The organism is Paraburkholderia sp. USG1 (genome assembly GCF_031570135.1).
Classification (GTDB): Bacteria; Pseudomonadota; Gammaproteobacteria; order Burkholderiales; family Burkholderiaceae; genus Paraburkholderia; species Paraburkholderia dioscoreae.
The window spans coordinates 1-115,343 of sequence record NZ_JAMWXW010000015.1 but is presented as its reverse complement, the minus strand read 5'-3'; the positions used below and the strand labels follow the sequence as shown (position 1 = coordinate 115,343).

The following is a 115,343-nucleotide window of genomic DNA, read 5'->3' as shown; positions in this document are numbered from 1 at the left end:
CATTTCGCCGACTCGCCCGGAGGATATGGAAATGACTGATGTTGTGATCGTATCGGCCGCCCGTACGGCAGTAGGCAAATTCGGTGGGTCGCTGGCGAAAATCGCCGCGCCCGATCTCGGCGCCGCGGTGATTCGCGCCGTGCTCGAGCGTGCCGGCCTGAAGCCCGAGCAGGTGAGCGAAGTGATCCTGGGCCAGGTGCTGGCGGCAGGGTCGGGCCAGAATCCGGCGCGTCAATCGCTGATCAAGGCCGGTCTGCCTTCGGCAGTGCCGGGCATGACGATCAACAAGGTCTGCGGCTCCGGCCTGAAGGCCGTGATGCTCGCAGCCAATGCCATCATCGCGGGCGATGCGGACATCGTGATCGCCGGCGGGCAGGAAAACATGAGCGCCGCGCCGCACGTGCTGCCGGGTTCGCGCGACGGTTTCCGCATGGGCGACGCAAAGCTGGTCGACTCGATGATCGTCGACGGCCTGTGGGACGTCTACAACCAGTATCACATGGGCGTGACGGCGGAAAACGTCGCGAAGGAATACGGCATCACGCGCGAACAGCAGGACGCGTTCGCGGCGTTGTCGCAGAACAAGGCAGAAGCCGCGCAGAAGTCGGGCCGATTCGACGACGAAATCGTGCCGATCGAGATTCCGCAGCGCAAGGGCGAGCCGCTGCGTTTCGCGACCGACGAATTCGTGCGTCACGGCGTGACGGCCGAGTCGTTGGCAGGTCTGAAGCCGGCCTTTTCGAAGGAAGGCACGGTGACGGCAGCCAATGCATCCGGTCTGAACGACGGTGCCGCGGCCGTGCTGGTGATGTCGGCGAAGAAGGCCGAAGCGCTCGGCCTCACGCCGCTCGCGCGTATCAAGGCCTATGCGAACGCCGGCGTGGATCCGAAGGTGATGGGCATGGGCCCGGTGCCGGCTTCGCGCCGTTGCCTCGAGCGCGCGGGCTGGACGCCGGCCGACCTCGACCTGATGGAAATCAACGAAGCGTTTGCCGCACAGGCGCTCGCCGTGCATCAGCAGATGGGCTGGGATACGTCGAAGGTCAACGTGAACGGCGGCGCGATTGCGATCGGTCATCCGATCGGCGCGTCCGGCTGCCGGATTCTCGTCACGCTGTTGCACGAAATGCAGAAGCGCGATGCAAAGAAGGGTTTGGCGTCGCTGTGTATCGGCGGCGGCATGGGTGTGGCGCTGGCGGTCGAGCGCGCTTGAGTATCGTTGCGTGACTGAAGCCTGCTGCGTCGGTCACGCGACAAACGGAGCGTTGCCGCGCGCTGAGGCGCGCGGTTAGCGGTGGCCTCGTCGGCCGGTCGCCCGGCGGCTGCGGAGATGAAGCACAGACGAGGGGAGAGGCGGCGGTCGGCGCCTCGAAAAACGATAATGGAGTCTAGTTTATGACACAGCGAATTGCGTACGTAACGGGCGGGATGGGCGGCATCGGCACGAGCATTTGCCAGCGGCTGCACAAAGAGGGTTTCAAGGTCGTCGCAGGCTGCGGCCCGAACTCGCCGCGCCGCGTCAAGTGGCTCGACGAGCAGAAGGCGCTGGGCTTCGATTTCATCGCGTCCGAAGGCAACGTGGGTGACTGGGAGTCGACCAGGAGCGCGTTCGACAAGGTCAAGGCGGAAGTCGGCGAGATCGACGTGCTGGTGAACAACGCCGGCATTACGCGCGACGTCGTGTTCCGCAAGATGACGCACGAAGACTGGACAGCGGTGATCGACACCAACCTGACCAGCCTCTTCAACGTCACCAAGCAGGTGATCGACGGTATGGTCGAGCGCGGCTTTGGCCGTATCATCAACATTTCGTCGGTGAATGGGCAGAAGGGCCAGTTCGGCCAGACCAACTACTCGACCGCGAAGGCCGGCATTCACGGCTTCACGATGTCGCTGGCGCAGGAAGTAGCCACCAAGGGCGTGACGGTCAACACCGTTTCCCCCGGCTACATCGGCACCGACATGGTCAAGTCGATCCGTCCCGACGTGCTGGAAAAGATCATTGCTACGATTCCGGTGCGCCGTCTTGGCCAGCCGCAGGAAATCGGCTCGATCGTGGCATGGCTGGCATCGGAAGAATCGGGTTTCGCCACAGGCGCTGATTTTTCGCTGAACGGCGGTTTGCATATGGGCTGAGTCACAGGCGCGCCGCTCACGAGGCAGCGCGCTTCGGCTCAGATGGTTCGGCGGCGTCTCGACTGCGCAAAGGCCCGATTGCGCAGCGCGTAGGACGCCGTTTTCGCGCTCACTTGCGCTCAAAGGCGTTACATGACCACTACTACAAAGAAAACAGCCGAACGACTGATCAAGAAATATCCGAATCGTCGGCTTTACGATACCGAGACAAGCACGTACATCACGCTGACGGACGTCAAGCAGCTCGTGCTGGATCAGGAGGATTTCAAGGTCATCGATGCGAAGAGCAACGAGGATCTGACGCGCGCCATCCTGTTGCAGATCATTCTCGAAGAGGAGAGCGGCGGCTTGCCCATGTTCTCGTCGTCGATGCTGTCGCAGATCATCCGTTTCTATGGTCATGCGATGCAGGGCATGATGGGCACGTATCTGGAAAAAAACATCCAGGCCTTCATTGATATTCAGGCGAAGCTCGCCGACCAGTCGAAGAATCTGTACGAAGGCAAGGCCATGAATCCCGAGGTCTGGTCGCAGTTCATGAACATGCAGGCGCCCATGATGCAGGGCATGATGACCAGCTACATCGAGCAGTCGAAAAACATGTTCGTGCAGATGCAGGAGCAGATGCAGAACCAGGCGAAGTCGATGTTCGCTACCTTCCCGTTTACGCCAGGGGGCGCGGTCAATGTGGCCGGCGCCGGTAACGCGCCGGCTAATAACCCGCAAGGCAATCCGCAGGGCAATCCGGAGCCGGAGAAGAAGTAACGGCGCTAGGGTGATCAGGCGGGCTGGGGTTCCGGCGTTGAGGCGCCGCCCCGGAGCCTTGACCTTTGACGAGCCGGTAGCGCAGCCCTCGTGCCGAGCATGAGCGGCGCGATTGCCGACGATCGATGCCGGCGCGGTACAATCGCGGGCCGCGTGTGTGGGGCATTTTCCTCGGAGAGGGCGCTCTGGCCGCCAACTTCTCCCCATTCCGACCGCCGCTCTCATGTTTCACCGATACCCCGCCTGTCCTCAGCAAAATCGCCGCCTTTCGGCGCACGTTTCCGCATGAACCGCCTTTTCCTCGCCCCGATGGAAGGCCTCGCCGACTACGTATTGCGCGACGTGCTGACCGGCATGGGCGGATTCGACGGATGCGTGTCCGAGTTCGTCCGCGTGACGGGCTCTCTGCTTCCCGGCCGTGTCTACGAGCGGGAAGCGCCTGAAGTGCTCGACGGCGGCCACACCCCCTGCGGCACGCCGATGGTGATCCAGCTGCTCGGAAGCGATCCCGAATGGATGGCGCTGAATGCCGCCCACGCGGCCAGCCTGTCGCCGCATGGGATCGACCTGAACTTCGGGTGTCCCGCCAAGGTCGTCAATCAGCACGGCGGCGGGGCGATGCTGCTGGCCGACCCTGAACAACTGAACCGGATCGTGTCGTCGGTACGGGCCGCCGTGCCTGCCGGCATCGCCGTGACGGCGAAAATGCGCCTTGGCGTGTCCGACACGTCGCTGGCGATCGATTGCGCGGTCGCGCTCGCGGAAGGCGGCGCCGCCGCGCTCGTCGTGCATGCCAGAACGCGGGACCACGGCTACCGGCCGCCGGCTCACTGGGAATGGATCGCGCGGATCGATTCCGCCGTGGACGTACCGGTCGTCGCAAACGGCGAGGTGTGGACGGTGGCCGACTGGGAGCGCTGCCGCGCTGTCAGCGGCTGCGCTGACGTGATGCTCGGGCGGGGCGCCGTATCGGACCCGTTTCTGGCCCTGAGGATACGCGGCCTGATGGACCGGTCCCCGTCCGACGGGGAGTGGCGGCACGTGCTGGGCCACATTGCCGGTTATCTGAGGAAGTTGCAGGCTCGCGTTGCGTCCCGTCACGAACACGGACGGGTCAAAAAGTGGCTCAGCTACCTGCAGCGCACCTGGCCGCAGGCGGCCGAGTTGCATGCGGCGATCCGTCGGCTGCAGGATTCGCATGAAATTCTCGCAGTGATCGAACGTGCTTTGGAGGGCGATAAATTAATGGCGACGCATCGATCCCCACCTTCCGGCCGACTCGCCCCGACGCATGCCGCAGCCGCTTGAAGGCGAAAATTCAAAGACTTACGAGCGGCGGCCCTGGCGAACCGCTACAATTCAGGGTTTAACGTCTTCAAGCGGTTCCCCATGTCTGCCACTCCCCCGATTGCCCCGATTGCCGCGCCGAAAGTCGGCTTTGTCTCGCTCGGGTGCCCGAAAGCCCTGGTCGATTCCGAGCAGATCATCACCCAGTTGCGCGCCGAAGGTTATGAGATTTCCGGCACGTACGACGGCGCGGACCTCGTGGTCGTCAACACCTGCGGTTTCATCGACGAAGCAGTGCAGGAGAGCCTCGATGCGATCGGCGAAGCGCTCAACGAAAATGGCAAAGTGATCGTGACCGGCTGCCTCGGCGCCAAGAAGAGCGCGAGCGGTTCGGGGCTGATCGAAGAAGTGCATCCCAAGGTACTGGCCGTGACCGGCCCGCACGCGCTCGGCGAAGTCATGCAGCACGTGCACACCCATCTGCCGAAGCCGCACGATCCGTTCGTCGACCTCGTGCCGGCAGCGGGCGTGAAGCTCACACCGCGCCATTACGCATATCTGAAGATTTCCGAAGGGTGTAATCACCGCTGCACGTTCTGCATCATCCCGTCCATGCGCGGCGACCTGGTGTCGCGTCCCGTCGCCGACGTCATGCTCGAAGCGGAAAATCTGTTCAAGTCGGGCGTGAAGGAACTACTGGTGATTTCGCAGGACACCAGCGCGTACGGCGTGGACGTCAAGTACCGCACCGGTTTCTGGAACGGCAAGCCGATCAAGACGCGCATGACCGATCTGGTCGGCGCGCTCGGCGAACTCGCCGCGCAATATGGCGCATGGGTGCGTCTGCATTACGTGTATCCGTATCCGAGCGTGGACGAAGTGATTCCGATGATGGCCGAAGGTCCGTTCAAGGGCCACGTGCTGCCGTATCTCGACGTGCCTTTCCAGCACGCGCATCCGGAAGTATTGAAGCGCATGAAGCGCCCGGCCAACGCCGAGAAAGTGATGGAGCGCGTGAAGAAGTGGCGCGAGATGTGCCCGGATCTGACTATCCGCAGCACGTTTATCGCCGGCTTCCCCGGTGAGACCGAGGAGCAGTTCCAGACGCTGCTCGATTTCATCCGCGAGGCGGAACTGGACCGGGTCGGCTGCTTCGCCTATTCGCCGGTCGAAGGCGCGACGGCGAACGAACTCGACGGCGCACTGCCCGACGAAGTGCGCGAAGAGCGTCGCGCGCGTTTCATGGAAGTTGCCGAAGAAGTGTCGGCGAAGCGTATCGCGAAGAAGGTCGGCAAGACGCTGAAGGTGCTGGTCGACGAGATCAACGCCGACGGCGGCATCGGCCGCACGGCGGCTGACGCGCCGGAGATCGACGGCGTCGTGTATATCGCGCCGGCTGTGAAGGCGTCCAAACGCTACAAGGTCGGCGATTTCGTGTCGGTGAAGATCACCGGCGCCGACGGTCACGACCTGTGGGGCGAGGTTTAAGCAATGGCGGCGAGCATGACCGCAACGCCGGAAGTCCAGCACCCCGACATTCTCGCGCTCGGCGAGGCGATGATCGAATTCAACCAGTCGGTCAAAGACGAACCGAACTATCTGCAAGGCTTCGGCGGCGATACGTCGAATTTTTGCATCGCGGCCGCCCGCCAGGGCGCGCGCACCGGTTTCGTATCCGCTGTCGGCGCGGATCATTTCGGGCGTTTGCTGGTCGATCTGTGGGAGCGTGAACAGGTGGATACGTCGCTTGTGCGTGTCGATCCGCATGCGTCCACCGGCGTTTATTTCGTGTCCCACGGTCCCGATGGTCACGCGTTCGACTATCTGCGCGCCGGCTCGGCCGCAAGCCGCTATGCGCCACAAGATCTGCCGTTCGAGGCGATCGCCGCTGCCAGGGTGATTCACCTGTCCGGCATCAGCCTCGCGATCAGCCTGAGCGCCTGCGACGCGGCGCTGGAGGCGATCGCACATGCTCGCGCCAACGGCGTGCGCGTGAGCTTCGACACCAATCTTCGGCTGAAACTGTGGCCGCTCGCCCGGGCGCGCGCGGTCATGCTCGAAGCGATTCGCCAGACCGATATCTGCCTGCCGAGCTGGGACGACGTCACCGAACTCACGGGTCTGACCGGCCGTGACGAGATCGTCGATTTCCTGCTGTCGCGCGGTCCGGGCGTGGTCGCGCTCAAGCTCGGCAAACAAGGCTCGTATATCGCCACGCCCGGCGAGCGGCGCGTCGTGCCGGGCCACCTCGTCGACGCGGTCGATGCAACCGGCGCGGGCGACTGCTTCGGCGGCGCGTTTATCGCGCGTATCGTCGCGGGTGACGATCCATTTGCGGCGGCACGTTATGCGAACGTCGCGGCGGCGCTGTCCACGCAAGGTTACGGCGCGGTGGCGCCGATTCCTTCGCGCGAGACGGTCGAACAACTTCTGGCGGGCTGAACACGCGCGGTAACGCGCGGCCCCGCCGGCGGCAAAATCATCTTGAGAGACGGAACAAGGAGCGAGCGATGCAACGGGACGTAGTGGTGGTAAGCGGCGTGCGCACGGCAATCGGCACTTTCGGCGGTAGTCTGAAAGATATTCCGCCGACCGATCTCGGCGCACGCGTGGTCCGTGAAGCGCTGGCGCGCGCCAGTGTGTCGGGCGACGAAGTCGGTCACGTGGTGTTCGGCAACGTCGTGCATACGGAACCGAAAGACATGTATCTGGCGCGAGTCGCCGCGATCAACGGCGGCGTCGCGCAACACGTGCCGGCCTTGACCGTCAACCGCCTGTGCGGCTCCGGCCTGCAGGCGATCGTCTCGGCCGCGCAAAGCGTGCTGCTTGGCGACGCCGACATCGCCATCGGCGGCGGTGCGGAAAACATGAGCCGCGCGCCTTACTCCATGCCCGCCGCGCGCTTCGGTCAGCGCATGGGCGACGCGCGCCTCGTCGATATGATGGTCGGCGCGCTGAACGATCCGTTCCAGTCGACCCACATGGGCGTGACTGCGGAGAACGTCGCGCGCAAGTACGACATCTCGCGTGAAGTGCAGGACGCACTCGCGCTCGAATCGCATCGCCGCGCGGCCAACGCGATCACGTGCGGGTACTTCAAGGAACAGATCCTGCCGATCACGATCCCGTCGAAGAAAGGCGACATCGTGTTCGACACGGACGAGCATGCGCGCATGAGCGCGTCGGCTGAAGATTTCTCCAAGCTGAAGCCCGTGTTCGCGAAAGAAAACGGCACGGTAACGGCCGGCAACGCCTCGGGCATCAACGACGCCGCCGCGGCCGTCGTGCTGATGGAGCGCGGCATTGCCGAGCAGCGCGGCATCAAGCCGCTGGCGCGGCTGGTGTCGTACGCGCATGCGGGCGTCGATCCCGCGTACATGGGCATCGGTCCGGTGCCGGCCACCCGCAAGGCGCTCGAACGGGCCGGACTGACGATCGCCGACCTCGACGTGATCGAGGCGAACGAAGCGTTCGCCGCGCAGGCCTGCGCGGTCAGCAAGGAACTGGGCTTCGATCCCGCCAGGGTCAATCCGAACGGCTCGGGCATTTCGCTCGGCCACCCGATCGGCGCGACCGGTGCGCTCATCACCGTCAAGGCGCTGTATGAGCTGCAGCGGGTCGGCGGCCGCTACGCGCTGGTCACGATGTGTATCGGCGGAGGCCAGGGTATCGCGGCGATCTTCGAGCGGATCTGAAGCGCTCACGTAGCAGTCAGTATCGAGTCAGTATCGGGCAATGAGGAAGGAACGGATGCGGGAACTGAAAGCGATGATGGGTGCGCGGCTTCGGCGCGGTTGGGCAGTAGCGACCGTTGCCGCAGTGCTGTGCGCGGGCGCGGCGGTGGTGATGCCCGCGCAGGCTTGGGCGGAAAGCGACGCGGTAAAGGAGTTGGCGGCACCCCCGCCGATCCAGTTGCCGCTCAAGCCCAGTCCCGAATTCGCGAAGTTTCCGCGCTACGCCGGCATGCTGGGCTCGCGCCAGATCGTGCTGAAACTCGGTCCGAAATCCGACGACCCGGCCGGCGTGCACGGCGAGTATCAGTACACGGACACCGGCGAAGTGATTCTGATCGCGGGCGACCGCGACGGCGATACGCTCGAAGTCGAGGAATCGAACGACGGCACCCATATCACCGGCAACTGGGTCGGCAAGTTCGCAGCGGACGGCTCGGTGGCGGGCGACCGCATGAACGTCGACGATTCCGACCCGCAGCCGTTCGACCTGAAGCCGCTGGCGGCAGGGCAGGCGGTGCCGCCGCCCGGCGCGCCGGCGAGCACGGCGAGCAAGGCTGCGGCCCAGCCCTCCGCAGGGGCCGCCACCGTTCCGGCTTCCGGCGGCCACGCCGTGGGCGGCGTCAGCAATCTGCAAACCGGCGAATGAGCCCGTAGCCGCGCGGGTCCGCGCGGCTCGCGCCGTCTCATGAGCGAAATCCGACCGGCTCGGCTACTCTTGCGTGTGCGGCGCGCGCCTTGAAGTCGCGTGCCCTCCGTTTTCGTCCGCTTTTCACCGACACTCACCATGACCCAATCCAAACTCAAACGCGATCTGCAAACCCGTATCGTGCGTGCCGAGGACCAGCTCACGCCGGGCTTCGAGTCGTTCTCGATGCCGGTCACGCGCGCTTCGACGGTCGTGTTCCCCGATCTCGCGACCATGCGCGCGCTCGACTGGAAAAACGACGCGCAATGGCGCTACGGCCTGCATGCCACGCCGACTTCCCTCGCGCTGGCGCAGCGTCTCGCCACCATCGAAGGCGGCAATCACGCGTTGTTGCAGCCGTCGGGGTTGTCGTCGATTTCGAACGTGTATTTCGGCCTCGTCAAGGCGGGCGACGACGTGCTGATTCCCGATAACGTCTATTCGCCTAACCGTGATCACGGCGATTGGCTCGCGCGCGACTTCGGCCTCACCGTGCGCTATTACGATCCGATGATCGGCGCGGGCATCGCCGATCTGATCCGGCCGAATACGCGTCTCATCTGGCTCGAAGCACCCGGCTCGGTGACGATGGAAGTGGCCGACGTGCCCGCCATCACCGCGGTCGCGCGCGCGCACAACGTCGTCACGGCAATCGACAATACGTGGTCCGCGGGGCTCGGTTTCCGCCCGTTCGATCATGGCGTCGATATCTCGGTGCAGGCGTTGACCAAGTATCAGTCGGGCGGCGGCGACGTGCTGATGGGCGCGACCGTCACCGTCGATCGCGAACTGCATCTGAAGCTGAAGGCGGCGCGCATGCGCATGGGCATCGGAGTCTCGTCGGACGACTGCTCGCTGATTCTGCGCAGCCTGCCGACCATGCAACTGCGCTTCGAGCAGCATGACCGCGCGGCGCTCGGATTGGCCAGGTGGTTGAAGACGCGGCCGGAAATTGCCGCGGTGTTGCACCCGGCGCTGCCGGATTGTCCGGGCCATGAATTTTTCGAGCGCGACTTCACGGGTGCTGGCGGGCTCTTTTCCGTGGTGTTCGACGGCCGTTACAGCCCGGCGCAAATCGACACGTTCTGCGAGTCGCTCGAACTGTTCTCGCTCGGCTGGAGCTGGGGCGGCGCGCACAGCCTCGCAATGCCGTACGACGTCGCGTCGATGCGCACGGCGGGGCAGTGGCCGCATCGCGGCACTTTGGTGCGGTTCTATATCGGTCTCGAAACCGAGGCGGATTTGCGTGCGGACATGGAGCAGTCGCTGGCGGCGCTGGGCTGAAAAGTCCGGGCGACGTTTTTCCGTAGGGTGAGCAAGCCCATTGGGACACGTTCCCAATGGGCTTTTTTTGTTATCGACGGTGTCTGTCAGGATATCGTGATGTCGGGGCTGGTCAATTCCCATTCCGGGAGGGCAAGGGCGGGAGTACTGCGGCGGACCAGATCACTCAAGGAGGCAATCATGAAAAAATTCTCGTTGTGGCTAGTGTCAGAAAAAATCTATCCGCGCTTTTTGATGTGGACTGCGATCATCACAAGCCTTGATGCGATTAGCATGATGGTGGTGTTCACCACGGACATTCTGAAAAAATAGAGCCGTTGCCAGCGCTGGCCATCAGCGCATCGGCCCGCGCATCAAACCGGCATTAGAGTCGGCATCAAACCGGCATCAGAACAGCCGCAGCAACCCGTCCAGCCCGACATGGTTGAACGCCACGCTGGCCGCTTCGCGCACCACCGGCTTCGCGCGGAACGCAACGGAGAGACCGGCTTCGGCCATCATCTTCAGATCGTTCGAGCCATCGCCCATTGCGATTGCGCGGCGCGGTTCAATGCCCAATTGCGCACATGTTTCGAGCAGCGTGCGTGCTTTGACATCGGCGTTGACGATCTCGCCGATCACTTTGCCGGTCAGTTTGCCATCCACGATTTCAAGCGTGTTCGCGCGCGTGAAATCCAGACCGAGACGCGCCCTCAGCTTTTCGGTGAAGAACGTGAATCCGCCAGACACCAGCAGCGTTTTCAATCCGGCCGCTTTCGCGCCGGCCAGCATCTGCTCGGCGCCCGGCGAGAGTTGCAGCCGCTCTTCGTATACACGTTCGAGCGCGCTTGCGTCGAGGCCTTCGAGCAGTGCCACGCGTCGCGTGAGGCTTTCGTTGAAGTCCTTGATTTCGCCGCGCATCGCGGCCTCGGTGATCGCCGACACTTCCGCTTTCAGTCCGCAAAAGTCGGCAATTTCGTCGATGCATTCAATCGTGATCAGCGTCGAATCCATGTCCATTGCGACCAGTCCGAAGTCGCGCAGCTGGCGGCCGGCTTCGACAAACGCGTAGTCCAGTTGATGGGTGCCGCAATAGACGTCGAGGTCGGCACGCTGGGCGACGCTTGCATCGGCAATCCGAATCGCGTTGGCGTCGATGACGCTGGCGTGCGAACCGCGCGCCAGCGCGACGAGCGTTTTGTGATGGTCGGCGGAAAGGGGCGCGGGGCTTTGAATGACGAGGTTCATGGACGACGACGCAGTGACACGGTAAAGGGCGGACGCGCGGTGCGCGCGGAAAATCCCGCTATTGTAACGGTTCGCCGCTTTGCATCGCCTCCCGCGATCCGCGGCAAACGCTGCTGCGCACGGCATTCGGCATCCGGCATTGCGCCGTGCAATCCTTCGGCGCGCGGTTCATACTGGCGCATCGAACGACGCCTCGCAGCCGCCGCGCACACCAACGGTCGCATGCACGCCTTCGCGGCGCACAAAGTCCGGCACCTGAACGCGGCGGCATCCTTGACGAGGCGCACCACTACGGAGACACCGCATGACCCCGGCGACCGCCAGCGAAGCATCCACTCTTGCGCGCAACTTCGATCTGCGCGACCTGAATCCCGCTTTCCATGCCGATCCCTATCCGGTCTATCACGCGTTGCGCGCGCACGAGCCGGTCAAGCGCATGCCTGACGGCTCGCTGTTTCTGACGCGGTTTCGCGACGTGCAGGCGGTCTATCGCGATCCGAAAACCTTCAGCTCCGACAAGACGGTCGAATTCAAGCCGAAATATGGCGACTCGCCGCTCTACGCGCATCACACAACGAGTCTCGTCTTCAACGACCCGCCACGTCATACGCGCGTGCGCAAGCTGATCGCCGGCGCGCTGACGGCGCGCGCCATCGCGGCGATGGAGCCGGGACTGGTACGCCTCGTCGACGGCTTGCTCGATACCGCCGCCGCACGCGGCCGCATCGACCTGATCGACGAGTTCGCGTCGGCGATTCCGGTCGAGGTCATCGGCAATCTGCTGGATGTGCCACACACGGAGCGCGCGCCGTTGCGTGACTGGTCGCTTGCGATACTCGGCGCGCTCGAGCCTTCGCTTACCGAGGCGCAGCTCGAACGGGGCAATCGCGCGGTGAGCGAATTCGTCGACTATCTGCGCGATCTGGTTGCGCGGCGCCGCAGCGAGCCGGGCGATCCGCAGCACGATGTCCTGACGCGTTTGATTCAGGGCGAAGAGGGCGGCGAGCAATTGTCGGAAGCGGAGTTGCTGCAGAACTGCATCTTCATTCTGAATGCCGGACATGAGACGACCACGAATCTGATCGGCAACGGACTCGTCACGCTGACGCAATGGCCGGAACAGCGCGCGGCGTTGCTGCACGAGCCGTCGCTGATCGAATCGGCGGTGGAAGAATGCCTGCGTTTCGAGAGTTCGAACCAGCTCGGCAACCGCATGGCAACTGTCGATACCGAGATCGGCGGCGTGGCGGTCGCGCGCGGCACGCCGGTCACGCTATGCATCGGCGCGGCCAATCGCGACCCGGAACAGTTCGCGGATCCCGATCGCTTCGATATCCGCCGTGATCCGAACCGGCATCTTGCATTCGGCTTCGGCATTCACCAGTGCGCCGGCTTGTCGCTCGCGCGGCTCGAGGCGCGCATTGCGATTGGCCGCTTCGTTCAGCGGTTTCCGGCGTATCGCGTGAACGCCGAGCCGACGCGCGGCGGGCGGGTGCGGTTTCGAGGCTTTGCTGCGGTGCCGGTCGAACTCGAGCCGGCAGGACGCCGAACGGCGTAGCTTTTGCCGGCCTGACGCAAGACTTACAGCCCGTGGACGAGGCCGTCCTGACGCAGCACGCGCCCGCTGTGGCCGAAAGACCGTGGCACGCTTGCTGCTTCGCTTCGGGTTCTAGGCCCAGGGGAGCGCACGATGGCACACATGATCTGGAAGGGCGCAATCAGCTTCGGCCTCGTTCACGTGCCGGTGCAGTTATATCCGGCGACGCAATCGGAGAAGGTCGGCTTCAATCTGCTGGACAAGCGCACAATCGATCCGGTCGGCTACAAGCAGATCAACAAGCGTACCGGCAAGGACGTGACGCGCGATAACATCGTGCGCGGCTTCGAGTACGAAAAGGACAAGTACGTCGTGCTCTCGGACGACGAGATCCGCGCGGCGAATCCCGAGTCGACGCAAACGGTCGATATCCTCGCGTTCGTCGACGCGCTGGACATTTCGTTCCTCTATCTCGACACGCCGTATTTCCTCACGCCCGACCGCAAGGGCGAAAAGGTCTACGCGCTGCTGCGCGAAGCCATGAAGGCGTCGGGCAAGATCGGCGTGGCGAGTGTCGTGCTGCACAACAAGCAGCATCTCGCGGCGTTGATTCCGGTCGGTCCGGTGCTGGCGTTGAACACGCTGCGCTGGGCCGCGGAAGTGCGCGACTTCGACGAATTCAAGCTGCCGCCCGAGGGCATGAAAGCCGCGGGCGTGTCCGCGCGCGAACTCGACATGGCGAAGAAGCTGATCGACGACATGAGCGACAAGTGGGATCCGTCGCAGTATCACGACACTTTCCGCGACGACATCATGGCGCTGGTCGACCGCAAGATTCGCGCGGGCAAGACCGAGGAGATCACTGAAGTCGAAGCGCCGCATGAGTCGCGTCAATCCGCCGACATTCTTGATCTGTCCGATCTGCTCAAACGCAGCCTCGGACGCGGCAAGGGCAAGCCGGCGGCGGGCAGCCGCAAGCGCACCGCTGACGACGAAGACGACGCCGACACCGACACCGCGGTGCCGGCCCGCAAGAAGCCACGCGCGACGCGCGCCGCGAGCACCGCCGCGAGTGCGACGACGCATGGCCGCAGCAGCGCGGGCGGCCGCGCAAGTGCGAAGGCTGCCTCAACGCCGGCGGCCCGCAAGCGCCGCGCGGCTGCCTGACCGTCGGCCCCGCGCCTGAGCCGCTTGCGACGACGCCATCGCCATGAACGACAGACTCGATACCTACAACCGCAAACGTCGCTTCGACGACACGCCGGAGCCGGCGGGCACGCGCACGAGCCGCAAGCAGGGCGGCCGGAAGACGGCCGCGCAGGCGTCCGCCGAGGCGCTGTCGTACGTGATTCAGGAGCACGACGCGCGTCGTTTGCACTACGACTTCCGGCTCGAACTGAACGGCACGCTCCTGTCGTGGGCGGTGCCGAAAGGGCCGAGCCTCGATCCGTCGGTGAAACGGCTGGCGGTGCATGTCGAAGACCATCCGGTCGAATACGGTTCGTTCGAAGGCGAAATTCCGCCGGGCAATTACGGCGCGGGCAGTGTGATCGTGTGGGATCGCGGCACATGGGAGCCGCTCGGCGGCGCGGCCGAGGCAGCGCGCGCTTACGCGGCCGGCAAGCTCAAGTTCCAGTTGCACGGCGAGAAACTGCACGGCGGCTGGACGCTGGTGCGCAGCCATATGCGCGGCAGCGGCGACAAGGAACAGTGGCTGCTCATCAAGGAACGCGACGATGAAGCGCGCAATGAAAGCGAGTATGACATTCTGAAGAAGCGTCCGGGTAGCGTGCTCGCCGATAGCGCCGCGGCGGGCAAAGGCGCAAAAACAGCGAAGACGGCGGCCGCGAAGAGCACAGCAAAAACTGCGAGCAAAGCGGCCGCGGCCGCGAAAGCCACTGCGGACCCGGACTCGGCGTCGATCGCGAAACGAACCGGCAAGAACGGCACGAAGCCGGCTTCATCTAGCCGCGCGGACCCGAAGCGACCCGACATCGTGGCCACGCGCAGCGCGCAATCGCTGCGCGAACTCGCCGCTTCGCCTTCGATCGAGGGCGCGGTGCCGGCACGCTTGCCCGCGACCTTCAAGCCCCAACTGGCGACGCTCGTCGACAGCGCACCTCCCGGCGATGAATGGTCGTACGAAATCAAGTTCGACGGCTATCGTGTGCTGGTCCGAATCGATAGGGCGACTAAGGGAAGCGCCGTCAAGGTGCTCACCCGCGCCGGCAACGACTGGACCGCGAAGTTCAGCAAACAGGTCAAGGCGTTCGAACGACTCGACATCGAAAGCGCATGGCTCGACGGCGAAGCCGTCGTGCTGGACCAGAACGGCGTGCCGAATTTTCAGGCGCTGCAAAACGCGTTTGATTCGAATCGTCTGCAAGACATTGTGATTTACCTCTTCGACATACCGTTTCTGAACGGCTACGACCTGCGCGGCGTGCCGCTCGAACAACGTCGCGCGATTCTGCGCGCGTTGCTCGAAGACGCCGACGACAGCGTGTTGCGCTTCTCCGACAATTTCGATTTCAGCGCGGATGAACTGCTCCGGAGCGCGTGCGACATGGCGCTGGAAGGCATCATCGGCAAGCGGCGCGACAGTGGCTATATGTCGGGACGTTCGTCGGCGTGGATCAAACTGAAGTGCCGACGACGCCAGGAGTTCGTGATAGGCGGCTACTCCGAACCGTCCGGCAGCCGCGCGGCGTTCGGTGCGCTGCTGCTCGGTGTCTACGACGGCAATCGCAAATTGCAGTATGCAGGGCGCGTGGGCACCGGTTTCGACGCGGCGCTGCTGCGCTCGGTGAAGAAAGAACTCGATGCGCACGAGACCCGGCACATGCCGTTCGCCGCCGCGCCGCGCGAACGCAGCCGCACGCCGGTGCATTGGGTCGAACCGGTGCTGGTCGCCGAATGCAATTTCGCGGAATGGACGAGCGACGGCATCGTGCGTCAGGCGTCGTTCGTGAGTCTGCGCAACGACAAGCCGGCGCGCCAGATCGTCAAGGAAACACCTCGACAGGGAGCCGACGTGCAACAGCAAACCGATTCTGTGTCTGACGACGCGCCCACGAAACGTGCTGCGCGCAAAACTTCCGCGAAGGCGGCGACGGCCCCCGGCGAAGTCGCCGGCGTCCGCATCTCCCATCCCGACCGCGTCATCGACAGGAGCAGCGGCACGCGCAAGCTCGACCTCGTGCGGTACTACGAATCGGTGGCCGACTGGATGCTGCCGCACTTGCAGGACCGGCCGGTGTCGCTGGTGCGCGCGCCGGAGGACATCGGCGGCGAGCTGTTTTTCCAGAAGCACAGCCAGAAGCTGTCGATTCCGAATGTCACGCAGCATCCGGGCCTCGATCCGGGGCACCCGCCGCTGATTACCGTCGATACGCTCAAGGCACTCGTCGGCGCCGCGCAAATGGGCACGGTCGAATTTCACACGTGGAATGCCGTGGTGTCGAACATCGAAAAGCCGGACCGCATGGTGTTCGACCTCGACCCCGACGCGTCGCTGGGTTGGGAGCGCATGATCGAGGCCGCGCAATTGACACGTTCGCTGCTCGAAGCACTCGGCCTCGCGTCGTTCTGCAAGACGAGCGGCGGAAAGGGATTTCACGTGGTCGTGCCGCTTGCGAAACAGGCTGGCTGGGACGAAGTGAAGGACTTTTCTCAGGCCGTCGCGCAGCACATGGCGGCGACGCTGCCCAAGTATTTCAGCGCGAAGATGGGCGCGCAGAATCGCAAGCAGAAAATCTTCGTCGACTACCTGCGCAACAACCGCGGGTCGAGCACGGTCGCCGCATTCTCCGCTCGTGCGCGGCCGGGCTTGGGCGTATCGGTGCCGCTGGCTTGGGACGAAGTCGCCGCAACGACGGGCGGCGATCAGTGGACCATCGAGAATCTGCACGAACGCCTCGCCGAGCTGAAAAGCGATCCGTGGGCGGACTACGCGAAAACGCGCCAGCGCATTACCGCTGCCATGAAAAAACGCCTGGATGACGCGCAGTAAGCGCGCTTCAGCGACCCTGATTCAAAGCGAAAAGGAGCACATCATGAAGACCTCACCGCAATCATCGGACGGCGACAAGCAGGCCGATCCGCACGCCAGGAAGCAACCTCGATCGATGCAGGAGGCCGCCGCGCCGCTGCCGCATGAAACCGACCAGAACCCGGAATCGCAACACGAGGACGGCCCGCGCCATGTCGGCAAGCAGGCGCATCGCGATCTCGAACGCGGGCTGAAAGATACGGACCGGCGCGGCGGAGATGAGTATCAGCAAAAGACGCAGAACGATGCCCATACCGACGTCAATTCCGACGGCAAAGCGTCCGGCGGCAAAACACCCGGCAGCGGGCGCGGCAAGCACTAACGGCGCGGCGGCGCGGGCGCGCCATGTGAGCCCGGGTCACCCGGTTCGCCGGCTGAGCCCGGCCCGCTGCCGGCGCATCTGCTTCAACCCGGCTCGCTGTCCCAGTACGGTGGGTCGCCGAAATGGGCGGTGAGGAATTCGATCAAGGCGAGCGTTTTCGGCGGCACGAACGAACGGCTCGGATACACCGCCCAGATCGCCACGCGTTCGGCGAGCGGATAGCTGTCCAGCACGCTGACCAGTTCGCCGCTGCGCAGAAACGGCGCGACGTCCCACGTCGATTTGAGCGCGATACCGAAACCGGCCAGCAGGGCGTCGCGGATCACTTCGCCGTTGTCCGTGACGAGGCGTCCGCTCACGCGCACCTCGATCGGCCCGGCGGGTGTCACGAAAGCCCAATCGCGCTGGTCCGACAGAATCATGCACTCGTGCTGCGCGAGATCCGAAGGATGATGCGGCGTGCCGCGCCCGGCAAGATAAGCGGGCGCCGCGCACAGCACCCGCCGGTTCACCGCGAGGCGCCGCGCCACCAGCGACGAATCCTTCAGCATGCCGATACGGATCGCCACGTCGATACCCGCATCGACGAGATCGATCACCTGATCGGTCAGGCGCAGATCGACGCTCACGCCGGGGTAGCGGCGCAGAAATTCGCTGATCACAGGCGAGACGTGTTGCCGCCCGAACGACGAGGGCAGCGAGACACGCAAGCGGCCCTGCGGCTCGGCCTGCGCCCGGCCGACCGAGGCGCGCGCGGCGGCGGCCGCGTCGAGCAGGGCTTCGGCTCGCGTCATGAAGACTTCACCGTCCTGCGTGAGGCTGATGCGGCGGGTGGTTCGGTGCAACAGGCGCGCGCCGAGCAGCTTTTCCAGCTGCGCGATGCGCGAACTGGCCACCGCCGCCGACAGGCCGAATTCGCGCCCGGCGGCCGATACATTGGCAAGCAGGGCGGCTCGCACGAACAGGGCGACGTCGAGCAGATCGAGCCGCTCCCGCTCGCCGGACGAAACACGTGTGGATGGCGCAGGAAGATTCATTCTTCTGAAATTCAAAAAGATGTTTCAGTCATTATCGCGGTTTTATAAGAATAAGAACCGTCTTACGATGACGCCACTGGGATCGCAAAGCATCTCGATCCTCCCACCGCATGTGAACGAACAGGAGCATGTATGAAAGCCGTCGGTCTCTATCGTTATTTGCCGATCGATCAAGCCGAAGCCTTGGTCGATGTGGATATCCCCAAACCCGAAGCCACCGGTCGTGATCTGCTGGTCAAGGTGGAGGCCATTTCGGTCAATCCGGTCGACACCAAAGTGCGCGCCCCGAAAGACGCGGTTGAAAAAACGCCGCGCATACTCGGCTGGGATGTCGCCGGCACGGTGGCCGCGGTCGGGCCGGACGTGACGCTGTTCAAGGTCGGCGATCCGGTGTTCTACGCGGGCAGCATCACGCGGCCCGGCGCCAACAGCGAGTTCCACCTGGTGGACGAGCGGATCGTCGGGCGCAAGCCGGCGTCGCTCGACTTCACCCACGCGGCCGCGCTGCCGCTGACCGCGATCACCGCCTGGGAAGCGTTGTTCGACCGTCTCGGCGTGTCGCCGCAAGGCGCGGACGAAGGCCGCACGGTGCTGATCATCGGTGGAGCGGGCGGGGTCGGCTCGATCGGTATTCAACTGGCGAAGCAGCTTGCGAAGCTGAAGGTGATCGCAACCGCATCGCGGCCCGCATCGGCGAAGTGGGCCACGGATCTGGGCGCGGATCACATCGTCGATCATTTCGGCGACATGCCCGCGCAATTGAAAAAGCTCGGGATCGACGAGGTCGATTACGTGCTGATGTTCAACGACACCGACAAGAACTTCCCGGCGGCAGCCGAAGTCATCAAGCCGCAAGGCGGCATCTGCACGATCGTGGAAAACAGCAAGCCGGTGCCGGTCGAACTGTTGAAGGCAAAGAGCGCCGCGTTCCACTGGGAATTCATGTTCACGCGTTCCATGTTCGGCACACCCGACATGATCGAGCAGCACAAGCTGCTGACCGAAGTGGCGCGTCTCGTCGACGCGGGCACGTTGCGCACCACCGTCGGCCAGGATCTCGGCACCATCAACGCCGCGAATCTGCGCCGCGCGCATCAACTGCTCGAAGAAGGACGGGCAATCGGCAAGCTGGTGCTGACGGGCTTCCAGGCCTAACCGCACTGCGCCTGAAGCAGTCAGTCTGAACCGGCATGGCCGGCGTCGCAGCAATGCGCGCCGGCCATTTTCATTTGATGCGCATCGAGCAGCGCGATCCGGCACTGGGGCGTGTCGATTTGTAGCAGGGCGGCCGGCGCGCACGCGAGCGCGCGCCAGCCCGCCACACGCGCAGAAAACGCGTTGCCGCAAGCGGGTTAACACCCGATCCGCAGGCAGCGCGCGCGGCTTCGCTTGGCGTTAGACTGGTGGGGCATCATGCTAAAACAGTTGCGTGTCTCGCAGCCCGGCTGGCCAGGCATCTAACGCCTTCATCCAGTCACGCGGTGCGTGGGCAGTCGTGCTGACGCGAGCGCGCAGCGGCACAACAACGAGGTGACAGTATGAGCTTCCGACTTTCCGCCGTTTCAGTTGTCGCTTCTCTCGCCTGCGCATTCGCGCCCGGCATGCTCGTGCCGGTTGCCCACGCGGCCACACCGATCACGGTTACGTCCCAATCCGCTCTCGACGGTCCGATTCGCTACACGGTGCGCGTCACGTCGAAGCAGTTCGGCAATTCGCAGGAAACCCGCACGATCCGCTCCGGCGAATCGGACGACTTCACGTGGAAGACCGTGCCGCCGGGCGGCCCGGTTCCCGCGACGGATGCGTGTCCCAACTACGCTTCACTGCCGACCGACACCAACGGCGCGATGATTCGGCAAACGCAGATCCGTTTTGCGCCGGTCGTCGCGGCCGACGGCACGGCGACCGTGCAACTGAGCTTCCAGGCGCAGACGCCGAAGGGCGTGAAGACGGTGACGACTGGCGGCAAAACGATCAAGTGTCCGAACGACGTGAGCGTTAGTCAGATTCTGCGCTTCACGATGCCGGTCAACGGCAGCACGAAAACGCTCACGCTCAACGACGGCACGGAAGTCGCGATCAGCGCGAAGCGTTGAGCCGGGCGCGTGCAAGACGCGCAAGACGGCACGGGGCGCGACTCAACGCCTCGCGCCGGCCCGTTCCACCAGCCGCGCCGCCAGAAACCGGTGCTCCGCCGAAAAGAGCCGCCGGTACGTGAGCAGCACCGCGCCCACCGTCCCCAGCGCCGACGACGCGGCGATCAGGAACATGATCACGATCTGATAGCGCACGGCCTGCAATGGCGACTGGCCGGCCAGCACCTGGCCGGTCATCATGCCGGGCAGGCTCACCACGCCGACCACGGCCATCTGATTGAGCGTCGGCATCATACCCGCGCGTACCGCTTGCCGCGCCGGCGCCTGCGCCGCTTCCCAGCGCGTCGCGCCGAGCGCGAGCGCCATATCGACGCGGTCGCGCCGCGCGGTCAACTCCTCGGTCATCCGTTCGATGCCGAGCGACACGCCCGTCAGCGTATTGCCGAGGATCATGCCGAGAATCGGAATCGCATATTGCGGCTCGTACCACGGGTGAATGCGGATCACGACGAACAGCCCGAGCGCGCCCACCAGCCACGAACTGACCCAGATCGACAGCACGCTGTCTGCGCGTTGGCCGCGATACGTGCGGCTGCCGCGCTGCGCGCCTGCGAAACCGGCGATCAGCGTCATGACGATCATCAGCGGGAGCACCACGTACCACCGGTCGTAACGGAACACCCAGCCGAGCACATAGCCGATCGCCAGCAACTGCACGACGGTGCGCACGGCGGCCCACGCCAGCTTGCGTTCGAGATCGAGCCTGAGCGCCACCGACACGGCACCGTTCACGACAATCAGCAGCGCTGCGATCGCGACGTCCCACAGACTCAGGTTTTGCAATGTCATTGTCCCGGCTCCGGATGATCGTGATGCACGGGCGCCGCCTCGTGTCGCGCTGTTTCGTCGAGGACGCCCGCGCGCATGATGAGGTGCCGCTCGCTCATGCGCGTGGCTTGTGCCGGATCGTGCGACACCCATATCGACGCATGACGACCGGGCGCGTCGTCGAACCACGCATGCACCAGACCTTCGATCGCACGCGATGACTCCGGGTCGAGCGAGGCGGTAGGTTCGTCGAGCAGCAGAACCTCGGGCGCAAGTTGCAGCACGCGAATCAGCGCGGTGATCTGCGCTTCGCCACCGGACAGCTCGCTGGCGCTTTTGTCGAGAAAGTCGTCGCCACGGCCGGCCTGCGCCGCGAGGCTCGCCGCTCGCGCGCGATCGAAGCGCACGTCGCGGTACGTGCGCAACTCGAACGGGTAACGCAGATTGTCTTCCACGCTGCCGTCGAGCAACGCGGGCCGCTGCCGGATATACGCGACATTGCGCCGGTAGCGCGGAATGGCGGCGCGCTGCACCGCCGCGCCATGCCACGTGATGCGCCCCGCATCGAGCGGATCGAGCAGGGCGAGGGCGCGCAGGAACACGCTCTTGCCCGAGCCGGACGGCCCAGTGATTGCGACGCGGTTGCCCGCGTGCAACGCGAAGGTAGTCGGCTGCAGCAGCGCCTGTCCGCGTACGGCGTCGCGTCGCGCGATGCCGTCGGCGAGGACGAAGGGAACGTCGGTCATGAGTGGAATCGTAATGGGGAATGTAGGGTCGAAGGTTGCCGTGACGTGGCGACGATCCGTTCGCGGCCGCGTCGGCAACGTATGCGCGAGTGGCCATGCAGCATGATAAAGCGGCGACGACATGACGCTTCCCGACCAAGAAGCGGGCACGCAACATGCTGATCGGTCCTCAATCTAGAACAAACCGCGGAGCCTCTCAATGGCAGTGTCGAGCACAACTGGAAGGCGCATCGGGAAAATCGTCGCATGGCTGGTGGCGATCATCGTCATTCTGATTGTGGCGTTGACCATTTTCATCCTGACCTTCGACTGGAACCGGGCAAGACCTTATATCAACGACAAGGTTACGCAGGCGATCGGCAGGCCGTTCGCGATCAACGGCGATCTGAAAGTGGGCTGGCGGCACCCGGTGGGCGAGACCGGCTGGCGCGGTTGGGTGCCCTGGCCGCGTTTCTCGGCGGCCAATATCACCGTGGGCAATCCGGACTGGACCAAACAGCCGCAATTCGCCACGCTCGACGAGATCGACTTCCAGGTCAAGGTGCTGCCGCTGCTCACGCACGATATCGTGATCCCGGCCATTAACCTCGTGAATCCCTCGGTCGATCTGGAGCGCCTGCTCGACGGGCGCAACAACTGGACCTTCAAGCTGGCGTCGTCGAGCGGGCCTTCCGAATGGAAGCTCGATCTGCACGATATCGCGTTCGCCAAGGGCAACATCGCGCTGTCCGATCAGCAGAAGAAGGTCGACTTGCAGATGGTGGTCGATACGCTCGGCCAGCCGATTCCGATCGGTGAAGCGATGAAGCAGCAGGAAGCGGCGTCGCGCAGCGCGTCGGCCGAAGCGATCGGCAAGGCGGGCGCGAACAAGCTGACCGCGCAGGCGAATGCGCAGGCGGCTTCGGAGGCTGCGGCGGCATCCGCGGCGGCGGCTTCAGGCGCATCGGCCACGGACATTACCGCGTCGGGCACGACGGCGGCCACGGGCGCGTCAGGTACGCTGGTCGCGGGCGGTTCGAAAGGCGCCAGCGCCGCGGTCAGCGCAGGCGCGAGCGGCGCAGTGGTGGCGTCGGCTACTGCATCGGCGCCCGCATCTGCTTCGGGTGCGAGCGGCGCGCAAGCTCAGGCGGCAGCGAAAAGGGAGATTCCGCCGTACGCCATCGGCTGGACCGTCAAAGGGACTTACAACAAGACACCGGTGTCGGGCAGCGGCAAGGTGGGCGGCGTGCTGGCGTTGCAGGACACCAACCGGCCGTTCCCGGTGCAGGCCGATGTCAAGGCGGGCGATCTGCATATCGGCCTCGTCGGTACGATCACCGATCCGGCGCATCTTGCAGCGGTCGATCTGCGCCTCTGGCTGCAGGGCAACAGTATGGCGCGTCTTTATTCGCTCACGGGCGTGACCTTGCCCGACACGCCGCCTTATGCGACCGAAGGCCGCCTCGTCGGCCAGTTCAAGTCCAGCGGCAACGTCTTCAAGTATGAAAATTTTACTGGCCGGGTTGGCGGCAGCGATCTCAACGGCTCGTTGACATATACCGCGCGTGAACCGCGTCCGCTGCTGCAGGGCGAACTGATCTCGCATCTGCTGCAGTTCTCGGATCTGGCGCCGGTGATCGGCGCGGATTCGAACGCCAGCAAGGCCAAGCGTGGCGATGCGACGGCGCAACCGTCCAACAAGGCGCTGCCGGTTGAGGAGTTCCGCACCGACCGCTGGAAGGCGATCGACGCCGACGTGAAATTCACCGGCCGGCGCATCGTGAAAGACGTGAATCTGCCGATTACGGATCTGTACACGCATATCGTGATGACCGACGGCGTGCTCTCGCTGGAGCCGTTGAAGTTCGGCGTGGCCGGCGGCACGCTGGCTTCGGACATTCATCTGGACGGTAGCGGAACGCCGCTCAAGGGGCGTTTCGCGACGTCGGCGCGGCATCTGAAGCTCAAGCAGTTGTTCCCGAACTTCAAGACCATGCAGAACGCGCTCGGCGAAATCAACGGCGACGCCGCGCTGACCGCGACGGGCAATTCGCCGGCGGCGCTGGCGGCCACCTCGAACGGCGAGGTCAAGGCGCTGGTGACCGACGGCACGGTTAGCCGCCTGTTGATGGAAGCGGCCGGCTTGAATGTGGCGAACGTCGTGTATGAAAAGCTGTTCGGCAATCGCGACGTGAAGATCAACTGCGCGGCCGCCGATTTCGTCGCGACCAACGGCGTGCTCGATTCGCGTGTCTTCGCGCTCGACACGGACGACGCGGTGATCAATATCGAGGGCAATGTGAATATGCGCGACGAGTCGATGGACCTGGGGGTGCATCCGCATACCAAGGGTTTCCGGGTGTTCTCGCTGCGCTCGCCGCTCTATGTGAAAGGCACTTTCAAGGATCCGCACGTAGGGGTAGACGCGGCCGCGCTGGCGTTGCGCGGCGGCGCGGCGGTCGGCCTCGGGCTGATCAATCCGTTTGCGGCGCTGATTCCGTTGCTCGCGCCGAGCAACAACAAGCCGCTGCCGTGCAACCAGTTGCTCGCACAGGTCCGGCAGGCGCCGACGGCGCCGCCGCCGGGCGTGAAGCAGCGGCCCAAGGCCTCCATTTCGCTGGACGGTGCGCCGGTCAACAAGTCTTCGGGCGGGGCTTCCGCGCCCGCTACGCCCGCTGCGGCGGACAAGAAGCCAGCCGTGATGTCGCCGGCCAGTGCGGCTGCATACAAGGGAAGCTGATGCCTTTCGATCTGCCTGCAGACTGGTTCAGCTGGAGTTTCGGCGGCGGCCTTTCATTCATTTTCCTGTGGCTGATCAGCGTGCCGCAGGCGCGCGGCCATATTGATGACATCGCGGCGAAATGAGCACGTGAGTCCGGCACGCGCGCGCAGGTGGAGCGCGCGTCAGAAGTCGAGTGAAATGAGGGAAGGCACTGCGGCAACGGAATAAAGCAACGCCGCCTGCCCGACTCTGCGAACCGGCGCTGGCGTTGCGAGCATGAATATCGGTTGCGTGGGGGGCTCGGGCTTAGGGCTTACTTACCGCAGGGATCGCGGAGCCGCATCTCCAGCCGCGTCCTGACGACGAACCCCGCGACGGGTGCCGCCAATGCGGGTCGCACCGAATTCCGTGAGGATCTTGCCGCGAGCCCGGCTGGCAAACACCAGGAAGCCAAAGCCATCCGCCTCGTACCAGTAACCGCCGTTCTCGAGCCCGTCGAGCGGCTGCTCCAGTGCATTGGTAATGGATTCGATACAGCGGCGCCGCAACTCGGCGGGTGCGGGATAGGGCGGCTGCGCCCCACGCACACTGCACAGGAGGACGTCGAGCCCAGGCAGTGCGTGCGCATAAAGGACTGGCTCGTCTTGCGCGCGAGCGCGCGCAATCTTGGTGTCGAGCTGGCCGAACGGCTTGAAATGTCGTAGTACCGCGAGGAACGACTCATCGCCGTCCACCTTCGCGCGTCTACGCTTTTTCGGGAAGGACATAAAAATTCGCCTGAAAAAGAATTGCAAGAAACGCAGCGTCCTCATGCGACCACTCCCGGCTTCGCGCGCCGCACGTCGATCTTTTATAGCATACGACAAGGCCGGATTCACGGTGATTCGACGACTGCGCCGCCCCACCGCCTCCCGCACGAATCATGCCGAACCGCCTCGCCGCGCGCTTTCGCTTCCCAGCACATCTGTCTCCATCATAGACGCACGAGACGCGGAAAAAACATCTTAGCCCAATAAAAAAGTCATTTTTGTGTGGGCGAGCGCATCTTGCCGCTACGTTGAAATATCTCCCATTCACGTCGATAATGGCCCGTCCGGCTGCACTGCGCCGTGCTCGCCGATTCCGTCACCGCAAAGGCCGCCAGGGCGGCACGGCGTGGCCGGGTTCGCGAGCGGCGCGGCCTGAGTGACCCCTGCGACGCTTCGGGCGAACATGAAACTATTCACGAAGGGTCTGCTGCTGATTGCCGTGCCGAGCGCGGTCGAGCTGGCGCTTCTCGGCGTCGTCTTCGATACCCAGGAGCAGACTGCGCAGGCCGCGCAGTGGGTCGCCAACAGCAAGCAGATTCTCTATCAGTCGTCGGCTATCGTCGATCCGCTGCTGCGTCAGGCTGCGCGGGTTCGCACGGGCATGGTGATCGGCGACGCGTCGTTGATCGACCGTCACACCGTGTGGGTCGATCTCGGCGACCGTCTGTCGAAGCTCGAGGCGCTGGTCGCCGATACGCCGCAGCAGGTCGAACGCGTGCACGAGATGCAGCGTGCAATCGACGCCTATCGTGTGCAGACGGTCGCGATCTCGCAGGCGCTGCATGCGGGGCGTAGCCCGAATCCGTTTGCCGCGCAGGAAACCGGCGCGTTGCCGCGGCAGATCGCGCTGTTTCGCGACGAACTCGCGGCGTTCGGCAATGAAGCGTCGCGGCTCGACGCCGAGCGCTCGGCGGCGCTGGCGCGGCGTCGGGCGCGTCAGCAATATGCGCTGATCGGCGCGGTGCTGGGCTCAATGCTGATCTGGGCGGCCACCGCGGTGGTATTTGCGCGCAGCATAGGTCGCCGGCTGGAAGTGTTGACCGACAACGCCGAGCGCCTGGGCGGCGGTCGCACGCTCGCCGCGCCGCTCTCCGGCAGCGACGAAATTGCCGCGCTTGACACCGTGCTGCATCAGACCGGCGAGCGTTTGCGCGAGGCCGAAGCCGAGCAGGCTATGCTGAAAATGCGGCTCGAAGCGCGCGCGCGGGAACTGGCAGGCGTCAACGAGGAGTTGCGTCAGGAGACGCAGGACAATGAAATGTTCATCTACAGCGTGTCGCACGATCTGCGCTCGCCGTTGGTGAATCTGCAAGGTTTCTCAAAGGAATTGCAGGTCTCTTGCGAAGAACTGGACAGCGTGGTCGAGGCCGCGAAGTTGCCGGAAGCCGAACATCGGCGCATGGTGCATATTCTCGATGGCGACGTGCGCGAATCACTGCAGTATTTGCGTGCCGCGGTCACGCAGGCCGCTGCGATCATCGAGGCGCTACTGCGGATTTCGCGTGCCGGCCGGCTCGAATATCAGTGGCAGCGTGTGAGCGTGGGGCGCGTGGTGGGGCGGGTGGTCGACGCGCTGCAGGGCGTGATCGGGCAGCGCGCGGCCGTGGTGACCGTGCGCGACTTGCCGCCCGCATGGGGCGACCCGGGCGCGATCGAGCAGATTTTCAGCAACCTGATCGGCAACGCGCTGAATTATCTCGACCCGGCGCGCAAGGGGCGTATCGAAGTCGGCGCGCTGGAACCCGAACCGGTCGAGGAGACGGAGCCGCGCACGGTACGCATGCGCACGTATTATGTGCGTGACAATGGCCTCGGCATTCCGGCTGCCTACATGTCGAAGGTGTTCCGGGCGTTTCAGCGCCTGCACGGCGACATCGCCAACGGCGACGGCATCGGTCTCGCGGTGGTGCGTCGCACGGTGGAGCGGCACGGCGGCCGCGTGTGGGTCGAGTCGGCGGAAGGCGCGGGTTCGACTTTTTTCGTGGTGTTGCCGGAGCAACCCGCACGCCTCTGAACAGAAGCGGCAGATGCGGCAGATGCGGCGGCAGCGCGGATAATCACGAGCGGCAGGCATCAACGAATCGTTCAGCACGGAGAGCATATGAGTCACGGGGAAACGGTCAGCATCGTGCTGATCGAAGACGACGACGGCCACGCCACGCTCGTCGAGCGCAATCTGCGCCGTGCCGGCATTTCGAACGGGTTCGTGCGTTTTCATGACGGCCAGCAGGCACTCGATTATTTCTTCGGCCCGGCGCCGGCGGACGCCGCCGCGAGTTCTGCTACCGCGCCCGCGGCCAACGCCTACCCGCCCCGCGAAGATCTGATGAATTTCGTCGTGCTGCTCGATCTGAAAATGCCGCGGGTGGACGGCTTCGAGGTTTTGCGGCGTCTGAAAGAGTCGCCGCAGACGGCCGCCGTGCCGGTGATCGTATTGACCACGACCGACGACCCGCGAGAGATCGCGCGCTGCTACGAACTCGGCTGCAACGTCTACATTACCAAGCCGGTCGAATACGATGCGTTCATTGAAGCCGTGCGCCGCCTCGGGTTTTTCCTGCAGGTGGTCAAGCTGCCCTCGGGCCATCGCTTCTCGGGGCCGTGATGGAGGGCCCGCATGAAGGCGGCCGAAAGCCGCTCGTGACAGGATAGACCACTTGCTGACCCTAGCCAGAGAAGACTTCGCATGACCGAAGAAGTGTCCACGCAGCATGCCGCATATGTGCTGGTCGTCGATGACGACGAAGGCATCCTGCGGCTCGCGCGCAAGTCGCTCGAACGCGCCGGCTGCCGGGTCGCGATCTGCGCCGGCGTCGACGCGGCCCGTGAGCGGCTCGCGGGCGGCGGCCCCGATTTGCTGGTGCTCGACTATCAACTCAGTGGACCCGAGACCGGTCTCGACTTCTTTCGCCATTTGCGCGCTGAAGGCGTGCGGATTCCCGCCATTCTCGTGACCGGTTTCACCGACGAGTCGCGTGTCATCGAAGCGTTGCGCGCGGGCGTGTCCGACGTGGTGCCGAAATCGGGCGATTACCTCGACTACCTTCCCGAAGCCGTCGAACGGGTGCTCTCGCAAGTGCGCTTGCAGCGAGCGTCGGACGAGGCCTTGCTGTTGCGCGACCGCGAGCAGCATTACCGCACCTTGTCGGAGGCGTTGCCGCACCTCGTCATGACCTGCAACGCCGCGGGCGACTGCGATTTTCTGTCGAAGCAGTGGTACGACTACACCGGCCTCGCCGAAGGCAGTTCGTATGGTCTTGCCTGGCTCGACGCCGTGCATCCGGACGACCGCGAAGTGATCCGCCGTAGCTGGCTCAAGGCAGTGGCGGGCAACGCCGGCGACTACCGGCACGAGTTGCGGATTCGCCGCCACGACGGCGATTACCGCTGGTTCGACGTCCGCGTGGTGGCGATGCGCGACGCCGAAGGCAACATCGGCAAATGGTTTGGCAGTTGCACCGACATTCATTCGCAACGCGAGGCGATCGAGGAGCGCGAACGGTTGCTCGCGTCGGAACAGGCCGCGCGCCAGACTGCAGAGGAAGCGAATCGCGCCAAAGACCGTTTTCTGGCCATGCTGTCGCACGAATTGCGTACGCCGCTTACGCCGGTGCTCGCTGGCGCCAGCGTGCTGGAGATGATCCCGCATCTCCCCGACCAGGCGCGCGCGAGCGTGCGCATGATCCGCCGCAACGTCGAACTCGAAGCGCGGCTGATCGACGATCTGCTCGACCTTACGCGTGTGGCGAACGGCAAGCTGCGGCTGTCGCTGGAAACCGTCGACGTGCACGACGTGATGGACAGCGTGCTCGAACTGTTTCGCAGCGAGATTCAGGTCAAGCAGCAGGATGTGCACGTCCACAAGAACGCCCGGCATCATTACGTGCTGGCCGATCGCGCCCGGCTGCAGCAGATGCTGTGGAACCTGATTCGCAATGCCGCCAAGTTCACCCCGGACGGCGGCCATATTTATGTGCGCACCCGCGACGAACGCATGCAGGTGCAGATAGCGGTCGAAGATACGGGCATCGGCATCGAGCCGGACCAGATCGGCAAACTCTTCAACGCCTTCGAGCAGGGCAACCAGAACATGACGCGGCAATTCGGCGGGCTCGGCCTCGGGCTTGCCATCACGAAGGCGTTGACCGATGTGCATGGCGGCACGGTGACGGCGCAAAGCCCCGGCGCGCACTGCGGCGCGACCTTCACGATCACCTTGCCGACGGCCATGCCGCCGGAAGCGACTTCACCCGTCGTGGTGCCGGACGAGGTGCATCCGGCCGGTCTGCTGAACATCCTGCTGATCGAAGATCACGTGGACACTGCCGAGGTCATGGCGCAACTGATTCGCAGCCTCGGCCATGAGGTGACGACCGTGGGCCGGGTGGACGACGCGCTGGCCGCGACTCAATCGACGAACTTCGATCTGGTGATCAGCGACGTGGGTCTGCCCGACGGCACCGGCCTCGACTTCATCAATGCCACCGCGAGCACTCGGACGCGCCCGCGGTGGCATTGACCGGCTTCGGCACCGACGAAGACGTGCGTCGCTGCCTCAGTGCCGGCTTTACTTCGCATCTGACCAAGCCAGTCAACTTCGGCCAGCTCGAGACGATGATCGAAGGCGCGGTGAGCCGCAAGGAGAAGGAGGCTTGAGCGATTTGTGCTGCCGGATTGCGCTGCCGGCATCGCCTCACGATATGAATAAGGCCTGTTGCGAGCGGATCGCAACAGGCCTTTTGCTTTTACCGGCGGCTGATTTGCCGGAATGCTTAACGCGGTGAGTTCTTCAACGAATCGCGGATTTCACGCAGCAGCAGAACGTCTTCCGGCGTGGGCGGCGGTTCCGCGGGTGCGGCTTCGGCCGGCTTGCGCAGATTGTTGATGAACTTGACCATCAGGAAAATGATGAACGCGAGAATCAGGAAATTGATCAGCACGGTGATGAACGAGCCATAACCGAATACGGCAACGCCCGCCGTTTGCAAGTCTTTATACGACTCGGGGCTGCCTTTGAAGCTAGGCGGAATCTCCCCGAGACGAATGAACTTGTTGGAAAAATCGAGGCCGCCGGTGGCGAGCCCGACAACCGGCATGATCAGGTCTTTAACAATTGAATTGACGATGGTGGAGAATGCGCCGCCGATAATCACACCGACGGCGAGATCCATCACGTTGCCCTTGAGGGCAAATTCCTTGAATTCCTTGACCATGCTCATAGAGGTTCCTCCCAGAAGTCGATATTCGAATGATACCAACCTGAGAACGATAGGCTAGTCTTTTGGCCGGGAACCGAGGATTGTTTCTTTTATTGAGGAAACAGTGACTCGCTATGCCGCGCGCGTTCTATATGCGCGGCAAATGTGACCGGGTCGGTATTGGTGCCGCACAGCAGAACGCCCACGCGTTTGCCTTGCAGCTGTTCGCGCAACGGGCCGAGCAAGGCGGCGGTGGCGGCGGCGCAGGCCGGTTCGACGGCGAGCTTCAGTTGTCCGAACAAGGTCAGCATGGCCGCGCGCAACTGGTCGTCGGATACCGTGACGAGCTGATCGATATGACGGCGGCACAATTCGTAGCTGTATTCCTCGGTATGCGGCGACATGAGCGAATCGGCAATGCCCTGCATCTTGCCCATCTTGACCGTGTGATTGGCGGCGAAACTCTTGCCCATCACGTCCGCGCCTTCGGGTTCCACGCCATAGAGATGCACATGCGGATTCGCGAGCCGCATGGCGGTCGCGACACCCGCGGCGAGGCCGCCGCCGCCGATCGGCACGATGACCGCTTCGAGATCGGGCGTTTGCGTGGCCCATTCGTAACCGAGCGTGGCCGAACCCAGCACCGTGCGATAGCCGTTGAACGGGTGCACGAAATAGCGGCCTTCTTCAGCCTCGATACGGCGCACCAGTTCGAACGCCTCGGCAATGTTTTCCGCGAACACGATGTCGGCGCGATATTGCCGGCACAGCGCCACGCGCGCCGGATTGGCCGCGCGAAACAGCACGACCTTGGCGCTGATACCGAGCCGCATGGCCGCGTACGCGACCGCCACCGCATGATTGCCGCCCGACACGCAGGTGACGCCCGCGCTGCGTTGGGATTCGTCGAGTGCGAGCAGATTGGTGAAGGCGCCGCGTGCCTTGAAGCTGCCGGCCGCCTGCAACAACTCGAACTTGAAATTCACCAGCGTGCCTTCCAGCGACGGAAAGTCCAGCCTGTCGAAGACCGGCGTTCGAGCCACCCACGGCGCCAACGCAAAATGCTGCGCGGCGATGTCGTCGAGCGTGGGGATCGGCTCGCCGTCGATCGTATGGTCAGTGTGTTGCGGCGCGGCAGTTGACATGGCGTGGGCGTGCGGGGAGCGGTATGTGTAAGACTCTTTTTATGCCGGCCGGTTTCAGTGCGCGTGCGCTTCGACCGACATGCTGTGAATGAATTTCTGCAGGAAGCGCTCGCACGCCACCAGCTGATCCAGCGCGACGAATTCGTTGGCCTTGTGCGCCTGCTCGATGTTGCCGGGGCCGCAGACGATGCTCGGAATGCCCGCCAGCGAGAAGAGGCCGGCTTCCGTGCCGTAAGCGACCTTGCGCTTGTCCTGATCGGCGGTCAATGCGCGCACCAGTTGCGTGATGGCCGCTTGTTCAGACGAATCGAGTCCGGGCGCCGCGGCAATCTTCGTAATCTCGATCGCCGCCGATGGATGCTCGCGCAACATTTTCGGCAGTAGCGTTTCGCGTGCGTATTGATCGATGCGCGCGAAAATCGGCTCGGGGTCGAGCGTGGGCAGATTGCGGAATTCGAACTGGAACCTGCATTCGGCCGGCACGGTATTGATCGCATTGCCGCCCACGATGGTGCTGGTTTGCGCGGTGGTGAACGGCACGTCGTACAGTTCGTCGAACGGACCTTGCTCGCGGAACTGATCGGCCATGTCGCGGATGTAGCAGATCAGACGCGCGGCGTACTCGATCGCGTTCAAGCCCTTCGGCGTGAGCGACGAGTGTGCCGCCTGACCGCGCACGCAGCACTGATAAGCGTTGATGCCCTTGTGCGCCACGATCGGCCGCATGCTGGTCGGCTCGCCGACAATGCAGCCGTCCGGCTTCACGCCGCGCTTGAGCAGATCGGCAATCAGCAGCGGCGCACCTGCGCAGCCCACTTCCTCGTCGAACGAGAGGGCGAAGTGAATCGGCCTGGCGAGCTTCGCGCGCTGCATCTCCGGCACGAGCGCGAGCGCCGCGCCGATGAAGCCTTTCATGTCGCAGGTGCCGCGGCCGTACAGTTTGTCGCCGCGAATTTCCGGCTTGAACGGGTCGCTGTCCCATTGCTGGCCGTCTACGGGTACGACGTCCGTATGGCCCGAGAGCACCACGCCGCCGTTCGTTTCGCCGTCATGGGCGGGAATCGTCGCGAACAGGTTGGCCCATTTGCCGCTTGGGTCGTGCGTGAGCGTGGCCTCGATTCCGACGGCCCGCAACTCGTCGCGCACGGATTCGATCAGGCCCAGATTCGGATTGCGGCTGACCGTGTCCATCGAGACGAGACGCGTGACCCAGGGCAGTGAAACAGGTGAAACGGGATTCGACGTAGAGGCGGGCGATTGGGGCGACTGCGGAGAGGACTGCGCTGATTCAGCGACGTGAGACATGACAAGACTCCGGCATTTGAGTCTTTCGATCATACCCAAAAAAAAGGCCGCCCGTACGCGGCGGCGCGTGTTTGCGCGCCGCAGCATGAACGAAAAACGCCAGACGTGCTTCGTTTTCGCGCTTCGTTTCTTAACGCGGCGCTAGCCCGCCGCGATGCATGGCGTCATCGCGCGGCCACGCTGGCCGCCGTGCCGCGGCTGGGCGTGCCGAGCGCGCGCAAGGTTTCCTTGACTGTGGCGACACGCACCGCGAGATCGGGGCTGCGCGTTTCGATACGCAGCTTGTCCTGGCCTGCGAGCCTGATGTGCTTGTGTTTCTGCACCATCTCGATGATCCGCATCGCGTCGATCGGCGGATTGGGGATGAATTGCAGACCGATCACGGTTTCGCCGGCATCGATCTTCAGAATGCCCAGCGGTTTCGCCGCGAGCCGCAGGCGATGCGTCTCCACCAGTGCATGCGCTTGCGGCGGCAGCTTGCCGAAGCGGTCGATCAACTCTTCCTGAATGCTGTCGATCGAATCGTTGTGTTCGCAATTAGCCAGCCGCTTGTACAGCGACAGACGCTCCTGCACATCGCCGCAATAGTCCGCGGGGAGAATCGCCGGCGCGTGCAGGTTGATCTCGGTGGTCGCGGCGAGCGGCGAGGTGAGATCCGGCTCCTTGCCTTCCTTGAGCGCCTTCACGGCGTCGTTCAGCATGTCGGTATAGAGCTGGAAGCCGATTTCGTGAATTTCGCCCGACTGTTTGTCGCCGAGCACTTCGCCCGTGCCGCGAATTTCGAGGTCGTGCATGGCCAGATAGAAGCCCGAGCCCAGTTCCTCCATCTGCTGGATCGCTTCGAGGCGGCGTTGTGCCTGTTTGGTCAGCCCTTGCGGATCGTGGACCAGCAGATACGAATAGGCCTGGTGATGCGAACGGCCCACGCGTCCGCGCAACTGATGCAATTGCGCGAGACCGAACTTGTCGGCGCGGTGAATCAGGATGGTGTTGGCGGTCGGCACGTCGATGCCGGTTTCGATAATGGTCGTGCACAGCAATACGTTGGCCCGCTGGGCCACGAAGTCGCGCATCACGCGTTCGAGTTCGCGTTCATGCATCTGCCCATGCGCGACCGCAATGCGCGCTTCGGGCACCAGCGTTTCGAGCATCTGCCGGCGATTCTCGATCGTCTCCACTTCGTTGTGCAGGAAGTAGACCTGGCCGCCGCGTTTCAACTCGCGCAGCATGGCTTCGCGAATCACGCTGTCTTCCTCGCGCCGCACGAAGGTTTTGATCGCGAGGCGCTTTTGCGGCGCGGTGGCGATCACGGAGAAATCGCGCAGGCCTTCGAGCGCCATGCCGAGCGTACGCGGGATCGGCGTGGCGGTGAGCGTGAGCACGTCCACTTCGGCGCGCAAGGCCTTCAGCGCTTCTTTCTGACGCACGCCGAAACGATGTTCCTCGTCGATGATCACGAGTCCCAGCCGCTTGAATTGCACGTCGGACGAAAGCAGCTTATGCGTGCCGATCACGATATCGACAGTGCCTTCGTTGATCTGGTGGATCGCCGCGTTGACTTCCTTGGTCGACTTGAAGCGCGACAGTTCGGCAATCCGCACCGGCCAGTCGGAGAAGCGATCGGTGAAGGTTTGCGTGTGCTGTTCGGCGAGCAGCGTAGTGGGCGAGAGGAGCGCCACCTGCTTGCCGCCCATGACCGCGATGAAGGCCGCGCGCAACGCGACTTCGGTCTTGCCGAAGCCGACGTCGCCGCATACCAGACGATCCATTGGTTTGCCGCTCGTCATGTCGCCGATCACGGCCGCGATCGCGGCGGCCTGGTCCGGCGTTTCCTCGAAGCCGAAGCTCTCGGCGAACTTCACATAGTCTTTCGGTTCGAGCGCGAACGCGTGGCCTGAACGTGCGGCGCGGCGCGCGTAAAGATTCAGCAACTCGGCTGCGGTGTCGCGAATCTGTTGCGCGGCTTTGCGTTTGGCCTTTTCCCACTGGCCCGAGCCGAGCGAGTGCAGCGGCGCGCTTTCCGGATCGGCGCCGCTATAGCGCGAGATCACGTGCAACTGCGCGACCGGCACATACAGCTTGCTGTCGCCGGCGTATTCGAGGTGCAGGAACTCGGTCTCGCCTTCGCCGAGATCCATCGTGACGAGGCCCATATAACGGCCGATGCCATGTTGCGAATGCACGACCGGATCGCCGAGTTTCAGCTCGGACAGATCGCGCACCATCGAATCGACGTTGCTCGCCTGTTCCTGGCGGCGGCGCCCCGCGCGACGCGCGAGCGGACCGTACAACTCGGTTTCGGTGATGATCGCGATGCCGTCGACGGGGACGGCAAAACCGTTGGCGAGCGGCGCGACGCCCAACGAAAAACGCGAGTCGCCAAGGAGCCAGTCCTGGAAACTGTCACTCGATGCCGGTCTCAGATGATTGTCGGCGAGCAGCTGCAACAGCGTTTCGCGCCGGCCCGCGGATTCCGTGGCGAACAGCACGCGGTTCGGCGTGGTGTCGAGATAGACGCGCAAGGCCGCGACCGGATCTTCCGCGTGACGGTCAATTGCCAGGTTCGGCAACGGAGTCGACCAGCCGCCACCCGCGTTGGCGGGCAGCGCGAGCCGCGCGAACGGCTTGGCGAGCGTGAAGAAGTCTTCGTCCGACAGGAACAGACGCTGCGGCTCCAGAATCGGCCGGTCGCGGTCGTGCGAGAGGAAGTTGTAGCGCTGCTTCGTGTCGTTGGTGAAACGCCGGATCGCCGCGTCGAGATCGCCGACGAACGCCAGTTGCGCGCCTTCGGGCAGGTAATGGAACAGCGTGGCCGTGTCGTCGAAGAAGAGCGGCAGATAATATTCGATGCCCGCGGACGGCACGCTGTTGCCGATATCCTTGTAGATCGACGCGCGGCTCGGGTCGCCCTCGAAAGTCTCGCGCCAGCGGCTGCGAAATGCGGTGCGCGCGGCTTCGTCGAAGGGGAATTCGCGGCCCGGCAGCAGGCGCACGTCTTTCACCGGATAGAGGCTGCGCTGCGTGTCCGGGTCGAACGCGCGGATCGAGTCGACCTGGTCGTCGAACAGGTCGATCCGGTAGGGCAAGGGCGAGCCCATCGGATAGAGATCGAGCAGCGAGCCGCGCACGCAGTATTCGCCCGGACGCACCACCTGGCTGACGTGCTCGTAGCCGGCGAGCGTGAGTTGCGACTTGAGTTTCGCTTCGTCGAGGCGCTCGCCCTGCGAGAAGGAAAACGTGTAAGCCGCGAGAAACGAGGCGGGCGGCATGCGGTACAGCGCCGTGGTGGCGGGCACCAGCAGAATGTCGCAACGGCCTTCGCCGAGATCGTGCAGCGTGGCAAGCCGCTCCGAGACCAGATCCTGATGCGGTGAAAAGGTATCGTAAGGCAGCGTTTCCCAGTCGGGCAGCAGCCGTACGCGGGCCTCGGGCGCAAAGAAGCCGATCTCCTGCGCCAGACGTTGCGCGTCGACAGCGCTTTCGCACACGACCGCGAGCAGCGGCACCTTCTCGCGATAGGCGAGATGGTAGCGGGCGATCAGCAGCGCGTCGGACGAGCCGTGCGTGCCGTCGAAGGCGAAACGCTGGCCGGCTTTGACGAGCGCGACGGGCGGGGAGTACTGCGATGATGCGGCGATGTCTGACATAGAAGAGAAAAAGCGGCCTCAGGCTCACACGTGACCGGCAAGTTTACGCGTGTCGGGGCGTGGATGCGAAGGACCTATTATAAAATCCGTCCTTTACTTTGACTTCGCGGCATCCGCACTCGTGACTTCCCGTCTATTTGCCCTGATTCCGTGCGCAGGCACCGGCAGCCGTTCCGGCGCCGCGATGCCCAAACAATATCGCACTGTCGCCGGCCGCGACATGTTGCATTACTCGCTGGCGGCGTTCGACGCCTGCAGCGAGTTTGCACAAACCCTCGTCGTGATCGCCCCCGATGACGCACATTTCGACGCGCGCCGCTTCGGCGGCTTGCGTTTTGCCGTGCGCCGCAGCGGCGGAGCCTCGCGCCAGGCCTCGGTGCTCAACGGCCTGCACGCGCTTGCCGAGTTCGGCGCCCACGACGACGACTGGGTACTCGTGCACGACGCTGCGCGCCCCGGCATCACGCCCGCGCTGATCCGCACGCTGATCGGCGCGCTGAAGGACGACGCGGTAGGCGGCATCATGGCCTTGCCCGTGGCAGACACGCTCAAGCGGATCGACGCGAACTCGGCCGACGGCCGGATTGCCCGCACCGAGGCGCGCGACGGCTTGTGGCAGGCGCAGACGCCGCAGATGTTCCGCATCGGCATGTTGCGCGAGGCGATCCTGCGCGCGCAGGCCGACGGTCACGACCTGACCGACGAAGCGAGCGCGATCGAATGGTTGGGTCATGCGCCGAAACTGGTGCAGGGCAGCTTGCGCAACTTCAAGGTGACTTATCCGGAAGACTTCGATCTGGCCGAAGCCATTCTGAGCCGGCCAGCGGTTTCGTGACCGGCGATTTCAATTTTAACGAGCGGACTTGAGGATTTGACGCATATGGATTTCAGAATTGGGCAAGGGTACGACGTGCATGCGCTGGTGCCGGGACGTCCGTTGATTATCGGTGGCGTGACGATTCCCTATGAGCGCGGCCTGCTCGGCCATTCGGATGCGGACGTGCTGCTGCACGCCATTACCGACGCCCTGTTCGGCGCCGCCGCGATGGGCGACATCGGCCGCCATTTCTCGGATACCGATGCGAAGTTCGCCGGCGCGGATAGCCGGGTTCTGCTGCGCGAATGTTTTGCGCGCGTGACGGCGGCGGGTTTTTCCATCGCCAACGTGGATAGCAGCGTGGTGGCGCAGGCGCCGAAGCTGGCGCCGCATATTGAGGGCATGCGGGCCAATATCGCCGCCGATCTCGCTTTGCCGATCGAGCGCGTCAACGTCAAAGCCAAGACCAACGAGAAGCTCGGCTATCTCGGCCGGGGCGAAGGTATCGAAGCTCAGGCCGCGGTTCTGCTGATCAAAAACTGAGTGGCTCTACAAACGCGCGCAGCGGCGGGAACGGCATTGCACTGCGCGCATTTCTCGATTACTTGCCTTCCGCGGCGATACACTGCGCGGTCGCGTTGATCACCGCGGCGATGCGGCCAACGTCGCGCAATTGGGTTGAACTCATGCCTTCGGCAACCAGCGTGTCGAAATGCGACTTCACGCAAAAATGGCATTTGCCGATGATCGACGCCGCCAACGCATACATCTCGAAGCGCCGCTTGTCCACGCCACCGTGCGACGCATAGGCGTTCATGCGCAGTTGCGCTGGCTGCGACTTCAAATCCGCGCTGCCCGTCATTTCGATGTACGGATACCAGACGTTATTCATACCCATTAGCGCAGCGGCGGTCAGCGCGCCATTGGCTTCTTCCGGGGACAGCACGCCGGCATTGCGGATCGCGTCGACGATCACCGTGCTCTTCGCGGCGAATGCCGCGGCTAGCGCCACCCCGACAGCGTCATTTCCTTCGAGCGACGAGCGCGCAATCGTCCCATCCAGATTCAGCCGGATGTCTTTGGCGTAGTCAGGCACAAGCGCCTTAATCGAAGACAAGAATTCCATTGAGATCTCCTATAAGGTTGTCGATAAAAAAGCCCGCTGCCTGTTCAAGCTTAGCGGGCTTTTGACAGACAGCACGGCTTAGAGCGTTGCGCCGCCGACTGCACGGTTGCAAGGACACAGTTCGTCCGTTTGCAGGCCGTCGAGAATCCGCAGCACTTCTTCCGGATTACGGCCGACGTTCAGGTTGTTCACCGATACGTGCTGGATCGTGTTGTCCGGATCGACGATGAAAGTGGCGCGCAACGCGACGCCCGCTTCCTTGTCACGCACGCCGAGCTGGTCGATCAGCTCGCCTTTCACGTCGCCGAACGCGTAGTGGTTCAGCTTGTCCAGATCCTTGTGCTCACGGCGCCATGCCAGCTTCACGAATTCGTTGTCGACGCTGCCGCCCATCAGCACCGCGTCGCGTTCTTCGAAATCTTTGGCCAGCTTCGCAAACTCGACGATTTCCGTCGGGCACACGAACGTGAAATCCTTCGGGTAGAAATAGATGATCTTCCACTTGCCCGGGAACGACTGCTCCGTGATCTCTTCGAACGCCGAGACGCCGTTTTCCTCATGATGGTTAAAGCCCGGCTTTGCAGCAGTGACGGTGAACGCTTCGACTTTATCGCCAACGGTTTTCATGCGAGTGCTCCTTCGTGTGTTGGAAAAACAGCATGTTGAGGCTACCAGCTCGTCCTGACGAGCGCGTTACGCGTGATTCACTATAAATCTATTAAACTATTAATCCAATAGTTTTTAACTAAATACCAGGATAGTTATTATTCAACGCGACAGACCGTCGCAGAAGGGCGTTGATCCGGTTCCGGTCAGACGCCCTTGGCCAGCGGAAATTCGATGGTAACTTCGAGCCCCGGTCCTGGCGTGCGATTGCGCAAGCGCAACGCACCGCGGTAACGACCCACCAGACGCTGGACGATGGCCATGCCAAGGCCCGTGCCGTTCGCCTGGGTACGGGCCGAATTCACACGATAGAACGGCCGTGTGACAAGCGCCAGTTGGTCTTCCGGAATGCCGGGCCCTTCGTCGACCACGGACAGTTCGACCCGCGAGTGCGACACGCGCGTTTCGAGAATCACGTGCGGAATGCCGTCGCCGTCGCTCAAGCCGTACTTGCGCGCGTTTTCCAGCAGATTGCCGACCACCCGCCGCATGTCGGTCTCGTCCGCCTCGATCACCGCCGAGGGCGCGAGCCGCGTAATCAGCCGCATGCTGTCTTCGCTCTGCATGCGCGCGGCCAGTTCTCCTGCGATCACGGAAAGGTCGACAGGTTCCGGCACGCGCTGCACCGGCCGCGCGTAATCGAGGAACCGGCCGATGATCATGTCCATCTGCTCGATGTCGTCGACCATGGCGTCTTTGGTGGCCTGATCCGACGGGCTCATTTCGGTTTCGAGCCGCAGCCGCGCGAGCGGGGTGCGCAGATCGTGCGAGATGCCCGCGAGCATCAGCGCGCGGTCGGCTTCGAGCTGTTCGAGATCCTGCACCATCTGGTTGAAACTGCGATTGGTTTCGGCGGCCACGCCCATGCCGCGCTCGGGCAGCGGCTCCGGCGACTGCCCCGAGCCGACTTTGCGCGCGGCCATGGCGAGACGCGCGAACGGACGGTTCACCAGACTCGTGATGAAGGCCGCGCCGAACAGCGAGAGCGCCAGCGCGAACACGCCCCAGCCGGCCCATTGCAAACCGGTGGCGTTGTCGAGTTGATCGCGGTCGAGCGCGACCCAGTAGTCGTCGTCGTCGATCTTGAAGCTGATCCATACGCCGGGGATGTCGTTCACGCTTTGCGCGATCACGGTGTCGTCGCCGAGGCGGCCGCGAATGTCGTGTTCGATCAGCCGGTTCAGCGATTCGTCGGGTTGCAGTTTGTACTTGTCGGTGGTTTCGCGCGGGTACACGCGCACGCCTTCATTGCTTTCCAGATCCTGCAGCAGTGCGCGCCGCAAATCGGGATCGGAATAAAGGAGGGCGGTACGCGTGAGCTTGACGATGGCGACGAGCTGCAATGCCACGCGCTGCGCGCGCGGCTCGCGTTCGATCACACGGAAGCTCTGGAACCACGCGGCGAGACTGACTGCGATCAACAGCGCGATCAACAGAAAGGTCCGCCAGAAAAGGCCGCCGAACGCGAGCGTCAGGAGGCGCCGGTCGATCCGCATGGGCCCTTCTTATCTGAAATCAAAGCAGGCAATGGCCTTGCATGAGACCAGAGTAAGCGCTGAAGCGCCAACGCCGGTCGACACTGGAGGCGAGAACAAACTCAGGCTGCACCGTCGGGGATGAACACGTAGCCCAGACCCCACACCGTCTGGATGAAACGCGGGCTGCCCGGATCCGGTTCGATCAGCTTGCGCAGACGCGAGATCTGCACGTCGAGACTGCGGTCGAAGACTTCGTACTCACGACCGCGCGCGAGCTCCATGAGCTTTTCACGCGACAGCGGCTGGCGCGGATGACGCGCGAACACCTTGAGCACCGAGAACTCGCCCGTGGTGAGCGGAATTTCCTGGCCGGCCTTGGTGAGCGTGCGGGTGGCGAGATTTAATGCGAACTCGCCGAACTCGAACACCTCGGTCGTTTCGGACGGTGCGCCCGGCAACTCCGAAGGCGACTGGCGGCGCAGCACCGCGTGGATTCGCGCAACCAGTTCGCGCGGATTGAACGGCTTGGGCAGATAGTCGTCAGCGCCCATTTCGAGTCCGACGATACGATCGACGTCTTCACCCTTGGCCGTGAGCATGATGATCGGCGTACGGTCGTTGCTGCCGCGCAGGCGGCGGCAGATCGACAGGCCGTCTTCGCCGGGCAGCATCAGATCGAGCACCAGTAGATCGAGCACCAGTAGATCGAAGCGCTCACGCACCCAGAGCTTGTTCATGGAAGGTGCGTTCTCGGCGACATAGACATTGAAGCCCTGTTCACCGAGGTAGCGGCGCAGCAGATCGCGCAGGCGCGGATCGTCGTCGACGACGAGGATTTTCGAGGGGTTTTTGGTTTCCATGGTCGGCATCTTAGCGCGATTAGAAAGTGGTGCGCGTTTGCATCGTTTACCGGGTTACAGTCAGTTACAAAATTTACCCGCACTGTGGCACGGCGTAAAGCGGGGGCAGGTAGACTCCTTTACTGAATGCGGCTGTTCGGTGGATACTTCACTCGAATAAAACACTCGTACCCGGCCCGTTACCGGGGTTTGCATACGCATTTGAGGTAGCCGGTTGCCGCGCCACGAAGGGAACAACATGAAGGGAGGGGTTTGGCCGAATGTGCGCCTAAGCGTTATTGCACTGGCGGTTGCCGGTACGCTTGCAGGCTCACTGGGACCAACGCTCGCCCATGCCCAGCCTTCCGCCAGCAGAGCTGCGAGCGAGCATGCCCCCAAGTCAGGCAAGCCGAATCGCCGCGACCCCGCCGCCGAACGTCCCGCATCAGACGCGATCTTGCGCACTGCAGTTCCCCCCGATCTCGATCAACGCCGTCGTGATGGCCATATGACGCCCGACGAACGACGTCTGTTACGGCAGCATATCGAAGACGCTGTCCGCGAACTCTATAAGCGGTAGCCATTTTCGTGCCCGTCCCGGCACGTGTTCCACGCTTCTTCCCTGTGCGTGAAAAAATCGTTGCATTTCCAAGGTCAACCTCCCGTCCCGTCTGCCGTTGAGTCGTCAATGCGAACGCGTTGTGCACGCATGGCACGCTCGAATGCCTGTTCCATGACCCCCGTCAATCCGGATGACCGATGATGAGATTGCTCATACGTGGTAATTGCCGCCGTCGGTTCGCAGTATTGGCCGCCGCTTTGGCGGTCGTGACGATCGGTCCGCCGGCCGCCGCGATGCAGTCGGGCGCACTTCATGTCCAGCACCGCAGACACCCTGCGCCGATTGCTGACGGAAGCACGGCTTCAGAACGCGAACAAAGCATTCTCGATGCAGATGATGCGCGCTTCTTCCTGACACGCATCGGCTTCGCGCCGGATAGCGCCGAGCTCGCGCAATACACCGGACTCACGCGGGAGCAGGCCGTCGACAAAGTGCTCGCGAGTACGCGCACCGAGGCGGCCACGCCGCTACCCGACTGGGTTCTCGAACCGGTTCCGACACGCGAAACGCGCAAGGCGTGGACCGACGCTCAGCGTCGCGAAGCGGGGCGATTGCGCGGACAGCGCTACGACTCATTACGCGCGTGGTGGGTGCGCGAGATGCTGGTTACGCAGTCACCGCTCACCGAGCGCATGACGCTGTTCTGGCATAACCATTTCACGTCGGGCCAGGACAAGGTGCCGTATCCGCAGCAGATGGCGCAGCAGAACTTGCTGCTGCGCCGGGACGCGCTCGGCAACTTCGGCGAGCTCCTGCACGACATCGCGAAAGATCCCGCCATGCTGCAATACCTCGATGGCGCGAGCAATCGCAAGGGCAAGCCCAACGAAAATTTCGCCCGTGAGGTGATGGAGCTGTTCACGCTTGGCGAAGGGCATTACACCCAGCGTGATGTGGCGGAGGCCGCGCGTGCATACACCGGATGGAGTCTCGACCCCGACACGCAGGCCTACGTGTGGCGGGCCAACCAGCATGACGACGGCGAGAAGACTGTGCTTGGCGAGAGCGGGCCGTTCGACGGCGATCAGGTGCTCGATATCCTGCTCGCGCGGCCCGAAACCGCCACCTTCGTGACCAGCGGATTGTGGCGCGAATTCGTCTCGGATACGCCGGACCCGTCGAGCATCGCGCCGATCGCGGCGAGGTTCCGCGCGAGCCGCTACGATATCAAGGTCGCGTTGCGCGGCATCTTTCTGAGCGACGCATTCTGGGACGACGGCAATCGCGGCGTCCTCGTGAAGTCGCCGGCTGAGTTCGTGGTCGGCACGCTGCGCGCGTTCGATATCGGCTACGACAACACTGCGCCGTTCGCCTCGCAAATCCGCACGCTCGGCGAGAACCTGTTCTATCCGCCGAACGTCAAAGGATGGCCCCGCGGTACGGCATGGATCAACAGTTCCACGCTGCTCGCCCGCAAGCAATTCGTCGAACAGCTGTTCCGCGCGACCGAGGCTGCCGGCCCGCGGCGCATGGCGAATCCGGCGAACGCGAGGATCGCCGCAAGGGGCACGTCGCCCGACATGCAGACGGGCGCGTCGCTGCAACGCGCAATGGCCCGTGCAGGTCAAGGCGGCAAAGGTGGCGTACGCTTCGACATCGGTACATGGCTCGCGCACTACAACACCGCGCCCACGGCGAGGCCCGGATTGTCGGCCGAGTTGCAGTTGCAGCATGCGGTCCTGCCGCTCGCGCCGGTGGACGCGATCGAAACCGATTCGACCGCGGGCGACTATCTGGAAGCGTTGCTGATGGATCCGGCTTATCAACTGAAGTGAGCGACTGAAATAAGCTCGCGCCGAACGGCGGAAATGAACTTGCCTGTCGACGGCGACACGACTCGCGCCGTGACGATCGAACGAGGTGCAGCATGAAACGACGCAGCTTTCTTTCGATGTGCGCGGCTTCGAGCGCCACACTTTGGCTGCCGCGCGTATTCGGCGCGCAGGCAGCGGCGCCGGGCACGTCTTCGGCGCCGGGCTACGACAACCTGCTGATCCTCATCGAACTGAAGGGTGGCAACGACGGTTTGAATACCGTGATTCCGTTTGCCGATCCTGCGTACTATCAGTTGCGCAAGAACATCGGCATCAAACGCGAGCAGGCGATTCAACTCGACGAGCGCACGGCGCTGCATCCGTCCTTGCAGGCGCTAATGCCGCTGTGGCGCGACCGTCAACTGGCGATCGTGCAGGGCGTGAGCTATACGCAACCGAACCTGTCGCATTTCCGTTCGATCGAGATCTGGGATACCGCGTCGCGTTCGGACCAGTATCTGCGCGAAGGATGGCTCACGCGCGCGTTCGCGCAGGCACCGGTTCCCGCCGGATTTGCCGCCGACGGCGTGGTGATCGGCAGCGCCGAGATGGGGCCGCTCGCGAACGGCGCGCGGGCGATCGCGCTGGTCAATCCGGCGCAGTTCGTAGCCGCTTCGCGGCTCGCCACGCCGGTATCGCTGCACGAACGCAATCCCGAGCTGGCGCATATTCTCGACGTGGAAAACGACATTGTGAAAGCCGCAGACCGGCTGCGTCCCACGCAAGGCCAGGCTCAGCTGAAAACCGTGTTTCCGGGCGAGGCCTTCGGCAGATCGATCAAAGCGGCGATGCAGGTGCTCGCGGCCGGTGATGCGCCGAAGAACGGTCACGGCGTTGCGGTGATCCGCCTGACGCTGAACGGATTCGACACGCATCAGAATCAGCCGGGGCAGCAGGCGGTGCTGCTCAGACAACTGGCCGAAGGCATGGCGTCGATGAAGTCGGCGCTCGTCGAACTCGGCCGCTGGGACGATACGCTGGTGATGACCTATGCCGAGTTCGGCCGGCGTCCGCGTGAGAACCAGAGCAATGGTACCGATCACGGCACCGTGGCGCCGCATTTCGTCATGGGCGGGCGCGTGCGCGGCGGGCTGTATGGCGTGCCGCCGGTGCTGGCGCGGCTCGACGGCAATGGCAACTTGCCGGTGGGCGTCGATTTCCGCCAGCTTTACGCGACGGTGCTTGGGCCTTGGTGGGGACTCGACGCGACGGCGATTCTGCAGCAGCGGTTCGAACCGCTGCCGTTGCTACGCGTTTAACGGCACGCCTGGCTATGCCTTTAACAACGAGCTTGACGACACCCGCCGAACGCGACTGGCGTGACGTGGACGGCCCGTCCGGTCACTTTGCTCGCCACGCGATCCAAAGTTTGCGAATCGGCGTCAACGCGATGCGTTGATGCAGAACGTGATAGCCGTCGCGTTCGATTTCATCGAGCAGCGCCGACGCCAACGCGGCCTGCGCGACGAGCGTGCGCTGCGTACGGCGCTCGCTGCCGGGCACGGCGCCGAGTGCGCTTTGCAACGCGTCGCGTGCGCGCTTCGTCTCGAAGCGCATCAGTTCGGTGAATGCCTCGGTGTATTTTCGATTGATCAGATCCGCGGCGGTCACATTGAAGCGCTGCATTTCGTCGATCGGAATATAGATGCGGCCGTGGCGCGCGTCATGGCCCGTTTCGACCACGAATTGCGCAAGCATCAGCGCCTCGCCGAGCGGCGCGGACCAGATCGACGCCTGCGCGGCATCTTTCGCCGTGGCGCGCGCGACCAGCGACGCGAAAGTGCCGCCCACGCCCTGCACGTAGCGCCGCAGATTCGGGTAGTCGAGGTAACGGGCCTGGTCGAGGTCCATTTCGAAACCGGCGAGCAACGTCTGCAGTGCCGGATACTCGTCCTTCACGTCGGGCAGATACGCCGCCAGCGCCTTGGACACCGGATGCGACGGCGAGTCCGACGCCAGCGCGGCGATTTCGTTTTGCCACCACGCGAGTTTCGTCCGGCCAATGGTCGGATCGCTGGTCTCCTTGACCGTTTCCTCGAACTCCCGGCGCAGCGCGAACAGCGCGGTCAACAGCGGCTGGCTGGCGGCAGGCGCCTGCCGAAGCGCATAGTAAGTACTCGATCCGGGCGGCGCCGCTTTCTGCTGGCAATATTCTTCGAAATTCACGGGATTGGGAATGTGGGGAAGGGCAGGCGAAGAGGGAGCACGTCGTGCGTGCATCAAGCCAAAAATTGTAGCATCGGCGTCGCTTCGACAGATGCCAGGCAGGTGCAGACAAGCGCGAATCAATCGGTTAGAATCTCGCGCTTACGCTTTCGGGCGCGTGTTTGCGGCGCGGCTGACAGTATGCAGGACAACGGGCGGACGCATTGCGTATTGCCCGGCTGCGAGGGTGGCGAAATTGGTAGACGCACCAGGTTTAGGTCCTGACGCCCGCAAGGGTGTAGGGGTTCGAGTCCCCTCCCTCGCACCATCTATTCGTAGTGAAGAACCCCGTCAAGTCTTTGGCCTGACGGGGTTTTTTGCTTTTTCGGCCTTGCCGGCCACGCGGTCCGGCCGCGCTCAGGCGTCCGGCGTCTGCGAGGGCGCTTGCGTGCCAGGCAGGTCCGCTTGAGCGGCGCCTTCGAGAAAACGACGGGTCGATTCGAACGCCTGCAGCATCTGATCGGGCCACGGCGTTTGCAGCATGACCGCCTGGTGGTTTTCGAACGCCGACGACAACAGCTTCGCCAGCTCAGGCGAGCGCAGATGGCGCAGCAGTACGCTCACCGCGATCGCCGTGGCCTGGCTCGCGCCAGCCGTCTGGAGTTCCGAAGCGGTGAGAGCCGCGACCTGTTTGTTGATGTCCACTGCAACTTCCTTGGATGAAATGTGGGCGATTGAAGGCACGATGGCCGGTGCCGAATTTTGACATGGTTGGCGGCTTGTCGTGAGCGCCTGCCGGCACCAGGCCACCGGCCGCCGCGACCGGATCTTCTAACTGAATGCAATGCTGCTGCGCACGCGGCATCATTGGGCCGGCGTCGCGTATGAACTCGATACGATGTCACTCCGTGCTCGTGCGGGCTCAATGTCGGCTCAATATCGGTATTCTGGACAGCGTGCGCGCCCGGCATGATGATGAACAACCTGATGAGCGACGCGCCGGGCGAGCTAAATGTTCCGGTTCGTCGGCGCCGCGCTGCTGGCGGCGAGCGTGGTCAAGCAGTTCCTGTTCGATCTCTCCCACGTGACTTGGGATCGAGTGGGTCGTATCGTTTATCGGCATCGGGTTGATGTAGCTGCTGATCGGCCACTTCCACCGTTGCCGCCCAAGGCTTTAGTCCTGGAAACTGAGCAATGAAGCGTGTCTTTACACTGACGGGCTGGTGTTGTGCGATCGTGGCGGCGTGGACTTGCGCGTCGGCGGTCGCGGCTGATGATTTCGCACAGCGTTTTGCGCTTCAACTCGACGAGGGCGCCGCGTATTACAGCGTGACGTTGCCGGCGGCCGTCTATGCGGCGAGCCAGCGCGGCGATCTCGGCGACGTGCGCATTCTCAACGGTGCGGGCGAATCGCTGCCGTACTCGCTCGACGTGCCGCGCGAGCCCGCTCGCACACCGCCCACGCTGCGTCCGGTGCACTGGTTTCCGTTGCCGCCCGCGGCCGCCAAAAGTGCCGGTGCGCCGCCCGGCGTAACGATCGCCGGCGACGGTTCGTTATCCGCGACCTCGGCGCCGCCGGCCCGCGCGCAACACGACACGGACCTGATCGATATCGGCAAGGTGTCGCAAACGAGTCGCGTCAGTGCATTGCTCGTGCACCTGCGTGACGACAACTACCAGGGGCGCGTGAGCGTCGAGGCGAGCGACGATTTGCGTCACTGGCAACCTGCGGGCGACGCGCAAGTCCTCAAGGTCAGCTACAACGGCAGCACGTTGAGTCAGGACCGGATCGAACTGGACGGCATGCGTGCGCGTTATCTGCGTTTGCGCTGGCTCGACGGCGCGCCGTATGTCGATTCGCTGGACATGGAGATGCAGGTCGTTGCCGCCGGGCCGACCCAGCGCACGGACCGGATGTGGCGCGAAGGTATCGTCGCGCACGCGGGGCTGAAACCGGGCGAGTATTTCTTCAACACCGGCGGCGCGTATCCCGTCGACCGGTTGCGGCTGAATCTGCCTCAGCCGAATACCGTGGCGCCGGCCGTCGTCTATTCGCGTACGGGGCTGGAGGCGCCGTGGCGCGAAGTGGTGGGCGCGATGCTGTTCCGGCTGCACAACGGCGCGGTTGAGCAGAGCAATCCTTTGGTCGAATTGACGCCCGACACGGACCGTCAGTGGCGCGTGGTGGTCGACACGCGCAATGGCGGACTTGGCACCGGAACCTTGACCCTTGCCGCGGGCTGGCGTCCTGCGATGCTGACTTTCGTCGTACACGGCGCCGCGCCGTTCACTTTAGCGGTGGGGAACGCGGCGACAGCGTCGGCGGCGGTGAGCCGCGACAATCTGCTGATGGGCGCTTCAGCGGTGGCCGCGACGGCGCGGCTGGGTGACGCGCTGTCGCCCGCGCAGGCAGCAAGTGCGCAGGCTGCGAGTCACGGCCAGGATGCAACGCGCCGGTATTGGCTGTGGGCGGCGCTGCTGCTGGCTGTCGGGTCGCTCGGGGCGATTGCGTGGCGGCTCGCGCATCGTATCCAGCGTCCGGCGGGCATTGCATCAGATGGCGTGCCGGGCGGCGCTGCAGGGGCTGCGGCAGCGAGCGCGGCGACCCCCCATCCCGGTGCGGGCGACGCTAACGGGCAAGGCGGCGGCAACAGCTGAGCCCAGCGCCCGCATACGGCGCGCAGGTCACTCCTCGCGCGCCGTCATCGTGCCGATGATCTTGTCGAGCGCGTGGCCGAAGGCCAATTGCTCCTGTTCGTCGAGACAGTCGAACATGTCGCCGTTCCACTTGCGCGCGATCGGCATGACCTTGCGATACAACGCGCGGCCCTCCGCAGTGAGAGAGACCAGCACGACGCGGCCGTCTTCGGCGCTTGCCTCGCGCTTCACGAGCCCTTGCCTGATCAACGCTTCGGCGGCGCGGCTTGCCTGGCTTTTGTCGAGATTGGCATGCTTTGCCAGTTCCATGATCGAGAACGGCCCGAACGATCCCACCGACGCAATCACCCTTGCCTCGGGCAAGGTCACGCCGAGCTTGTCCTGATAGCGTTCGCTGATGCCGCGCTCGGCGAGTTTGTTGAGAACATGCAGACGGTACGTGAGGAATTGTTCGAGCCCGGCTTTGGGTGCCTTCATGGTCTTCCCGTAGTGAGTGAGCGGTCGCGGCGCTGTGATTGTTGCCGCAACCGTTCCGCCGGTCAACGCGTGCCGTACTTCAGGCGCGTCAACTGTTCGGCTTCGTCCGCCAGCAGGCGCGCCGCGTCGCGAATCGCGACTTCGAGCGTGATCGGCCCGGGCGCCGGCGAGAAGCAACCGCTGAAATGTTCGGCAAGGCGCGGCAAGGCGGCGGAGTCGACCGCGCCCGAGAGCAGCGTGGCCGGCACGCCCGCTGCCTGCGCGTGGCGGCAGGCGATGAAGGGCGCCTTGCCATGCAGCGTTTGCACGTCCGAACGGCCTTCGCCGGTGATCAGCCAATCCGCGCCTTCGAGCGCGGCGTCCAGACCGATTTGCCGCGCGACGGTTTCCGCACCCGGTTCGAACTGCGCGCCGAGCATATGCAGCGCGAAACCGAGGCCGCCGGCCGCGCCCGCGCCGGGTTGGTCACGCGCGGTGCGGCCGAGCGCCGGCTCGAGCAGATCGGCAAAGCGGGCGAGCGCCGCGTCGATTGAGGCAAGCTGCTCAGGTTTCACGCCCTTTTGCGGGCCGAACACCGCGGTTGCGCCGTGATCGCCGGTGAGCGGGTTGTCCACGTCCGACATGCCGACGAACTGCGTGTCCGCAAGGCGCGCGTCGAGTTGCGACACGTCTACCCGCGCGAGACGCGCGAGTTGTTCAGGCGTGGCGTCGAGTTCCTTGTCCTGCGCGTCGAACAGCTTGAGGCCGAGGCCAGCGAGCAGGCCCGCGCCGCCGTCGTTCGTGCTGCTGCCGCCGAGCGCGACGAAAAAGCGCCGCACGCCGGCGTCCATCAGCGTGCGAATCGCTTCGCCCATGCCGCGTGTGCTGCGCGCCTCGACGGGTACGCCCATTCCCACCGGGTCCGTAATGCCGACGATCTCCGCCGTTTCGATGATCGCGCTGCCGTCGGCAAGGAGCCCGGTGAGCGCTTCGCGCACCGGACCCGCCGCGCCGCGCACGCTCAGCTTGCGGCGTTCGCCGCCGCTCGTGAGCATGGCGTGGAGCGTGCCTTCGCCGCCGTCGGCCATCGGGCAGATGCGCACGCTCGCATCGGGACGGGCGCGCAGGATGCCCGCTGCGACCGCCTGGGCGACCTGTTCCGCGCTAAGCGAGCCTTTGAAGGAATCTGGAGCGATGACGACGACGGGCGAGGACGGCGAATTCGGCATGGTGTCTCTGAATGGTTGGAGTCGTTGCGAGGGCCGGTGAAACGACGGGATGCGGGCGCAGCCCCGAGCGCGTCCATTAGCTTATCAGCATGGGCGCGCCGACTGAATATGTCGAATGGCATAGCGGGCATGGCCGGCGGCGGCGCGTTCCCGCGTGGCGCATGCGCCTGCTGGCGCCGGATGACCGCCGGATGACCGCGGTGAAACGGCCGCAAAGCATTCGGACTGTATGCGTAAGCGGGCGGCGCAATCTCGTAAGCGGCATGGCCGCGATTGCGCCGGAGAAGGGCGGAAACGGCGCCGAAACAGCTCGGAAAGCGCCTGGAATCCGATCAAAACCCTGAGAAAAACGCGCGCATTCATCGAATCCCGGCTAGCCGCGCAAATAGTTTGCTAAAATATTTGGCTCTTTGGACCCAACCGTGCTGCCGGCGGCCTGCAAGCCCGCGGCGCAGGCGCGCAATCGATGCTAAAGACGTGATCGCGACATCGCGCAACATCGGAAAGCGGCACGGAGAAGATAACTGATTCGCTCGAATAATTTTAGGACGATTGAAGCCATGGCTAACGTTGTTGAAAACCTCGGCAAGCTCGAACGCCGCGTCACGATTTCCCTGCCGAAGGACGCCGTGCAGAAGGAAGTGGACTCGCGTATCCGTCAACTCGCGAAGAACGTGCGCATGCCGGGTTTCCGCCCGGGCAAGGTGCCGCTCAAGATGGTGACGCAACAGTATTCGGGCCAGGTGGAAGCAGAAGTGCTGAGCGACAAGGTCGGCAAGGAATTCTTCGACATCAGCCGCGCCGAAAACCTGCGCGTCGCCGGTCAGCCGAGCTTCGCGCCGAAGACCGACGCCGTTGAAGGCGACTACGCGTTCGACGCGACGTTCGAGGTGTATCCGGAAGTGAAGCTGGGCGACGTCGCCACCGCAGAAATCGAGCGCACCACGACCACCATCAGCGAAGCGGAAATCGACCGCACGCTGGACATCCTGCGCAAGCAGCGCGTGCACTTCCACGCTCGCGGCGAAGCCGGCGAGCACGGTGACGGCGGCGGCGACACGGCAGCGAAAGAAGGCGATCGCGTGACGGTCGACTTCGTCGGCAAGATCGAAGGTGAAGTGTTCCAGGGTGGCAGCGCGGACGACTTCGCGTTCGTGCTGGGCGAAGGCCGTATGCTGCCGGAATTCGAGAAGGCGGCCACGGGCTTGAAGGTCGGCGAGTCGAAGGAATTCGATCTGGCATTCCCCGAGGACTATCACGGCAAGGAAGTCGCCGGCAAGACCGCGCAATTCACGATCACGATGAAGAAGATCGAGTGGCCGCACCTGCCGGAAATCGACGCTGAATTCGCGAAGTCGCTCGGCATCGAAGACGGTGACCTGACCAAGATGCGCGCTGAGATCAAAGACAATCTCGAACGCGAAGCAAAGCGCCGCACGCAAGCCATCGTCAAGAACCAGGTGATGGACGCGCTCCTGAAGATTTCCGAACTGGACGTGCCGAACGCACTGATCGAACAGGACCAGGAACGCCTCGTTGCGATGGCGCGTCAGGATCTGGAGCAACGCGGCGTGCCGAACGCCAAAGACGCACCGATCCCGGCTGCCATGTTCAAGGAACAGGCTGAGCGCCGTGTGAAGCTGGGCCTCGTGCTGGCCGAACTGGTGAAGGCCAATGAACTGCAGGCGAAGCCGGAGCAGATTCGTGCCGAAGTGGACGAATTCGCGAAAAGCTATGAAGACCCGAAGGAAGTCGTCCGCTGGTATTATTCCAATCAGCAACGCCTTGCCGAAATGGAAGCGTACGTGGTTGAAGCCAACGTCGTCGAATTCGTGCTCAGCAAGGCCAAGGTGACGGACAAGGAAGTAAGCTTCGAAGAACTGGCAAGCGCAACGGCGCAAGCGTAAGCGTCGCTGCAACGGCGTGCCGGCTGTCGGAGCGACGGCCCGCACGCCGTTTTTTTGTGCTGTGAAAGTGTGTCGCGTAGTGCATGGTGTCGCGCACACGTCGCATTGGTCGCGCACTTGAATAAGGGGCCGTCGACCACACCTGTCTAGCATGTAATATTCAGAATATTTCAGACAAGGATCCATTGCATGACCTTTCGCGCTCAAATGCTGGACACGTTGACCTCCCAGTCGTCGCGGGATCTCGAAGCGCAGGCGCTCGGACTGGTGCCGATCGTCGTGGAAACGAGCGGCCGGGGTGAGCGCTCGTATGACATTTATTCGCGTTTGCTGAAGGAACGCATTGTGTTCCTGGTCGGAGAAGTGAACGACCAGACGGCCAATCTCGTTGTCGCGCAGATGCTGTTCCTCGAAAGCGAGAACCCGGACAAGGACATCAGCTTCTACATCAACAGCCCGGGCGGTTCGGTGTCCGCCGGCATGGCGATTTACGATACGATGCAGTTCATCAAGCCAGACGTCTCCACGCTGTGCATGGGCCTCGCGGCCAGCATGGGCGCGTTCTTGCTGGCAGCCGGCGCGAAGGGCAAGCGTTTTGCTCTGCCGAACTCGCGGGTGATGATTCACCAGCCGCTTGGCGGCGCGCGTGGTCAGGCGTCGGACATCGAAATTCAGGCGCGCGAAATCCTGTATTTGAAGGAACGGCTGAATCATCTGCTCGCGCATCACACCGGCCAACCGGTCGAGCGTATCGCTCGCGACACCGACCGCGACAATTTCATGTCCGGCGACGACGCGCAAGCTTACGGTCTGGTTGACCAGGTGGCGCATAAGCGTCCTTGATCTGGTGCGGCCTTGCCCCGAATTGGGGCGAGCCGTCAGCAGATCGATTGTGAAACAATCAAGACTCGTCCGAGCGCCTGCGGCAAACGCCGTCACCTTGGCTCAGCCCCTGCCGCGCCCAAACTGCGAGGCGGGGGCAAACGGCGTATCATGTTATTGAGTGTCCGGAGGCTCACACATCTATGGCGGACAAGAAAGGTTCTAACAGCGAAAAGCTGTTGTATTGCTCGTTTTGCGGTAAGAGCCAGCATGAAGTTAAAAAACTGATTGCCGGCCCGTCGGTGTTCATCTGCGATGAATGTATCGACCTGTGCAACGAAATCATCCGCGATGAGGCTGCAGGTGCGGGCATTGAGGCGGGCTTGTCCAAGTCCGATCTGCCGAGTCCGCAGGAAATCCGTGAAATCCTCGACCAGTATGTGATCGGTCAGGAACGCGCGAAGAAAATTCTCGCGGTGGCGGTGTACAACCACTACAAGCGCCTGAAGCATCTCGACAAGAAGGACGAGATCGAGCTGTCCAAGAGCAACATCCTGCTGATCGGCCCGACCGGTTCCGGCAAGACGTTGCTCGCGCAAACGCTCGCGCGTCTTCTGAACGTCCCGTTCGTGATTGCCGACGCAACCACGCTGACGGAAGCCGGCTACGTCGGCGAAGACGTCGAGAACATCATTCAGAAGCTGCTGCAAAACTGCAATTATGAAGTCGACAAGGCCCAACGCGGCATTGTCTACATCGACGAAATCGACAAGATCAGCCGCAAGTCCGACAACCCGTCTATCACTCGTGACGTTTCGGGTGAGGGCGTGCAACAGGCGTTGCTCAAGCTGGTCGAGGGTACGATGGCGTCGGTGCCGCCCCAGGGTGGTCGTAAGCACCCGAATCAGGACTTCATCCAGGTCGACACCACCAACATTCTGTTCATTTGCGGTGGCGCGTTCGACGGCCTCGAAAAGGTCATCGTCGATCGTACCGAGAAGACCGGTATTGGCTTTGGCGCAAGCGTGAAGAGCAAGCAGGACCGCGACGCCGGCGAAGTGCTGCGCGAAGTGGAGCCGGAAGATCTGATCAAGTTCGGCCTGATTCCCGAACTGATCGGCCGTCTGCCGGTGGTGGCCACGCTCGGCAAGCTCGACGAAGTCGCGTTGATGAAAATTCTCGTCGAACCGAAGAATGCGCTGGTGAAGCAGTACCACAAGCTGTTCAATATGGAGCGCGTCGAGCTCGAAATTCGCCCGGCCGCGTTGCAGGCTGTCGCGCGTAAGGCAATTCGTCGCAAGACGGGTGCTCGTGGTTTGCGCTCCATCCTGGAACAGGCGTTGCTTGATGTGATGTACGACCTGCCGCAGATGAAAGGCGTTAGCAAGGTCATCATCGACGACAACGTTATTGACGGCGACGGCAAACCGCTACTGATCTACGAAGACGCGCCCAAGGTCGCGGGTTCGAACTGATCGGCTTTCGGGTTCTTGCAAAAAAAGCCGTTCATGGCAACGTGAACGGCTTTTTTCGTTTATCGTGTGGTCAGGATGGTTGTTTTCACTATGGAGTCACTGAACCTTCGGAGTCACTGAACTTTTCCCACACGCGGAGGCTTGCAATCTTTTCTGCTGGCCTCACCTATCGAACGAACTGATTCCACTCATGGGGAAATGAAATGTCAGGAACCCAACTCCTTCCGCCGGAACGCATTACGCTCCCGCTGCTCCCGCTGCGTGACGTAGTCGTTTTCCCGCACATGGTGATTCCGCTCTTCGTAGGCCGCCCGAAGTCGATCAAGGCTCTCGAAGCAGCGATGGAAGGCGGCAAGCACATCATGCTCGTCGCCCAGAAAACGGCTGCGAAAGATGAGCCGACCGAAAAGGACATGTACGAAGTAGGGTGCGTCGCTAACATCCTGCAAATGCTGAAGCTGCCTGACGGCACCGTCAAGGTGCTCGTCGAAGGCTTGCAGCGCGCGAAAACGCTTTCCATCGAAGAACAGGAAACGCAGTTCTCGTGCGAAGTCATGCCGCTCGAACCCGACCACGCCGACAGCGCTGAAACCGAAGCGCTGCGCCGCGCGATCGTGTCGCAGTTCGACCAGTATGTGAAGCTGAACAAGAAGATCCCGCCGGAGATCCTGACGTCGCTGTCGGGTATCGACGAGGCCGGGCGTCTGGCCGACACGATCGCGGCGCATCTGCCGCTCAAGCTCGACCAGAAGCAGCACATCCTCGAAATGTTCCCGGTCATTGAGCGGCTCGAGCATCTGCTCGCGCAACTCGAAGCCGAGATCGACATCCTGCAGGTCGAAAAGCGCATCCGTGGGCGTGTGAAACGCCAGATGGAGAAGAGCCAGCGCGAGTACTACCTGAACGAACAGGTCAAGGCGATCCAGAAGGAGCTCGGCGAGGGCGAAGAGGGTGCGGATCTCGAAGAACTCGAGAAGCGCATCACCGCTGCCCGCATGCCGAAGGAAGCCAAGAAGAAGGCCGACGCCGAGCTGAAAAAGCTCAAGCTGATGTCGCCGATGTCGGCTGAAGCGACCGTCGTGCGCAACTACATCGACACGCTGATCGGCTTGCCGTGGCGCAAGAAGAGCAAGGTCAACAACGACCTCTCGAATGCGGAACGCGTGCTCGACGAAGACCACTTCGGTCTTGAGAAAGTGAAGGAACGCATTCTCGAGTATCTCGCGGTCCAGCAACGTGTCGACAAGGTCAAAGCGCCGATCCTGTGCCTCGTTGGGCCTCCGGGTGTCGGTAAGACGTCGCTGGGTCAGTCGATCGCGCGCGCCACGAACCGCAAGTTCGTGCGTATGGCGCTCGGCGGCGTGCGCGACGAAGCCGAGATTCGCGGTCACCGTCGTACGTACATCGGTTCGATGCCCGGCAAGATTCTGCAAAGCCTGACCAAGGTCGGCGTGCGCAATCCGCTCTTCCTGCTCGACGAAGTCGACAAGATGGGTCAGGATTTCCGCGGCGATCCGTCGTCGGCTCTGCTGGAAGTGCTCGATCCGGAACAGAACCATACGTTCGCCGATCACTACGTCGAAGTCGACTTCGATCTGTCGGACGTGATGTTCGTGGCGACGTCGAACTCGCTGAATATTCCGCCGCCGTTGCTCGACCGGATGGAAGTGATCCGTCTGTCGGGTTACACGGAAGACGAGAAGGTCAGCATCGCGCAACGTTATCTTTTGCCCAAGCAGAAGAAGAACAACGGCCTCAAGGATGGTGAGGTCGATGTGACGGAAACCGCGATCCGCGACATCATTCGTTACTACACGCGCGAAGCCGGCGTGCGTTCGCTCGAGCGTGAAATTTCGAAGATCTGCCGCAAGGTCGTGAAGATGCTTCTGCTGAAGAAGGCGGAAGGCGCGGTGAAGGTCGACGGCAGCAACCTCGACACGTTCCTCGGCGTGCGCAAGTACGACTTCGGTCTGGCCGCGAAGGAAAATCAGGTGGGCCAGGTCACGGGTCTCGCGTGGACGGAAGTGGGCGGCGATCTGCTGACCATCGAAGCCGCGGTGATGCCGGGTAAGGGCAATGTGATCCGTACGGGTTCGCTCGGCGACGTGATGAAGGAATCGGTCGAGGCAGCACGTTCGGTGGTCCGTTCGCGCTCGCGTCGTCTCGGCATCAAGGACGAAGCGTTCGAGAAGCAGGACATTCACATCCACGTGCCGGAAGGCGCGACGCCGAAAGACGGTCCGTCTGCCGGTATCGCGATGACGACCGCGCTGGTGTCGGTGTTGACCGGAATTCCGGTGCGCGCCGATGTCGCGATGACGGGCGAAATCACGTTGCGTGGCGAAGTTCTGCCGATCGGCGGCTTGAAGGAAAAACTGTTGGCGGCGCATCGCGGTGGTATCAAGCTGGTGCTGATTCCGGAAGAAAACGTCAAGGACTTGACGGAGATTCCGGACAACGTGAAGAACGCGATCGAAATCGTGCCGGTCCGCTGGGTCGACAAGGTGCTCGAACTGGCGCTCGAACGTGTGCCGTCGGCGTTGCCGGATGAAGAGCCGAAGCCCGCCGCGCCGGTTGCAGCGGAGCCGGGCAAAGACGCCGCAGCAACAGAGGTGGTGAAGCACTAAGACGGTCAGCAACGAAGCTGTTTGCTGCACAGAACCCGCGGTCCACGGCCGCGGGTTTTTTCTTGTCCGCTCGATCTCCGCAAAGCGTCCGCGAGACACGTTTCCCACCTATTGAGCAAAGCCGCAGCGCGTGCGCCGATTGGTTGCATGCACACCGATATACAGCAACATCCGGTTATAGGAAGCCCCCTCCAAAACCGCCCGACTCAGGCTCAACCCCGCTTGACACAAGGGTTTCGGCCAATTCTAATGGGTGCGCCCGGCGTTGCCCGCCGGCCGTGTGATGCCAGGCGCTACAGAGCGCCGTCACGATTGCCATAAACATTCTCGGGGGTTGGAATGAACAAGACGGAATTGATCGATCACATTGCACAGCAAGCCGACATTTCGAAGGCAGCGGCAGGCCGTGCACTCGACGCTGTGATCGGTGGTGTCAAAGGCACGTTGAAGCAGGGCGGTTCGGTGACGTTGGTCGGTTTCGGCACGTTCGCGGTGGGCAAGCGTACCGCGCGCACCGGGCGCAATCCGCGCACCGGTGCCGCCATCAAGATCAAGGCGGCCAAGGTTCCCAAATTTAGGCCTGGCAAAGCTCTGAAGGATGCGCTAAACTAATGGGCTTGCTGCTTGAGGAATATCGATTGGTAGAATCAGGCAGCGGAGCCGGAGCAGGCTGAATCATGAAACGGGTGCTTAGCTCAGTTGGTAGAGCGGCGCCCTTACAAGGCGTAGGTCGGGAGTTCGAGCCTCTCAGCACCCACCAGTTTCGTGATTCATAGTTGTCCAAGATAGTCTGAACAAGTTGTGTGCAGTCTCTGAAACCCGCGTCGCTACTGGCTTCGCGGGTTTTTTGTTGCCTGCGGACAGTCCAGAAACGTCCACGGTCGGCTATTAGAACCCGTACTTTTATCGTTGTATTTTCCGGAGTATGTTGTATCCGTTCTCAGCTCCAGACACGGTATACAACGATGGCTCGATCTCCTCTCCACCAGCTCACCCGGCTCGAGATTGTCAACGCGAAGCCGGCCGTCAAGCCTTACACCTTGTCGGACGGCGGCCGACTCTATGTCTTGGTCAAGCCGGACGGCGCCAAACTCTGGCGCTGGAATTATGATTTTGCGGGAAAAGCCAAGACCATGGCCTTCGGCAGCTGGCCCGAAGTCTCGGAGAAGGAAGCGCGTGCTGCGCATGCAGCCGCACGGGAGTTGTTGCGTCGGGGCGTTGATCCCATGCGGAAGCGACGCGAAGACAAGCGGCGCGCAAGGTTCAACGCAGAGGCCACCTTCGAAGCTGTCGCCAAGGCATGGATCGCCGAGCAGAAGGCGCACTGGTCCGAAGACTATCTCGACAAGATCGAACGACGGCTTGCCAAAAATGTCTATCCTTGGCTCGGCAGGCGGCCAATTGCCGAGATCACTACGCCGGAATATGTCGAGCAGGTGATCCATCGTGCGCGCAATCGCGGCGTCCTCGACACGGCGCGAAGGGTGAGGGAGACCTGCAATTGCGTCTTTCGGCATGCTGTCGAGAACGGGCTTATCAAATCGTCCGAAAATCCGGCAATCGACCCCAAGGTGGGCGGCGTCAGAACGCCACCGGTGCAGCATTACGCCGCCATCATTGACCCAGAATCACTGGGCCAGTTGATGAGGGCAATCCTCTCCTACAAGGGCACCCCGATCGTCCGGGCGGCCTTGCAGTTCGTGCCGCTGGTTTTTCAGAGACCAGGCCAGATAAGAACCGCCCGATGGGAGCAGTTCGACCTCGACAGGGCGCTGTGGATCTGCCCGGCGGCAATGATGAAGGGGAAGTTGGCGCGTAAGCATAGTGGGCCACCGCATTTGGTACCACTGTCGCGCCAGGCGGTGGCAATACTGAGAGACCTGCATCCACTGACCGGCCCGGAAGGCTATGTGTTTCCCAGCCGCAAGGCGGGGTTGCCGATGTCGGACGGGACAATCAATGCGGCCCTGAGGACTATCGGCTATTCGGGCCATGAAATGACTGGACATGGTTTTCGGGCTACCGGCCGGACCCTTATTCGTGAGCGCCTGGGATACGACAAGGAGGTCGTTGAGCGGCAACTAGCGCATGGCAGCGATGAAGAGCTTGGAGACGCATATGATCGAGCCCAATTCTTCGAGCAGCGACGAAAGATGAGCCAGGACTGGGCTGACTATTTGGACCGGTTGGCAAGCGGCGAAGGTCGGGGCGATCGTGCATGGCCGCATATACCGGCGCCGCAGAGAACCTTGTCCGTCGACATACCAACGGCCGGTGCCGAATCCCAGCACTCCACGACTGCATGCTGAATTGCCGCTCATGGTGGAAACTTTGTTGGAGGTCGGCCGCGTCTTCGCCGACCTCTAGCGAGCCTGCTGCCGCATATAGAGGCCGCGGTCTATCGAGTTCGGCCGTCGGCAGTGAAATTCAGAGAGACGGAGGTCTTCGGGTCGCGAATGATTGGCAGTGCAGGTAGTACATTTCCGACCTCGAACTTTCGATGTACTTTTGAATGTACTTGCCTATGCCCAGATTGGGTTGTTCGGAGATAAGCGGTAGTGGACCAAGACTTCATCGCGCGCTATTGATCAATTTGTTCGTTTGGACTCCTTTGGACTTTTTTGAACAATTGTTCGAAGCCCAGGAGAGGACTCTAATGAATGATTTAATGTATTGATTATAAATGAAAAAATGGTATGAATCCGCGCTTGATGTACTAATTAATGTACTATAAGTTCAATGGCTTGATCGGTGGCGCAGGGTGGTGGCCGACTGGCTTAGCGCGTTCTGAACGGTGGTAATTTCACGATGGTGCCAACTGCGGCATCATTTTCCAGTGGTGCTTAAGCGCAACGGATCAGTCGTTGTCGCAGAGCCAGCCGCAGAGCAAACCGTCGTCCGGATGGCTGAATCGTACAGATGGTTTCCGCATGAAAGGCGCAAAAGGCACATTCCTTTAGCAAACGGGTCAAATGCAGGGCGATGACCGCGATCCCCAGAGTGAGGCTTGACGGAACGTCTGCTGTCGACCGGCTGGGTCGTCCATGGGTTGTCGCGTGGGCGTACTGCCGGCGCACCGGGATCCCAGCCGGTCGTCGCGGACCTCACCGCCCCGAATTTGTCGCGGCCTCTACGGCGAATATCAACGTCAACCATGTGTTCTTTACCGCGTGGTCGACAGAAGAGCGAGGAGGAGAACATCCGCGTCAACTGAGCAACGGTTCGCAACTTCCTCGATTCTCTCGGCCGGACATCGAAGCTCGAACATGCGGTGCTGGTGACGGGGGTGAAGCATTACCTTGGCCTGTTCGAAGCCTATGCATCCGGCGCCGTTCCCCATACGCCGTTTCGCGAATCACAGGGCCGCCAGCCAGTCGAAAACTTCTACTACGAGCAGGAGAAAGGAAGACCGGCTCTCCTAGGCTGCAGCGCGCGACGGTTTCGCCCCTGAGCGATGCCCGGACATTGATAGCCAGACACTCACGCGTGTAGTTGTCGACGATCGTGAGCGTGCGCAAACGCCGACCGTCAAACAACGCTCCTGCGACAAAGTCCATGCTCCAGATTTCGTTGACGGTGGGGACTGTCTGCTTTGGCTGTCGCAATCTTGCTGACTTGTTTCGCCGGGGCCGCTTGTGCCGCAACGACAGGCCCTGCTCGCGATACAGCCGGTAGACCCTTTTGTGGTTATCGCGCCAGCCTTCCCGGCGCAGCATCACGTGCACGCGACGGTAGCCCTAGTGCGCACGAGTCTGCGTGATCTCCCTGATGCGTATGCCGAGTGCGCTTGAATCGCTTGCCACGGACTGATAGCTATACACAGAGCGGGACAGCTTCAGTACCCGACAGGCCTGCCGTTGGCTCGCGCCAAAGCGTTGCATCAGATCCGTTGCGAGTTCACGCAGCCGGGAAGGCTTCAGGCTTTTTTTGCCAGCACATCCTGCAACATCGCCTTGTCCAGCGACAGGTCAGCTACAAGCATCTTGAGCTTCGCGTTCTCTTCATCGAGCATGCTTCATGCGCCTGACTTCCGACGGCGACAACACGCCGAACTTCGTACGCCAGTTGTAAAAGGTCACATCGCTGATGCCCATTTTTCGACATACCCCCGCTACCGGTGTACCCAGCTCGGCCGGCTTCAGCGCGTATGCAATCTGCTCGTCGGTACAACTGCTCTTCTTCACGGCATGACCTCCAGGTCACAGTTCCTGAATCATGCCGGATTTTTCCATTTCTGCATGGTCCAGTTTTCCAGGTCAGCCTCACCAATCAGCGGCCCCAACCGATGCAATCGGCCTACGCTTGTCACTGATCGGCGTGAGCGTTTGAAGCCGTGCAGGCTCAACTGCGGCCGTAGCGCTTGCCTGCTTCTTCGAAGCGGCCAACGCACGATGCATCATCGTGTGTGTTGGTTCCATGCTACGCGGCGCCTTCGCCGTTCGGATGTCGCACACCTCCCCGTCGTTCAACCGGAACACCGACACCGCTGTCGTCAATGCTCCGGCCTGGTCCTCGAGCGATTGTGCCGCAGCCGCCGCTTCTTCCACCAGTGCCGCGTTTTGCTGGGTCACTTTGTCCAATTGCGTGACCGCGCGTGCCACCTGTTCAATGCCGCTGCTCTGTTCCTTCGATGCTGCCGCTATTTCACCCATGATGTCCGTGACACGCTGTACAGCGCCGATGATTTCCGACATGGTGCGGCCGGCGTCGCTTACCAGTGTGGTACCTGTCTGGACGCGCGTGACCGACGTCTGGATCAATTCCTTGATTTCCTTTGCCGCTGCAGACGAGCGTTGCGCGAGGCTGCGAACCTCCGCCGCCACGACTGCGAAACCTCGCCCTTGTTCTCCGGCGCGTGCGGCTTCCACCGCGGCGTTCAGCGCCAGGATGTTGGTCTGGAAAGCGATGCCTTCGATGATCGTGATGATGTCGGCGATCTGTGTTGAACTTTGGTTGATATCGCCCATGGTTACGACCACTTGCGACATGACCGTGCTGCCCTTGTTCGCGATATCTGAGGCATGGGCCGCCAGCGAGCTTGCCTGATGGGCGTTTTCCGCGTTTTGCATCACCGTGCCCGTCAGTTCGTCCATGCTCGCCGCTGTCTCCTGCAGCGCTGATGCCTGCTCCTCTGTCCGCGATGACAGGTCGGCATTACCCGCTGCTATCTGCTTTATTCCGGATGCAATGGACTCGCTGCCCGAACGCACCGTGCGCACGGTGGTGACCAGACTTGCCTGCATCCTCGCCAGCCCCGCGAGCAGTTGTCCCATCTCGTCATGCGACGTGACGGTCAACTCGCTGTGAAGGTCGCCAGCGGCGATTGCTTCGAACTGGGTAAGCGCTTCGTCGAGCGGGCGCCCGATCGAACGGCGCAGCGAGAACCACGAGAGCACAGCGGCCGCCAGCCCGAACAGGATCGAGACAATGCTGATGACGCGGAATACACCGTATCCTTCCTGCGAAATCTCGTAGGCGCTCTTTGCGGAATCGAATTGATACTTGTGAAGTGCTTCGCCAAGTGCGGCCAGCTCGTTGAATGCAACCTGCATGGCTTCTGCGATGGCTACGACCTTGTCCGCATCGTTCGCCCTGATGCTGGCGTAACCGTTGTCCATGAGCTTTTGTAGCTCAAGTCGTTTGGCTTCGAAGGACTTCGCCAATTGGTGTTCTGCCGGACCATGGGGCAGCGCAGCGTAGCTCGCCCACTCCTTGTCGGCCTGCGTGCGCATCAACGCGCCGCGTCTAATGGCCATTTCCGCGCCGGGCTTGGCGATAAGTAAGGCTGCACGATCGAAGCTGAGCCGCTCCTGGGCGGCGAACATTTCCGCGTTGCCGGCCGCAATCGCGCTGGGCATCTGGTCCATGAAAAGGCCGCGGGTTGTGTCATTGCCGAGGCTCATTCCCCAGAGTCCCAGTCCGCCGATCGCGATCAACAACAGACCCAGAAGGGCCATGGCGATGCCAAGGCGACCTTTAATCGTCGAAAACATGTTTGTCTCTCTTTGTATCACACCGATATCGAAGCGGTGGTGCGTCGATGCCAGGCGAACCTCACCGAAGCCGACGACGTTCTTCAGTCCAATCCCCTCAACGGCAACCATGAGAGTCACCTGAGCGAATGCTTGAATCGTCTTTATGTGAAGGCCTGCATTCCAGTGCTCCTCCGGGGGGAGTAAATTAATCAATAGTCTAGACATGTGTCAATAGAGACGTCTACGTAGCTGTCAGCATGTTGAGCCCAGGCAAGCGTCAGCGGATCCTGTCCTGAATCTGGCGCTCAGGAGCGTGAGCGTGTTGCCTTCGTGCAACAAGCGACCTTGAGGGGCGTTCGCATCGAACTGGACGTGAGCAGGCTTAACGTCCAGCGGATCTTGCGATTCGAGCTCGGAGGTGGCCGATCCTGATTGCCTTGGACGTTCGCGCTTACTTGCCATGGTCCTGTGGTGATACAAGGCGACCGACGGGGTAGTCCGTTCGTATTCGGAGCGCGTGACTGCTCCACGTTGAATATTCTTCATCGGGGCCGATCGGGTTTTGCCTGCACCGGTGACATCGAAGCATGTAATGTTGCGCTGCAAGATTGACATGTGTCTAGACTATTGATTAGTTTACTCGCCATGACAAGCGAATCCGCTTAAGAACGAGGAGATCCGGATGAAGGCTGCCGTCTGGCAATTTGGAAGAGAACCGGCGATTACCGTGGAAGAGGTCGCGTTACTGCCGCTTCGTCCGCGTGACGTAGTTGTACGCGTTGACGCGTCCAATGTATCTATTTCGGACCACCTTCTGCTGGCATTCGATCCCGGCCAGCTTGGCTGGCCCGCACCGCAGGTGCTCGGGCACGCCGCAGCAGGAACCGTGGAGGGCGTTGGCGACGACGTGCGTCGCGTGAAGGTGGGCGACCGCGTGATCATAACCAGCACGCCAAATTGCGGCGAATGCTATTTCTGCCTGCATGGCCGTCCGGATCAGTGCGCGGCAATGGTGTTTGTGGGACCGGCGCATGCAGCCCTGCCGGATGGAACGCTGATCTACCCGAACGCGAGCGTTGGCAGTTTCGCCGAACTTGCCGTGGTCCCCGAGATTCAGCTCACGTCGGTAAAGACCGACCTGCCGGCAGACCAGCTTTCGCTGCTGGCGAATCCCGTTGGTACGGGTGTGGGTGCAGCCTTGCGCACAGCCCCGATTGCTTCCGGCAGCACGGTTGCAGTCATGGGATGTGGTCCTGTTGGTCTGAGCTATATCCAAGGGGCACGCATCGCAGACGCCGCAAAGATTATTGCAATTGATCCATTGCCGGCGCGGCGAGCCCTGGCGATGAAATTCGGGGCCACGCATACGGTCGATCCGACGGAGGAAGATCCCGTCGAGGCGGTGCTGAATATGTCAACGGATGCCGGTGGCCTGTTGCAGGGCCGGGGTGCCGATTACGTATTCGAATCGGCGGCAGACTCGCTTGCTATCCAGCAGGCATGGGCCATGACAAGAGCAACCGGCCACGTGACCCTGTGCAGTGTCTGCCTTGACATGACCACTGCCCAGGTCACCTTTCCGGCTCTTCCGTTTGCACTGGCGGGTAAGACAGTGCATTCCTGTCAGTACGGATCCCTTGACCAGCGGCGTGATCTACCTTGGCTGATTGGATTGGCCGAGCGAGGGAAGCTCGATCTCGAGGCGATGATCGATCGCCGCTATCCTCTTTCCGGGACTCTGGATGCAATGCTCGATGCGAGTACAAGAAGTGTTATCGGACCGACACTGTTGCCATTCGCCTGACCCGCATTGAATCCCATTTTTATAAGCAAGTACCGATCTCAAGGAGACTATGAAATGCAGGTAGAGCAACAATTGACGATGGCCGAACAATCGCCGATTTCAAGCCGCGAGAGTGACCAACTGATCCCCGATGCGGACACGCTGATTTCAAGGGCAGTGGCGTTGCGCGAGACGATCCGCGCGCAAGCAGCGGAAGCGGAAGTTCTTGGCCGTTACACCCCCGGTATGCACGAAGCCTTCCTGGACGCCGGTTTTTATCATATGCTGACGCCCCGCATGTACGGGGGCTACGAGACCGATCTTCGGACCTTTGCCAAGGTCATTATCGAGGTCGGAAGAGGGGACCCGGGCACTGGCTGGTGTCTCTGTCTCGGCCATGGTCATGCATTGACGACCGCGGCGCGCTGGACCAAAAAGGCACAGGATCACGTTTTCAACAACGATACCGGCTACTTTCGTGCCTCGCACAGTCTGGTGCCAGCCGGCAAGGCGTTTCCCGTTGACGGCGGATACCGGATCCAGGCACGGTCGCCGTACCAGTCCGGGGTGCCCTATTCGACTCATGCAACGGTCAACGTTCAACTGGTCGAGGACAACACAGACCCTGACGCGCCGCCGCGCTTCCTGCAGGTTCTGATCCCCGCCTCGCAATTCGAGATCCTGGATGACTGGGGTGGCGACAAGATCATCGGGATGCGTGCGAGCGGTTCAAATACCGTAGTGGTTGACGACAAGTTCGTGCCCAGCGAATTCGCGATCGAAATCGATTGGCTCGCTGAAGCTGAGCTCTGGGAGTCTGAGGGAACGCGTATTCACCACAACCCGATGTACCTTGGTGTCTCGCAGGGGTTTCTGAACCTTGAACTGGTCAGCTGCGTGGTGGGAGCTGCGCGGGCGGCTGTCGACGAATATACGCGCCTGATGCTGTCGAAGCCGGTTGCGATGCCGCCTTACGGTTCTCGTCGAGTAGACCCCATGTACCAGCGCGACCTCGGCACCGCAGTGCTGAAGACCAATGCCGCGGAAGCTCTGGTACTGCATGCCGCCGAAGTCTACACCGAGCATTGCGCCGATGCGGTGAACGGAGTTCGTGCATTCGACCGCAAAAGTGACATCGAGGTGTTCGGGCTCATGCAGGAAGCCGGAAAAATGGCCTGCGAAGCAGTGGAAACGTTGTTCCGCTCCGCGGGATCCTCCTCGGCGGGTAAAGGCCAGCCGATGCAGCGCTACATGCGGGACGTGCTCATGTATCGCACTCATACCACTGCGCAGTTCGACGTCATGGCACAGCGTGTTGGGGCGGTTCAGATTGGCGAACGCAACTCGGTCTGGTAAGGAGCGTCGCACATGGTACATCGTGGACTCACATCCAAAGTATTCGTCATTACCGGTGGCGCGTCCGGTATCGGACTCGCAACGGTGCGGCGACTGGTCGGTGAAGGCAGCAGGGTAGCGGTCGTCGATCGTTCTGCGCAGGCATTGCAGCAGGTCGTGGGCGAATTCGACCAGAGTCAGGTTATCGGTATTTGCGCTGATGTGGCAGACCCCAGTGATGTCGAACGTTATTTTCAGGCAACTCTCGAACGCTTCGACCGGGTAGACGGCCTCTATAACAATGCGGGGACGACTGGAAAAAATAGTGAGCTGGTTGACCTCCCGCTGGAAGCATTCGAACACGTTCTGCGGGTCAATGTCGTTGGCACGCTACTCGGAATGCAAAGGATGCTCCAGTTAAGTAAGGAGCGGGGCACTCCCGGGGTTGTTCTTAACACAGCGTCGGGGCTGGCCGTACGGGCGGCGGTGCAGCAGGGCGCTTATGCCGCCAGCAAGGCCGCCGTGATCTCGCTCACCCGCACTGCCGCCCTCGAAGCGGCATCTTTGGGTGTACGCGTCAACGTGATAGTGCCGGGCCCTACGGCAACACCGATGCTCATGGCGAACCCTGCAGAGATGATTGAAAGGTTCGAGCAGCTCATGCCCTTCAAACGGTTTGGTGAACCGGACGAAGTGGCTGCGACCGCGGCGTGGCTGTTGAGTGACGAAAGTTCGTTTTGTACAGGTGCGGTGTTTGTCGTTGACGGAGGACAAGGCGCGTAGTGACCTGTTCGTTTGGTCGGTGTGGCATGTGTATTTCGTTTCCCTTGATGTCGTGAGGCTGAGATACAAACGGTGTCCCAGTTCAATCAGGGCGGAGGTGAGGATGGCGGACAGACATCAAAATGACGCTGCCTCGTTCAGGGTTTTACTATCAGAGGAGTGTGAAAAGCCGTGAGGGATTTGACGGGAAAAATTGCCATCGTTACTGGTGGCGCGCGCGGTATTGGTCAGGCCATTATCAGGCGCCTGGCTGAGGATGGCGCAGATATCGTTTGCATCGACATTGGTGCGTCGGATGAGACGTGTTCGATGGTGAAGGCCATAGGCCGCAAGGCGCTTGGCCTTGTCGCAGATGTTTCGTCGCTCGACGAACTCGCGACTGCTGCCGCTGAGGTCGAAAAGCAGTTTGGGCCGGCCCATATTCTGGTGAACAATGCCGGACTACACCCGCATATGACGACCTTCGATAAGCTGACGCCTGAACTCTGGCGCAAGACGATGTCCGTGAACTTCGACTCGATGTTTTACGCTGCGAAGTGCTTCGTGCCGCAGATGCAGCGAAATCGATGGGGACGGGTTGTCAACATGTCGTCATCCGTGGTCAATGTGGCTCCCCCGGGGGGCATTCACTACGTTGCCTCGAAGGCTGGCGTTCTTGGTCTGACCCGTGGCCTCGCGCGGGAACTCGGTGAGTACAACATTACAGTTAATGCCATCGCACCGAGCATTGTCGAAACGCCGGGCTTCGAGGCCATGGGCCTGTCTCAGGAAATGCTCGATGCTGTCGTTGCGCAACAGTCCATCAAGACGTTGACACAGGTAAGCGACCTGACGGGAACGGTCGCCTTCCTGTGCTCGGAGGATGCCCGGCTATACACAGGTCAACACGTCCATATCGACGGCGGCATCGTGTTTGGAGATTGACGGGCATTACCAGTAGCTCACGGTAAGCGAGGAAATACCTTGCAGTTACCCTTTTGCCAGGTTTGGAGACCGAGGTGCGGGTGATTGTAGGGGAAGGAGACCGCAGCAAAATACCTGGCAATAGAAAATCGCGGCGACTATCGCTGCAGCTGCGACAAAATATAAATCTGGAGGAGCACGTGATTAACGAGAAAGGCCGGACCCTGCGACGCAGGCTGTCCGCGATGGCGTACATTCTTTTTTCCGCGGGGTCGTTATTTGCAGCCCAGTCGGCGCGCGCCGATGGTCCGCTTGCAGGTGTCGCGAAGCAGCTTGAGGATGCAGGCGTGACACCAAGCCTGTTTACATGGAACATATACACCAACAACCTGGCAGTCGGGCCACGTACGTACCAGTCGAGTCTTTCCACCAACGTCGCGGCTGGAGCCGATTTCGATCTCAACAAGCTCATTGGCATCCCAGGGGGGACGTTCCATTTTCAATATATTTTCTTTCCCGCCAACCGCAACACCGATGCGACCGCTCCCGACGGGGGATACTTCGGCGCGGCCGGTGGATATTATGCGGGCCAGCAACAGAGCGACATCTCAAAAGGATACCTGTCCAATTTCAGCTATGAGCAGAAGTTATTCCACAACGTCGTCGACGTTACAGTAGGGCGGTTCAGTGGAGGTGTGGAGTTCTATCACAAAGGTTCGCTCGACTGTCTTCTCAAGGTCGATTGCCTGGATCCGGTCTTTGAGAAGTCGAGCGGCACATTGCCTCCGCCATACGGTAGCTGGGCCGGTATGATCCGGCTGAATCCTACTGACCGGTACTACGCCAAGGCGGCCGTATTCCAGCTCGATCTCAACCAGTACCTTGATAAAGGGAACGGCTTTGATTGGAGCTTTCATCACAGCCTTGCCTCCAGTCTTGATCTCGAACTCGGGTACGAAACGAATTTCTCTCAGGATCGATACCCTGCGCACTACTGGGCCACGCTATTTAGGAATACATATGCTTTGACCTCGGACGATGGAAGCGGCGACCATGCGAATGGAACAAACGGCTTTATGCTCAATGGCCGGAAGACGATCTGGCGGGCTGATGGCGGTACGGGGGATTCGCCGTTTCCGGAGTCCATCGTGCTTTTTGGTTCGTACAGCGCTGTGATCGCTCCAGACACGGTATTGAGCCTGGAGCAGCGTCCGTACAAGCATTCAGGAGAAATTGGAGTGAGCTATATCGGACCTTTCGGGCGTCCGCGCGACGTTGCCTCGATCGCCTTGTCAACGAGCTCGCTTTCTGACCGTTACTACAATTTCGTTAAACGTCTGGTTCCCGATGCAAAGCAAACGAGCTACGCGATACGAGGAAAGTACGACGTGATGCTTCCGCACGGGTTCTTCATCGAACCCGGCTTCTCGTACATCTTCAATCCCGACGATACGGCGAATGCATACGGAATTTTTCGTCCGTCCGCGACGCATCAGCTCCGCGACGGGTGGACGGTCCGCGTAATGATTGGATGGAATATCGGTCAGGCGCTGGGCTTCTGATCTGATAAGTCCTGACTGCACTCGAGGAATTTGGACATGAAAATAGATACGGTACTTCCAATGGCAAGGCAGGATTCCAGGACCCCACGCACCACCGGGGGATGGATCAGGGTACTCATCATTCTTTTGCTTTTGACTGAGCAGACTGGACTGGCCACGGCGCTTTTTGCCTCGGCACTGCCACAACTCGGTGCATCGTTCCGCACGCCGCACGTCGTCTGGGTGCTCTCGATGACGACCCTGGTCGGGGCCATTGTGACACCGCTTGCTGGACGTCTCGCCGATCTCTACGGGAAAAAAAGGATTCTGGTCGCACTGTCGGTTTTCGCGACGCTTGGATCAATTGTGAGTGCTACTGCGGGTTCATGGTATGCGATGCTGGCCGGGCGAGCGCTCAGCGGCACATCAATGGCCTTTCTGCCACTGGCTTACGCACTGATTCAGGATATTTTCCCCGAGCGGATGAAGGCTACCGCGATATCCATTTCGAGCAACGGGCTGGGTCTCATTACGGTCATCGGGCCCTTGATCGCTGGGGAAATGATCGACCGTCTCGGTGTGATGTCCATCTTCTGGCCAATGGTCGTCCTGTCATTGGCTGGCATGATCCTGATGATGCTGTTTGTGCCGGAGACGACGCTCCGCGCTTCGGGCCGTGTCGACTGGGTCGGTGCGATCCTCCTTGGCGCAGGTCTTGCTGCAGTTCTTTACGCCCTTGACATGGGCATGTCGTGGGGTTGGGCGAGTAGCAGGACCATCATCTACGTCGTGAGTGGGCTGGCGCTGGTACTGGTCTGGATCTTGTGGGAAAAGGCGTTCCCGGCACCGCTTGTGGACGTTCGGGTTCTGGGCAACGGGGTCGTGCTAAAGATCATTCTTGCCGCTGCAGCGGCAATGACTGTGATCCCGGGGATTGCCAGCATCTATCCGCTCATGCTGATGACACCGTCGGCACTCGGTGTGGGCTACGGGTTGGGAACGAGTGCGACGGACGTTGCCTTCCATACGCTGCTTGGCGGCTCGCTCCTTATGCTGGGTGGATTGTACGTTGGAGTCACCGCCCGGCGTGTCCATCCGGGTACGCATATCGCTACAGGCGGGCTGTTCCTGGTTGGTGCTTCTGTGTTCTTCGCATATATGCATTCCCAGTCATGGCACTACGTCGTCGCATATGGGTTGATGGGCCTCGGAGGGATGATTCTCGCCGCCTGTCCGATTCTCATCGTTACCACGGTGCCCGCTGATTTCAGGGCTGTTTGCGCCGCCATGCTTGGTGCGACCACGGCAGTCGCTGGAACGGTGGGGACGCAGCTTACATTTGCAATAGCTGGTACACAGATGGTGTCGTTTTCCCGAGGACTCCCTGTCTATCACAGCTCGGCCTTCACCGCGGCGTTCCTGGTGTTGGCGGTCATCGCCGTTCTGGCTGTTGCCGCGGGACTGTCGCTGCGCCGGCTGTCACTGATGCCCGGGGAGGTTGCCGCACAGTGCTGATGATGCAGTAATGCGCACGGTTGCCGGTCGGGGTGGCGCTTGCTGAACCGGCCGGTCTCGTTGACTATCGGCGTTCCTTTCGCTCATCATCAGCCTCGGGCTTGAGGCACCGCCACCAGATATCTGTCAGAGCGTCGATGAGGACCGAGCGACCTTGAGGAAGTTCTCCCCGATTCAGGATAAAGCACATCCGGTCCAGTTGCAGTAGCAACATGCCCATCCTCATGCGTGCCAGCGGGAGTTCCCTGGTGCTGAAGCGGCTCAGATAGTTTGGCATGGCGTTGACCGCCTGGACATTCAGTTCGACCCACGGGCCTGTCATTTGCGGGTCGAGGGCCAGTACTTGGGCGGTAAGCTCGACCATATCCGCCGACTTTTCCCAGTATGACACTGCCTTATCGATCCATTTCCGTAGAGCGCTTCGCGTTGGATAGGCGCCGAGCGCGTCGAAGTCGGCAATTATTTTAAGAATGTCTTTATCGATTGATGTATGCCAGATCTCGACCAGCACTTCGACCTTGTTGGTGAAGTGAATATAGTAAGTCGCGCGACTGACCCCCGCCCGGCGGGCGATGCCTTCAATGGATGCAGTTTCGTAGCCAACCTCCAGAAACTCTGCCTTTGCGGCCGCGGCTATCCTGGCTCGTGTTTTCTGACGTGGAGTCTCAGCGGTTCGGCGGTTGGCGGGCTTGGGTGAGATGGGCGAAGAGCTCATGAATTGTATTAAAAATGCGCAGTGTCGATCGGCGGAAGGATCGCACGTTGACGGGTGTCTGACAAGGTGTCGGACACCCGTCTTGCAATAGTGGTGGCCTCCGCTCAGGTTTGGAGCCGGGACGTTTCGGAGAGTGCGTGCCACGCCCGGTCGTGATAGATCAGCGGGCTCGCCGCATCACCGGACTGGTTCTCATGGGTGGCGCTGATTTCCGATGCGCGTACCGCGACAAGCGTTGATCCGTGAATGTTCATTTGGTCGATGATCGTTCCGCGGATCCATACGGGCGCATCGACGAGCACCGGTTCTCCAGACGGAAGCCGTTTCCATTTTGACGTGTCGGAAAAACGGTCCGTCCCGCTGGTGGAGCACAGGCGTGCGATGTCCAGTTGTTCCGCCTGCAGCAGGTGTACGACCAGGGACTTCGCTGCCTTGATGTGAGTAGCGCTTGCTGAGTCAGCGGACAACGAAAACGCAAGCACCGGGGGATCCGCGCTGACCGAGATGACGGATGTAGCGGTCAAGGCGACCGGCCCTTGCTTGCCCTCTGCCGTGATTATCGCAACTCCCGCTGCGTGGCGGCGGAAGGCGCCCTTGAACAGTTCACGCATTGCCGGCTCAGCCGCCCGGACAGCATTGCAGGGCGTCGGATGATTGGGAACACCGTTCACCGTACTCATGTTGAATCTCCTCCGATGTGATGTCGTCGCCACGGACCTGGGGTGGATCGACAAATTAAAAAATATACAATCGACTAGACACTTGTCTATTATGGCATGTGTGGGCGGCACGATGCCAGAGCTCGATTGATGACTCCCCTCGAGATATCTCTGCGAGACCGTTTTGTTGCAGCGCATGATTGACATGTGTCTAGACGAACGATTAATTTATACAAAACGGAGGAGCATTTCGGAATGCAGGCGTTCACATATGAGGCATTGCCCGCTCGGGTTGTTTTTGGGGCCGACACACGTCACGGTATAGGTGATGAACTGGCCCGACTGGATTGTCATCGCGCGTTGGTACTGACGACCGCAGCACAACGTCAGATCGGCGAAAACGTCAGGAGCTCTCTGGGTGAGCAGTGTGTGGGTCTGTTCAGCGAAGCGGCAATGCATACGCCAACGGACATTACCGAGGCGGCGGTAAAAGTCGCTCGCGACCTGGGTGCGGATTCCGTCGTCGCCGTGGGAGGGGGGTCTACCATCGGTTTGGGTAAGGCGATTGCCTTCCACACCGATCTGCCGCAAATCGTCGTCCCCACCACGTATGCCGGATCGGAGGCGACCCCCATCCTCGGCCAGACCGAAAACGGACTGAAGACCACGCAGCGCTCTCTCCGGGTTCTACCGGAGGTCGTCGTCTATGACGTCGATTTGACGCTCATGCTCCCGGTCGGGATCTCGGTGACTTCGGGGCTTAATGCCATTGCTCATGCCGTGGAAGCGCTGTATGCCCGGGACGCCAATCCAGTGATCTCCATGCTTGCGGAAAAGGGAATCGCGGCACTCGTACGAGCACTGCCAGCAATCTGCGCAGCGCCTGAAGATCGCGAGGCCCGATCTGATGCGTTGTTCGGCGCGTGGGCCTGCGGTACCTGTCTGGGGGCGGTCGGTATGTCACTGCACCACAAGTTGTGCCACACGTTGGGTGGCACGTTCAACCTTCCGCATGCGGAAACACATGCGGTCCTGCTTCCCCACGTGATCGCATACAACAGGGATTACGCGCCAGAGGCACTCTCGATCGTAGCGCGTGTATTGGGCGTCAGCGATCCAGCGGCAGGTATGTTCGATTTCGCAAAGCGTCTGGGTGCGCCGACGCAGCTTGCCGCGCTCGGGATGAAGGAGAGCGACATAGGGGAGGCCGTTGCCATTGCGTCGCGTGCCGCGTACTGGAACCCGGGGCCAATCGAAGCGGACAGGATCAACCGCCTGCTGCACGATGCCTTTTCAGGACAGCGTCCCATTTCACAACCGTCCGTGTCCGCGGGCGGACTATCAACCACCAATGAAGCTTGACAATCCAGTAAGGAGGAAACGATGGAACCCAATCCGCATATCCTTAAGCATCACCACATTACATTGAACGTCGGCGTGGCACAGGATGACTACGACTTTCACACGAAAATTCTGGGGCTAAAGAGCGTCAAGAAAACAGCGCTCTACGACGGTGATGAGCCGATTTATCATCTGTACTACGGCAATGACTTCGGAGAGGAAAGCACGCTGATCACCTGCTTTCCCATGCGTCAGTCCGGTCGTAAGGCAACGCGCGGCACCGGTCAGATCAAGACGCTTGCACTGTCTGTGCCGGCGTCATCCCTGAGTTTCTGGGAACGCCATCTGCGCGAGCACGGTCATGACGTGAAGCGCAGTGAGCGTTTCGGCGAAGCACTGCTGAGCCTGGCCCATCCTTGTGGTATCCAGTACGAGCTCGTTGCGATTGATGATGACGACCGCAAGCCGTACTCAAACGGGATTATTCCGGCCGAGTTTGGCATTCGTGGTACGCATGGGATCACTGTTTCTGTACGCGATCTCGAGATGTCCGACGAATTCATGCAGGTCGGCTGGAGCGGGAAAAACCGACGTACGGATGGGGCGTTCACACGTTACGAGGTTGGTGCGGGCGGGACCGGAACGATTATCGAGTTCGAGCACGAGCCAGATGTGCCACAGGGTTCGTGGGCATACGGAGAGGGCGTCACTCACCACTGCGCATTCCAGGTCGCGGACCTCGACGTGCAGAAGAACGTAAAGTTCCGTCTCGAGGGGCTTGGCTATACTGATACCTCGGACCGTAAGGACCGCGGCTACTTTGATTCCGTGTACGTCCGTACCCCGGGCGGTGCGCTCTTCGAGGCAACGGTGTCTAAGCCGCAGGGGTTCCTCGTTGACGAGCCCTACGAGCGACTTGGCAGCGAATTGCAGATTCCGCCAGTCTTCCAGAGCCGCAAGGACAGCATCAAGTCCCACCTCGAGCCGCTTCTCTACTGATGAGCCAGAACAGTCATCTCCAGACCCCGCCAATCTGGCGGGGGGCGGTTGCCGACGGCGCCGGAATTGCCGGTATCCTGGTGCACGGCCGTACGCTGACGCCGGATTTCATGTTCGAGCAGGCGGAGCGCCTCCGCATGGAGCACATTGCCTGGTGTGCGCTGGCTGCACACGGAAATAGCTGGTATCCCGGCAAGTTCATGGATCCGGTCGAAGAGAATCAGCCGATGCTCGATCACGCCCTCGCGTGCGTAGATCATGCGATCAGACAGGCCTTGGCGAAAGGCTACACCCACGACCGCATTGCACTCGTCGGTTTTTCGCAGGGAGCCTGCCTGCTAAGCGAGTACATGTTCAGGAATCCAGCGCGCTGGCGTGCGTTAATCGCGTGGACGGGTGGGTTGATCGGACCGGCTGAGATGCAGTGGCCGGTTCGCGCCGACCAGTTGAAGGGGGTCCCAGTGCTGCTCAGTAATGGCGATGCTGACCCGTGGGTGCCGCTGTCGCGCTCCCGGGAAACTGCCAATGTCTTTCGCGGCATGGGTGCTCTTGTCTCCGAGCGAGTTTATCCCGCTCGCGACCACGGCATCAGTGACGATGAGATCGGGCAGGCCCGCGTTTTACTCGGAGACTAGGCGATCGTGGGCTGCGGTCCGGGTAGTCGGCCTCGCCGTTCGGCACGCCCGGACCGTTTGAACGTCAGAACTGGCCTTGGTGGCGAGGCCGGCCCGATGCAGTCAAGATTTCAGGCAGGTCGTTGCAGCGGCGCCAACACGATGGTCGGACTTGGCACAGGTGCCCCATGTCGGCGCGAACCGATGTGACGCCCGGCACCTGTCCACATTTTCCGATTCGAGTCGCGATGCTCCGAGTCCTGCAGTGAGAGGAGCCTGTCGGGCGGCACGGTAGGCATCAGCTGCCTGTCGTAATGGATAGCGAACATCCAGTGAAGGAGAGGGGGAGCAGCGTTCGCAACTCGGCCGTGAGAAGAGGTTCTACATGCTGGACCGCGACAATCATGTCGACCGGCCGCGCTGCTTGACGCTGTCCAACATCCAGATTTTCTGTGCGCCATGCCCCCAGCCCAGCCGATCTGATGGCGCACACCTGTCGCAGACATACTACATCTGCAGGCAGCGCTCGCGTCTCGCAAGTCCGCTTCATCTTTCAGACCGGGCTCGCCCTATGAGCAACTAACAAGACGCTACGGCCGGGAAATGACCACCTTGCCAAAATGCCGGCCGTTCGCTGCATAGCGGTATGCAGCTTTGGCTTCATCGAACGGGAATGCAGTGTCGATAACGGGTTTAAGCTGCCAGCGTGTAATGGCGGCGTTCATCTGCTCGAACATTTCACGGCTTCCCGTGGAAATCGCCTGCAAGGTGAGCCGGCGAGTCAGAATGATGGATGGATCGACCTGGGATCCGCCTGCCAGCACGCCGATGATGACGACCCTGCCTGTGACCGCAGCAGCGCGCATCGATCTGGCGAGCGTTCCCGCGCCGCCTACCTCAATGACACGATCCACGCCGAGGCCGGCCGTGATCCGCATGACTTCCTTGTCCCATTCGGGAGTGGCCGAGTAGTTGATAACGTTGTCAGCACCCAGCGCCTGCAGTGCATGCGCTTTCTCTTCAGTGGAAGTGGTAGCGATCACGTGGGTGCCGATGTGCTTCGCAAACTGGAGAGCAAAGAGGGAGACGCCGCCCGAGCCGAGAACAAGCACGGATTGCCCCGGCAACAATGCCTCGCCAGCGTGCAATGCATGCCATGCAGTCACGGCAGCGCAGGGCAGCGTTGCCGCCTCCTGATCGGAAAGATGGGCTGGCACCTTTACGATGTTTTCGTCAGTCAGCACGATGCTTTCGGTCAGCATGCCGTCGCGGCTGCCGCCGAGATCGGAGTCCAGCGCGCGCAATGGCATCCTGCCGCCGAGCCAGTTCTGCCTGAAGATTCCTGCTACACGATCGCCGACGGAAAATCCGCGAACACGCTCGCCGGCCGCCACGATTGTGCCCACGCCGTCCGACAGCGGGACGAGACCCGGTTTCGGGCTTGGGCCGCCATAGCCACCAAGCAGGATCGCGATGTCCCGCGCATTCAGCGAGTTAGCGGCGATCTCGATACGAACTTCGTCGGGACCAGGGACAGGTACATCGCCATCCCTTACCGTGAGCCCATCAAGGTCGCCAATGTGATCGATGTGGTAACTACGCATTCCGGTCTCCGGTGACTCGCCAGACGTTCGCGAACAGACGGCCGGGCGCGCGCTTGATTGGCGCGAACGGCCAGAAAATCGACGACGATATTGTGTCGCTCGAACTGCTCATAGGGCGCCCGGTACGGCCGGTTCATTCTCGAGCAGACCGAGCCGCGCCCATACCTCCTGGTCGGTTACGACGAACAGCCGTGCGGGCTCTGCTGACGTACACCGATGCGTGACGCGATTGCCCGCAGGAAGGGTAAATATATCGTTCGGTCCCCACGAGAAGGTTGATTCTCCAATGGTGGACTCGCCGTGCCCGTCTACCACGCAGCACACCGCGCTGCCGGTTGTTCTGACCGGCACGGTCGCCTGACCCGTGGGATCAATCTGAACGAACCAGGCATCCAGCAGCGAGACGCATGAGCCCCCGCTCAACGGGTTCGCATAGCGGACGCGACGTGTTCCGTCGGCGGCCAGGGGTGCCGCCGCGACGGCCGCGCACGCATCGGCGTAGGGATAGCGAAAGACGGGCGAATAGGATCGGGGGACGCCGCTGATTTCGGGCACCAAATTCGGTGCAGCGAAGGCATCCTCTGCAATCGCGTGCGGCATTTCGTCGGGCGGTCCAGGCTGGAATTTCGCGGACCCAAGATAGTTGTGCAGTGGTACGTCGAGTACATCGAGCCAGATCACGGGTCTGTCGCCGTCATGCCGGTGACCATGCCAGGTCCACGCGGGATTCAGGATGAGATCGCCCCTCGACATTGGACACGGTTTTCCGTCGACAACAGTGACTGCGCCGCTTCCCTCGAGAACGAAGCGAAGTGCGTTCATCGAGTGACGATGGGGACGTGCCGACTCTCCTGGCCGCAGGCTCTGAATGGCGGCGGCCAGAATTCCTGCCGTCGATTCGTCCTCGGGTGTGCGTGCTTGCGGATTGACGAGCTGCAATACCCGGCGCTCGACGACAGACGGCGAGGTGATGTTCAACGCTTCGGCCACCATGGGGCGCACCATTTCCCATTTCCAGAGATGGGCCGGGACCGGTCCGGGTGGCCGCTTGTGAGCGGTGGGGCTTTCCCATAGTGGCACCAGGTGTGCCGCTCGCCATGCCTGCCGGACTGCGTCGAAATCAAGCGTTTCTTCTTCCATCGGGTCTTCTCCTGCGCGTTCGGGACGCGCTGCGGTGAGATAGTCGGGCCAGGCGTTCCTGGTCGTGGTATCGGAATGCGTTGCGACCTTGCTTCGAGATGTCGCGACGGGGTAAAAGTCAAACAATCATAGATGTGACAGTAAGAAAAAGTCAACGAAGCCATCTTGAATGGCGGAATATAGAGCTTAATTCGCCGATAAAAGATTGGGCAAGCTAACAATTGACAGCACACTGATCGTAACCTAATGTTCCCTGTGAACGTATTCCGACAAATACCAGTGCGGCGCATTGATGCCGAAGGAGACATGTGGATCATGGACGAAATGAAACTTCGGACAGGCCTTGGGTTGAGTCCGGCAATTGCTACATTCGTGTCACAGGTGCGCTATGAAGACCTGCCGGCGCCGGTGATCGACAAGCTGAAACTCTGTCTGTTCTTCAATCTCGGGATTGCGACTGCCGGTTTTCGCTCGTGCGCAGGCTCCCTGCAGGCGTTGCTCCCATTTGCCCTGCCGCAGGGCCACAGCGGAGCGCGGGTTCTGGTCGACGGCAGCCTGATGTCGCCGGCGGACGCCGCCTTCATCAACGCGACGATGATGCATGCCCGGACGCAGGATGATTTTCATCATGCCGCTGGTTCCCATGTGGGCGCGGTTGCGATTCCCGCGTGTCTGGCCATCGCGCAATGGCGAAAGACCGACCCGCGCAGGCTGATGGTTGCCCTGGCGGTCGCTTACCAGGTCGCCGCGGCGCTGGGAAGCGGATACGCGGCGGGCGTCGCATCGCGTGGTTTTCGACCGAGCGGCGTGTTCGCCAGCGTGGGCGCAGCGGCAGCCTGCGCAAGTCTGCTCGGGCTTGAGAACGACGCTATCGCGAACACGCTGGGCCTAGCGGCAAATTTTGCCTGCGGGCTGGGGCAGGCATGGATCGCCGGAACCGACGAATGGCGCGTGCATATCGCGCAGGCGAGCCGCAATGCCGTCCAGTTCGCCCTACTAGGGGAGGCGGGACAGACCGCTGCGCCAGATGTATTCGAAGGGGAATCGGGGTTTTTCGCGGCCTATCTGGGTTCTGTGCCCGATGTCGAAGCGATTATCGAGCGCCTGCGCGGGCCCTGGTGTCTCGACGCGATCGGATTCAAGCCATTGCCCGTCTGCGGTATCAACCTGGGGCCCGCGCGAAGCGCTGCCGCACTTTCGCGCGCGCATCGCCTTCAGGTATCAGAGATCACGCGGGTGGAAATCTCGCTGCCCGAGGCAGAAGCCGTATTTCCGGGAATTGCGGCCACCGGCCCCATTCAGGGTACGGGCGCAGCCCTGATGCGTACCGCTTACGTTGCCGCCGTCTGCCTGTTACGTGGCAACCTGCGGTTCGTCGATATCGAGGAGCGAACTGATCCGGACATTCTGGCGCTTGCGGAACGAATTACGGTTACTGGCGAGCCTGGGCTGGGTCCCATGTCACACACGATCCGAATTTTTACCCCGCAGGGAATGATCGAAGAGCGGTATAGCCCTGGCAGCGCAGATTTTGAACTCGACCGGGAGAGCGCGGCCGCGGCGCTTGCGCGGATCGCCGAAGAACTCGCAGTTCCATTCGGATGCATCGAGCGCCTGGAGCGTGCGGTATGGAGCGCGGATGGGGTGGTTCAGCCTGACGTACTTGTCGACGCGCTGATACCCGACAGGACCGGCGTCTGAGCGCCGGCAGATCGCCGTGTTATCACCGGGCGCGTTGTTGCGGGCTTCCGCATGTCTGTCTGGGTAGGCTCGAAAGTTGTGAGTGCCCGGCGATCGTTGAATTGGCTCGCAGATCGATGACTCACAGGCACGGCGGCGGCTTCTGTTCAGGGTTGCGGGCGCGCCCGCGTAGCAGGAATAAGGCTGTGTCTGTGCTACCGGTTTGATCTTAAAAAAATATTGATCAGCATACTGATCTTGTGAATATTCATGGAGCAATTTATGAACCGTGTCACACACGATATTCCGGATTGTTCGCGGTGAGTATTCCGAAATTAGGGGGAATACCTATAAAACGGGGATTGTCGTAGGGGTGAGTTGATGAGTATACTGAAGCTATTGTTGGTGTACTGAATGTATTGATTTTTGGAAGCTGGATGAACCCCGGAGGAAAGACAATTGTTTCCCCTTAACCAGTGGTATGTTGCGGGCTTCAGCTGGGAGCTCGAAGAAAAGCCGGTCGCCCGGACCCTGCTCAACAGACATGTCGTTCTTTTCCGCCTGAAGGACGGTAGCGCAGCGGCACTCGAAGACCGATGCTGTCACCGGGGGCTGCCGCTTTCGTTCGGCACGCTCGAGTCGCGAGGGATCAGGTGCGGCTATCACGGACTGCTGTTCAATGGCGAAGGTCGCTGTATCGAGATTCCTGGTCAGGAGCGGATTCCGGAAAAGGCGTGCGTACGAAGCTTCCCGGTCGAGGAGCAGGACCAGATTGTCTGGATCTGGATGGGTAGCGAGGAGGGTGCCGCTCCCGACTCGTCACCGCCTGCCTATCCATGGCACAACGATGCGCGATACGAATTCCGCGGCGATGTCTATCACTACGAAGCGCCTTATTACCTCATTCACGATAATCTGATGGATCTTAGCCATCTGGGCTACGTGCATCTGGCGACCATCGGTGGCAACCCCACCACGCATATGACGGCGGAAATGCGCATCGAGCAGACGGGCGACATCGTAAAAGTGCGGCGCTGGATGAAGGATTCGATTCCGCCAAAGACGTACACGGATGCGTGGCCGTTCGCGGGCAAGGTTGATCGCTGGCAGGAGATCGAATTCGACGTTACACACTTGCGGATCTGGACCGGAGCCGCTGAAGCAGGCGCGGAATCGCTGGAGAATCCAGAACGGGGAGGGTTCCATATGCGAGGCTTGCATGGCATCACGCCGGAAACCGATACGACGACCCACTACTTCTGGACGATTGCAAGCAACCACGCGGGCCCCGAACATCGCAATATCGACACCGTTTTTGCGCAGACCGCGCAGACCTTTGGAGAGGACAAGGTTATTGTCGAAGCTCAGCACCGGAACCTGGTCAGGTTTCCGGAGCATGCGGGAGTCGATATCCATGTCGACGGTGGGGCAAATCGCGCGAGACGGGTTGTGGAGCGTCTGAGCGCGGTATCTGCGGCGCGGACGCCGCAAGCAGCCACGTCGCGCAATATCGACGTGGCGCAAAACGCTGCGCCGTCGCCGGCATCGTCTCCCACGGCTGTTCAATCCTGAACGGGGAGCCATGAAAGTTCTGATTCACGGGCGACGGCCCATTGCAGACGGAATCTGCGAGTTCGACCTGCGATTGCCAGATGGTGGACCGCTGCCTGTCTTCTCCGCCGGCTCGCACGTTGACGTATTCCTCGCCGGGGGAATTGTTCGTCAGTATTCCCTTTGCAACTCGCCCGAAGAGCGGCATAGATATGTGCTCGCCGTACTGCTTGACAGCAACACGCGTGGTGGCTCGAAAGGCATGCATGCGTTGAACGTGGGGGACCCGATCGACATCGGTGAGCCCAGAAACCACTTCGCGCTCGATGAAACGGCCCGGCACTCCATTCTACTGGCGGGTGGCATTGGCATTACGCCGATCAAAAGTATGGCGCACAGGCTGGCATTGCTCGGCGCATCGTTCGAAGTACATTACTGTGCCCGTGAACCGGACAGGATGGCGTACGGCGAGGAATTGAAGCTGGGCCACCCGGCGCCACAGATGATGTTCTACTTCGACAGGGACGCACCGGACCGGCAACTCGACATGCGTCAGGTACTTGGCCAACGTACGCCAGGAACTCACCTTTATGTGTGCGGCCCCCAGGGGTTCATCGACGCGGTGATGCAAACCAGCGTCGAACTCGGATGGCCGACGGAAAACGTTCATCGGGAGTATTTCGGTGCAAATCCCGCGAGCCAGCGCGCCGGCGATCGTCCGTTCCAGATCAGGATCGCGAGTACAGGCGACGTGATTGACGTGGCGGCAGACATCACTGTCGTTCAGGCGCTGTCGCGCGCGGGCTACGCGGTACCTGTGTCCTGCGAGCAGGGAGTATGCGGGACCTGTCTGACCCGGGTTCTCGATGGCATACCCGATCACCGCGACGCTTACCTGACCGATGACGAGCGGGTGGCGAACGATCAGTTTACGCCGTGCTGCTCCCGGTCGAATTCAAGCCTGCTTGTGCTCGACATCTAGCGCCGCATCGCGGGTACGTGTAGCGGCCGACGTGTAGCGCCTTTTGCACCATGAATCCACATCGATAAAAAAGGAGAGAGCGATTGGGACTTTCATTGACAGTAGCATGCTGGGATTACGACCGGACGAGGGCGTTGTTTGACGGCCGCGTGGAGATTGAAGGGTGCGATGCGACGTTCCTGAATCTGCCGGTCGAGGAAACGTTCTTTCGCGCATTGCGTGGCAGGGAATTCGACGTCGCTGAACTATCGCTGAGCAGCTATACGATGCTGCGTTCAAGAGGCGAATGCCCGTATACGGCGATCCCCGTCTTTCTGTCGCGCATGTTCCGGCACTCGGCGATTTATGTGCGCCGTGGGGCAGGAATCGAAAAGCCACAAGATTTGGTGGGCCGGACAGTGGGCGCGCCGGAATACCAGTTGACCGCTCCGGTGTGGGTTCGGGGCATCCTTGAGGACGAGTATGGTGTGAAGCCTTCCGATATGCGCTGGCGCACGGGTGGGGTCGAGAAACCGGGGCGCCACGAGAAGGTGGCGATGCAGGCTCCCCCCGGAGTAGAAATCAGCCCCGTCCCGGCGGGCGAGACGCTTGTCGACTGGTTACTTGACGGCAAGCTTGATGCGCTCGTCGCGCCTCGGGCACCAGGAATTTTCGCGCAAGGGCATCCAGACATCATTCGTCTCTTTCCAGATTTCCGGGAGGTCGAAACGGGATACTTCCGCTCAACGGGGATCTTCCCCATCATGCACGTGGTGGGAATCCGCAATGAACTTGTGGAGCGCAATCCGTGGTTGCCGTCCAGCCTCCTGAAGGCTTTTACCGCGGCGAAAGACCATGCGTTGCGCGAGCTCGGGGAAGTCGGCGCGTTGAAAGTCTCGTTGCCATGGCTGGCAAGCGATTATCTCGACGCGGTCAACGCGATAGGGCGTGATTTCTGGAGCTATGGCGTGCCCGGGAACGAGGCTACGTTGAATGCGTTCCTGCGCTACCACCACGGACAGGGACTGTCGGCGAGGCCAATGACGATCGAAGAACTGTTTGCGCCACAGACACTGGAGCAATTCGTTATCTAGGGCAATGCTGATCTAGTCGGGAAATCGCTGCCTTCCTGAGGCTGCAAGGGCTAACAGTAATACGACTCGCTTTCACAGTGAAATGGCGATGAAGAGTCGGTGGGGCCTAGGTTTCGTGACCTGATCAGCCCGGCTTGAAAATGTATGCCCAATTTGGAGCGTGTTGCTCGTCGTGGAATTACCTTTACGCGCGCTCCGAAAGCAACACTCGGTAAGCGCGCCTCTGGTAAGCGCCAGGCCCGATCGGAATGGGCAACGCACAGTCGTCGGCTCCTGTCGTTTTATGGCGTTCTTCGCATGCGTGAGACCAGTGCGAAGACCGGACGTGTGGCCGTCTCTCATCGGTCCGGGATGGACCGGACGGACGCCGCCGATGACTTGGGTGGCTTCACGGCGAGGCTGCAGTGTCTGGCGCCCCCCCGAATCATCCCCGGCGTCTTCAGATGCCGGTGCTGGACGGATTCCGAAGTCGAAAACAGCGGCTGTTTCCCGACAGGACAACGCCGTCATCTGCATGAACGGCAGCACATTCAGCTTTTTCCTGAACGCTTCATTGCCGTGCCTCCGCGACGCCGCGCCCCATTTTTGCGCACGGTGCCATCGTCAACGTCATGCCGGCGGGCAACGTGCGCGCTACTGCCACCTCTGCCAGTCAGATAGCCTTTGACAACGGAGCGTTTGAACTGCGCGCTTTACCTACCCGTGAAAAAAACACCCCAGATCGATGAATGGGCATCCAACGATCTGGGGTGCAGTTCATGCGAAGCACATCGACGTGCGAGCGTGGCCCGACACGTTTATCGGGGGCGTTCGCGATCCATGACGGACATGCGGTGCATGACGCGCAACTGACCGGCGTAATCGTTCACCGCATAATGGACCAGGCAGCGGTTATCCCATACGCCGAATACGTTTGGCCGCCAGCGATACCGGTACTGGAATTCGGGGCGCTGGAGATGGGCGACGAGGTAATCCAGAATTGGCCTGCTCTCGGCGACTGTCATGTTTTCAAACTGGATTGCGGCACCCGGATCAACGTACAGGCACTTGCGGCCGGTCTCCGGTATGGTTCTGAACAGCGGATGGGGGCAGGGCGGCACGTTCTTCAGGGTGTCGTACGCATCGTCGCGCGCAGCTGGCGTCGTTCCAACGAGTTCAAGATATTTGCCGGTGGCATTCAGTAGCCGCACGCCATCGAACAATTTTTTCATCCCATCGGACAACGCATCGTACGCGAGATAGAGGTTGCAGAACATGGTGTCGCCACCAAATTCGGGCGTAATACGCGAATAGAGGGAATTTGCGGCGACGGGCTTCTCGATGAAAGTAAAGTCGGTATGCCAGGCGCCACCATAGTTGTCTTTCTCGGTTGGCTCCTTGCGCAACTCGTGCACGAACGGATAGTCCTTGTTGACCGTCTTGAGATACGGGTGGACGGTCGGTGTGCCGAGTCGCTCCATGAACGCGATGATGTGCTCGGGCGACATCTGCTGGTCAGGGAAAAAGATCGAGTGATGTTGCAGCAACGCGTCGTGTACGTCCTGCCACGTCTCGGCGGACATCTTTTTCGAAAGATCCACCCCGAATATTTCTGCTCCGCCTGCGCCCGTGAGGCGTCGTACTTCAATACTCATCTGTCGTCTCCAAAAAAATCATCATCCGCGCCCGGCAGGCAACTGCCGGGTGCAAAACAGGTTCTTCAATGTAGTGCGAGCCGGGCGGCACGGGCTACCAGGCCGCGTTAGCATTGCAGTCTACAGATCGATCTGGCTAACCGTCGTGCACATGCCAGCCGAACTTCCCGGCTTCCCACCGGCATACCCGGCCTTCCTGTCGGGTCGTGCTTCCGGCGAAGCATCACGAGTCGCTATCAGATTGCAATCAATCCAGTCGATCAGTCCACTGAATGATAGGTTAGATGGGTGCGAGCGAGATGTACTCGTTTTCCCTGACTCGCACCGTCTGGTCGGGACGAAACACTGCCAATAATCGCCGGAAATCCTCGTATTGTCTCGCTTATTCCCGTAAGCGCATGTGCGAAAGAGGTGGTCATACTGGCATATTTCCCTGATTGACAGTGCTATGACGATCTACTATTGTCCGGAACATAGTCAGACACAGCGCCGGAGTGCGAGAGCATCCCTGGTGCGGACAAGGGTAATGGAGACAGTCCGATGATGGCGGCAATGGCGCAGCGGGTTACGTGACGGGCGCAGCGGCCGTCGGCCGCATTTTCCTTCTTCCTGTCGATGTCCAAAGATACGAGCCTTTGTGCTTGCACGGCGCGCGGTTGCGGTCTGGCAAATTCTGACGCGCTGCGCATGCCTATAGATGAACGATCCTGAGGAGACTATTTCATGACACGCGATGCAACACTTTCGGTTCCCGGGCAAAGACACAGGCCGCTGCAGAGGCCAATGACCCGCGGTGTCCATCATCTGGTGCTCTGTACCGACGACATGAAGAAGACGATCGACTTTTATGTCGACGTCGTAGGAGCTCCGCTCATTCACGTGATGAAGGTGCCGCCAGGTCTTGGTCTGGGTCCCAGGAACCGGGGCAACCCGCCGTATGAGAACTGCCGTCACTACTTCTTCGATATGGGCAACGACAGCATGCTGGCGTTCTTCGAAATACCCAAGGGAGCCGAAAGTCAGCACAACCGGAATGCGATAGGCGCCATGCAACACGTTGCGTTCGTGGTGACGGCTTCGCAGTTTGCTGGGCTCGAAGCCCGTCTCAGGCAGCACGGCGTGCAGTATATTCCTTCAGTTGAGCAGGGGCCGGGCATGTTCGGAATCTACTTCTACGACCCGCATGGTACGCGACTGGAATTTGCCTGCCAGCCAGAGGATGGTGACGAGCAGCAGATCGTCGGTTTTTTTACCCAGACAAAGTCGCAGGCCAGAGCGGAACTTGAATCGCTTCCCGGGGTGACGGACGAGTGGGTCGCGCGCCGACTCTCCGCCATGCCCGGGCAGGATTAACCTTTAGGCACGCTATTGCGTGTGAGCAGACACTCAACAATCGGGGATGACTATGAGTAAACGTCTTGATGGACAGGCAGTCGTGGTGACAGGCGGTGGCTCGGGTCTTGGGCGGTACATCGCGGAACGGCTCGCGGACGAAGGTGCGCGTGTTCACGTCTGTGATATTGACGCGGTCGCGCTTGATTCGTTGCGCACCAGCAACCGGGGAATAACGACGACGGTAGCGGATGTGAGCGATGCGGAGGCGGTGAACAGGCTCTTCAAGGATGCACTGGAGTCAATGGGCCGCCTCACCGGACTCGTGAACAACTGCGGAGTTGCCGGGCCTGTGGGACGCGTGGAGACGCTGTCGCCTGAGCAATGGAACGCAGCGATGGCCATCAACGTAACGGGCTCATTCCTGTGCATGCAGCACGCCATCCCGCTCCTTCGTGATGCAGGCGGTGGCGCGATCGTCAATATGTCGTCAGTCGCAGGGCGGGTGGGCTTTGCGCTGCGTGCATCCTATTGCACCACGAAGTGGGCCGTCATCGGCCTGGCGAAGGCAGTTGCGCAGGAAGCCGGAAGCGAGGGCATTCGGGTGAATGCGGTGCTACCCGGCGCTTGCGACACCGACCGGCTGACACGAGTGCTCGCCGCGCGTGCGCCGGTCGAGGGCAAGTCGGTCGACGAACTGCGCAAGGAGGCATCGGAGATATGCGCGCTGCAACGGCTCATCGATCCTGCCGAGGTCGCGGCCACAGTTGCCTTCCTGATTTCGGCGGACGGTAAAGGCATTACCGGCCAGGCGATCAGTGTTTGTGGCGGCGCCATTGGCTCCTGATGCCACGTAACCAACTCTCATGCGTGCCGCTGCGTGCGGCGCGTTTTTCTCTCATACGGGCGTCGCTGCGGACGCTCAACTAACACAGCGTGATCATGATCGATTGCTATGCTGCGGGAACCACGAATGGGCAGCGCGCCGTATGCGTGCTCGAGGAATCTGGTGTTCCGTACCGCCTTCACGACGTCGACATCGCGGCGGGCGAACACAAGAGCGCTTCGTTTCTGGCGCTCAATCCTGCTGGGCAGATACCGGTGATCGTCGACCCTGACGGTCCGTCCGGGCAACCTCTGACACTGGCGCAATCCGGCGCCATCTGCATTTACGTGGCGGAAAAGTCTGGTCATCTGCTTCCTCGGGACGCCGCTCGGAAAGCACAGGCGGTGCGCTGGCTTATGTTCGTATTGACGGATCTGGGTGCGACTGCGACATCGCTGTTCCATCTGTCGCTGATGAAGTCGCCGCCCGAGGACGCCATAGTGCTGCTACGCGCTCGCCTGCAGAATTTTCTGAGGCTGGCGGATGCGCAACTGGCAACCGACGGAAATTTCATCGGGGAGTTCTCGGTCGCGGACGTGGCGCTATACCCGTTGATGGGGTTTCCGGTTGTGAGGGCGGCCGTTGAGGGCATTCCGGAACTTGTCCATCTGAAACAGTGGCAGGCGGCGATGGCGGCGCGACCGGCTATCGCGCGAGCGATGAACTCCATGCCTGCGCCTGGCTCACGCACTCGTGCACCCGCTTAAGGAGAATACGATGACTGCCTATTGGCTTGCACGGGTGACGGTGAGTGACCCGGAGCGTTTCAAGGGATATGCCACGCGGGTGCCACACATTATCGCCCGGTACGGTGGACGCTACCTGGCCCGAGCCGGCCGCAGCCAGGTTCTGGCCGGCTCGCCTGGCTTCGACCGCTTTCTGGTGATTGCCTTTCCATCCTTTGAGCAGGCACTCGACTGCTACTCGTCCGCCGAATATCAGGAGGCGAGCAGTTTGAGGGAAGGTGCCTCCGAAGTTGAAATCGTGATTGTCGACGGCGTCCCGGAGGAATAGCCGGTCCGTTCGGCTATGTCAGCCGCGTTGTGGTTGCATTGACGAGGGGTAAATCGGATGTGCGTGCGTCGCCCGGACGCCTGGGTGGAAGGGCGACAACAATATGAGAAATCTAATAAGGATAACTATACGGAAAGCAGAAAATAGACATCTCGATCAGAGATGTCTAGCGCGGGGTGGCCAGGTTCAGGAAAAGATGGAGTAACTGCTGTACAGCGGAGCAGAAAAATCAGCGACCGCATGTACATATGATGGCTGAAGGGACGCTATCAGGTAGATCAAGGCGCGCGAGTAATGCTTCCTTGAGCTCGTCTGAGCTGCCTGGTATCGAGACGGACAAAACACGGAATTGTTGGGCAACGTGAGCCTGCCACATTCCATGAATCGTAATCTAATTAAATAAATTAGGAATACTATGTAATATGGAAATATGAGGAAATAGAAAAAAAGGAAATACATTCCAGTTAAAAAATATATGGAGGCGACGTTGAAAAAGTTCTTGATTGTACTTGCGGCAATCTTTGGCGTGAGTGGAAACGCTATGGCACAGGGCAGCGTGACGCTCTATGGCTTGATCTCAGCCGGACTGCAGTATTCGAATAACCAGGGCGGCCACTCGTCGTGGCAGATGGCCAGCGGTACCATGCAACCAAGCCGTTGGGGAATAAAGGGATCGGAAGACCTAGGTGGCGGCCTGAAGGCGATCTTCACCTTGGAGAACGGGTTCAACGTGATGAATGGAACCCTGATGCAGAACGGCCGTGAGTTCGGCCGGCAGGCCTATATCGGATTATCGTCCAATACCTGGGGTACGGTCACGTTCGGCCGCCAGTACGATGAGATGGTGACGCTCTGCGGGTTTTCGTCGGAATGCCAGTTTGCGTCGACAGCGGCGCACATCGGCGATAGCGATAACGTGTTTGACACGTTCCGCATCAACAATGCCATACAGTATAAGACCCCACAATATCGTGGACTGCAAGCTGAGGGACTGTATGGATTCTCTAACGACCCGGGGGGCTTTTCAAACAACAACGCATATAGTGCCGCGGTTCAATATCGGACGGGGCAGTTCTCGGCAGGCGCCGCATTTCTATTGATCAACCGTCCAAACGCGGCAACCAATACCAATGGCGCAATCGTGAGCGACTATGGCTACACGTCCCCCTTCGTGACTAACCCGGCAACGCAATCCGGGGTGCTTAAGCAGCGCGTTTTCGGGGTTGGAGGTGCTTATTCGTTCGGCACGACGAATGTATCTGCGTTGTACACGAACGTGCTCTTCGATTATCTCGATGCGTCCCGCCTTTCGCTGCAAAATTATGAGGTTTCGCTGACCCACTATGTCAGACCTGATTTGATGCTTGGCCTCGCATACATATTCACCACAGGCCAATATCATCCTCAGGGCGACAGTCCAAAGTACCATCAGGTAAATGTCGGTATCGACTATTTCTTGAGCAAGCGGACCGACTTGTATCTGGCGGGGAGCTATCAAAGGGCAGCGGGTGACGCAAAGAATGCCGAGATATACCTGCTTTCGCCATCGACAACCCGCTCTCAGGTATTTGCTGTAGCCGGCATCCGACACAGCTTCTGAGGCTTCTTCTTTGCAGTGCGGCATCACATGCCATGCGTTGCGTTCTCCGACGCTAGTCCGGTCGCCTTTGGCTATGGAAGCAGACGGAGCGAAGAACTCACGTACCGCATCGAGTTACCGGGCGGAAGCACACCTAATCGCGGGTGCGTTTCCGTCTTGATTCCTGGGCTGAATGTCAGTATAGTGAATGTACGGTTTCTGCCTATCTTGCAATTTTGGCCTGATGCCGCGAAGTAATCGGTCGTGGAGCTTCTTCCGTCGGCATATTGATCAATCAGGTCTTCAAATCCATCGGGAAATTACGCGCCGATGACGGATCTGTCGGATCGGACGGCCTGACGGACATTCCTTAAGTACGAAGGTTAAACAGGGTAACGAATTATCATGACAACAGCGAGCCAGTTCGTAGAAGTCCAGCCGACCGTCAAGCGCTTTCTCGAGCGTGAACACGGTTTGCTGATCGGCGGCAGGTGGGTACCAGCCAGTGACGGACGAAGGTTTGATGTGGAGGACCCGGCCACGGGTAAAGTGATTGCTACGGCCGCGGCGGGTAACACTGCTGATGTCGATGCGGCGGTGCGCGCGGCGCGTGCGGCTTTCGACGGCCCATGGTCCCGGATGACTCCGCCACAACGGACCCGTTTGCTGCTCCGTCTCGCGGACTTGATCGAGGCCAATGCTGCGGAGATCGCGCTTATCGAGACCCATGATGTCGGCCAGCCGGCATGGCTGTCTGTGGCCGGGGCAGCCGGCGCGCCGGACGTAGTCCGCTATTTTGCGGGCTGGAGCGGAAAGATCGGCGGTGAAACCGTTACGCCGAATGCCGCAGGCGAATGGCATGCGTATACCGTGCGCGAGCCGATGGGTGTCGTCGGGCTGATCGTGCCGTGGAATTCACCGTTCGGCACAACCATTCACAAACTCGCGGCGCTGCTCGCTGCGGGCTGTACCACGGTGATCAAGCCTGCGGAAGAGACGCCACTTTCGACCATCCGGTTGGGCGAGCTTGTACAGGAAGCCGGCTTTCCTGAGGGCGTGGTCAACATCGTAACGGGCTTTGGCGAGACAGCGGGCGCGGCGCTTGTTGCTCATGACGGCGTCGACAAGATTTCGTTTACCGGTTCCACCGAAACGGGCAAGGCCATCCTGCGCGCATCTGCGGGAACGATGAAGCGGGTCACGTTGGAGCTGGGCGGCAAGTCGCCCGTGATCATCATGCCGGACGCCGATCTCGACAAGGCGATCGAAGCGACGGCGGGCGGCATCTTCTTGAACTCGGGGCAGATCTGCGTCGCGGGTTCCCGACTTTTCGCGCACAGGAAGGTGTACGACCAGATCGTTGAGGGTGTCGCCGCGCGCGCGGCGCAGATGCGGGTCGGACCGGGTACCGAAGCGGAGACGCAGATGGGGCCGCTCGTCTCGCGTACCCAGCTCGAGCGCGTGATGGGGTATGTGGAGTCGGGCCGCAAGGAAGGGGCAGAGGTCGTCGCCGGTGGGACACGTCTGGGCGAAGATGGCTATTTTCTGCAACCGACCGTACTCGCGGACACGCAGTCGACGATGGCTGTGATGCGGGAAGAGATTTTCGGGCCGGTGTTGTGCGCGACCGCCTTTGATGACGAGACGATCGACCAGATCGCTGCAGAGGCAAACAACACGATCTATGGTCTTGCTGCCTGCATCTGGACACGGGATCTGAGCGCCGCGCACAAGCTGGCACGACGAATCAAGGCCGGTACTATCAAGATCAATACGCGGGAATTTCCCGAAAACACCTTGCCGTTCGGTGGTTTCAAACAGTCGGGCTTCGGGCGCGAGCGCGGCCGCGCCGGGGTCGAGATGTACACCGAAGTCAAGTCCGTCCTTATTGGCCTCTAGGCTCGCCCCCGGGGCAGGCTTCTGCTAACGCTTTCTACGTCGGCAGAAGCCCAACAACCCTGCAGAAGCACTATAACGATTCCAGGAAACATGACATGAAGATTTGCCGTTTCGAGTCCGATCGCGTCGGGCTTGTTCAGGGAGACGCCGTATATGACATCACGCAACTGGCCCGGGAGGTGGAACGCCAGCGCGATCCTTCCCTCCCTGGCGACCCGCTGATCGCTCAGCTAGAGCAGCTCCGATCGTTGATTCCCGCTGATCTGGACGGTCTTGCAAAACTGGACCTCGGCGGTATCAATCTGCTCGCGCCCGTTGCGAGACCAGGGAAAATCGTCGCAGCGCCGGTGAACTACCAGGAACATATTCAGGAAATGCAGGAGAACAATGTTTCTCCGGGTCACGATATTCCGGAAATCGGCAAGGCCGGCCTGTTCCTGAAAGCCGCGTCGTCACTTGTGGGGCCGTCGCAGGGCATCGAAATCCGTTTTCCCGAACGTCGTACTGACCACGAACTGGAACTCGCCCTGGTCATTGGCAAGACCGCAAGCGAGGTCGAATGGGAGGACGCGCTGTCCTATGTAGCCGGATACTGCATTGGGCTCGATATCACACTCCGGGGCAGGGAGGATCGCAGTTTCCGTAAATCGATTGACAGCTATTCGGTACTTGGGCCATGGCTGACCACTTCGGATGAGCTGCCATACCCCGATGCGCTCGATCTTCGGCTGAGCGTCAATGGAGAGGAGCGGCAGCAGGCGTTGACGAACCAGTTGATCTTTGACGTGCGAAAGATCATCCAGTTCGCCTCGAGTTTTTACACGCTGCATCCGGGCGACGTCATCTACACCGGCACCCCAAAGGGCGTTGCACCGATAGCGTCGGGGGACGTGATTGAAGCGCAATGCCCACAGCTCGGTCTCATGCGGGTGAGGGTACGTGCTCACGAGTCGGCGAAGGCTCGCAGCTAATAATCTGACATAGGGCGCGCGCGTTGTGCAACGGCATCTACCTGTTGCTAGCGGAGCATGTAAACGGGTGAGTCACCGCGGTAGCGGTTGCGCGCGCGTGCCGGACGCGTGCGTTCTGTCGTGCCGGTATCGGTCTGACAAGGTGATTGAATCCAGCCGTGCCGCGTGGAGGCAGAGTGCGGGGGGCAATGGACAGCAGGGCCTCAATATTGGGTCCGGATGTTAGCCCCGGTTCTGCTTGCGGTCTCGGTGTGCATTTTGCCTGGATCGTGCTGTCTTGTGATATTCCGGCGGTACGAGCAGGAACGCCGCCATCCAATCAACAGCGGTGTCAGTACACTGATCGCAGATTGACCCGTAAGACTGCTGGAAGTTATGATGGATTGTTGCTGACCGACAGCAGCCCGCGATGAAAGCCGCGGGTGATTCCGCTGACCAGGATAACCTCCGGGGTGTGAAGGCTACGTGCGGTCGCTGCAATGCTGTGACTGAAAAAGGGAATAAAAAGATGACGAAGGATAGCGGGAGCGCTGTCGAAACAGCGTTTGAAGACAGCCAGCGTGAACTGTACAAGCATCCTGGCTACCTGATACGTCGATTGCACCAGATATCGGTTTCCATTTTTCTGACCCAGGCGCAAGAATACGATCTGACGCAGGTGCAATGGGGAGCGCTGACTATGATTGACGCCAACCCCGGCATCGATCAGACCGCGCTGGGTCGGCTGATTGCAATCGATCGCCAGACAGTCAGTACGGTCGTACAGCGGCTATGCGAGAAAGGGCTGTTGCGGCGTGAGCAGAAGGATCGGCGTTCGAGCGCCCTGTTCGTGACGGGAGCGGCAAAAGCGCTGATCAAGATCATGCGTGAGCAATTGCCGGCAGTCGATCAGATCCTGCTTGAACCTCTTACCGCGACCGAGCGGCGTGTTTTTATGGAGCTTCTGACCAAGCTCGTCAATGTAAACAACAGTCTGAGCCGGGCGCCGCTGGGACCCGGCGAAAGTCCGAAGCGCAGCAGGAAGGTGTCGACGGACGCAAGCGTAATCTGAAACATTGGCGCAGGGTGCCTCCCGTCGTCTGGCGGGAGTTCTTTGAAAACCACCGCCTCCGTTGCCCCAAGGTCAGCCTTTCAACTGGCGGTGTCTGTCGTTCACTGCTGTGCGAAGGGTTCCTCATTGACCGACGGCATTGAGAACCGGCCACTACCGGCTTCACTGACGCACAGGATCATCGATATCGTCGCGTACTGGCCTAGCATGATCGTCAGGTCCGCTACCCCCTGTTCTCCAAGCACGCCAAGTACCGCGGCAAACCCGTCATCGGGGACGGGGCGACGTTTTACGAGTCGCACGGCGAAATCGAAGATACTCCGTTCATCATGCGGCATTGTCGCTGGCGTTTGACCAATCCGCAGTGCCTCGATCGTATCGGCGGTGACGCCGCAGGACGCGGCACGCCCGGCATGCATATCCCACTCGTACTGATCACCCCAGATGCGGGCGTGCACGAGGATGGCCAGTTCTGCGAGTCGTTGCGGAATAGCGGTGCGAAAGCGCAGATAGTCGCTTAGCTGAAGGATGATATCCGTGGCGTCCGGGCTTCGCAGCATCATGTTGAACGGCCCGTTAAGACCATTCAGCGAAAATCCCAGGATCTTCTGTGCTACCTCCTTCTGTCTGCCTTCGAGCTGTTCGATGGACAGGCCTGCAAAGCGTGGGGGTCTTGCATGAGCATCTGTTGTTGCCATCATTTCCTGTGTTTCCAGTTTTGTTGATGTCCGCGCCTTGCCAGCGCGAGGAGCGCGTTCGGGCAGAGCGGAGAGCCCTCAATTTTAATCATCACAATACTGCCATTCTTCGGAATAAACCGCAACACACCCGACGCTGTTCCTTCGGGAATTAAGGGTCGTGCATTGATGCTGGAGGGTTTTCCGGCAGCCGATATTGATGGAAAAAGCCAGAAAATTTGCCCAACTGTGTCCCACTGACCCGTGGATCGAGCATCTCATACGGGAAACTCCCTAGCATCTGCGATTGAATGGTCTGCAGGCTTTTCGCTATACTAAAAATACATTCAGTGAACTGAGTGAATTAAATTCCGGCGGGGTGCGCGGCGAAGATTCTGGCCGTGGCCTGTCATCCGATGGCGCGCACATTGGTGAGTGCCAGACGCGAGGACGGTATCGCCGCCGTATCTAGTACAAGGAGTGCTTCCGGTATTGCCGGAAAGCGCGACTGGAGACAGGAGGAGCACATGGAGTCGTTGTCTGCCGCGGGACGCCGTCTGATAGACCGTAAGATCCTGCTGGTGTTCTGTCTGGGGAACTTCATCAGCTTTGTTGATCGCATCAACGTCAGCTACGCCGCGCTCGAAATGAACCGGGAGATCGGACTGACCCCGGAGCTCTTCGGTTTCGGGGCAGGTCTGTTTTTCATTGCTTATGCGGGCTTGGAGATTCCCAGCAGCTATTTTCTTGTGCGCCTCGGTGGGCCGAAATGGTTTGCCCGCATAATGATCTCTTGGGGAATCTGTTCTGCTGCAATGGGACTGGCCACGGGCCATGTGAGTTTCAGTGTGCTGCGTTTCATCGTTGGAGCTTGCGAGGCCGGGTTTGCGCCGGGAGCGTACTACTACTTTGCGAGATGGTATCCGGCGTCACAGCTCGGGCGCGTCTACAGCCGCTGGATACTGGCCTCGATCATTGCTTCGATCGTTGCAGGGCCGCTTGCCGCCGTTCTGCTGAATGTGAACGCATTCGGTCTGAGCGGCTGGCGCTGGATGTTCTTCGCAGAGGGTATTCCTGCTGTGGCTCTTGGCCTCTATATCCTGAAGTTTCTTCCCCGGGATCCAGCGAGCGCGCAGTGGCTTGCGCCCGGAGACCGGCGTGTCCTGCTGCAGTTGGCGGAAGTCAGGGACGGACATGGTGTAGCGCTGCGCACCTTCTGGACCGCATTTCTTTCCCTTCGGGTCTGGACCTACGCGGTCTGTTTCTTTGTGTATCTGTGCTTCGGTTTCGGATATACCCTCTGGTTGCCACAGGTCGTCAAGTCGCTGTTCGCGGGTTCGTCGAGCGTCTTCATTTCGTTGATGTCGACAGTTCCGTGGCTTTGCGCAGCGGCAGGAACCCTGCTGCTCGGGTGGAGCTCGGACCGTCTGGGGGACCGTCGGTGGCATCTCGCGGGCGCCGCGTTCTGGGCTGCGACCTTTCTTCTTGTCGGTATTTCGACCAAGGGAATGGCCACGTTTATCATGCTCTGCCTCGTCGGGTTCGCCCTGAATGCCTTTATTGCGGTGTTTGTTTCTGTTCCGACTGCGGAGCTCAAAGGGGTAGGTGCCGCGAGCGGACTGTCGATCATCAATGCGGTCGGCGGTATCGGTGGCTTCATGGGTCCATACGCTTTCGGCGCGTTGCGCCAGGCTACGGGGTCTTTCTATGACGGGATGCTGTTTTTTGGTTGCATGGCAATTATCGCGGGCCTGATCCCGGTCGTGTTCAAGGGTGCGTTTCCTTCGTTTGGTGCTGGCAGGAAAGCGGGCAGTGTCGGCGCCGTTGCCGTCGGCGAACTGGATTCTCCTTGAAGTGAACGCGAAGTCTTATCGGAAAGAGCATCAGAAGAGGGCGCGGCGGCCAGTTTCTGCCGGCCAGACGAGAGATATTTGATGGAGTGGACTGTGGAATTTGATTACATCGTCGTGGGCGGCGGTTCGGCTGGTTGCATAGTCGCGAACCGGTTGTCCACATCTCCGACGAACAGGGTGCTTCTGCTTGAGGCTGGACCCGATATCGTGGAGGGGCAGGTGCCGCCGGACGTGGACGATACGTACGTTGGCCTGGCGTTCAACAATCCACGATTTCACTGGCCAGATCTCAGCGTTACAACGCAGGGCGTGCCACCGGCGCAGGCAGGGTACCCGACGCAGCCAGTACCACGCAGGAAGTACATTCAGCCGCGCGTGCTCGGCGGCGGCTCGACGATAAACGGGCAGGCTGCGAACCGCGGCGCGCCGGATGATTACGATGAATGGGTGCGGTTGGGTGCAACTGGCTGGAATTGGGATGCGGTTCTTCCCTATTTCAGGAAGCTGGAGACCGATCTCGATTTCGACGGCCCCCTTCATGGCAAGGATGGTCCTATCGCCATTCGCCGTATCCCGCGTGACCACTGGTGTGGACACGCGCGTGCTGCGGCACAGGCATTCGAGATGGCCGGATACCGTTACCTCCCCGATCAGAACGGCGAGTTTCGGGATGGGTATTTTTCCATGGCAATATCCAATCGCGATGAGCGCCGTGTTTCAGCGGCGACCACTTATCTGGATGGTTCGGTGCGCGCACGCACGAACCTGCGCATCATGACCGGAACACCCGTAACGGCCCTTCGTTTCGAAGGAAAAATGTGCGTTGGTGTCGAAGCGCTGGTCGATGGCGCTCCGACATCCATTCGCGCGCGCGAAGTGATCCTGTGCTCAGGGGCGATCTATTCCCCGGCTCATCTGCTACGTGCGGGAATCGGGCCAGCGCACCACCTGCAGGACCTCGGTATTCCCGTTCTGGCAGACCGGCCCGGCGTCGGGCGCCGGCTCATGGATCACCCAGCGATTGCGGTCGGCTGCTTTGTGAAACCCGAAGCGCGGATGAATCATCACACCCGGCGCCATATGCAGGTGGGCTTGCGCTATACGTCGGGTATTGGCGATCGTCCCAGCGATATGTCTGTGGGGGTCGTGAGCAGAACCGCATGGCACCCGGTCGGTAGCCAGATCGGGGCGATGGCGCTGCTGGTCAACGGTACGGAATCTGACAGCGGCGAAATCAGGCTTGCGAGCCCGCACTTCGCGGATGCTCCTCTCGTTGACTTTAATCTCCTGTCCAATCAGCGCGACGCCCAGCGCCTGATGGACGGATTCCGCCGCATGGTCGAAATCCATGCGTTGCCGCCACTCAGAGCGGTGTGTGGCGAAGTGTTCCCGGCGTCCTATACCGATCGCGTCCTTCAGTACGGAGCAGTAACTGCCAGGAACAGGCTGGTGACGGGCTTCGCGCGCATGCTGCTTGACGGCCCTAATGCGATCCGTCGGTACATCATCAACAATATGGTCATCGATCAGTTCGATCTGGCGAGCCTTATGGACAGTGATGAGCGTCTCGAAGCATTTGTTCGAAAGACCGCGATCGGCGCGTGGCATGCGTCGTGTTCCGCGCGCATGGGCCGGGCAGACGACCCTATGGCGGTGACGGATCCTGCAGGTCGCGTCTACGGCGTATCGGGACTTCGCGTAGCCGATGCATCAATATTTCCAACGGTCCCCCGCGCAAACACCAATCTGCCGACGATGATGTGCGCGGAGAAGATATCGGATGCCATTCTCAACGATACCCGGCCGGGCATGCTCCCGGCGGGCGTTCTGGCATATGCGCGGTAGAGGCGCGAGGTCGCCCACGTGAGGCCGGACGGGGCCGGGTATCCGTGCTCACGCGATGGTGCAGGCGGCGTATTGGACACAATCGACGTTTTCTGAGGGGAAGCATGGTGAATTTCAGGATGGGCCACATGACGATAGACAAGATTCCGGAGCTCGAATCCGTGTACATGCCCTTGTCGTTCGCGCTGCCCGACATCGAGGGAGAAGACGTGCGCCGTCTGCGCGAATGGTACTGGGACGAGGGCATGAACGAGGATCTTTCTCTCGCGAAGATCCATATGCCGTTTCAGAGTTACGTGCTGCGCGTGAACGGCAAGAATATCCTGATTGACAGTTGCAATGGCAATCACAAGACGCGGGAGCTTCCCTTCTGCAACAGGCTCGACACCCCATACCTGGCAAGACTGCAGGAAGTGGGGCTTTCGCCGCGCGATATCGACCTTGTATTGTGCACGCACCTGCATTTCGACCACGTTGGCTGGAACACGCAACTGGCTGACGGGAAGTGGGTTCCGACATTTCCCAACGCGCGATATCTGTTCACCCGGACCGACTATGAATTTTTTGAGAGCCGCTATTCAGACACGCTGAACCGGGCGGCGTTCGAAGACAGTATTCTTCCGGTCGTCGAGCATGGCCTGGCCGATCTGGTCGAAACGGATCATGTCATCGAACATGAGCTGGGCAGCGGAGTGTGGTTGCAGGGTGCGCCGGGGCATACGCCAGGTAGCTGTATTGTTCATGCGCAGTGCGACGACCACAAGGTGATCTTCTCCGGTGATGTGTTTCATCATCCTCTTGAGCTGGTCCGTCCTGAAACGCGATTCTTTGGCGACCACGATTCACCATTGGCGGGCCGTACGCGAAGTGAACTCTTCGAGAAATACGCTGATAGTTCCACGGTCTTTTTTCCTGCTCATTTTTCTGGCGTTTCGGGCGGCCGGGTTTGTCGGCATAAGGGGGCGTATAGGTACGAATACCTGGATGTCCCACGGCCGTCGTGGCAGTCCACTGCAGTGGCGGCGCACCGCCGATGACGACGCTCCTTCAACGATTCTTTCTAAACGAAACGCGTTGAATCCCGCTAAGTTTGCATAGGGCCAACGTCGGGGGTGTTCGACGTCTGCTCAATTGGCGTCGCCAGCTCAGTTTCAAACTGTAGTGTCGACCGGCCGAACGGTACGTGATTCGCCGGGCGCGTTTCGATAGCCACGGTGCGCCTTGCGCGGCGGCTCTTGGTTGCCGTGACTGCGACACGCAACGAGCCATTTAGGCTGGGCAGCTATTCCGTCATGCACGCGACTTGCGGCCTACAGTCGAGAAGCGCATTCGCGTCACGGAGGGTGATTGCTAGCGGATACAGGTACGTGTCGGGGACATCAAAGGGACGTGCGGGACATGTGATCGTTTGATGGCCACCAGTTTCCCTACAGAACGCATGGTGCTTTTCATACGATATGCCTGGGAGACATGTTGTGGATCGTCAACAACTGGAAACGCTGGCTGCAGTTATCGAGCACGGGAGCTTCCGGGGGGCGGCATCCGTCCTGAACATTACCCCGGGCGCGGTTTCGCAGCGGATTAAGGCTCTTGAGGAGCACGTCGGATGCATGTTGCTGATGCGGGAAGGGGCAGTCACACCGACGCGTGCTGGTGAAGCGATGTTGCGACACATCGTGGCGCTGAGGTTACTTGAGGAAGATACCCTTCAGTCGATCCGACCGGATCAGTTTCCTCCCGTCTCGTTTCCGCTGGCGGTCAACGCAGACTCGCTTGCGACCTGGTTCGAGCCGGTCGCCTGGGAGCTCGCGAGGCATCATATCGCGCTAGAACTTATGGTGGACGATCAGGACCATACGCTGGGCGCGTTAGCCCGGGGCGATGTCATGGGCGCCATCGCAACTCAATCGGATCCTCTGGTCGGCTTTATTGCCAAGCCTGTCGGCTGCATGCGCTACCAGTGTGTCGCGACGCCGACCTTCAGGCACCGGTACTTTATGGACGGGTTCACGGTTCCGGCGGTGTTGAAGTCTACCGCCATCCTTTTCAACCGGAAGGATGCCTTGCACGACACGTTTCTGAACTCGTTCTTTGGCCTTCGGGTCGGCCGATATGTGAAACACTACTTCCCTTCACCTGTGGCGTTGCTTGGCGCGATCGTGGGGGGAATTGGTTATGGACTTGTGCCGTCACTTCAGGCTGCACCACTTATCGGGAACGGTGTGCTGGTGGACCTCACACCATCGCACGCGCTGGACGTGGAGTTGTACTGGCATCACTGGAAGTCAGAGCTACAGCCGATGGCTGGGATCAGCGAAATCGTGATGAATGCGGCGCGCGCCGCACTCATACAAGCGACGTAGGATGATCGGCACTGCGGGCGCCTCATTTTAGCTGGATGGGGCGAAGGCGAATCAGTTCGCTGACCACACCAGTGACCACAGATGCTGACAGGCCTGCAACGAGCGGAGTGACCGATGGTAGCGTGACCAAGTCGAACCACCGGACCATCTGAAGTCCCATCGAGGTCGATAGTCCGGCGATGCCCATTGACCACGCGCTGCGAGGCGATATGGGAGCCTCCACCTCGTGCAGGATAAATAAAGCACCGACCGACGCGACGTACGCGATGTTCATCGACACAATTGTTTCAACCATTGGATGGTTAGCTGCGGCTACCGTTCCGCCTGTGCCAAGAATGACGATAGAACCGATGGGCCGACGCAGCAACGACGGGGACCCAGCAACTGCCGAGAGGGCGTCGACCATGGCGCGCGTGACCGCCGCGGCCGAGCCTAGCGCGGCAGCAAGGAGAATTGCCAGCATCGCGAACTCCGCGTTGTGCCCCCCCGGAGCGGCGGATTGCGACAACAAAAACGGAATGACCTGCGCGGTATCCGTGGTTCCGGCTCCGCGCAGGCTGGCCTGATTCGCGAGCACGGCGCTAGCCGGAAGAAATCCCGTCGCAAAGAGGATGACTGCTGCCAGAATTGTGCCGAGGTACGCGTCCCTGGGGCGACGCGCGGCGATGATGAACTGCTGATAGTCGGCGCCTGTGACAACGAGAAATGTCACCGCGACGACCGTTGTTACGACGTCGAACGGTGGCAGTTTTCGGGTATCTCGTGCGAGTTTGGGGATGGCGTTGGTGTAGATGCCAAGTCCGTTCGAGTGAATGACGACGTATAGCAGGACCAGGTTGCTGGCGAGCAGGCAACCTGCAAAGATTGTTGCGGCAACACCGAGCCTGAGCGATGTGGCCGTTAGCACAAGCGCGAGGATTACCGCCAATGCAACGCCGTGCGGCAAGCCACACAACGTCGCAATCGCGACGCCCCCTTTGATCTGTGCCGCCAGTACACCCGTCATCCAGATCAGAGAGAGCACGGCGATGCCGTTTCCGACCTTTGCGCCGTAGGCACGTCCGAAAGTGCCCCAGATTGGTTGCCCCCGGAGCCACAGCGGGCGCGCCAGGAACGCGAGCACCACCATGCCGCCCGCGGTGGCCAACGGGTAGAGGCTGCCAGCCATTCCCTCACGCAAGGCCATCTCGCCCGAGCCGAAGAGAAATCCGATGCCGCAGCTGGCCGATACCAGAAGCGTCGCGACCCCTAGTGGGCCAAGCTCTTGTTGGACGATCATTCAGGCCTCGTCGGTAGTGGTCCAGGCTCGCACGACCGCGCCATCTCCGCGAAAGTACGCGTCGGAAATTGAGGCGAGGCCTGCAAAGCCGGGAAGCGTCCGGAAAATCCCGTGTGCCGTCGCAAGTCGATGATAGGGGATAGACGGTATCAGATGGTGTGTCAGGTGATATCCATTGCTGCGGGGGTGGATGACCAGGGACCATAGATCTGAGGCCGAAACATCACGAGTGAAGCTGAATATGCCACCAGGCTGAAGGCCGAAATGATCGGACATCTCCCGGAAGGTCGTGACGAGATGGAACGACGTTGCTCGGGCGATGATCCAGATCGCGAGCAACGTGATCGCGTACCCGGGGGCGGCGGCGAGCGCGATCGTTGTCAGCAAGGCTGTCCACCAGAGTAGGATAGCAGCGCGCTGCAGACGCGTAGCAGCGGACGCGTAAAGATGTCCCAACAGCGAACCCAGCCATGTTTTCTTGGAGCATAGGACGCGAAGGTAGTGCTTCCACCATGGCCAGCTTTCGCCCTCGTGCTCAGTCGCAATGTAGTCTGGATCCCGTCTGGAGTCGCCAAGCCACGCATGGTGGCGAGCATGCAACTCTCGATAGACAGCAAGGCTGTTGCAGAGCGCCGGTGCCAGAAAGATACGCGCAATCAGATCGTTGACTCGGGACGAAAGCGCAAGGTTTCGATGGCCCGCATCGTGTAGCAGGTTTCCGAGTGCGCGTTGTCTGTTCCCAACCCACATGACCGCAATCGGACCCAGCCACCACCCTGTCCGGTGAACGGCGAACACCATGAAGACAATACTGGCCCAGTCGAAGCCTATATCGGCAAACACGCGTCCGATGTTTGGACGCTGGAGCGCACGCAAATCCAGCCCTGCCGCCCACAGCATATCGCGCAGCGCATTCTGGTCCGTAATCACGGAGGAATTTAGATTCGGCTTGTCCATGGGCTGACCTCACCGTGCATGGTCATGGCAGGCTTCCGCGTAACCACGTGACATTCCGACCTTTCGCGAGAGCGAGAATGTCACGGAGATCATCATAGGAAAGGACAGTACGCGGAGAAGTGAAAATAGGAAATTTAGACGGCGCTTAGTTTTGTTGAACGGTTGCTATCTTCGGGCCTGTTCGACGTAGGCTATGCGAAAGGGGGAGTCCCATGCGTGGAGAATGTGACGTCGCGACGCTTTGTGCGAGCCTACAACCAAGGCGCGCTGGTTCGACGTACGTCTACTGTTGTCTACCGGATTTTGTCGTTCCTGACGGAATCGCCAAACAGGATGCGCTTCTTGCATTCCGCGAACGGGAAGGTCTGACGTTGGTCATCGAAAAATCCGCGGCAAAGCGCTTGGAACTGGCATATGAATTCGAGGCGACCCTGATCACGCTGGATATCCATTCGAGCCTGGATGCGGTCGGATTCATCGCGATCATTGCTGCGGAGCTTGCACATGCCGATATTCCGTGTAATGCCGTTGCTGCCTATTATCACGATCATCTTCTTGTTCCGGAGCACCGCGCATGCGAAGCAATGCGGGTGCTAACCCGTCTGCGCAGCAGGGCACGCCGCGAACTTCAGTCGGACAACAATAAAGCCACGGGCTAATTGTCTGGGCGGCTTCCCTGGCAGACGGTTACTTCGATGCGCCACGGTCCCAGTGCGGTATCGGGAGGGAATATCTGAACGCTGACATGGCCCTGGGGAGGTGGTGAGGTGGCAATCCGCGGGCTTCCTCGCGTGGTCTCAATGTCCGACACGATTTCCCTTTCAAGCTGCTCAAGTTCGGCACGTACATCTTCGAGTCGGCCCATGGGTTCCTCTCCCCCAGTGGTTATCAGCAAACAGATGGCAACATGATGAATGCCATGTCTGAAGATTAACTATGTGCGGCGTTCTATAACCAGCGTTTAATTCTTCTTCTGCCCAATTAGCGAAACGCACGGATGATGGCGGTGTCGGTTCTAGCGGCGCGGTCGCGACCGTAGCATCGTTGTGAGTACCGCATCGTCCAATGAATCTCCGGCTACCTGAGCGAGTAGCTGGGACTGCTCATAGAGGAGTCCGATAAGTCGTGACTTTCGGTTTGCGTCGAGGGATTTTCCCAGTCTGTTCTCGATGCGATCGACTGCGGCGACGACGCGGTCGAGTACGCGCTGTTGAAGACGGTAGCGTACGTTAGGATCAAGGATCATTGGTCCATTGCCGGTAAGTAACCACACGGGATCGACCGAGAACTGTTCATACAGCGCGCGCACCAGTTCGATGGGAATCGAGCGCTCGCCGCGCTCGTAATTGGCGTACGCGCGAAGCGACGCGCCGAGACGCTCAGCCATTTTCTCCTGCGACAGTGCGAGGTACTCGCGCACCTGCGCGATACGTTCATGATAGTCGCCACGATCACTAATGCTTGACATGTTTGCCCCATGTTTCTAGAGTGATTTTGTGCCTTGATTATAGGCACCATTGAGTATTGGACAAAGCTGGACGTACCTGGACGGAGGAAGATAGCGCTGGACAGGTTGTGTATTGCGGAGGCTCTGACAGATATGCGGTTCTACACGCTGGAGGAAATTGCGCGCGAGTTGCATATCGCACCTGCCACCGCGCGTAACCGGTTGACGCTCGGGCAGCCCATGCCACCGTCGATCCGCATCGGCCGCCGCCGCCTTTTCCCTGCGGATGAGTACGAGAAGTGGATTGCATCGCAGCTCGCGCGTTCCGATGATTTCGATGAAACGAGCCACCATCCAGCTCAGTCAACCAGATCCTGATTTCACAGCATGACGTTGCAACGGAACATTCACCGTGCCGGTCGTTATCTCTTTTGTCTCCACCAAGGGCGGCGTCGGTAAGACGACCGTCGCCGCCAACCTGGGCGGCCTGCTCGCAGCCTTCGGACTGAAGGTCCTCGCGATCGATGCAGACGTCCAGCCGAGTCTAAGCCGGTATTTTCCCGTCCATTACCGTTCACCGCGCGGCCTGACTGCTGTGGTGACCTCCGGCGGCAATCCGTCCGCGGACTGCATCAGCCGCACGATCTTCTCGAATCTGGACCTCATCTATTCAGACACCGCGGACGCGGGACTGCAGTCGTGGCTGAACCGCCGCGAGGATCGTCTGATGATCATGCGTCGTGCGATGCGTAGTCCGGTGCTTGAGTCCTACGATGTCGTGCTGATCGATACACAGGGCGCGGTGGGGGAGTTGCAAAAGTCCGCTGCGATGGCAGCGGACTACATGGTGTCCCCGGTCAAGCCCGACGCGCTGAGTGCGGGTGAGTTTACGTCCGGCACGCTGTCTATGCTCGATGAACTGAACCGCCTCGCGGATTTTGGCATGTCATTCCGCTCGGGAGACCTTCACGTGCTGATAAATGCACATGAACGGACCGTCAACGCGCGGGTGCTGACGCAGGCGGTGCGCGAGCGCTTTACCGGATATCCACGGGTCCGGGTACTCGACACCGTGATCCCGTCGGCCGCCGCCTATGCGGGGGCAGCGACGTCACGTGTCCCGGTGCACGAATATGATCGGCGCCGGGCGTTCACGCGCTCCGCGTGGAACATCATGCACCAACTCGCCTGGGAGCTGTTTCCGTCACGGCATGGGCAGTACATCGACGGCAGCAGCACCGGCCGTCCTGCACCGAGGGATGACGTCTCGCTGGAGCGCGTGGCATGAGCGGGCTGTCACAGGCCGATATCCGGCACAACAGGCAGGGCGGCGACGTTGCTGACGGCGCGGTGGCACTTGCTGTCGACCGGATCGGTGTCGTAGCGCCCGGCCCACGTACGGGTGAAGCCGCGCTGGTATCGACTATCCGGCTGAAGGTGACAGAGGTCGCGACCTACGAGCGTAATCCCCGGCGGGCTTCGCCGGACCGTATCGTTGAACTGAGGGAGTCGATCCGCGTCAACGGCATCGAGCAGATCGTGACGGTCACGCGGCGACCGTCGGACGCGCATTACGTGGTCGCCAAAGGCGGTAACTCGCGGCTGACGGCGGCCCAGGCGCTTTACGCAGAGATGCAGGCTCCCGAGTTTCTGTATCGCGACTTCCTGTACATTCCCTATCCTGGCGAAGCAAAACTGCTGGCGGCACATCTACGCGAAAACGAGCAGCGGGCAGACCTGTGTTTCTGGGACAAGGCTGCCGGATATCTCGCGCTGAAGGCCGATCTTGAGCAGGAGAGGGGCGGCGCGCTGTCGTTGCGCGAATTCGCCCGCCTGCTCGCAGAAGACGGTGCGCCGGTCAGCCACGTGTTGCTGTCGCTGTTCCAGTTCGCAACGCAGCGTCTGGCCATGCTCGGTCCTGCAACGGCGCTGCTCAGTCGCCGCAACGTGGTCGACGTGATCCAGCCCGCGATGGGTGCAATGACCCGACTTGTCCGGCGCTTCGGACATGACGACGACTGGCTGCAGCATGAAGTGGTCAACGTTGGATTGGAGCAGTTCAGTCTCGGGCTGAGGGCAGAACCTGCATGGGGTTCTGCCCAGGAACGTCCACTGGACGCTGAAGCGCTCGTGATGAGCCTGCAGCGACGTTGCGCAGAAGCACTGGGCGCGCCGGCGGCGGCCGTGAAACCGATGCTCGCGCTGCTGGCGCGTGAGCCTGAAATTTCACCGGACCGGCTGCGCGAGCTGGCGGATCGGGCGGTGGGCGACGCGGGTGCGTTACTGACGACGGCTCGCCCGCTCGCCGCCAGTGCAATAGGTCAGGTCGACAGTTCGCAGCAGGGACATGATGGTGCGGGTGGCGATGAGCCGGACGCAGTACCGCTGTCGACCTCGTTAATTCGCGCGGCAGCGCCACGTTCACCGGCCGCGGGAGATGATGATGGTGCCGGTGCGCGCGATGGCAAACTTGACGGCCCAAAAGTTCCGGCACCCCGCGCGGTCGCATCCTCTGTCGAGGTCGATACCGCAGACGATCTCGTCACCCTGCATCGGGAAATCAGATCTTTCGCGGCCCTGTGCGGTCTCGAGAGCACGTTGCACGATGCGCCGGAATTGCCGTACGGTTTTATGGTCGATCTGCCGGACCCGACGCAGACGGACCCGCCCCTTGATACGCAGGCCAGACAGCATGAGGAGGGATTCCGGCGCTACGTGGGCTGGTGGTGGCTCGTCAACCTGTCACGGCAGAACACGCCGTGTGGCCTCGCGCATCTTCCGGCCGGCACCCGTTTTGGGGAGATTACGGGCAGCGAGGAGCCCTGGTCGCATGCGTGCGATACCCACATTGGCGAGCCGCTGCTTGCCGACCGGTTCGACCTTTTCTTTGACACGGCCCTGAATCCGGCCAGCGAGATTGGCGGCCGCTATCTGGAGCTGGTCGGCATCGCCCGCAGGTTCCGCGCGCGCCATCCGGGGCGTTTCCAGCCGCCGCGATGGACCGAACTGGATGCCGACGAACTGTTGCGCAGGGGAGAGCGTCGATGAACGAGCGTCTTCTGACACTGCCATATTCCCCACTGCAACACATGACGTTGCTGCTGCTCGCGGCAAGTGTTACCCGCTCTGGAACGCATTGGACTGTCCTGAACAATAAGGATGACAAAGTTTCATGTGAAACATTGAGGAGCGAAGACTGCTGGCCCTCCATTGCTGTTCCACCTGTTGTCGCCCGGGTACTGGGCGATCCACGCGTGACGCAACAGATCGACGACCTGATTGCCTCCGGCACGATACGGCTGTTACTGGACGCCGATCTTCTGGTTCGCCGCTGCGAACTCATCGAGCGCCAGTGGCGTGACGAGTCGCTGCTCGCGGGTTTCGTACGGGCGCAGGCGAGCCTGCCGATGATCCGCCGGTTTTTCCGGACCGCGACGCGTGCGAAGGTGTCGCAGTTGCGGCGGCAACTTGACGTTACGGCACCTGTCAAGCCGCGCGTGCTGGTGGGCTCGGACCTCGATGCGGTGATGGATACGTGGCGGCACTGCTCGGAGATAGAGGACGCCCGCGAGCGTTATCTCGCGATTCACGATTACCACGATGGCCGGTACACACTGGCCACGATTTTCTCCGCGCTCGATACCGGGCCGGAGCAGCGCGCTCCTGACAGTCTCTCTTCAACGACCAGCAAGGAGCCGTGCGATGTTTGACATGCGTGTTGACCCAGAAGGAAATCTGCTGCCCGGTAAAACGTGGGACGACTCACCCGGCCTGCCTCCGGCACAGACCCATATGCTGCTGTCGATGCTCGACGCGCCGATCACCATCGACCGGTGTTTCGTCGAGGCGTGCGAGGATTTCGTGGCCGGTGCATTGCTGACCGAACTCTCGGCGATCGAAAGCGAGACGACGGTCCCTGGTGCCTGGATCACTGTCTCACCGGAAGACATCGAACGACGTATTTCACTTCCGGCCGCCCAGCAGGTTGCAGCGCTTCGTCTGCTTCTCGATCAGCGACTCGTCGAGCATTGCCCGCGCGACACGCAGGCGGATGGGTTCCGCATCTGCTGGCCGGAACTGCTCGCGCTGATCAAGCGCCGCGCACAGGAATGTACTGCCGGCATTCCGTGGCCACCAAAGCGGCCTGATGAGCCGTCGACGACAGAACCCGCCGTGGTGTCGGGAGACCGGTCATGAGCGCAGCCGACTACCTGAACCACTTCGAGGACCTGTGGCTACGCCTGAAGCCCTTTCGCCCGATTGCGTTCGGCACGCGTCTCGCACGCATCACCGGTCATCCCAAGGACGCCATGCTGCTTTCGCAGATGGTGTACTGGACGCGACGTGGACGGGACGTCGGCGACAACGGTGGCTGGATCCACAAGACGCGCGAGCACTGGCGTATCGAGACGGGCCTCTCGCGCGATGAGCAGGAGGGCGCCCGCGCGCGTCTGCGCAAGCTGAACCTGGTGTCGGAGTGGCGAGGCGGGCGGCCCGCCTGCCTGCATTACCGGATTAACGTCCCGCTCATGTCCGAACTGATCGATGGGTGCTGTACGTTCGTGCGCCGCCTGCCGATGAGCATCGAGGCGATGCGCGAGGACGAATCCGCGGCAAGGGAACTGCTCGGGCCGGTGGTGCCGTTCAGGCGCGCGCTGGTTGACCTCACCGGCAGCTTCAATGCGGGCCTCGTGCTCTCGCGCATGGTCCAGGTGCAGCGCCAGACGGCTGACCGCCAGGGCATCTGGTTTTCATTGACGGCGTGGGAGTGGAACCGCACGACCGGCATCAACCGGCGTCAACTCGACAATGCGAAGCGGCGGCTTCGGCAGATGGGCGTGCTGCGCGAGGTGAGATACGCGGGACGGGGGACGCGCCTGTGGAGCCAGATCGATCCCGTGCGGTTGCACGCGCTGCTGGACGAACATGCCACGCGCACTGCGCGCCTCTCGCCAGCCCGTAAGCTCGCGCGCGCCGACGAAGCTCCCGCCGATGGCTTGCCGCGCCTGTTGGACATCGAGTCTCCTGTTACTCGGGGTAACGCGGCGGTGCGCGTTGCTTCTTCGCCCGTTGAAAGCGTGATACGCGGTCCTGCCGCCATCGGAATTTCGCCAACCAGAATTCGCCAACCGGGGGCCGCACGGTGTGCGCTGTTACCGTCGGCGGGTTTGATCCGTTACCGTTGGCGGCAAACGTACGATCCCAACGCGCGCGCGTATACGAGGATTACATATTCGACTACAACCACCACCGGTGCGATCACGTCAGGATGGCTGCGCCTGCTCGGAGACGGCCGGCCGGATGTGGGGGTGGGTTTCCCGGATGGTGGCGATGAAGACGGGGCGCAGCCCGGCGCTGGTGTGCTGGTGTGGCCCCCGGTGGTCAGTCCAGCCGAGCGCGGACCGGTCAGCCAGTACCTCGCCAGGATTCCCGCACACGACCGGCAACTGTTGCTCGACGAGATGGCGGCGGGCCATCGCCGTCAGATCGTCCGCTTTCCTGTCGCCTACATCGGCGAGCTCGTGCGCCGGTATCTGGCCGGTGAGTTTGTGCCCGCAAGGGCGCACCGTGAAGCTGAGGCTCGCCGGCGATCAGGACGTCACGATCGCGATACGTGCCCAGGCGACGCGCCGGTCACGCCTCCCGAGATTGCCCGCGCCCATCTTGCCAGCCTGCGTGCACAGCTCGGCCACGGTACCACCGGAGTCTGCCATGCGTGATCCGACCGTTTCCACACCCGCCCCATGGCGTGTTACCCCGGGTAACGCGCCGGCTTCGGTAGCTCGACTACCTGTTACCCCGGGTAACAGCATCGCCGGTGGGCCAGTCCGGCACTGTCCACGCCTGCGCGTGGCGGTGTTACCCGGGGTAACACCGCAGGTTCAGCGATTGAGGCACGCGGCGTCAACCCGACGTGTTTTCCCGGGTAGCAGTGGACAAACCGCGAGGTGCTGCGGCCCAGGACAGCGGGTCGCCTGGCCATACACCGTGTTACCCCGGGTAACACAGCGAATTCGTGGTGAGCATCGTCCGCAGTCGAGGCACCGTGTTACCCGGGGTAACACGCCACAGGGCATCGTGCGTGTGCCCGGCATCCGGCAGGGCCGGCTGTTACCCCGGGTAACACGACGGGCGGATAGCCGGGATGCTGTGCCAGACAGTTTTATTTCCGTAAGGAGGAACCGCCCATGAGCAGCGAGACCACTTCCATCGACGTGTCCCTCGACGCCTTTGCGCGCTCGGCGACGTCACCGTTTCCCGACGGCTACGACATCGACGCGGAGCGCCACACCCTGGCGCAGCTTGTCGAGTCCGATGACCCGGACCCGGCCGATCCGCTGTTCGGTCGCTACCAGCTTTTCCTCGAGCGCGAGGAAGCGCTGCGTGACGCGCAGGCGCGAGACGCATTGCGACAGTCTGCCGACCCGCTCGTGCCGACCGCGCAGGCGCTGGAGATCACGCGCATCGGGCAGCTCACAAGCGAGGGCGGTGACCGTATGCACCTGCATACGCGCGATGCCATGCGGCTGTTTCTTGGGCGCACCGTGGCGCCCGGTGAGGCGGGCCACCCGATGGCAGGCGGCCGGCGCGTAGCCGCCGCCCTGCGTGCGCTCTGGTCCCTCTCCGGCGACGACAATCCGTACGCTGACTGGAAGCTTGTCGAGATCGCGGAGCGCATCGCCGGCATCCGGCGCGCGGGCGAACTCGAACTGCAACACGCGAACGGCTTGCTCGATGCAGCACGGCAGAAGGGCCTCGACTACACGATCCTGCAGTCGCGCGAACCGGCGAACGTGTCGCTGGGTTTCACATCGCCGTATGGCTACATGGTCGTCATGCTGCTCGCCGAACTCGATTACCTGGTGCGGGTGATCCGCTCGGCCATGCTGCGCGATCTGCTTGCATCGGGAGACGGACAGCGGCGGATCGGTTCGGCGAGACATCGTTGTCTGTCCGTGTTCCATTTCGCGGTGCACTGCCAGCGCGTGCTCACCCGCCCAGAACTGCTGCCGCTTGCGCGCCACGACTTTCTGCCGGGTGCGGACACTGCCGCAACGCGTCGCGTGGAGGCGGCGAGAGCGTTGCTCGGGGTGATCCCGCGCGACATCTTCACCGGCGAACGGCAGCCGCGGCACAGCCGGCGGCGCGTGAGCCGCCTGTCGGATGCGGAACTGCGCCTGCTCGACAGTGTGCCGTTGTCCGGCGATGACGCAGTGGCGGAAGCTGCGGCAGCGGCGCTGGTCCAGTGACATTGACTTCGACATGAGGACTGCGGCAATGACGAACCGGTTTCCGCCTCTGGATAGACGTTCAAAGGCCTTTAAGGGTAAGGGGGAGACGACCGTGTCGCTGCCCGTTGCCCAGGTGGCAGGACGCAGTGCCTTTCGCGTGCTGCTGCGTTCGTACGAGAGCTGGCTCGACGACACCGTCGCGCAGATGCAGGCGCTGGCGCACGAGAGCAGCGAAGCGGGTCTCGATGCGTCGCTGAGATGCGCGCGCATTGCGCTGGCAAGCGGCGCAACGCGACACCGGCTTGACTGGTTCCTGCGCGGGGAGCCGCATGCGGTGCCGTATGCACGGGTGCAGTCCGGTTTCGGCCGCATGCCGGCGCCGCTGCGCGCATACCTGCAGCAATGCGACGCGCGCTCGCGTGATCTCAACGCCCTCGAATCGGTCTTCCGCTATGCGGCGAGCCAGATCGCCACGTACCTGACCCACGGCACCGTGAAGATCCGGCGCCGCGAGGACTGATGGCCGCCTGCTGATGACGTATCAGGCACCCCAGGCTGCCGCAGAGCGGCCATATACAGCAGCATGGAATGGACAGCGCGTTCGTAGCACAGGGGTTTTCCTTGTCCATGAACGGAGTCCGCAATGGGTATCTATGCAGAACTGGTCGGCAACGTACTGGCATCGCCGACGATGAAACAGGTCAACACGGCCGGCGGCACACGGCGCATCGTCGAGTTGCGCGTGATGTCAGCAAGCTACCGGCGCCTCGACGACGGGACGCTGGAACAGCGTGACGGGCGCACCTTTCCGGTCGACGTGACGATCTGGAACGAGCGTCTCACCGAGCGCGTCCTCCAGCACATCCGCACGGGCGCAAGCGTCGTCGTGCGGGGCGACTTCCATGTCAGCCCCTGGATCAACCGCGACAACGAGGCGGACGCCGGCGCGCATATCGACGCGGAATCCATTTCGCTGAATCTCGTGCGTATCGATCAGGTGGTCTATCGCCCGCGCCAGCCACGCGAAGGGGCTGATCCGGCATCGGAGGGGGCAGCGGACGATCCAGCGGCCGGTGTCGATGCTGGATCACAGGAGTCCGCCAGGCAGACTGGAGACGAACTGCCCCAGGGCGGCGGAGGCGACGGTACCGGCGAGCCGGCACAGCCTGCCGGCCGGCGTTCGCGTCGCGCGACCGGTACCGCCGCACGGTAGTCCACGTTTTCATTCCACGCGCACGGTGGGTCGATATGCACTGTGCGCGGCTACCCTGGCGGAGGAAGACGTGGAACTCACGTACGTGGTGTGTCCGGCATGGCCGGACGCGGCGGAACTCAGGATGTTGCGGGCACTGGTGGCCGAGGGCGCGACCGCGTCCCGGAGTCGCGCGTATTCCGCACGGTTTCACGGTTGGCACATCCACGTCTGGCACGCGGGTGGCTCGCTGGGACGTCTGCTGCAGATCGAGATCCGGTGTCCTGACGGAGCGTTGTGCGCGCGGACCTGGCGGTGGGTGACATGCGGCCTCACTGGCGAGGTGTTCCCATGACCGCGAAACGCTGGATCGATGCCTGCCACTTTGGGGACTGCCGGTTGCTGATGGCACGCATGGCAGCCGACGGGGTGCAGGCACACACCGTGGTGACCAGCCCACCTTACTACGGGCTGCGCTCGTATCTGCCGGAGGACGCTCCCAACAGGCAGCACGAACTCGGGCTTGAGCGGACACCGCGCGAATACGTGAACCGGATGGTCGACGTGTTCCGGCATGTCCGCAGCCTCCTCGTCGAGGACGGTACGGTCTGGTTATCCGTCGGCGACAGCTATGCGGCCAGCCGTTCCTGGCAGGCGCACAGCACCCTCGGAGGCCGCAAGCACGGACCGGCGCAGGGCGTCGCTGGCCGGTCCAGCGCGGTTCCGCCCGGCCTGAAAGCGAAGGACCTGATCGGGATCCCGTGGATGCTGGCCTTCGCACTGCGCGACGATGGCTGGTACCTGCGCTCGGCCATTGTCTGGGCCAAGCCGAACGGGATGCCGGGCAGCCAGCTTGACCGGCCCACCTCGTCCTTCGAGTACGTGTTTCTGCTGTCGAGACGTGCGCGGTACTACAGCGACTTCGGTGCGATCAGGACACCGCCACGTGAGTCGACGCTCGTGCGTCTCGCCGAGGATGTGCAGGCACAGGCTGGTAGCCATCGTGCCAACGGTGGCACGCGTGCAGCGCGTCCGATGCGGGCTGCCGCCGGAAGTCGCGGTGGGCACCACTGGACAACCCGGGACGGCCGCAGGGAGATCGCCACAGGCAAGCAACGTTGGCACTCACGCCGGCACGCCGGGTTCAACGAACGATGGGCCGCTGACCCCAGTGGGGCGGCGCAGCCCGTGATGATGCGCGACGTCTGGTTCGTGGCGCCCGGTGGCTACCGTGGCGCGCACTTTGCCGTGATGCCGCCTGAGATCGCACGGCGTTGTGTACTCGCTGGCAGCCGGCCCGGCGACATCGTGTTCGATCCGTTCATGGGCAGTGGAACGACGGCAGCCGTAGCCGCAGGTCTCGGGCGTCGTTTCGTGGGTTGTGAGCTCAATCCCGCCTACGCCTCGCTGCAGCGCGAACGCCTCGCACGGGCGGGTTCCGGCGGTGGCACGCCATGACGGCCTGGTACAACGAGCACGATCCGTACGCTGCCCAGTGGCTGCGCAACCTGATCGCCGCGGGCCTGATCGCGCCCGGCGACGTTGACGAAAGGGATATACGCGATGTCACGCCACAGGAACTTGTCCGCTATGACCAGTGCCACTTCTTCGCGGGCATCGGCACGTGGTCGTACGCGCTGCGTCTCGCCAGATGGCCGGACCGCCGCCCGGTCTGGACCGGCAGTTGTCCGTGCCAGCCGTTCAGCGCGGCCGGCCGCGGGCTTGGCTTTGCCGACGAGCGGCATCTCTGGCCTGAGTGGTTCCGCCTCATCGCGCAGTGCCGCCCTGGCATCGTGCTTGGCGAACAGGTTGCAAGCCGCGACGGCCTCGGCTGGCTCGACCTTGTTCACGCTGACCTGGAAGGAGCGGGTTACGCCGTCGGGGCGGTCGATCTGTGCGCTGCGGGCGTCGGTGCGCCGCACATCCGCCAGCGCCTGTGGTTCGTGGCCCACGCCCATGGCGCAGCAGGCCAACGGCACGCCCGAAGCCTTCCTCGAGCGCAAGCGCAGGTCGGTGGCGCGGGGCTCGCGCATGGGCATCTCGCAGGGGTTGCCAATGCGCGACCTGCAGATGGTTGCGCAGCTCGCGGCGCACTGGCCGACACCGACGTGTCCCGACGGAGGCCGCAGCCCGCGAGGCGGCCAGATGTCGCCGACCGGCCGCACGTCCGACGGGAAAAAGCGGCAGGTCGACCTGCAGTGGATCGCAAGGCTTGCGTCGTGGCCGACTCCGCAGGCGAGCGACATGACGGGCGGCGGGCAGGCGCGGCGCGCGTGCGGCGTGACGAAGCACGGCGCGAACCTGAACGATTTCGCGGTACTCGCAGCGTGGCCGACGCCCACAGCGGCGCTCGCCACGAAAAATGTGCGAACCGTTGCCGGCGCACTCGCGGAGATCGAGAGAAAGGGCGGCCCGCAGGACCTGTGCGCGGCTGCACTCCTCGCCGGGTGGCCGATACCCACGAGTCTCGCGCCTGCTGCGAACGGTCACAACGCCGCGGGCAATTCGGCCGGGCTGGTCGCGATCCGGGCGCTGGCGTTCTCGATGCTGCCGGTCCGGCTAACGGCTTCTGGCGCGCTGCTGACTGGATTGGATGCCGCGACGGCCGCTTCCGGCCAGTTGAACCCGGCACATTCCCGCTGGCTCATGGCGCTGCCTCCCGCGTGGGACGACTGCGCGCCTATGGCAACGCGATCGTCGCGGAGGCGGCCGCAACCT

At 61.6% G+C, this 115,343-nt stretch carries 96 protein-coding genes, 2 tRNA genes and 5 pseudogenes; 75 read left to right on the top strand and 28 right to left on the bottom strand.

Going from position 1 to position 115,343, the window contains the following annotated elements; genetic code table 11:
* Positions 1-31: 31 nt before the first annotated feature.
* The 10 genes from NE850_RS20815 to NE850_RS20770 all read left to right on the top strand — a co-directional run bounded on the left by NE850_RS20815 (position 32) and on the right by NE850_RS20770 (position 10,203).
* Complete coding sequence (locus NE850_RS20815) at positions 32-1,213, top strand: acetyl-CoA C-acetyltransferase (protein WP_007182054.1); 1,182 nt, start codon at positions 32-34, stop codon at positions 1,211-1,213.
* Between the two features lie 182 nt (positions 1,214-1,395).
* A complete protein-coding gene (locus NE850_RS20810) occupies positions 1,396-2,136 on the top strand; it encodes a 3-ketoacyl-ACP reductase (RefSeq protein ID WP_007182053.1) in 741 nt (246 codons plus the stop codon).
* Between the two features lie 132 nt (positions 2,137-2,268).
* Complete coding sequence (gene phaR / locus NE850_RS20805; RefSeq protein WP_007182052.1) at positions 2,269-2,901, top strand: polyhydroxyalkanoate synthesis repressor PhaR; 633 nt, start codon at positions 2,269-2,271, stop codon at positions 2,899-2,901.
* Positions 2,902-3,186: 285 nt separating this feature from the next.
* The gene (locus NE850_RS20800; RefSeq protein WP_007182051.1) at positions 3,187-4,209 is read left to right on the top strand and encodes a tRNA-dihydrouridine synthase; all 1,023 of its coding nucleotides are present in this window, start codon (positions 3,187-3,189) and stop codon (positions 4,207-4,209) included.
* Between the two features lie 81 nt (positions 4,210-4,290).
* Positions 4,291-5,676 (top strand): 30S ribosomal protein S12 methylthiotransferase RimO, encoded by a 1,386-nt coding sequence (rimO, locus tag NE850_RS20795; RefSeq protein WP_165185831.1) that lies wholly within the window; start codon positions 4,291-4,293, stop codon positions 5,674-5,676.
* Between the two features lie 3 nt (positions 5,677-5,679).
* On the top strand, positions 5,680-6,630 hold the full coding sequence (locus tag NE850_RS20790) for a sugar kinase (protein WP_310699360.1): 951 nt from the start codon (positions 5,680-5,682) through the stop codon (positions 6,628-6,630).
* 68 nt (positions 6,631-6,698) lie between these two features.
* Positions 6,699-7,883: a beta-ketothiolase BktB gene (bktB, locus tag NE850_RS20785; RefSeq protein WP_310699359.1), complete on the top strand. Its 1,185-nt coding sequence runs from the start codon at positions 6,699-6,701 to the stop codon at positions 7,881-7,883.
* Between the two features lie 55 nt (positions 7,884-7,938).
* Positions 7,939-8,568: a hypothetical protein gene (locus NE850_RS20780; protein ID WP_310699358.1), complete on the top strand. Its 630-nt coding sequence runs from the start codon at positions 7,939-7,941 to the stop codon at positions 8,566-8,568.
* A gap of 138 nt (positions 8,569-8,706) precedes the next feature.
* On the top strand, positions 8,707-9,891 hold the full coding sequence (locus NE850_RS20775) for a cystathionine beta-lyase (protein ID WP_007182046.1): 1,185 nt from the start codon (positions 8,707-8,709) through the stop codon (positions 9,889-9,891).
* Positions 9,892-10,071: 180 nt separating this feature from the next.
* Positions 10,072-10,203 carry a hypothetical protein gene (locus NE850_RS20770; protein WP_007182045.1) on the top strand — a complete coding sequence of 44 codons (132 nt, stop codon included), beginning with the start codon at positions 10,072-10,074 and terminating at the stop codon, positions 10,201-10,203.
* A 75-nt stretch (positions 10,204-10,278) separates the two neighbouring features.
* On the opposite strand, the gene serB is transcribed toward NE850_RS20770, so the two are convergent.
* A complete protein-coding gene (gene serB / locus NE850_RS20765; protein ID WP_007182044.1) occupies positions 10,279-11,118 on the bottom strand; it encodes a phosphoserine phosphatase SerB in 840 nt (279 codons plus the stop codon).
* Positions 11,119-11,422: 304 nt separating this feature from the next.
* On the opposite strand from serB, the gene NE850_RS20760 reads away from it, so the two are divergent.
* From NE850_RS20760 to NE850_RS20745, 4 genes are all read left to right on the top strand, one after another.
* The gene (locus NE850_RS20760; protein WP_007182043.1) at positions 11,423-12,676 is read left to right on the top strand and encodes a cytochrome P450; all 1,254 of its coding nucleotides are present in this window, start codon (positions 11,423-11,425) and stop codon (positions 12,674-12,676) included.
* Between the two features lie 132 nt (positions 12,677-12,808).
* Positions 12,809-13,822, top strand: a complete 1,014-nt coding sequence (locus NE850_RS20755; RefSeq protein WP_007182042.1) for a Ku protein — start codon at positions 12,809-12,811, stop codon at positions 13,820-13,822.
* A 43-nt stretch (positions 13,823-13,865) separates the two neighbouring features.
* A complete protein-coding gene (gene ligD, locus NE850_RS20750) occupies positions 13,866-16,667 on the top strand; it encodes a DNA ligase D (RefSeq protein WP_310699357.1) in 2,802 nt (933 codons plus the stop codon).
* Positions 16,668-16,710: 43 nt separating this feature from the next.
* Positions 16,711-17,028 (top strand): hypothetical protein, encoded by a 318-nt coding sequence (locus NE850_RS20745; RefSeq protein WP_007182040.1) that lies wholly within the window; start codon positions 16,711-16,713, stop codon positions 17,026-17,028.
* Positions 17,029-17,111: 83 nt separating this feature from the next.
* Here the strand turns inward: NE850_RS20745 and NE850_RS20740 are convergent, their stop codons facing one another.
* The gene (locus tag NE850_RS20740) at positions 17,112-18,065 is read right to left on the bottom strand and encodes a LysR family transcriptional regulator (RefSeq protein ID WP_007182039.1); all 954 of its coding nucleotides are present in this window, start codon (positions 18,063-18,065) and stop codon (positions 17,112-17,114) included.
* A 132-nt stretch (positions 18,066-18,197) separates the two neighbouring features.
* Between NE850_RS20740 and NE850_RS20735 the strand changes: the two genes are divergently transcribed.
* Both NE850_RS20735 and NE850_RS20730 read left to right on the top strand, forming a co-directional pair.
* Complete coding sequence (locus NE850_RS20735; RefSeq protein ID WP_007182038.1) at positions 18,198-19,220, top strand: zinc-binding alcohol dehydrogenase family protein; 1,023 nt, start codon at positions 18,198-18,200, stop codon at positions 19,218-19,220.
* A gap of 383 nt (positions 19,221-19,603) precedes the next feature.
* Entirely contained in the window at positions 19,604-20,161 is a 558-nt protein-coding gene (locus NE850_RS20730) for a DUF6013 family protein (protein WP_007182037.1), read from the top strand.
* Between the two features lie 42 nt (positions 20,162-20,203).
* Here NE850_RS20730 and NE850_RS20725 read toward each other — a convergent pair whose 3' ends face one another.
* On the bottom strand, positions 20,204-21,010 hold the full coding sequence (locus tag NE850_RS20725; protein WP_007182036.1) for an ABC transporter permease: 807 nt from the start codon (positions 21,008-21,010) through the stop codon (positions 20,204-20,206).
* Positions 21,007-21,735: an ATP-binding cassette domain-containing protein gene (locus NE850_RS20720; RefSeq protein ID WP_035518629.1), complete on the bottom strand. Its 729-nt coding sequence runs from the start codon at positions 21,733-21,735 to the stop codon at positions 21,007-21,009. The genes NE850_RS20725 and NE850_RS20720 overlap by 4 nt, the downstream gene beginning before the upstream one ends.
* 199 nt (positions 21,736-21,934) lie before the next feature.
* Between NE850_RS20720 and NE850_RS20715 the strand changes: the two genes are divergently transcribed.
* Complete coding sequence (locus NE850_RS20715) at positions 21,935-24,454, top strand: AsmA family protein (protein ID WP_007182034.1); 2,520 nt, start codon at positions 21,935-21,937, stop codon at positions 24,452-24,454.
* Positions 24,454-24,579 (top strand): hypothetical protein, encoded by a 126-nt coding sequence (locus NE850_RS20710; RefSeq protein WP_007182033.1) that lies wholly within the window; start codon positions 24,454-24,456, stop codon positions 24,577-24,579. Before NE850_RS20715 ends, NE850_RS20710 begins: the two co-directional genes overlap by 1 nt.
* A gap of 174 nt (positions 24,580-24,753) precedes the next feature.
* Here NE850_RS20710 and NE850_RS20705 read toward each other — a convergent pair whose 3' ends face one another.
* Complete coding sequence (locus NE850_RS20705; RefSeq protein ID WP_007182032.1) at positions 24,754-25,248, bottom strand: hypothetical protein; 495 nt, start codon at positions 25,246-25,248, stop codon at positions 24,754-24,756.
* 400 nt (positions 25,249-25,648) lie between these two features.
* Here NE850_RS20705 and NE850_RS20700 point away from each other — a divergent pair, with 400 nt between their 5' ends.
* The 3 genes and pseudogenes from NE850_RS20700 to NE850_RS20690 all read left to right on the top strand — a co-directional run bounded on the left by NE850_RS20700 (position 25,649) and on the right by NE850_RS20690 (position 29,901).
* Positions 25,649-27,259 carry an ATP-binding protein gene (locus NE850_RS20700; protein ID WP_310699356.1) on the top strand — a complete coding sequence of 537 codons (1,611 nt, stop codon included), beginning with the start codon at positions 25,649-25,651 and terminating at the stop codon, positions 27,257-27,259.
* A gap of 87 nt (positions 27,260-27,346) precedes the next feature.
* Positions 27,347-27,850, top strand: coding sequence for a response regulator (locus NE850_RS20695; RefSeq protein WP_007182030.1), 504 nt, complete (start codon positions 27,347-27,349; stop codon positions 27,848-27,850).
* A gap of 81 nt (positions 27,851-27,931) precedes the next feature.
* Positions 27,932-29,901, top strand: a pseudogene (locus NE850_RS20690) (response regulator).
* Positions 29,902-30,017: 116 nt separating this feature from the next.
* On the opposite strand, the gene mscL reads toward NE850_RS20690, so the two are convergent.
* From mscL to mfd, 4 genes are all read right to left on the bottom strand, one after another.
* A complete protein-coding gene (gene mscL, locus NE850_RS20685; protein ID WP_007182028.1) occupies positions 30,018-30,464 on the bottom strand; it encodes a large conductance mechanosensitive channel protein MscL in 447 nt (148 codons plus the stop codon).
* Between the two features lie 89 nt (positions 30,465-30,553).
* Entirely contained in the window at positions 30,554-31,588 is a 1,035-nt protein-coding gene (locus NE850_RS20680) for a pyridoxal-phosphate dependent enzyme (RefSeq protein WP_007182027.1), read from the bottom strand.
* A gap of 54 nt (positions 31,589-31,642) precedes the next feature.
* Positions 31,643-32,893, bottom strand: coding sequence for an acetylornithine deacetylase (gene argE, locus NE850_RS20675; RefSeq protein ID WP_310699355.1), 1,251 nt, complete (start codon positions 32,891-32,893; stop codon positions 31,643-31,645).
* A gap of 164 nt (positions 32,894-33,057) precedes the next feature.
* Positions 33,058-36,540 carry a transcription-repair coupling factor gene (gene mfd / locus NE850_RS20670; RefSeq protein WP_007182025.1) on the bottom strand — a complete coding sequence of 1,161 codons (3,483 nt, stop codon included), beginning with the start codon at positions 36,538-36,540 and terminating at the stop codon, positions 33,058-33,060.
* Positions 36,541-36,661: 121 nt separating this feature from the next.
* Between mfd and ispD the strand changes: the two genes are divergently transcribed.
* Together ispD and ispF are read left to right on the top strand one after the other, a co-directional pair.
* Positions 36,662-37,375 (top strand): 2-C-methyl-D-erythritol 4-phosphate cytidylyltransferase, encoded by a 714-nt coding sequence (ispD, locus tag NE850_RS20665; protein ID WP_007182024.1) that lies wholly within the window; start codon positions 36,662-36,664, stop codon positions 37,373-37,375.
* 45 nt (positions 37,376-37,420) lie between these two features.
* Positions 37,421-37,900, top strand: a complete 480-nt coding sequence (gene ispF, locus NE850_RS20660; RefSeq protein WP_007182023.1) for a 2-C-methyl-D-erythritol 2,4-cyclodiphosphate synthase — start codon at positions 37,421-37,423, stop codon at positions 37,898-37,900.
* 58 nt (positions 37,901-37,958) lie between these two features.
* Here the strand turns inward: ispF and NE850_RS20655 are convergent, their stop codons facing one another.
* The 4 genes from NE850_RS20655 to ompR form a co-directional block, all read right to left on the bottom strand.
* The gene (locus tag NE850_RS20655; RefSeq protein ID WP_007182022.1) at positions 37,959-38,483 is read right to left on the bottom strand and encodes a carboxymuconolactone decarboxylase family protein; all 525 of its coding nucleotides are present in this window, start codon (positions 38,481-38,483) and stop codon (positions 37,959-37,961) included.
* Positions 38,484-38,561: 78 nt separating this feature from the next.
* Positions 38,562-39,110: a peroxiredoxin gene (locus tag NE850_RS20650; protein WP_007182021.1), complete on the bottom strand. Its 549-nt coding sequence runs from the start codon at positions 39,108-39,110 to the stop codon at positions 38,562-38,564.
* Positions 39,111-39,295: 185 nt separating this feature from the next.
* Positions 39,296-40,645, bottom strand: a complete 1,350-nt coding sequence (locus NE850_RS20645; RefSeq protein ID WP_007182020.1) for an ATP-binding protein — start codon at positions 40,643-40,645, stop codon at positions 39,296-39,298.
* A 101-nt stretch (positions 40,646-40,746) separates the two neighbouring features.
* On the bottom strand, positions 40,747-41,496 hold the full coding sequence (gene ompR, locus NE850_RS20640) for a two-component system response regulator OmpR (protein WP_405044875.1): 750 nt from the start codon (positions 41,494-41,496) through the stop codon (positions 40,747-40,749).
* Between the two features lie 229 nt (positions 41,497-41,725).
* Between ompR and NE850_RS20635 the strand changes: the two genes are divergently transcribed.
* The 3 genes from NE850_RS20635 (at position 41,726) to NE850_RS20625 (ending at position 45,161) form a co-directional block, all read left to right on the top strand.
* Positions 41,726-42,046: a hypothetical protein gene (locus NE850_RS20635; protein WP_007182019.1), complete on the top strand. Its 321-nt coding sequence runs from the start codon at positions 41,726-41,728 to the stop codon at positions 42,044-42,046.
* 182 nt (positions 42,047-42,228) lie between these two features.
* A complete protein-coding gene (locus NE850_RS20630) occupies positions 42,229-43,863 on the top strand; it encodes a DUF1800 family protein (RefSeq protein WP_232064253.1) in 1,635 nt (544 codons plus the stop codon).
* A gap of 92 nt (positions 43,864-43,955) precedes the next feature.
* Positions 43,956-45,161, top strand: a complete 1,206-nt coding sequence (locus tag NE850_RS20625; protein ID WP_007182017.1) for a DUF1501 domain-containing protein — start codon at positions 43,956-43,958, stop codon at positions 45,159-45,161.
* An 82-nt stretch (positions 45,162-45,243) separates the two neighbouring features.
* On the opposite strand, the gene NE850_RS20620 is transcribed toward NE850_RS20625, so the two are convergent.
* Positions 45,244-46,068 (bottom strand): squalene/phytoene synthase family protein, encoded by an 825-nt coding sequence (locus NE850_RS20620; RefSeq protein WP_035518143.1) that lies wholly within the window; start codon positions 46,066-46,068, stop codon positions 45,244-45,246.
* Positions 46,069-46,288: 220 nt separating this feature from the next.
* On the opposite strand from NE850_RS20620, the gene NE850_RS20615 reads away from it, so the two are divergent.
* Positions 46,289-46,375 (top strand) — tRNA-Leu (locus NE850_RS20615).
* Between the two features lie 89 nt (positions 46,376-46,464).
* Here the strand turns inward: NE850_RS20615 and NE850_RS20610 are convergent.
* Positions 46,465-46,752: a hypothetical protein gene (locus NE850_RS20610; protein ID WP_007182015.1), complete on the bottom strand. Its 288-nt coding sequence runs from the start codon at positions 46,750-46,752 to the stop codon at positions 46,465-46,467.
* Positions 46,753-47,059: 307 nt separating this feature from the next.
* Between NE850_RS20610 and NE850_RS39520 the strand changes: the two genes are divergently transcribed.
* Positions 47,060-47,245 (top strand): hypothetical protein, encoded by a 186-nt coding sequence (locus tag NE850_RS39520; protein WP_035518141.1) that lies wholly within the window; start codon positions 47,060-47,062, stop codon positions 47,243-47,245.
* Positions 47,242-48,705, top strand: a complete 1,464-nt coding sequence (locus tag NE850_RS20600) for a DUF3999 domain-containing protein (RefSeq protein ID WP_310699353.1) — start codon at positions 47,242-47,244, stop codon at positions 48,703-48,705. Before NE850_RS39520 ends, NE850_RS20600 begins: the two co-directional genes overlap by 4 nt.
* Positions 48,706-48,732: 27 nt before the next feature.
* On the opposite strand, the gene NE850_RS20595 is transcribed toward NE850_RS20600, so the two are convergent.
* Positions 48,733-49,182, bottom strand: a complete 450-nt coding sequence (locus NE850_RS20595) for a MarR family winged helix-turn-helix transcriptional regulator (RefSeq protein WP_007182013.1) — start codon at positions 49,180-49,182, stop codon at positions 48,733-48,735.
* Positions 49,183-49,244: 62 nt separating this feature from the next.
* On the bottom strand, positions 49,245-50,390 hold the full coding sequence (locus NE850_RS20590) for a glycerate kinase (RefSeq protein ID WP_007182012.1): 1,146 nt from the start codon (positions 50,388-50,390) through the stop codon (positions 49,245-49,247).
* Positions 50,391-50,950: 560 nt separating this feature from the next.
* Between NE850_RS20590 and tig the strand changes: the two genes are divergently transcribed.
* The 8 genes and pseudogenes from tig to NE850_RS20550 all read left to right on the top strand — a co-directional run.
* Entirely contained in the window at positions 50,951-52,297 is a 1,347-nt protein-coding gene (gene tig, locus NE850_RS20585) for a trigger factor (protein WP_310699352.1), read from the top strand.
* 189 nt (positions 52,298-52,486) lie between these two features.
* Positions 52,487-53,140: an ATP-dependent Clp endopeptidase proteolytic subunit ClpP gene (gene clpP, locus NE850_RS20580; protein WP_007182010.1), complete on the top strand. Its 654-nt coding sequence runs from the start codon at positions 52,487-52,489 to the stop codon at positions 53,138-53,140.
* 182 nt (positions 53,141-53,322) lie between these two features.
* Positions 53,323-54,594 (top strand): ATP-dependent Clp protease ATP-binding subunit ClpX, encoded by a 1,272-nt coding sequence (gene clpX, locus NE850_RS20575; protein ID WP_007182009.1) that lies wholly within the window; start codon positions 53,323-53,325, stop codon positions 54,592-54,594.
* Between the two features lie 203 nt (positions 54,595-54,797).
* Complete coding sequence (gene lon / locus NE850_RS20570) at positions 54,798-57,221, top strand: endopeptidase La (protein WP_007182008.1); 2,424 nt, start codon at positions 54,798-54,800, stop codon at positions 57,219-57,221.
* A 339-nt stretch (positions 57,222-57,560) separates the two neighbouring features.
* Positions 57,561-57,833 (top strand): HU family DNA-binding protein, encoded by a 273-nt coding sequence (locus tag NE850_RS20565; RefSeq protein WP_007182007.1) that lies wholly within the window; start codon positions 57,561-57,563, stop codon positions 57,831-57,833.
* 72 nt (positions 57,834-57,905) lie between these two features.
* Positions 57,906-57,981, top strand: a tRNA-Val gene (locus tag NE850_RS20560).
* 205 nt (positions 57,982-58,186) lie between these two features.
* A complete protein-coding gene (locus NE850_RS20555; RefSeq protein WP_310699351.1) occupies positions 58,187-59,530 on the top strand; it encodes a phage integrase central domain-containing protein in 1,344 nt (447 codons plus the stop codon).
* A gap of 698 nt (positions 59,531-60,228) precedes the next feature.
* Positions 60,229-60,640: pseudogene (locus NE850_RS20550) on the top strand (NAD-dependent dehydratase); the annotation flags it as partial.
* Positions 60,641-60,655: 15 nt separating this feature from the next.
* On the opposite strand, the pseudogene NE850_RS20545 reads toward NE850_RS20550, so the two are convergent.
* Together NE850_RS20545 and NE850_RS20540 are read right to left on the bottom strand one after the other, a co-directional pair.
* Positions 60,656-61,405, bottom strand: a pseudogene (locus NE850_RS20545) (transposase); the annotation flags it as partial.
* Positions 61,406-61,483: 78 nt separating this feature from the next.
* The gene (locus NE850_RS20540; protein ID WP_310699376.1) at positions 61,484-63,214 is read right to left on the bottom strand and encodes a methyl-accepting chemotaxis protein; all 1,731 of its coding nucleotides are present in this window, start codon (positions 63,212-63,214) and stop codon (positions 61,484-61,486) included.
* A gap of 664 nt (positions 63,215-63,878) precedes the next feature.
* Here NE850_RS20540 and NE850_RS20535 point away from each other — a divergent pair.
* The 6 genes from NE850_RS20535 to NE850_RS20510 all read left to right on the top strand — a co-directional run bounded on the left by NE850_RS20535 (position 63,879) and on the right by NE850_RS20510 (position 71,056).
* The gene (locus NE850_RS20535) at positions 63,879-65,000 is read left to right on the top strand and encodes an alcohol dehydrogenase catalytic domain-containing protein (RefSeq protein WP_310699350.1); all 1,122 of its coding nucleotides are present in this window, start codon (positions 63,879-63,881) and stop codon (positions 64,998-65,000) included.
* Between the two features lie 54 nt (positions 65,001-65,054).
* Positions 65,055-66,335: an acyl-CoA dehydrogenase family protein gene (locus tag NE850_RS20530; protein WP_310699349.1), complete on the top strand. Its 1,281-nt coding sequence runs from the start codon at positions 65,055-65,057 to the stop codon at positions 66,333-66,335.
* 12 nt (positions 66,336-66,347) lie between these two features.
* Positions 66,348-67,097: an SDR family oxidoreductase gene (locus NE850_RS20525; RefSeq protein WP_310699348.1), complete on the top strand. Its 750-nt coding sequence runs from the start codon at positions 66,348-66,350 to the stop codon at positions 67,095-67,097.
* Positions 67,098-67,268: 171 nt separating this feature from the next.
* Positions 67,269-68,021 carry an SDR family NAD(P)-dependent oxidoreductase gene (locus tag NE850_RS20520; RefSeq protein WP_310699347.1) on the top strand — a complete coding sequence of 251 codons (753 nt, stop codon included), beginning with the start codon at positions 67,269-67,271 and terminating at the stop codon, positions 68,019-68,021.
* Positions 68,022-68,200: 179 nt separating this feature from the next.
* Positions 68,201-69,562, top strand: coding sequence for a carbohydrate porin (locus NE850_RS20515; RefSeq protein ID WP_310699346.1), 1,362 nt, complete (start codon positions 68,201-68,203; stop codon positions 69,560-69,562).
* A 36-nt stretch (positions 69,563-69,598) separates the two neighbouring features.
* Complete coding sequence (locus NE850_RS20510; RefSeq protein ID WP_310699345.1) at positions 69,599-71,056, top strand: MFS transporter; 1,458 nt, start codon at positions 69,599-69,601, stop codon at positions 71,054-71,056.
* Positions 71,057-71,120: 64 nt separating this feature from the next.
* Here NE850_RS20510 and NE850_RS20505 read toward each other — a convergent pair whose 3' ends face one another.
* The gene (locus tag NE850_RS20505; RefSeq protein ID WP_310699344.1) at positions 71,121-71,771 is read right to left on the bottom strand and encodes a helix-turn-helix domain-containing protein; all 651 of its coding nucleotides are present in this window, start codon (positions 71,769-71,771) and stop codon (positions 71,121-71,123) included.
* Between the two features lie 104 nt (positions 71,772-71,875).
* A complete protein-coding gene (locus NE850_RS20500; RefSeq protein ID WP_310699343.1) occupies positions 71,876-72,451 on the bottom strand; it encodes a flavin reductase family protein in 576 nt (191 codons plus the stop codon).
* Between the two features lie 234 nt (positions 72,452-72,685).
* Between NE850_RS20500 and NE850_RS20495 the strand changes: the two genes are divergently transcribed.
* The 3 genes from NE850_RS20495 to NE850_RS20485 are packed head-to-tail and all read left to right on the top strand — an operon-like array spanning position 72,686 to position 75,405.
* Positions 72,686-73,792, top strand: coding sequence for a maleylacetate reductase (locus tag NE850_RS20495; protein ID WP_310699342.1), 1,107 nt, complete (start codon positions 72,686-72,688; stop codon positions 73,790-73,792).
* A gap of 21 nt (positions 73,793-73,813) precedes the next feature.
* Positions 73,814-74,770 (top strand): VOC family protein, encoded by a 957-nt coding sequence (locus tag NE850_RS20490; protein ID WP_310699341.1) that lies wholly within the window; start codon positions 73,814-73,816, stop codon positions 74,768-74,770.
* A complete protein-coding gene (locus tag NE850_RS20485) occupies positions 74,770-75,405 on the top strand; it encodes a dienelactone hydrolase family protein (protein ID WP_310699340.1) in 636 nt (211 codons plus the stop codon). The genes NE850_RS20490 and NE850_RS20485 overlap by 1 nt, the downstream gene beginning before the upstream one ends.
* Positions 75,406-75,974: 569 nt before the next feature.
* On the opposite strand, the gene NE850_RS20480 is transcribed toward NE850_RS20485, so the two are convergent.
* The gene (locus NE850_RS20480; protein WP_310699339.1) at positions 75,975-76,988 is read right to left on the bottom strand and encodes an NAD(P)-dependent alcohol dehydrogenase; all 1,014 of its coding nucleotides are present in this window, start codon (positions 76,986-76,988) and stop codon (positions 75,975-75,977) included.
* 108 nt (positions 76,989-77,096) lie between these two features.
* The gene (locus tag NE850_RS20475) at positions 77,097-78,128 is read right to left on the bottom strand and encodes a cupin domain-containing protein (RefSeq protein WP_310699338.1); all 1,032 of its coding nucleotides are present in this window, start codon (positions 78,126-78,128) and stop codon (positions 77,097-77,099) included.
* Positions 78,129-78,443: 315 nt separating this feature from the next.
* Here NE850_RS20475 and NE850_RS20470 point away from each other — a divergent pair, with 315 nt between their 5' ends.
* The 4 genes from NE850_RS20470 to NE850_RS20455 all read left to right on the top strand — a co-directional run bounded on the left by NE850_RS20470 (position 78,444) and on the right by NE850_RS20455 (position 83,414).
* Positions 78,444-79,829 carry an MmgE/PrpD family protein gene (locus tag NE850_RS20470; protein ID WP_310699337.1) on the top strand — a complete coding sequence of 462 codons (1,386 nt, stop codon included), beginning with the start codon at positions 78,444-78,446 and terminating at the stop codon, positions 79,827-79,829.
* 438 nt (positions 79,830-80,267) lie between these two features.
* Positions 80,268-81,380 (top strand): aromatic ring-hydroxylating dioxygenase subunit alpha, encoded by a 1,113-nt coding sequence (locus NE850_RS20465; protein ID WP_310699336.1) that lies wholly within the window; start codon positions 80,268-80,270, stop codon positions 81,378-81,380.
* Positions 81,381-81,390: 10 nt separating this feature from the next.
* Positions 81,391-82,341 carry a PDR/VanB family oxidoreductase gene (locus NE850_RS20460; RefSeq protein ID WP_310699335.1) on the top strand — a complete coding sequence of 317 codons (951 nt, stop codon included), beginning with the start codon at positions 81,391-81,393 and terminating at the stop codon, positions 82,339-82,341.
* 83 nt (positions 82,342-82,424) lie between these two features.
* Positions 82,425-83,414 (top strand): ABC transporter substrate-binding protein, encoded by a 990-nt coding sequence (locus NE850_RS20455; RefSeq protein WP_310699334.1) that lies wholly within the window; start codon positions 82,425-82,427, stop codon positions 83,412-83,414.
* Between the two features lie 797 nt (positions 83,415-84,211).
* Here NE850_RS20455 and NE850_RS20450 read toward each other — a convergent pair.
* Positions 84,212-85,048 (bottom strand): TauD/TfdA family dioxygenase, encoded by an 837-nt coding sequence (locus NE850_RS20450; RefSeq protein WP_310699333.1) that lies wholly within the window; start codon positions 85,046-85,048, stop codon positions 84,212-84,214.
* 783 nt (positions 85,049-85,831) lie between these two features.
* Between NE850_RS20450 and NE850_RS20445 the strand changes: the two genes are divergently transcribed.
* From NE850_RS20445 to NE850_RS20410, 8 genes are all read left to right on the top strand, one after another.
* Complete coding sequence (locus tag NE850_RS20445; protein WP_310699332.1) at positions 85,832-86,401, top strand: VOC family protein; 570 nt, start codon at positions 85,832-85,834, stop codon at positions 86,399-86,401.
* Between the two features lie 46 nt (positions 86,402-86,447).
* A complete protein-coding gene (locus NE850_RS20440; protein ID WP_310699331.1) occupies positions 86,448-87,227 on the top strand; it encodes an SDR family oxidoreductase in 780 nt (259 codons plus the stop codon).
* A gap of 95 nt (positions 87,228-87,322) precedes the next feature.
* On the top strand, positions 87,323-87,973 hold the full coding sequence (locus NE850_RS20435) for a glutathione S-transferase family protein (protein ID WP_310699330.1): 651 nt from the start codon (positions 87,323-87,325) through the stop codon (positions 87,971-87,973).
* 10 nt (positions 87,974-87,983) lie between these two features.
* Positions 87,984-88,280 (top strand): DUF1330 domain-containing protein, encoded by a 297-nt coding sequence (locus NE850_RS20430; RefSeq protein ID WP_310699329.1) that lies wholly within the window; start codon positions 87,984-87,986, stop codon positions 88,278-88,280.
* A gap of 487 nt (positions 88,281-88,767) precedes the next feature.
* A complete protein-coding gene (locus NE850_RS20425) occupies positions 88,768-89,880 on the top strand; it encodes a porin (RefSeq protein ID WP_310699328.1) in 1,113 nt (370 codons plus the stop codon).
* Positions 89,881-90,264: 384 nt separating this feature from the next.
* Entirely contained in the window at positions 90,265-91,758 is a 1,494-nt protein-coding gene (locus NE850_RS20420; protein ID WP_310699327.1) for an aldehyde dehydrogenase family protein, read from the top strand.
* Positions 91,759-91,853: 95 nt separating this feature from the next.
* Entirely contained in the window at positions 91,854-92,729 is an 876-nt protein-coding gene (locus tag NE850_RS20415) for a fumarylacetoacetate hydrolase family protein (protein WP_310699326.1), read from the top strand.
* A 508-nt stretch (positions 92,730-93,237) separates the two neighbouring features.
* Positions 93,238-93,780: a MarR family winged helix-turn-helix transcriptional regulator gene (locus NE850_RS20410; RefSeq protein WP_310699325.1), complete on the top strand. Its 543-nt coding sequence runs from the start codon at positions 93,238-93,240 to the stop codon at positions 93,778-93,780.
* Positions 93,781-93,881: 101 nt separating this feature from the next.
* On the opposite strand, the gene NE850_RS20405 is transcribed toward NE850_RS20410, so the two are convergent.
* Positions 93,882-94,481, bottom strand: a complete 600-nt coding sequence (locus NE850_RS20405) for a carboxymuconolactone decarboxylase family protein (RefSeq protein ID WP_310699324.1) — start codon at positions 94,479-94,481, stop codon at positions 93,882-93,884.
* Positions 94,482-94,984: 503 nt separating this feature from the next.
* Here NE850_RS20405 and NE850_RS20400 point away from each other — a divergent pair.
* The 4 genes from NE850_RS20400 (at position 94,985) to NE850_RS20385 (ending at position 100,518) form a co-directional block, all read left to right on the top strand.
* Positions 94,985-96,310 carry an MFS transporter gene (locus tag NE850_RS20400; protein ID WP_310699323.1) on the top strand — a complete coding sequence of 442 codons (1,326 nt, stop codon included), beginning with the start codon at positions 94,985-94,987 and terminating at the stop codon, positions 96,308-96,310.
* A gap of 93 nt (positions 96,311-96,403) precedes the next feature.
* Positions 96,404-98,155 carry a GMC family oxidoreductase N-terminal domain-containing protein gene (locus NE850_RS20395; protein WP_310699322.1) on the top strand — a complete coding sequence of 584 codons (1,752 nt, stop codon included), beginning with the start codon at positions 96,404-96,406 and terminating at the stop codon, positions 98,153-98,155.
* 128 nt (positions 98,156-98,283) lie between these two features.
* A complete protein-coding gene (locus NE850_RS20390) occupies positions 98,284-99,192 on the top strand; it encodes an MBL fold metallo-hydrolase (RefSeq protein ID WP_310699321.1) in 909 nt (302 codons plus the stop codon).
* Between the two features lie 438 nt (positions 99,193-99,630).
* On the top strand, positions 99,631-100,518 hold the full coding sequence (locus tag NE850_RS20385) for an HTH-type transcriptional regulator ArgP (protein WP_310699320.1): 888 nt from the start codon (positions 99,631-99,633) through the stop codon (positions 100,516-100,518).
* A 22-nt stretch (positions 100,519-100,540) separates the two neighbouring features.
* Here the strand turns inward: NE850_RS20385 and NE850_RS20380 are convergent, their stop codons facing one another.
* Positions 100,541-101,797: a sodium:solute symporter gene (locus tag NE850_RS20380; protein ID WP_310699319.1), complete on the bottom strand. Its 1,257-nt coding sequence runs from the start codon at positions 101,795-101,797 to the stop codon at positions 100,541-100,543.
* Positions 101,798-102,754: a fatty acid desaturase gene (locus NE850_RS20375; RefSeq protein ID WP_310699318.1), complete on the bottom strand. Its 957-nt coding sequence runs from the start codon at positions 102,752-102,754 to the stop codon at positions 101,798-101,800.
* A 212-nt stretch (positions 102,755-102,966) separates the two neighbouring features.
* Between NE850_RS20375 and NE850_RS20370 the strand changes: the two genes are divergently transcribed.
* The gene (locus NE850_RS20370; RefSeq protein WP_310699317.1) at positions 102,967-103,413 is read left to right on the top strand and encodes an ACT domain-containing protein; all 447 of its coding nucleotides are present in this window, start codon (positions 102,967-102,969) and stop codon (positions 103,411-103,413) included.
* Between the two features lie 356 nt (positions 103,414-103,769).
* Here the strand turns inward: NE850_RS20370 and NE850_RS20365 are convergent, their stop codons facing one another.
* On the bottom strand, positions 103,770-104,222 hold the full coding sequence (locus NE850_RS20365; protein ID WP_310699316.1) for a helix-turn-helix transcriptional regulator: 453 nt from the start codon (positions 104,220-104,222) through the stop codon (positions 103,770-103,772).
* A 123-nt stretch (positions 104,223-104,345) separates the two neighbouring features.
* Here NE850_RS20365 and NE850_RS20360 point away from each other — a divergent pair, with 123 nt between their 5' ends.
* The 12 genes and pseudogenes from NE850_RS20360 to NE850_RS20305 all read left to right on the top strand — a co-directional run.
* Entirely contained in the window at positions 104,346-104,579 is a 234-nt protein-coding gene (locus NE850_RS20360; RefSeq protein WP_310699375.1) for a helix-turn-helix domain-containing protein, read from the top strand.
* A gap of 34 nt (positions 104,580-104,613) precedes the next feature.
* Entirely contained in the window at positions 104,614-105,489 is an 876-nt protein-coding gene (locus NE850_RS20355) for a ParA family protein (RefSeq protein ID WP_310699315.1), read from the top strand.
* Positions 105,486-107,249, top strand: coding sequence for a ParB N-terminal domain-containing protein (locus NE850_RS20350; RefSeq protein WP_310699314.1), 1,764 nt, complete (start codon positions 105,486-105,488; stop codon positions 107,247-107,249). Before NE850_RS20355 ends, NE850_RS20350 begins: the two co-directional genes overlap by 4 nt.
* Before the next feature lie 41 nt (positions 107,250-107,290).
* Positions 107,291-107,911 carry a hypothetical protein gene (locus NE850_RS20345; protein ID WP_310699313.1) on the top strand — a complete coding sequence of 207 codons (621 nt, stop codon included), beginning with the start codon at positions 107,291-107,293 and terminating at the stop codon, positions 107,909-107,911.
* Positions 107,904-108,398: a hypothetical protein gene (locus tag NE850_RS20340; protein ID WP_310699312.1), complete on the top strand. Its 495-nt coding sequence runs from the start codon at positions 107,904-107,906 to the stop codon at positions 108,396-108,398. The genes NE850_RS20345 and NE850_RS20340 overlap by 8 nt, the downstream gene beginning before the upstream one ends.
* A complete protein-coding gene (locus NE850_RS20335; RefSeq protein WP_310699311.1) occupies positions 108,395-109,921 on the top strand; it encodes a hypothetical protein in 1,527 nt (508 codons plus the stop codon). Before NE850_RS20340 ends, NE850_RS20335 begins: the two co-directional genes overlap by 4 nt.
* Positions 109,922-110,389: 468 nt before the next feature.
* Positions 110,390-111,451, top strand: coding sequence for a PFL_4669 family integrating conjugative element protein (locus tag NE850_RS20330; RefSeq protein WP_310699310.1), 1,062 nt, complete (start codon positions 110,390-110,392; stop codon positions 111,449-111,451).
* 94 nt (positions 111,452-111,545) lie between these two features.
* The gene (locus tag NE850_RS20325; protein ID WP_231572282.1) at positions 111,546-111,953 is read left to right on the top strand and encodes a hypothetical protein; all 408 of its coding nucleotides are present in this window, start codon (positions 111,546-111,548) and stop codon (positions 111,951-111,953) included.
* Between the two features lie 123 nt (positions 111,954-112,076).
* The gene (locus NE850_RS20320) at positions 112,077-112,646 is read left to right on the top strand and encodes a single-stranded DNA-binding protein (RefSeq protein ID WP_310699309.1); all 570 of its coding nucleotides are present in this window, start codon (positions 112,077-112,079) and stop codon (positions 112,644-112,646) included.
* A 330-nt stretch (positions 112,647-112,976) separates the two neighbouring features.
* Complete coding sequence (locus NE850_RS20315; RefSeq protein ID WP_310699308.1) at positions 112,977-114,083, top strand: site-specific DNA-methyltransferase; 1,107 nt, start codon at positions 112,977-112,979, stop codon at positions 114,081-114,083.
* A pseudogene (locus NE850_RS20310) lies at positions 114,080-114,526 on the top strand (DNA cytosine methyltransferase); the annotation flags it as partial. The gene NE850_RS20315 and the pseudogene NE850_RS20310, both read left to right, overlap by 4 nt.
* 154 nt (positions 114,527-114,680) lie before the next feature.
* Positions 114,681-115,343: pseudogene (locus tag NE850_RS20305) on the top strand (hypothetical protein); the annotation flags it as partial.

What these genes read in the sequence shown, in the direction of transcription:
- tig (WP_310699352.1), top strand. Translation starts at nt 50,951, where the DNA reads ATGGCTAACGTTGTTGAAAACCTCGGCAAGCTCGAACGCCGCGTCACG.
- NE850_RS20365 (WP_310699316.1), bottom strand. Translation starts at nt 104,222, where the DNA reads ATGTCAAGCATTAGTGATCGTGGCGACTATCATGAACGTATCGCGCAG.
- ompR (WP_405044875.1), bottom strand. Translation starts at nt 41,496, where the DNA reads ATGCCGACCATGGAAACCAAAAACCCCTCGAAAATCCTCGTCGTCGAC.
- NE850_RS20315 (WP_310699308.1), top strand. Translation starts at nt 112,977, where the DNA reads ATGACCGCGAAACGCTGGATCGATGCCTGCCACTTTGGGGACTGCCGG.
- NE850_RS20480 (WP_310699339.1), bottom strand. Translation starts at nt 76,988, where the DNA reads ATGCGTAGTTACCACATCGATCACATTGGCGACCTTGATGGGCTCACG.
- NE850_RS20780 (WP_310699358.1), top strand. Translation starts at nt 7,939, where the DNA reads ATGCGGGAACTGAAAGCGATGATGGGTGCGCGGCTTCGGCGCGGTTGG.
- NE850_RS20460 (WP_310699335.1), top strand. Translation starts at nt 81,391, where the DNA reads ATGAAAGTTCTGATTCACGGGCGACGGCCCATTGCAGACGGAATCTGC.
- NE850_RS20485 (WP_310699340.1), top strand. Translation starts at nt 74,770, where the DNA reads ATGAGCCAGAACAGTCATCTCCAGACCCCGCCAATCTGGCGGGGGGCG.
- NE850_RS20510 (WP_310699345.1), top strand. Translation starts at nt 69,599, where the DNA reads ATGAAAATAGATACGGTACTTCCAATGGCAAGGCAGGATTCCAGGACC.
- clpX (WP_007182009.1), top strand. Translation starts at nt 53,323, where the DNA reads ATGGCGGACAAGAAAGGTTCTAACAGCGAAAAGCTGTTGTATTGCTCG.
- NE850_RS20495 (WP_310699342.1), top strand. Translation starts at nt 72,686, where the DNA reads ATGCAGGCGTTCACATATGAGGCATTGCCCGCTCGGGTTGTTTTTGGG.
- NE850_RS20710 (WP_007182033.1), top strand. Translation starts at nt 24,454, where the DNA reads ATGCCTTTCGATCTGCCTGCAGACTGGTTCAGCTGGAGTTTCGGCGGC.
- NE850_RS20440 (WP_310699331.1), top strand. Translation starts at nt 86,448, where the DNA reads ATGACTATGAGTAAACGTCTTGATGGACAGGCAGTCGTGGTGACAGGC.
- NE850_RS20725 (WP_007182036.1), bottom strand. Translation starts at nt 21,010, where the DNA reads ATGACATTGCAAAACCTGAGTCTGTGGGACGTCGCGATCGCAGCGCTG.
- NE850_RS20525 (WP_310699348.1), top strand. Translation starts at nt 66,348, where the DNA reads ATGGTACATCGTGGACTCACATCCAAAGTATTCGTCATTACCGGTGGC.
- NE850_RS20775 (WP_007182046.1), top strand. Translation starts at nt 8,707, where the DNA reads ATGACCCAATCCAAACTCAAACGCGATCTGCAAACCCGTATCGTGCGT.
- NE850_RS20535 (WP_310699350.1), top strand. Translation starts at nt 63,879, where the DNA reads ATGAAGGCTGCCGTCTGGCAATTTGGAAGAGAACCGGCGATTACCGTG.
- clpP (WP_007182010.1), top strand. Translation starts at nt 52,487, where the DNA reads ATGACCTTTCGCGCTCAAATGCTGGACACGTTGACCTCCCAGTCGTCG.
- mfd (WP_007182025.1), bottom strand. Translation starts at nt 36,540, where the DNA reads ATGTCAGACATCGCCGCATCATCGCAGTACTCCCCGCCCGTCGCGCTC.
- NE850_RS20700 (WP_310699356.1), top strand. Translation starts at nt 25,649, where the DNA reads ATGAAACTATTCACGAAGGGTCTGCTGCTGATTGCCGTGCCGAGCGCG.
- NE850_RS20405 (WP_310699324.1), bottom strand. Translation starts at nt 94,481, where the DNA reads ATGATGGCAACAACAGATGCTCATGCAAGACCCCCACGCTTTGCAGGC.
- NE850_RS20420 (WP_310699327.1), top strand. Translation starts at nt 90,265, where the DNA reads ATGACAACAGCGAGCCAGTTCGTAGAAGTCCAGCCGACCGTCAAGCGC.
- NE850_RS20755 (WP_007182042.1), top strand. Translation starts at nt 12,809, where the DNA reads ATGGCACACATGATCTGGAAGGGCGCAATCAGCTTCGGCCTCGTTCAC.
- NE850_RS20815 (WP_007182054.1), top strand. Translation starts at nt 32, where the DNA reads ATGACTGATGTTGTGATCGTATCGGCCGCCCGTACGGCAGTAGGCAAA.
- NE850_RS20650 (WP_007182021.1), bottom strand. Translation starts at nt 39,110, where the DNA reads ATGAAAACCGTTGGCGATAAAGTCGAAGCGTTCACCGTCACTGCTGCA.
- NE850_RS20335 (WP_310699311.1), top strand. Translation starts at nt 108,395, where the DNA reads ATGAGCGCAGCCGACTACCTGAACCACTTCGAGGACCTGTGGCTACGC.
- lon (WP_007182008.1), top strand. Translation starts at nt 54,798, where the DNA reads ATGTCAGGAACCCAACTCCTTCCGCCGGAACGCATTACGCTCCCGCTG.
- NE850_RS20350 (WP_310699314.1), top strand. Translation starts at nt 105,486, where the DNA reads ATGAGCGGGCTGTCACAGGCCGATATCCGGCACAACAGGCAGGGCGGC.
- rimO (WP_165185831.1), top strand. Translation starts at nt 4,291, where the DNA reads ATGTCTGCCACTCCCCCGATTGCCCCGATTGCCGCGCCGAAAGTCGGC.
- NE850_RS20705 (WP_007182032.1), bottom strand. Translation starts at nt 25,248, where the DNA reads ATGAGGACGCTGCGTTTCTTGCAATTCTTTTTCAGGCGAATTTTTATG.
- NE850_RS20730 (WP_007182037.1), top strand. Translation starts at nt 19,604, where the DNA reads ATGAGCTTCCGACTTTCCGCCGTTTCAGTTGTCGCTTCTCTCGCCTGC.
- NE850_RS20555 (WP_310699351.1), top strand. Translation starts at nt 58,187, where the DNA reads ATGGCTCGATCTCCTCTCCACCAGCTCACCCGGCTCGAGATTGTCAAC.
- NE850_RS20790 (WP_310699360.1), top strand. Translation starts at nt 5,680, where the DNA reads ATGGCGGCGAGCATGACCGCAACGCCGGAAGTCCAGCACCCCGACATT.
- NE850_RS20715 (WP_007182034.1), top strand. Translation starts at nt 21,935, where the DNA reads ATGGCAGTGTCGAGCACAACTGGAAGGCGCATCGGGAAAATCGTCGCA.
- NE850_RS20445 (WP_310699332.1), top strand. Translation starts at nt 85,832, where the DNA reads ATGACCCGCGGTGTCCATCATCTGGTGCTCTGTACCGACGACATGAAG.
- NE850_RS20430 (WP_310699329.1), top strand. Translation starts at nt 87,984, where the DNA reads ATGACTGCCTATTGGCTTGCACGGGTGACGGTGAGTGACCCGGAGCGT.
- NE850_RS20505 (WP_310699344.1), bottom strand. Translation starts at nt 71,771, where the DNA reads ATGAGCTCTTCGCCCATCTCACCCAAGCCCGCCAACCGCCGAACCGCT.
- NE850_RS20600 (WP_310699353.1), top strand. Translation starts at nt 47,242, where the DNA reads ATGAAGCGTGTCTTTACACTGACGGGCTGGTGTTGTGCGATCGTGGCG.
- NE850_RS20720 (WP_035518629.1), bottom strand. Translation starts at nt 21,735, where the DNA reads ATGACCGACGTTCCCTTCGTCCTCGCCGACGGCATCGCGCGACGCGAC.
- NE850_RS20810 (WP_007182053.1), top strand. Translation starts at nt 1,396, where the DNA reads ATGACACAGCGAATTGCGTACGTAACGGGCGGGATGGGCGGCATCGGC.
- NE850_RS20490 (WP_310699341.1), top strand. Translation starts at nt 73,814, where the DNA reads ATGGAACCCAATCCGCATATCCTTAAGCATCACCACATTACATTGAAC.
- NE850_RS20655 (WP_007182022.1), bottom strand. Translation starts at nt 38,483, where the DNA reads ATGGAATTCTTGTCTTCGATTAAGGCGCTTGTGCCTGACTACGCCAAA.
- NE850_RS20435 (WP_310699330.1), top strand. Translation starts at nt 87,323, where the DNA reads ATGATCGATTGCTATGCTGCGGGAACCACGAATGGGCAGCGCGCCGTA.
- NE850_RS20635 (WP_007182019.1), top strand. Translation starts at nt 41,726, where the DNA reads ATGAAGGGAGGGGTTTGGCCGAATGTGCGCCTAAGCGTTATTGCACTG.
- NE850_RS20345 (WP_310699313.1), top strand. Translation starts at nt 107,291, where the DNA reads ATGACGTTGCTGCTGCTCGCGGCAAGTGTTACCCGCTCTGGAACGCAT.
- NE850_RS20625 (WP_007182017.1), top strand. Translation starts at nt 43,956, where the DNA reads ATGAAACGACGCAGCTTTCTTTCGATGTGCGCGGCTTCGAGCGCCACA.
- NE850_RS20450 (WP_310699333.1), bottom strand. Translation starts at nt 85,048, where the DNA reads ATGAGTATTGAAGTACGACGCCTCACGGGCGCAGGCGGAGCAGAAATA.
- NE850_RS20500 (WP_310699343.1), bottom strand. Translation starts at nt 72,451, where the DNA reads ATGAGTACGGTGAACGGTGTTCCCAATCATCCGACGCCCTGCAATGCT.
- argE (WP_310699355.1), bottom strand. Translation starts at nt 32,893, where the DNA reads ATGTCTCACGTCGCTGAATCAGCGCAGTCCTCTCCGCAGTCGCCCCAA.
- NE850_RS20770 (WP_007182045.1), top strand. Translation starts at nt 10,072, where the DNA reads ATGAAAAAATTCTCGTTGTGGCTAGTGTCAGAAAAAATCTATCCGCGC.
- ligD (WP_310699357.1), top strand. Translation starts at nt 13,866, where the DNA reads ATGAACGACAGACTCGATACCTACAACCGCAAACGTCGCTTCGACGAC.
- NE850_RS20590 (WP_007182012.1), bottom strand. Translation starts at nt 50,390, where the DNA reads ATGCCGAATTCGCCGTCCTCGCCCGTCGTCGTCATCGCTCCAGATTCC.
- NE850_RS20330 (WP_310699310.1), top strand. Translation starts at nt 110,390, where the DNA reads ATGAGCAGCGAGACCACTTCCATCGACGTGTCCCTCGACGCCTTTGCG.
- NE850_RS20475 (WP_310699338.1), bottom strand. Translation starts at nt 78,128, where the DNA reads ATGGAAGAAGAAACGCTTGATTTCGACGCAGTCCGGCAGGCATGGCGA.
- phaR (WP_007182052.1), top strand. Translation starts at nt 2,269, where the DNA reads ATGACCACTACTACAAAGAAAACAGCCGAACGACTGATCAAGAAATAT.
- NE850_RS20470 (WP_310699337.1), top strand. Translation starts at nt 78,444, where the DNA reads ATGGACGAAATGAAACTTCGGACAGGCCTTGGGTTGAGTCCGGCAATT.
- NE850_RS20595 (WP_007182013.1), bottom strand. Translation starts at nt 49,182, where the DNA reads ATGAAGGCACCCAAAGCCGGGCTCGAACAATTCCTCACGTACCGTCTG.
- serB (WP_007182044.1), bottom strand. Translation starts at nt 11,118, where the DNA reads ATGAACCTCGTCATTCAAAGCCCCGCGCCCCTTTCCGCCGACCATCAC.
- NE850_RS20745 (WP_007182040.1), top strand. Translation starts at nt 16,711, where the DNA reads ATGAAGACCTCACCGCAATCATCGGACGGCGACAAGCAGGCCGATCCG.
- NE850_RS20565 (WP_007182007.1), top strand. Translation starts at nt 57,561, where the DNA reads ATGAACAAGACGGAATTGATCGATCACATTGCACAGCAAGCCGACATT.
- NE850_RS20400 (WP_310699323.1), top strand. Translation starts at nt 94,985, where the DNA reads ATGGAGTCGTTGTCTGCCGCGGGACGCCGTCTGATAGACCGTAAGATC.
- mscL (WP_007182028.1), bottom strand. Translation starts at nt 30,464, where the DNA reads ATGAGCATGGTCAAGGAATTCAAGGAATTTGCCCTCAAGGGCAACGTG.
- NE850_RS20530 (WP_310699349.1), top strand. Translation starts at nt 65,055, where the DNA reads ATGCAGGTAGAGCAACAATTGACGATGGCCGAACAATCGCCGATTTCA.
- NE850_RS20390 (WP_310699321.1), top strand. Translation starts at nt 98,284, where the DNA reads ATGACGATAGACAAGATTCCGGAGCTCGAATCCGTGTACATGCCCTTG.
- NE850_RS20740 (WP_007182039.1), bottom strand. Translation starts at nt 18,065, where the DNA reads ATGAATCTTCCTGCGCCATCCACACGTGTTTCGTCCGGCGAGCGGGAG.
- bktB (WP_310699359.1), top strand. Translation starts at nt 6,699, where the DNA reads ATGCAACGGGACGTAGTGGTGGTAAGCGGCGTGCGCACGGCAATCGGC.
- NE850_RS20370 (WP_310699317.1), top strand. Translation starts at nt 102,967, where the DNA reads ATGCGTGGAGAATGTGACGTCGCGACGCTTTGTGCGAGCCTACAACCA.
- NE850_RS20695 (WP_007182030.1), top strand. Translation starts at nt 27,347, where the DNA reads ATGAGTCACGGGGAAACGGTCAGCATCGTGCTGATCGAAGACGACGAC.
- ispF (WP_007182023.1), top strand. Translation starts at nt 37,421, where the DNA reads ATGGATTTCAGAATTGGGCAAGGGTACGACGTGCATGCGCTGGTGCCG.
- NE850_RS20410 (WP_310699325.1), top strand. Translation starts at nt 93,238, where the DNA reads ATGACGAAGGATAGCGGGAGCGCTGTCGAAACAGCGTTTGAAGACAGC.
- NE850_RS20415 (WP_310699326.1), top strand. Translation starts at nt 91,854, where the DNA reads ATGAAGATTTGCCGTTTCGAGTCCGATCGCGTCGGGCTTGTTCAGGGA.
- NE850_RS20320 (WP_310699309.1), top strand. Translation starts at nt 112,077, where the DNA reads ATGGGTATCTATGCAGAACTGGTCGGCAACGTACTGGCATCGCCGACG.
- NE850_RS20645 (WP_007182020.1), bottom strand. Translation starts at nt 40,645, where the DNA reads ATGCGGATCGACCGGCGCCTCCTGACGCTCGCGTTCGGCGGCCTTTTC.
- NE850_RS20680 (WP_007182027.1), bottom strand. Translation starts at nt 31,588, where the DNA reads ATGTCAACTGCCGCGCCGCAACACACTGACCATACGATCGACGGCGAG.
- NE850_RS20540 (WP_310699376.1), bottom strand. Translation starts at nt 63,214, where the DNA reads ATGTTTTCGACGATTAAAGGTCGCCTTGGCATCGCCATGGCCCTTCTG.
- NE850_RS20340 (WP_310699312.1), top strand. Translation starts at nt 107,904, where the DNA reads ATGTTTGACATGCGTGTTGACCCAGAAGGAAATCTGCTGCCCGGTAAA.
- NE850_RS20800 (WP_007182051.1), top strand. Translation starts at nt 3,187, where the DNA reads ATGAACCGCCTTTTCCTCGCCCCGATGGAAGGCCTCGCCGACTACGTA.
- NE850_RS20375 (WP_310699318.1), bottom strand. Translation starts at nt 102,754, where the DNA reads ATGGACAAGCCGAATCTAAATTCCTCCGTGATTACGGACCAGAATGCG.
- NE850_RS20760 (WP_007182043.1), top strand. Translation starts at nt 11,423, where the DNA reads ATGACCCCGGCGACCGCCAGCGAAGCATCCACTCTTGCGCGCAACTTC.
- NE850_RS20380 (WP_310699319.1), bottom strand. Translation starts at nt 101,797, where the DNA reads ATGATCGTCCAACAAGAGCTTGGCCCACTAGGGGTCGCGACGCTTCTG.
- NE850_RS39520 (WP_035518141.1), top strand. Translation starts at nt 47,060, where the DNA reads ATGTTCCGGTTCGTCGGCGCCGCGCTGCTGGCGGCGAGCGTGGTCAAG.
- NE850_RS20630 (WP_232064253.1), top strand. Translation starts at nt 42,229, where the DNA reads ATGAGATTGCTCATACGTGGTAATTGCCGCCGTCGGTTCGCAGTATTG.
- NE850_RS20735 (WP_007182038.1), top strand. Translation starts at nt 18,198, where the DNA reads ATGAAAGCCGTCGGTCTCTATCGTTATTTGCCGATCGATCAAGCCGAA.